Source organism: uncultured Sneathiella sp., assembly GCF_963976355.1.
Taxonomy (GTDB): domain Bacteria; phylum Pseudomonadota; class Alphaproteobacteria; order Sneathiellales; family Sneathiellaceae; genus Sneathiella.
Window position 1 is genome coordinate 1 of record NZ_CAXBKA010000007.1, and the last position, 115,343, is coordinate 115,343.

The following is a 115,343-nucleotide window of genomic DNA, read 5'->3' on the forward strand; positions in this document are numbered from 1 at the left end:
TTGAGAAAGCAGATGCCATAGATTTATCAGAACTTTTTCCTACATTTTTGTCAACTGACAAATTGTCACAGTTTGGTTACATGACAACACCGCTCAAGCACGTTTCCTCTGACAAAGCCGGCCAAGGTCTTTTTGAAATCCGGACCAAAGGCAAAGAGGGCATTTCCCGTTCGGTGTTTTGTGCGGTGAAAGGCAAGGAAATTGTAATTCTGATTACTGTGATTAAGAAGGCAAACAAGATACCAAAGCGGCAGATGGATACGGCGATGAAGCGAATGAAGGAGGTTCTGAGTGATGACTAGGCGACCAACGATGAAACAATTTCGGGACAGGGCTTTACAAGACCTGAAAGTAAAGGCTGAATATGAAGCTCTTTCATCAGCCTTTGAGATGAAGCGCCAAATGATTTCTTTACGGAGAAAGGCTGGCCTTACACAAGAGCAGATGGCTGATTTACTGGGTACAAAGAAGAGTAATATTTCCCGGCTGGAAAGGGTGGATTCAGACATTTCCCCGCGCTTGGCAACTGTTGAAGAATATGCTCGATTGTTGGGCTATTCGATCAAGGTGGAGTTCGAGCCGGGTTCAAAGGCAGGATAGGACCAAGATTAACGATCATTGGCAATGAAAGACTACATCAGCTTCCCTGTTCTCAGAAAAAATTTCCCTGATAGAAATTTAATTTTCCTTGTTATCTTAGCTAGGGGTTATGGATAAAGATATAATGAAAATAGGTAGTTAAAGCGTATTCTATACAGAAATTGCGTCGAAATAGCCAAAATTCCCTGTATTTTCCCTGTTTAACAGGGAAAATGGCAGAGACGGGTTCGCATGAGACTGCTAACTCCACCACTTGATCTGAGGCGAACCTGAGACCAATCCAGGTTCGCCTCTGAACCCCGCAGTTCCGCGGCTTCGAGGTTATACTGTGATCTCAGAGACGCTTGGAGTGGCTCCATAAGACCGCTAATCCCCATTCGTCTCTACAGGCCACTTTCCGTGTCCAATCCATTGATATTACTGCTGGAGTCAGGCTGGATATCCGAGCTGTATTCGCTGAGCTTTCCAGTCAAATGCGAGGGAGCGTAGTCGTTGAAGCTGCCTGACCGTCAAGGTTTCCGGCTGACGGCCTGCCAATATGTCTTCAACGATTTTCGGCGACAAAAATGCCAGCGGAAGAACCCTGCTAATCTCGGTAACGAATACAGGTTCACGAGAAGCAATTTCCTGAACAGACTTTGCCTCTCCTGATGCTAGTTGATCAAACCAATGCCTGGCCTTGGCAATCAGACGACAGAGATCCGGATCAGGCTGATGGGTACTGGCATGACCGGCAATCACCAGTTTAGCCTCTATACGGTGCTGTCAGACTAATGCGACCGCGTCTCCATATAGCGCAGAATGGCACAAAAATGCCTCTATTATGCCACGCTAAGTTGCCGCTACTCAGCCAGTGCGACATTTCTTTGAAGCTTGAATGTTTCTCGACTGGTTAGATGGCGTTCATGGTTGAAGTGACTATGGATGGATGCGTGAGTAGATATAAACTTCTGCAAGCTTCCCAGGCGTCTAAACTTTAGCATTGCGTATTCTCGTCGCCGGAATGGTAGATGGGAGTTTTCGCAGCGATTGTTCTTCCACCGGCCGATCTCTTGAATCTCTGCATTCCCGATGGTCTTCATAGCGGCACGATATGAACGCAATCTATCTGTAACTATTTGATTTGGCCTCCCATAACGTTTCATAAGTTTTTTAAGAAATACTATGGCTGCCTTACGATCCCGCCGCTTTGAAACAAAGGCTTCCAGAACTTCTCCCTCATGGTCGACGGCCCGCCACAGGTAATGAATTTCTCCATTGATCTTCACAAAGACTCCATCAAGGTGCCATTTCCAGTTTGAATAATTCTGAGAGGGATGATTACGCTTCTTTCGGATCTCACTGGCAAACAAAGGACCAAATCTGTTCCACCAATAGCGCACTGTTTCATGGCAGATATCAACGCCCCGTTCATGAAGAAGGTCTTCGACATTTCGTAGAGAAAGCGGAAACCTAATGTACATCATCACCGCAAGGCTGATGATCTCAGGCGAGGTTTTAAAATAGCGAGAGGGGTTCTTTTTTGTCATTCAGAGAGAGTAAGAATCGATAGATTGGCAGACAAGCTATTTTCTTCTGACAGTGCCCTAATTATATCTCAGGATCGTTTGGCTGTGTTTTATAGAAATCCTCACGCTCATGAGTTGAGGCGCGCACGCCTTTGTCACGTTTGGTTTTCATGAAGTTATACTCGCCAGGTTCATAGCGGATATTAGTCGCTAGAGTATGCAATAGAGGTCCGTAGGTAAACTGGCCGTTTACGCCGAGCATCTCAAGTGCAAGCGTGGTAGAAGCTTTGCCCATGGCGATGCCATCTCGTGGAAGTCGGGCGATTTTCTCCGCCCATTCCTCGCCTTTTTCGGTTAGGTCGGCAAGCGGGACGACCTTGTTTACAAGACCAGCATTCAGTGCCTCCTCAGCGGACCAGATTTCTGCCATAAGAAGAAGCTCACGTGCTTTGCGGGCTCCCAGCGTGACAATTTCCCAGGCATCGAAATAAGCTGCCCCTGACAGACCAAGACGTTGTTCAGGATGCCCCATCCGAGTTGTATCCGCAGCAATCACGAGATCACATGCTTCTGCAAGGTACAAGCCTCCACCCAGGCAAAAACCCTTGGTTAACGCCAAGGACGGTTTAAGAGAGGTAAAAATACGCTGAAATCTCTCGACATACTCCTTATCGAAAGCGAGCTTGGACCGTTGGCTGGGACGTCGGTTTGATTGAGGGCCTGAATTGGAACCGCCGCCTTTCGTAAGATTGCCAACTTCAGAAAAATCATGGCCTGCGCAGAAGTCGTCACCCGCACCTTGCAAAATTATAACGCGGACATCATCGTCGTCTTCCGCCATGTCGTAACATGTCATTAGCTGCCGCCACATATCGTTGCTCATGGCGTTTTTCTTTCTTGGGCGATTTAGGGTAATGTAGGCACGTCCGTTCATGGCGTGATAATCAACATTTCCTGATTCCATTCTCCGTCTCCTTGCCTGCAAATTTCAGATTCTGTTATTTGGATCATTTTTAGACCGAAGCTATCAAAGGGTGACCCATTAAGCAATGAGAAAAAAGAGGGGGCCTTTTTTATTCAGGATGACATTGCAGGGAAGTTTTCAACCTCAAAAGTGAGGCGCAATTTGAAGGAAGAAATTATTCAATTTTTCGTTGCGACTTTTGGTTTGGCCGCTTCTCGATAATAGGCTTCAAGCCGCACAAGGTTACTTTGCATTTCGAGGCTTGCGGCCTCGGCATCTCGGGCTAGAAGATATTTCATTAACCGCTTTCTGGAGGGTATAATCATGTCATTGGGCGGACTGCCAATTTCTTCAGCCATTTTGCGGTTAAAACTGATAACGGCATCTGTCAGAACTTCGAGGATTGGATTTTTTGAAGCTTTGGCCAACTGTTTGTGAAACCGAAAATTTGCCTTAGATCGACGTGGGATATCCCCTGCCTCTGCTGCTTCTACAGCTTCCAATACGCAGGCTTGCAATTCCGCTAAATCTGCTTCAGTAGCACGCTCACAAACGAGACGAGCGGCGGCTGTTCCCACAATGGTGCGCGCTTCCCCCAGGTGCTCGGGAAGGATCGTCCCGAGTGCGAATAAATGCTGAAAGCTGGACACGACGGTTGAGCTTGATCCTTCACACACGAATGCGCCCCCAGTTGCGCCTTTCTTCAGTTCAATTATGCCAGCTGTCTCCATTGCACGAATAGCACCACGAACTGTATTTCGGCTAACCTGGAATTGTGTTGTCAAGGCCCGCTCTGACGGTAATTTGTCGCCTGGGCGGAGTAAACCCAACTCAATACGTTTCCTGACCTGAGATGTAATGCTATCCACAGCTCGGCTATCACCAACGGGTTCAAAACTGTCCATATCACACCTAAAATCTGAATGGCACAAACGCGCTTCTTACCCGCTAAGCTAATGTCAATTGCTTAGTGCGGCAAGCAGGAAGAAAGTTCTCGTGCTCTCAGATGCCACATCAAGTAAGTTCTAGTCCGGCCATTTTGCACCTCCATCCAATAAAACTTCTGCATTTGCTTCACCGAGAAGGGGTGGCGGCAGGCGAACATCATTCGGCGTTTTTGAATGAAAGATAGGAATTCCCAGAATTGGAATTTTCCCGCCTTGAAATTCTGTTTCATGCACCATCGCTTCACGGATTTCGGGCATGTTAAGGGCTTCTTCAAGTGTACGGACAGGTCCAAACAGAACATTGTCAGACGAAAATTTATCTTCCCAATATGCAAGGCTTTCTTGTGCGATCCTGGTGGAGATCAGTTCGTCGACTTCTTCGCGGCGTTCTAGTCGCAAGTCCGTGGTACCGAAGCGCTTGCCATTGCTAAATTGCTCGACTTCCAGGCAACGCCTGAGCCCTTGCCAATATTTATCATTATGGGCGATGAGGGTGAGGCTGCGTTTATCGCTCGTGCCATAGGTGTTGTAGGGCACAATTTGAGCGCTCTCGTTTCCGCTGCGCTGCGGATATTGACCATGCAGCAAAGTATATTGCTCGCGGGGCTTCATTCCGAAAATGGTTGATTTAAGCATATCCACTTCGACTTTCTGACCCTCACCAGTGCCGTGACGAGCATTCAAAGCTGACAGAATGGCAATAACTGCCATCATGGGCGTTAGAAAATCAGCGTAGGGTGAGGCGACAATAAGCGGTCCGGTTTCTTTCGTGCCATTCAAATCCATCAAGCCCGATAGCGCCTGAATGATCGGGTCGAGCGATGGCTTATCCCCATAGATTGAATTTGAACCAAAACCACTCATGGAACAATAGATGAGGCGGGGGTTATTTTGCTTCAGGATATCATACCCAAGACCCATGCGCTCAGCCGTACCGGGACGGAAATTTTCAAGTACAACATCCGCATCCTTCGCCAAATCCTGTATTATCCGGACGTTTTCCGGCTTTTTCAGGTCCAACGCCAGGCTGCGTTTATTCCTGTTCAATCCCAGGAAATATTCGCTTTCGCCAAGATAGCGCGATTGTCCGGTTTCGCGCATGGTATCACCGGTTTCTGGCTCTACCTTGATAACGGTTGCGCCCATGTCACCAAGAGTCATTGAACACAGAGGTCCCGCCATCATTTGCGTGAAATCCAACACTTTGATTCCGATCAGCGAGCCACTCATTTTTTCGATCCTTTTTCAGTATCAACGGGTTCAATCCGTAGCGGTGTATATTCCGGAGTTAGCTTCTGGCCGTTGAATATTGCCGGATAACGGGCGGCTCTCATTTTATCACCTTCGTTTCCAATGAAGCTGTAAATTTCATTATGCTCGACGGCTGGGTCGTTCAAATGCTCATCAATAGTCCATACCGGCCCCGCAGGAACATCATGCAAATCGAACAGATTTAGCCATTCTTCGCTCGTACGGGTTTTCACGACGGCAGCCACCTCGCGATTGAACGCCTCAGTTCGTTCGACTGGATGTGAGATGCTTGTCAATTCCTGCTTCAGTAGAGATTTTCCGATAGCGTCCAACGTGTTCGACATTTGCTTGCCGTTAACAGGGCAGATCAGGATATGACCGTCACTGGTTTCGAACATAGTCGTGGGCGTCCGTTTAATGGGCCGTGTGTCACCTTCGAAAATCCGCGCCTGTAACATATCGGGGACATTAAAATAACTGGTTGCGTCAAGCATGGCGAGATCAACATCACAACCTTCATTGTTCCTCTCGCGCTGAAATAGAGCCGCAAGAATCGCCTGTGCCGCCTGAGTCCCGACCACTTTATCGACGATCCAGATTGGCGACAGGCTCGGTTCGGCTTCTGGCAGGCCATATTGACACATTCCAGTTCGCGCCTGAATAAGAGAATCATATGTTGGCTTGCCAGCCATTTCACCGGTATCGCCGAAACCGGAAATCGCCAGATTGATGATTCTTGGGTTCAATGCGCGGATCGTTTCGCGGCTCAGGCCGAGCTTTGCGGCTACAAGAGGGCGCCAGTTACTGATCAGAACATCTGCAGTAGCGATTTCTGCCAGGGCCACTTCGAGGTCTGCCGGATCTTTGAGGTTGAGAAACATGGATCGCTTACCGCGGTTACTGCTAACCCAAGTCGCACTCAGCTTGTTGTTTTGTACACCAAAACGCCTAAACGGATCACCGCCTGGCGGCTCCACTTTAACGACATCAGCCCCAAGATCGGCCAGTTGAAGCCCCGCATAGGGTCCTGTCAGATACGATGATGTTTCCACTACTTTAATCCCAGAGAGCGGGCGTTGCTCCATCCCTTGTACTCGATCCACTTAGAATTCCTCCATTTTGCAGTTCCTTATTGACCTGCAAATTTAGTCATTGACTTCCGTATTGAATCCGCCGACCATATCAATGGGTCACCCAAAGGACAATAGAAATGTTATTTGCAGAAACCAGCGATGAAATCTCCTACCTTGCCAAAGACGGGAAGGCTTATATTACGTTTGAGCGGCCGCAAAAACGCAACGCACTGACGTATGAAATGTTCAATCAGTTGATGGCTTTCATGCGCGTTGCTGAAGAGGATGATAACGTTCGTGTGATCATTTTTCGTGCCGAAGGCGAGCACTTCTGTAGCGGTCACGATCTTGCGCAGGTCGGCAAGGAATATGGGTTTGATCCGGCCAACAAGAAGCGCCGTCCCAGTCAGCGCGCACGATTACATTGGGACAAGCATCATATCGAGCAATTTAGGGATATTTGCTTTTCGGTGAAGCCAACTTTGGCGCTAATCAAGGGATATTGCGTTGGTGCCGGCTTACATCTTGTCGAGGCATGCGATCTTGCGATCGCAGATGAAACTGCAAAAATCGGCCACCCTGAACAAAAGATTGGACTGGCAGGCGCAGCGTATATGACAACATGGAACATTCTTGCCCATGGCCCAAAAAAAGCGCGTGAAATTCTCATGTTGGGAGAGATTTTGACGCCTCAGGCAGCAATGGAGGTTGGCTTTGTCAACAAGGTTGTGCCAGCAGGGTTGCTGGACGATGCGGGAGAGGACTGGGCTGAACGGATCGTTCGCTTGCCACGCGATGCCGTAGCGTTTGGCAAGGCCGCATTCCATCTTGCGTATGATTCCCTTGGGCTGAATACGCAGTTTACGCAAGGGTATGTGATGCACGCATTGGGCACCAATATCCGGTATGAGGAAGATGAATTTAATTTCATGCGGGAGAAACGCGACAAGGGGGTCAGTAGTGCCGCTCATGATCGCGAGGACCATTACAAAAAAAACAAAGACGCTTAGAGCGAATTTCGGAGGGCCGATATGGCAACATATAATCTGGTCGATCGCACCACCGTCGTCTTGGGCGGCACCAGCGAAATTGGGCATGCGATTGTTGACGCGCTGACACGCTGTGGGGCCAACGTTGTTTTTCAAGGGACTCGCCAGCAGGCTGCTGATGAAATTGTGGAAGCCTGTAAGGGGAATGCCGGGAGCTGTACGTTCAAAGCCGCAGACTTAATGGATTATGATCAAGTCGAGAGCGTATTTCGGGACGCGGAAGAGATCTATGGACCTGTAGCTGTTGCCGTATGCAGTGGCGGCGCGCGGAGACCCCCACCGATGCTCTTTAACGATATGTCAGCGCAAGACATGGTGGATGGGTTTAATAATCGAATTACCCCGCGTGTTTTGGGACTGAAGGCAGCAACCAAGGTCATGATACCACATGGTTACGGCAAGGTAATCCTGATGTCGACGGATGCAGGCCGGACGCCTACACCAACCGAAACCATTATCGGTTCATCCGGGGCATTCGTGAATTATCTGGCGAGGACAGCTGGGCGAGAACTGTCGCGGAACGGGGTTCGTGTGAATTCTGTAGCGATCACCATCACCGAAGGAACAAAGGCATTTGGTGAGCTGACAGGCAAAAAATCAGTGTTCGATAAGATGAGAGAGAAGGCGGCGTTCGGGCTTATTACTCCGCACGATGTCGCTGACTATGTCCTTTACCTTGCTGCACAGGAATCTGATCGCATATCGGGCTCGACAATGAGTTTAAACGGGGGCGTATCATTCCCAGGATATTGAGTATGACGGCACGGATTTGGAAGCCGATCGGTCGGAAACGGCGACCTGATCTTTAAACCGATAAAGGCAAGAAACTTGGATCCAAAATTAAAATATAAAAGGGGGGGAAATGCCGGAAAAGACAAATCGCAAAATCAACATGATAAGCCTGCCTGGTCAAGCCTTGACAGAAGTGAAGTCCGGCTCCGCAGTCAATGAATATTGCATGCTTGGTCCCATATGGGCGGAAGTCGTAGAGAGATGATAGCAACAGGGCTTGAAAAACTACTATTGATCATTGCTCGATTTTTGAATGCCGTCTCTGCATACTTGATATTGCCATCGCTGGCGATTGTAATCGCAGTAGATGTCACCATGCGTTACGTCGTGGGAAAACCAATAATAGCCGCCGCCGAAGCCAGCCAGTTTTTGCTGCTATTGCTCTTTACGCTAGGGCTGAGCTTCACCACGCATACTGAACAGCACATTCGCATGGATATGCTTCTTGGTGCTATGGGGAAGATGTCACGCCTGATAGTCGAATTTTTATCAATGATCGCTGGGATTATACTGTTTGGCGCGTTAGCAATCCAGTCATACCGAGATATTTCCTATTCGCGTTTGATCTCTGAGCGAACCGAGGAATTGGAAATGTTGATTTGGCCCATCCAAGGATTGCTTATGGCTGTTTTCTTCTTTGTTTGTCTGCAGATTTTTATACGAACACTACTGAAAATTTTCACGCATTCAACTGCTACGGATCCCAACAAAAACATAGAAGCAGGAGTAGAGTAAATGGATCCAATCGTCGTCGGATACATTGTCATGGTGATCATGATTGGAATGATTGTTATTGGTGTGCCGATTGCATTTGCACTCGGGTCGGTTGGTCTTGTTGGCATATCAGTTGTCGTTGGATTTCAGCAGGCGTTCAGCCAGGCGACCATGGTTTATGCACATGAGGGGACGAATTTTGTCCTGATTACCGTTCCGATGTTTGTGCTTATGGGTAACCTGGCCAATCATACGGGTATTGCGGCGGGTCTCTTTCGTGCGACGGCTAACACGCTTGGCCGTTTGCCCGGCGGACTTGCTATTGCAGCTGTATTCGGTTCGGCGGGTTTTGGTGCAATTTCCGGGTCCAGCACAGCAACTGTTCTCACCATGGGCCGTATTGTAATGCCCGAACTCAAGAAATATAATTATGACCTTCAATTGGGAGCTGGTGCCCTTTCTGCCGCAGGTACCCTTGGCATACTTATCCCGCCGAGCCTAATCTTGATCTTTTATGGCATCATGACGGAGAACTCTATCGGGCAATTGTTCATAGCTGGCATTGTGCCAGGCCTGTTGACGGTTCTGCTGTTCAGCCTGGTAATTTTCTTCACGGCTGTCTTGAGACCAGAAAAAGCGCCAACTATCGGAAGCCCCGGCGCTAAGGAAATTGTTAGATCTCTGAGCGGGGCTGTGCCCATAATGGCCCTTTTCGCCTTTATTATGGGCGGCATCTACTTCGGTATTTTCACACCGACGGAAGCCTCTGGAATTGCAGTAGTCGGCGTTACTCTCTACGGCATAATTACACGTAAGCTGACGTTGTCGATCGCAATGCTGGCGCTACGTGAAACGATTGTAACAAGCACGATGATCTTCACAATCATTGTCTCCGGGTACATCGTTTCGCGGTTTGTCGCTGTTACTGGGATTACCGAAAATCTGATTCAGTTCATCCAGTCTTTTGATTTAGGGCCGTATCAGTTTATTGCAGTCGTCACGTTGGTCTATCTGGTGCTGGGTTGTGCGCTTGATGTACTTGCCATGCTCATTCTGACGGTTCCATTCATTTATCCGATCATTCTGCATTATGGGTTCGATCCGATCTGGTTCGGAATTTATATCGTGGTAATGGCTGAAATAGCGTTAATCACTCCGCCATTAGGACTGAACATTTTCGTCATGAATGCCATTTCTCCGGATATATCCTTGTTCCGTATCTATAAAGGGATTGCTCCTTTCGTTGCGGCAGAACTTCTTGTGGTTGCTCTGCTGACCGTCTTTCCGATGATTGCCCTATGGTTGGTCGGATGACAGCTAAACCACATAAATTCTCAAAACTAACAAGTATTGATTCAACAATGCGACCATTCCGATGCTTCCCACCAAAAAAGGGAGCAAATTACAATAAAGGGAAAATAACCATGAAAAAACTACTCTTGATCGCTGCGACCATGGCGATATCAGTGTCGGCTGGCACCTCTAAGGCCGAAGAATATACTTTACGTTATTCGCAGCACCACTCTTCTCAGTCAGCACCATATACGGAAGTTACTGTTCCTGTTAAAGAATTTATTGAAAGGGAAAGTGGGGGTCGTATTAAAGTAGAGACCTTTCCGAACGGCGTTCTGCACGGCGGTAAAGATGGGTTCAAGGCGCTGGTGACAGACGTTACAGATATTGCACCAGCCTATCCGCTTTATCTGCCGAGCAGCTTTCATCTCACGAATGGCATGTTTTTGCCCGGTGCCTTTGAGTCCGTGTACGCTACGATCGAAGCCGGTGAAGTTCTGTACCCGAAATATTTGAAATCTGAGTATCAGGCCATGGGGATTGAGCTTTTCTTCACTGGTGCCAGCGCTCCGTATCAATTGGTATCAACCAAAAAAGTTGACTCTCTGGAAGGTCTGAAAGGAATGAAAGTTCGTGGGTCAGGTGGCGCTGTCAATCAAATGGTGGAATCGCTTGGCGCAACTCCGGTGACGATACCCTCAGCTGAAATTTACTCTGCATTTCAGCAAGGTCTGATTGATGGGGTTCTGGTGCCTACTGAGAGCATCCTCACCTTTCGGCTGCAGGAGATTGCCAAATATTACGTGCCACTGGATCTGGGCCGTGCAGGACATATCCCATTTGGGCTGAACAGAAAAACCTATATGTCATTACCGGATGACCTGAAAAAGGTTGTGTATGACGCTGGCCGTTACGCAAGCTTGAAATATGCGGACTTCAATCAGAAAGGTATCGACAATGCCCTAGCGGCGATGAAGGAGGCTGGCGTCGTTACGATCGAATTCTCGGATGAGGATAAGGCAAAGATCGCCGCAGCACAGAAGGTACTTTGGGATGAATTTATAGCCAAAAATGAATCTGACGGCTATCCGGCGAAGGAATTTGTCACAGAAATGCAAGCGCTGTCAGCCAAATATGGTGATATGCGGCATGACGAAATGATCGAAGAACAGAAGGCCAATCCTGTCAAAGGTATCTTGCCAGACATGTAAAGGTCTAGTCTTGGTTTGGAATTTTCAGATCAAGGATTACATGACTATGTGCCGGGTAGGTGACAACCCGGCACATTGATTTTCACCTGGGAAGAAAATATGCCATTGCCACATCAGCTAACTACAGTTTTAGCGACGCCCCAATAAAATTGTTTAAGCGGTTGCGATTGAAGATTCCTAAACGCCCTGTGCTTCAGCGCGCCAGAGAAAGTACTGCTTTCTTCGGATAACGATGGTCATCTCGTCTAGGTGCCAGATATTATTGGGAGTAGAGTGACAGGATCTCAGGTTTCTGGCAATTGGCTCGCCAAATTTCAGAAACCATCGTCGAACTGTTTCGTATGAAATATCTAACCCGCGTTCCGCAAGCAAATCTTCAACATCTCGGTAGATCAGCGTAAATCGCGCATAATGCCAAACTGCATGTCGAATGATGCCGGCAGGAAAGCGTCCCCGGGAATAGGAGATCTTTTGCATCGACCGAGATAGACCATCATAAATTTTCCCGCCACAAAGTTAATGTGACAAAACCCAAGCATATTTACTGCGACAGTGCCCCATGTAGAAACTTTAACGGAAATTTTAGGGGGCGCCCAAAGATGATAATATTTGCTTTGCAATTGTTAAAAGTCTTTCGTCATGGCCTGGTTTACCCATAAGCATGATTCCGATAGGGAGATTATTCTTTGAATTGGTAACTGGAATGGTCAGACAGGGTAATCTTGCGAGATTACCAATCCAGCAGAACCAGGTCATACTGTTTTGCGTTGATGTTTGGACGCCGCCAAATTCCTGCCACATTTCACCAATGAGAGGCAGGGTAACAGGAAGTGTAGGAAGTACCAAAGCATCCCACTCGTCGATTTCAGATAATAAGTATCGGGAAAATCTTTCTTTAAGTTGATAAGCTCGGGCAATCTCAGTTTTGCTTAAACGAGCGCCAGCTTCAAGTGAGGAGCGTACCGAGGAAGAATATTTTGAGGCACATTTCGTATAAAGTTGGCGGTGATATAAGGCCGCCTCATATAATAAAATGGTTTGCCATGCCGCAAAGTAATTTTTGAACCCTTTTAAAGCCAGGTTACGGTGGGGTGTTCTCGCCTTATTAAGGGTTTGCAGCATGGCACTTTCGACTTCATCTGAGCGTTCCAGACGTTCACCCGTAATATTGAGGAGCCGAATCGGTTGGTCACGCTCCCATTCAACTGACTGGGGCATCTGGCAGTTGCTGGTAGATCCTTCATCCGGCGTGAAAAGCAAAGGTAATAACAATTCAATATCATCAAGTGATGTAGTGAGTAGGCCAGGAGTATCCAGTGATTGGCTCAGCGGCAAAATTCCCTGACAGGACGCTCGGCCGGTTGTAGGCTTGAACCCGAAAACGCCGCAGGCTGAGGCAGGTATTCTTACGGAGCCGCCCGTATCGCTTCCAAGCGCAGCATGCACAATACCTGCCGCTACCGCCGCTGCGGAACCGCCACTGCTTCCACCGGTGATGTGAGACGGATTATGCGGGTTAAGGGATGGGCCAAAACATGAAATGGTATTCGTTGCGCCGAAAGCCCACTCATGCATATTTGTTTTACCAAAAATTATGGCACCGGCTGTCCTTAGATTTGCAATGATTTCGGCATCTATACCGGAATGTTCCAAGGGACGAGCATTTGAACAGGCTGTTGTGGGATAGTCGCGGGTCAGATAGTTGTCTTTAATCGCGATCGGCAATCCATCAAGCGGGCTTAAGGCGCAGTCGCGGTTACGCCTGTCGTCTGATGCTTGAGCTTGCGAGAGCACGATAGCGGGGTCAAGCGCAACAAAAGCATTAAGAGAACGGCACTTCTCTGCGCGCCGTAAGGCAGTCATCGCCAGTTCGGTCGCGGTTGTGGCTCCCTTTTCCAGCGCATAGCTTTGCGCAGCTAATGATTCAGGTAACTCAGTCATTGTCCGACCCCTCATGTTCGCCTGCAAATTTCCGGACTGCATTTCTACGGGAAAAATTATTACTTGATACGCGGTACAAATTAATTTATATCATGCACTATAACATGGAGATGCGTGTTAAGCCACGGCGTATTTAAATGCCTTGCAGAAAAAGGGTGTGAATGGCGTTTTGGCGGGCGCAGACAATCTGCTTGATCGTTCGTGATGGTTTTGCAGAAGGAAATGGAAGAACTTTAAGGCTATTCGTTTGTTGATACCTCGCGGGCTCGACGCCTGCCGGAAAAGGAATGTAATGTCTGAATTTAGACTGTTGATTAATGGCGAACTCGTCCCCGGCGCGTCGTCATATGCCGTAATTGATCCGGCAACGGAGAGACCCTTTGCGCAGTCTCCCCGGGCGGATGTTATTCAGATGGAGGCAGCAATCGAGTCCGCTGATCGGGCTTTTGCATTATGGAAAAAGGCTACGGTTGAAACGCGCCGTGAATTACTGTCGGCACTCGCCGCTTCGGTAGAGGATAACAGCGAATATCTTGGCGGGATTCTGATGCGTGAAGTGGGGAAACCTCCCCGGGAAGCGCGGATGGAGGTCGCATCAGCGGTTGCCGTGCTGCGTTACTTTGCCGATATAAAAATTTCGGTCGAGCATCTAACCAGCAATTCGGGCGCGACATCGACAGTTTTTCGCAAGCCACTTGGCGTTGTTGCCGGAATAACGCCGTGGAACATGCCGCTGGTGCAGGCATGCGTGAAGATTGGCTCCGCGGTCTCAACGGGAAATACAATTGTTTTGAAACCGGCGCCGACAACACCTTTGTCCGCCCTGGTTATCGGGAAGCTGGCGAGTGTAATTTTTCCGCCGGGCGTCATTAATATTATAACGGACCAACATGATCTTGCGCCTTTGATGACCTCCCATGAGAAAGTTGCAAAGATTGGCTTTACTGGATCGACCGGAACCGCGCGGAAAATCATGTCAGCCTGTGCACCGACCTTAAAGCGACTTACGATGGAACTTGGAGGTAGTGACGCGGCGATCGTTCTTCGGGACGCAGACATGGCGAAGGCCGCGCAGATTCTCTTTAAGAGGGCGATGTACAACAGCGGACAGATTTGCACGGCGCCGAAGCGCGTTTATGTTCAACGTGACCATTATGACGAATTCGTGGATGCCCTCATCGCGCAAACCGATACGGTAAAGATTGGGGCCGCGAATGAGGACGGTGTAACGATGGGTCCCCTTCAAAACCGGACGCAATTTGAAAAAGTCGTTGAATATCTGGAGGACGCGAAGGCGAGCGGTGTCGTGGTGACAGGCGGTGCACCGATGGCACGCGTTGGCTATTTTGTCCCCCCGACGATCGTTCGTGACGTGACGAATGGAACGCGCATTGTCGATGAAGAACAGTTTGGCCCCATCCTTCCCGTCATCTCGTATGAAAATAACGACGAAGTGCTTGAACTTGCCAACGCCAATCCTTTCGGCCTTGGCGGCTCAGTATGGTCTCGTGACGTTATGAAGGCGCGTGAATTTGCTTCGCAGCTGGAATGCGGGCAGGCCTGGATTAATAATCACGGGTTCTCCCCTGCGGAGTTTCCGCTTTCCGGCGCCAAGCAGTCAGGATTTGGGGTGGAACTGGGCGATGAGGGCATTAAAAGCTATACTCAGATGACAGTTGTTTGCGATTAAACAGGGAGAAAACATGTCTCAGTTTCATACAAATAAAGAGGGATTTGAGAAATCCGTTGAAGAAGAACCAAATGGCTATGCGCTGCGGCGAGAGAAATTTCGCAAGAAAATTCTCGATGCCGCGGAGGCTCTTATTGTTGAGACCGGTGATTTGTCGTTCGGCATGAGGGATCTTGCCATCCAGGCCAAGGTAAGTGCGGCGACGCCTTTCAATCACTTCGGCTCAAAGCATGGGGTTCTAAACGGGATAATCGAACGGAGCCTCAATCATTTGAGTCCGAAGCGGATCGTCCAAAATCCAAAGGAAGAACCGGTTGCGGGGATTTTCAGGCATTGCGATGAAGTCGTCAAATATTATGCGTCAAAGCCAGAGCTGTATCGTCCGGTTTTTGGCGAAGTTTTATGTGCGCCTACAACCGGTGTGGCCAATGCAATTCAACTGGCGAACTCATACTGGAAAGCAGGACTGCAAGCCGCTCTCGAAGCCGGGCAGATCAAGCCCGGACGTAACCTCGATATCGTCGCGAGCCAGCTTGAAGCAAATTGGCTTGGACCCTTGATACTATGGGTCGGAGGAAGTCTGGACGGTGAGGCTTGGAGGCGTCAGGCTGAATATGGAACCGCGATTGTGCTCTTGAGCCTCGTGGAAGACAGCGCCCGCAATCAACTTGAACGACGCGTAGAAGAGCTGGAAATACTTTTGTCGTTTTCAACTCATTCACCGAACTGAGTGTGGGACGGTGAAAATGCGATCAAAGGAGATTAATGTGTTAGCGAAAGATCATTGGTATATAGCCTGCCCGTCATCGCAATTGTCGGCCCATGAACCCAAAGCAGTTACAATTGGCGATCAGGCAATTGTTGTTTATCGAGCAAAAGACGGAAAACCGGCTGCCCTGCAAGATCGTTGCTGCCATCGCGGTGTTAAGCTGTCCAAAGGGCGGGTACTGGAGAACGGCTGCATCGCCTGTGGATATCATGGCTGGGAATATGATGCCGACGGCATTGTGAAACATATTCCCTCCGTTGGTTCAAACGGACGCTTGCCATCCTATAAGATCTCAAGCTTTCATGCAGTTGAATCGCAGCATTATATCTGGGTCTGGATAGCCGGAGAGCATGAAGCTCCGACATATAAGCCGTTCATTGACGGGCTGGAATCCGGCAGTTGGGTACAGCAAACGAAAATCTGGCAATGCAATGTTATGTCCGCCGTGGAAAATCAGCTTGATATCAGTCACACGGCCTTCTCTCATCCGGGGAACTACCCGACGCACAAGACCAGCGCCGGCGAGATGCCGAGGTTGAAGGAGCGCGCCTGGCGCACACGGATTTTCGATGGGTGTCGCGTTGCGATATACGAAAAGAGGGGGCGCAATATAGAAATCCCACCAACCCTGGAGAACCCCGATACCGGACTGGGGCTATTCGAAATGCCGTTCAGGAATTATGTATTCCTTCCCAGCGAACGTATGAAGGCAATTTACAGCTGGATCCCGCTAAGTGACAGTTCCTGCCGTTTGGAATTCATCGGCCAAGGCCTGGAAGGCGGTGGAAGTCCCGATGGAGACGAGCTTTCCGTCGCCTTCATGGAGGGTGAGTTCGAGCTTCTATCCCAGGATCGCATTCTGCTTGAAAGTGCGCAAGACACCTTTGCTCAGGAACGGGAAATGCATGTCATCGCGGACCGGCCGCAACTTGCCGGACGGCAAATCATGCAACATGCTCTGGGGTTAAGAGAAGAGAAGCCCAAAGATCAGGAGATAGATCTCAACGCTTTTGCCTGACCTTTCCCGAAACCCGCATCTTAAGACAAGAATATTTCTCGATGAACGGACGATTTCCCCGGCGCTGGGGAAGCTATGGGTGCGTGTAGAATTCGCTAAAAAAGTGGGAAAAATGAAAGCCTTAATCTTTGAAGAGCACGGACCTATTTCCAATCTGAAACTTATTGACATGCCCCAACCGGTGCCTGCAAGGAATGAGGCACTGGTGCGGGTAAAGGCGTTTTCCCTGAACGGGTTTGATCCAATGGTCCTGGCTAGGATTCCGACGCTGAAAACACCTTTGCCAATGATTCTCGGGGCCGACATCGCGGGTTACATAGAGAGTTATGCACCAGGTGTAAAAAACGGTCCTTCCGTCGGGACCCGCGTCCTTGTCGATCCCGTATTGCCCGATGGCGCGGGTGTTCTGGGTGAAACGGCGTTAGGGGGAGCCAGGGAATATATGTGCGTGCCCGCTGAGAATTTGATAGTGCTGCCCGATACCGTCAGTTTTGAGGATGCCGCTGCGCTACCTATCGCTTATGGAACGGCGCATCGTATGTTGAAAACGCGCGCCGACGTCAAAGCGGGAGACAAGGTTCTCGTTTTAGGCGCGACTGGCGGTGTCGGTATCTGTTGCGTGCAGCTTGCAAAAATGATGGGGGCGGAAGTAACAGCCTGTACGTCCTCCGCCAGCAAGGCGGAAAAGCTCAAGGCCTTGGGTGCCGATCATGTGATCAATACATCTGAAGCCGACTATTTGGAGGCAGTACGAAAGCTATGGGGAAAGCCAAGGGTCTTCGGCGAAAGTGGAGGCGCCGACATTATCGTGAATTTCATCGGAGGGGATGACTGGATAAAGACCCTCAAGGCTGCCCGGCGCGGCGGGAAAATTGTCACCTGCGGTGCGACCAGCGGTCACTCACCTCAAACGGACTTGCGTTATATCTGGTCATTTGAATTAAACATTCTTGGCTCCAACAGCTATGTACGCGATGATTTGATCTCATTAGTGGATCTTGTTGCATCCGGTGACGTCAAGCCTGTCAAGCATGTCGTCCGACCGTTGGAGGAATTGCCGGTGTCGCTGCAGGAAATGATCAATCGCAAGGTCTTCGGAAAGTGCATTTTGACAGTCTAACTCGTTTCGGAAGATTCTTAACTAGATAACAGGAGATAAAGGAAATGAAAGCGGTAGGTTTTAAAGAGAGTCTTCCAATTGACAGGCCAGACGCGCTTGAGGATGTGGAAATCCCGCAACCAGTGCCAGGCTCGCGTGACCTGTTAGTTGCGGTGGAGGCCGTGTCTGTCAACCCGGTTGATACGAAAGTCAGGATGCGGGGCGGGCCAGAGACGGGGCACAAGATCCTCGGTTTTGACGCGGCTGGCGTCGTTGTTGCTGTTGGAGACGAAGTCACGGATTATAAAGTTGGTGATGAGATCTTTTATGCAGGCGATTTGACACGCACAGGTACGAATGCGGAATTCCATGCCGTTGACGAGCGAATTGCCGGCCGGAAACCCAAGTCTTTGAGTATGGCAGATGCGGCGGCCCTGCCGCTGACCGCGATTACGGCCTGGGAGATTTTGTTCGACAGTTTCAAGATTTCAGAAGGGGGAGGGAGTGGCTACACTCTTCTCGTGATTGGCGGTGCGGGGGGCGTCGGGTCAATTTTGATCCAGCTAGCCAAGGCACTTACCGGTCTTACTGTGGTTGCAACAGCATCGAGAGAGGAAACCCGCACATGGTGCCGCGAAATGGGCGCAGACTATCTCATTGATCACCGCCAGCCCATCGCGGCACAGATAAAAGAGCTCGATTTACAGCCGCGTTATGTCGCCGCGTTGAATGCCACAGATCAGCATTTTGATGACATCATTGAACTGATCAAACCGCGCGGCGAAATTTGCATGATTGATGATCCGGTTGGTCTGGATATCATGAAAATAAAACGCAAATCCCTCTCGTTTCACATCGAGTTCATGTTTGCCCGCTCGATATTCCAGACAGAAGACATGGCCGCACAGCAAAGATTGCTAAATCAAGTCGCGGATCTCGTTGATGCCGGAAAGATGAAGTCCACAGCGACGGATAACCTTGGCCCGATGAATGCAGCCAACCTTATCGAAGCGCATCGGTTACAGGAAAGTGGCAAGGTCATCGGCAAGAATGTCCTGACCGCAATTGGTTAATTGAAAATATCGGTCATAGTTGGCCGACTGGCGCGAGGTGGTTCTTGGTTAAAGAACCACCCCGTCTTTCTGTGACGACTGACGGTTTTAGCCCTTTGCAAGAAACGATTCCTTGACGACCTTGCGCATGACTTTACCGGTTACCGTAATCGGGATGTCGTCCATGAACTCGATGCGGCGGGGATATTCGTGGCGCTCAAGAGTCTCTTTGCAATAGGCGATTATGGAATTGCTCAGCTCTTCACTCGGGACAAAGCCGGCCTTGAGCTTGATGACCGCCGAGACAACCTGCCCGCGCGTTTTGTCCGGCAATCCAACGACAGCGACGGTATCAACGGCGGCATGGGTTGCGACCCGCGCCTCTATTTCAGTGGGGCCAATTCGATAGCCCGAGCTTTTGATCATGTCGTCATTGCGGCCCGAATACCAGAACAGTCCCCTGTCGTCGCGGTAACCCAGATCACCTGTATGGAGCCATCCATTGCGGAGTTTCTCCTTGGTCGCCTCCGGGGCATCCCAATAGCCGGAGAAAGTCATGGGATGGTTTTGGGAGACTGCGATCTCGCCTATTTCACCATCGGCGATCTGCTGGCCATCCTCGTCGACAACTTTCATCTCCGCCAATGGCACGGGAAGTCCCAACGAACCAAAGCCTTCCGGCATGAAGCCGGTATGCAGTACGGTGACCGGTGCGCATTCCGTCAAGCCGTAAGATTCGGCCGCAGTTACCCCAAGGGTATTTTTTAAATAATCATACAGGTCCGGGGTAAGGGGCTCTCCAAGAGAGCACAACGACCGGAGGGATAGTTTTGGCTGATGAGACGCCGTACGCATTTTACGGACCATTGTAGGAGTGAGAACAGTATTGCGTACTTCCTTGCGCGATAGGAAATCGAGAACTAGTCCAGGATCGAACGGGTTTGGCATCTTCCATGCGACAACAGGGCTTCCGGCATAGAGGAAGCCAAGCAAGAGCCCACTAAATCCGGCGATCCATGTCCACTCGGCCGGTCCCCATGCCTTGTCACCTTCCATTCCCAGATCGCCGTGCATCATGGCAATGCAAGGGGCGCCACGCAGCCAGCCCGCATGGGTATGTACCGCGCCCTTGGCCTTTCCCGTTGTGCCGGATGTATAGATGATGAAGGCGGGTGTAGACCCTCCATACTCCGGCCATTGGGCACTTTCAGAAGCCACCTCGATATCGGACCAGAAACTCCGGGCATTCGCGGCTGTTCCGTCCGTGAGCCAAAGTGTTAATCCTGCGCCGGTTTTATCCAGGTAATCCTGAACGGCATTTGCGCAAACGCCTTCGGTCACGACGCCCTTGCAGGCGGAATGAGCCAAACGGTGTTCAAGTCCCGGTCCGGCAAAAACCGTGGCGATTGGCACCGGTATCGCGCCGATACGCCAGCAGGCAATCATGGCGATTGGCAGCTCCGCACCTTGACCGAGGAAGAGTGCTACTCGGTCGCCTGGCTTGATGCCCTGAGCTTCCAAAACATGCCCGAACCGAATAGAAAGCCGTCGCAGGTCAAGGAATGAATAGATCCGCGTCCGTCCGTCTTGCATCTCGTGGATAATTGCCGGAGCCGACGGTTTAGCGGCGGCGTGTTGATCACAGCAAGCATAGGCGAGGCTCCTTGAGGGTTGATGCTTTTTTATCAGCACATCTACCGTCGCCTTGTAGTCATCGAGGTTTGCCAATTGTTGATCCACTTCATCCAAATATGGGGATTCATATAAATTTATCTCATACTATAAATTATATCTTAGTATAAAATAAACAGAAATTTTCAGATTGGGCGTAGTTTTTGAACGGTCCGATACATGAAAATTGAATGGAATTCGAACTGTTGCATTCTCTTGGTTCAAGCCGAATTGTCAGTTTTATTGCTTTATTTCGACACCTTGATCACGGATAAACTTCGTCCCCCAACTTAGTAAATTTACCGATATAAGATTTAGAAAAATGGAAGATATTTTAGAAAATATAATATATTTTCACATAGTTAAGACATATCCCTTTGTATGAAAAATCGACTGAAAGCGTTTGGCCGTGGAGGTTAGACTGAACTGCAAGCAGTGCTGAAAAGCGGCAGCGGTAAATGGCTTACGGTGCCCAATTTTGATATTTTTGGAAACTAAATTGATCGCCGGTTCGCCTGGCTGACTTCTCCCTATTGACATTGGGAAAATCCTCTCATACGATTTATAACATGATTTAAAATATACTGCTTGCTGAATTTCGAATGGCTCACGTGGATACCTAGCATGGGTCATTTCTTTTAACGGCGGTATCCAACCGGCTAAGAGGAAAATATGAAAATTATAAATCTTATGGCTACACTTGTCGCGACGACGTTATTTTTTGGCGTGTTTATGACTTCGGCTGTTTATGCCGAAGACGAAATGGTAACATTGCGATGGGCAAGTTTCGTTTCTCCTAAAAGTATTCAGAATGCGGTTTCAGTGCCCGCCTTCGCGAAAGCGGTCGCAGAAGCCTCAGGTGGTACGTTGAAAATCGAGCATTTTCCGGGAGGTACGCTAGGCTCCAGTCCAGCCCAGCAGCTTTCCATGGTTGAAAACGGCGTTGCCGATATTGCCGAAGTGGTTGTTGCCTATTCTCCCGGTCGTTTTCCGGAGCTGGCGACTTTTGAACTGCCCTTTTTGGCGAAAAGCAATACAGAGGCTGGTCTGGCCGCATGGAAGTTGTATGAGAAAGGCCTCCTCTCGGATTTCGACGATCTCATGCTTGTCGGGATAATCATCTCTGGCCCCTATGGCGTATCGACGAACAAGCCCGTTAAATCTCTAGCGGACTTTTCTGGTTTGCGGTTGCGCGCCGCGGGACCAATCCAAAATGAAATTGTCAGTAGCTTAGGTGCTGTACCGATCGGAAATATCTCGGCACCTGCAATCGCGGAAAGCATGAGCCGGGGTCTAATCGACGGGACACTAATGGCGCCGGGACTGATACATCCTTTCCGGATTGCAGACGTGGCGGAACATCATTTGTTTGACCTGAAACTCGGTTCTGTCGCGATTATCTTCCCGATGCGGCGAGATACCTATGAAAAGCTTCCGCCCAGAGCAAAAGCTGCCTTCGACGAATTCTCCGGTGAATGGATCACACGCAAACTTGGTGAAGATCTTGATATTCAGGAAGCAATAGCGATAGATCGCCTTCGCAGCGGGGCAGACCAGGGTGTTGTCGATGACTGGGAGGACGCATCAATTGAGCAAGCCAAGGCGGCCCTAACTCCGCTTCTAAGCAAGTATGACACCAAAAATGAAAAAGGTGTGAATCTTTACCGCGAGACTCTTTCAGCTATTGAAGAAGTCCGGTCCGGGAATTGAAGCAGCTTTCGGCAATCAAACTGAAAAGGCTGGTTTGATTGCCAGAAAAGGGATGGAAAAATGTTTCGAATGGTCAATGTCATCGGGGTTTATTTGTCAGTTATTGGATTGGTTTGCCTGTTGGCGATGTCCGTGGCCATTATTGCAGATGCCTTCTCGCGCACAACATTCAATATGCCCATTTATGGGCTTAACGATCTTCTCGAAATCATTACACCTGTAATTGTGGCCTCGTGCCTTCCTGTCGCGCTTGCCAATAAGCAAAACATTTCGATCAGGTTTCTGGGCAAGGCGCTTCCAGTGCGTCCAGGCCAATTGATTGAGCTGTTCGGCCAAATAACTGCGCTTCTGGTGATGTTGGGAATTGCATTCGAAGTCGGGCGCTACACCCTGAGCCTATTTCACTACAGCCAGTCCACTTGGTTGCTGCGATTGCCCATCTGGCCGAGCTGGGTTCTTGCAACGGTGTTACTGGCTTTCTGCATCCCAATCCAGACGGCAGTTGTTTTAGACGTAATCCGCGACTACAGGGCAAAGCGCGCATTTAAGGATCCTGAGGCAGAACTGCTGGGTCAAGTTGAAGGAAAATCATAGGCATGGATCCCATCTTAATTGGCTGGCTGGCCTTTCTAGTGATGCTTGGCCTAATTGCGGCCCATGTCCCGATCGGCATCGCGATGGGATCTGTCGGCGTCGGCGGATTTTATGTTATGACTGGGAATCCAGCTGTTGCTTTTTCGTTGCTTGGAACGGAAACCGCGAGCGCAATCTCGAGTCCCGAACTCATCATCATTCCGATGTTCTTGCTGATGGGGTCTTTTGCCGGTTTGTCCGGACTGGCTGCCGACTTATACCATCTCGCTAATTCATTGTTCGGTCATAGGCGGGGGGGATTAGCCGTTGCAACGGTAGCTGGTTGCGGCGGCTTCGGCGCCGCCTGTGGCTCGTCAATTGCGACAACCGCAACGATGGCGAGGATAGCACTGCCAGAAATGGAAAGTCGGGGGTACGCCCAAAGCCTGGGTGCCGGAAGTATTGCCGCGGGCGGCACGCTCGGGTCCTTGATACCGCCGTCTTCCATCATGCTGATCTATGCATTTCTAACAGAGCAATTCGTAGTGAAGCTTTTTATCGCCGGCGTAATCCCAGGACTTCTGACAATCTTTGTTTATTACCTTGCGATTCAGATCACGGTACGGCGCAATCCCGGACTGGCGCCTGCCGGCCCGAAACAGAGCTGGTCGCAAGTGGGCCATGTCGCCCGTGGGTGCTGGGGGATCATGCTCATTATCTGCATAATGACTGTCGGCTTGTATGGTGGATTTTTTACCGTGCTGGAGGCCGCTGCCGCAGGCACACTTCTGGCATTCCTGTTTGCACTTGCCCGTGGAAAGCTCACCCGCGATACACTCCTGAAAACGATCAGCGAAGTCGCGAACAATGTAGGTATTCTGTACACCATCATTATTGGCGCAAATATTTTCGCAAGTTTCATAACAATTACGCGGATGCCAGCTGCCATGGTTGACTGGGTAGTTAGCCTCAGCCTGCCGCCTCTGGCCGTCATCTTTGTGCTTGTTATTATTTATATCGCTCTTGGTGCCATATTCGATTCAGTCGCTGCCATGGTTATAACCCTTCCGTTTGTATTTCCACTTGTGACCGACGGCCTTGGTTTCGATCCTATCTGGTGGGGGATTGTCATGATCATGGTGATCGAGGTCGGGATGATTACGCCGCCGGTTGGTATAAACGTGTTTGTTATGCATGGCGTCCGACCGGACATATCGCTGGGGACAATCTTCCGCGGAATCGTCTCGTTCCTGTTCGCGGATATTGTTCGTCTCACCCTCGTCATATTGTTTCCCGCTATCGTATTGTGGTTGCCCAAAACGATGTAACAACAATGGTTTGCCGAGGAAACGCTATAATTGTGCTTTGGTTATTCGTTCACGATTGAAATGGAACACTAGTAGGATTTAGAAAATGAAACTTTTGCGATTTGGTCCTTCTGGCCGTGAAAAGCCCGGGTTGCTGGACAGCGATGGGTTTGTTCGGGATTTGTCGTCTGCCGTTAACGACATTGCCGGTGATGCATTAGGTTCGGAAAGCCTTGCAAAGCTGAAGGAGATTGATCCTGCGACATTGCCGAAAGTGCCCGGTATTCCGCAGGTCAGCCTTCGACTCGGCCCCTGTGTCGACAAGGTTGGGAAGTTTATCTGTATTGGCCTGAATTATGCGGGAATGATCAATGAGACCGGAGCGGATACTTTGCCGGAACCCGCTATAGTTGGAAAGTGGACTTCAGCCATTATTGGTCCCGATGACGATGTCCAGATACCGCGCGGATCAGTTAAGACTGACTGGGAAGTTGAACTGGGCGTCGTGATAGGAGAGGGCGGAACCAATATAGAAGAGAAAGATGCGATGTCGCATGTCGCGGGATTTTGCGTCGTCAACGATATCTCGGAACGTGATTTTCAGTTTAAACGGTCCGGGACTTGGAGCAAGGGCAAGGGCTGCGATACTTTCGGACCCATCGGCCCCTGGCTCGTAACGCCGGATGAGGTTGAAAACTGCCATAACCTGGCGATCTGGCTGGAGGTGGACGGTCATCGCTATCAGAATGACTCAACGAGTACGATGATCCATAAAGTCCCGTATCTGGTTTCATATTGTAGCATATTCATGAACTTGCAGCCGGGGGACATTATTTCTACCGGCAGCCCGGCGGGCACGGGAATGGGGCAATCTCCCCGGGTCTATCTGAAAGGCGGCGAAATCATGCGTCTTGGTATCGATAATCTCGGAATACAGACACAAAAAGTGCGGTCCTGGAGTTGACATGGCTGTTTCATTTCGCAAATTTCGTGTGGTCAAAAAGGTCGCCGAAAGTTCAATCATTACATCCTTCCATCTTGAGCCTGAAGATGGTCTGGACCTCTGGCCCGCGAGGCCCGGCCAATATCTGACGTTCCGTATTCCGACAAACATCGGGCCGGTTACCAGAGCCTATTCTCTCTCAGGCGATACACAGGACCGAAGGCAATACAGGATATCCGTTAAACGCGAAATGGCCCCGGGTGGACGTGGTTCACGTTATTTGCATGATGAAATATACGTTGGCGATTTACTTGACGTTGCCGCGCCCAGAGGAGCATTTGTGCTCGACCGGCAAAGCTTACGCCCAGTACTGCTCTTAAGCGGCGGCGTGGGGCTGACGCCAATGATTTCAATGCTGTACGCTTTGCAGAAAAGTGACCGCCGAGTCTGGTTTGTTCATGCCTGTGAATGTGGCGCTGTTCAGGCTTTCGCAGATGAAATCGCGGTTTTAAGGGGCGCGGCAAACGACCGTATACGAACTCATATGGCTTTTCGCGTTCCAACAGAAGAGGATCGTGCGTTCGGGCGGTTTGACAGTGAAGGCATCCTGACTAAGGAGGGCTTACAGGCGTTGTTGCCTCTGGATGATTATGATGTCTATTTATGCGGACCGACTCCTTTTATGGCGGCAATGTACCAGAATCTGCGAGAACTCGGAGTCGCCAAGGATCGATTACACTATGAATTCTTTGGCGATGCCAGCTCGCTTGAAGGGCATGTCGACCCTCGTGCAAAGCCGAAAATGCGGAATTCGAAGCCAACTGTATCAGACGAGAAGATGGATGAGGGTAATATCGAGGTTGTCTTCGCTAAATCGGGAATAACGGTTGCGTGGGACGGCAGCGTGGCGTCATTGCTCGATCTCGCGGAAGAGGCAGGATTAATGCCGGAATTCGGGTGCAGGGGTGGAATATGCAATTCATGCAGTTACAAACTGGTCGAAGGTAAGGTTATCTATTTCGATGAGCCAATGGATAAGCCGGACGCAGACAAAGTTCTGATTTGCTGCGCCCGGCCTGCCGGACGAATTGTTCTAGATCTTTAGGATATGCGTGCCCACGGTGAGGCATTGTCAGAGGAAAATGATCCGGCATAAAAAAGGACGAGGCGTTGCTTTTCAAGCTGCGAGTTGACGCCACCGGGCATAAGCAATTTCACGTTTGAGTTCGAGGTTTTTGCGGTTATTGAAATGGCGTTCGCGATTAAAATGGTTTTGGATTGATGAGTGAATGGAAGCGAATTTCTGAAGGGATTTTATGCTCTTAAATTTGATCATCACTCGCTCCCATCGCCGCTCCGTAGGAACGGAGTTTGTGCGTCACGATCACTTTCGGATTGCGATACTTTTTCATGGCTTTCTTTAATAACTTAAGCGCGGTCTAGCGATCTCGTCTCTTTGTAGCATGGACCTCCAAGACTTCTCCTTCATGATCGAATGTCCGCCAGAGTTAGTAAGCTTCTCCATTGATCTTGATAAAAACTTCATCCAAATGCCAACGCTATTGTGTTGAATTTTGAACGGGTGCCGATCTGGTCTTTCTAATTTCTGCTGCAAATATGGGTCCGAACCGGTTCCACCAGGGCACTTACCGTCTCGTAACAGATGTCGATACTTCGTCCTTGCAGAAGGTTTTCGACCTGACGCAGTGATAGTAGATAACGAATATACATCATAACAGCCAAGCGGATGATTTCAGGTGAAGTCTTGAGGTATCGGAATGGATTTTTCATGAGATGACGGTAAATTTGCAACCAAACAAGCTCAAGCCCTTTTCCTCTAACAAATGCTAACCGTTATCTTAACTGTTCTTTTGAACGGCACGGTCTAGTTTTTCTGACAGGGTCCCTTGCAAGCCGGTAAGTATCAATTCGGCGAGTTTTAAGGGGTCTGCACGATTTGGTGCGAGGCTCCACTCTACCCATATTCCTTTTAGTAAGGCCATAAGCGCAATTGTTACTATATCTGGATCAGGCGCCTGCCGTTGGTTATCCATTACATCGGATACCAATGTCCTTAGCTCCCCTTCAAAGCGTCTGTATATCTCATCATGTGCTTTGCGTACAGTCGGGTTTGTTTGAGCGAGACTCCAAAATAGAAACCTGGCCTTTACATAATTGGCATCTAGTGCTTCCGGATGAAGGCATGCCCTGATGAAGGCATGAAGGCGTTCAGAAGGGGTTAGGTCCTTCATCGAAAGCGCTTTTTGCGTCTGCTCCTTCACTTTTGAGGATAAAAACTTCAAAGTTTCGGCCAAGAGTTCGTCCTTGCTTCGAAAGTGATGGCGAACCATTCCTAGAGAAAGTTGAGCTTCCCGCGCGATAATTCTTACACTGATATCGCTGGCGCCATACTTGCATAGGCAACGAAATGTAGCATCTATAAGTTCTTGCCGGCGCTCGACCGGCGGCTTCTTGGAAAAACTCCGAGATACGCTTTCTTTGCCGCTCATTTCGACCTCATTTTGTTTTAGATAGGTTGATTGCCACTTCACGACAATAAGGTCAAGAAAGACAGTTGATTTTATTTTGCATTAAGCTATGCTGTTTTTATACGATCGTATTAAGTTAATCGCTGTAGAACGCAATACCAGAAAACATTAGAGCGAATGGATGAAATCGTGAGTGATAAACTAAACATAGCTGCTACACGCGAAAGCGTGGACCGGGCTCAACATTTGCCGGGTAACATTTACTCATCCGAAGAAATTCATTTGCGGGAACTAGAAGAATACTTTTATCAAGACTGGCTATATATCGGTCGCGAAGAGCAATTCGAAAATCCAGGTGATTTTGAAGCCCGCAGAATTTTAAATCGACCTGTTCTCATTTCCCGCGACAAAGACGGCAACTTGGGTGCATTCCGCAATATGTGTGTGCACAGGGGAGCTGAAGTGGCGGAAGGCAAGGGTAATACACGGCACTTTAAATGCCCTTACCACGGATGGACGTATGATTTGTCCGGCAATTTGCTAGGTGCGGCATACATGAAGGATTCGGAGGGCTTTAATCCGCGGTCTTGCCGTCTCTCGGAGATTAAACTGGAAATATGGCGCGGCAATATCTTTATCAGTTTTGCGGAAGAGCCTCGACCTTTCAATGAAGCAATTTCTGAGTTTGAAAATGATTTCGCGCAGCTGCACACCGAAAAATGCCGCTTGGCCGATGTTACGAAAATGACGCTGAATTGTAACTGGAAGTTTCTCCATGAAAATTTGATGGATTTTTATCATGTAGGCGTCTTGCATGTTAACACCTTCGGGGCACGGTTCTCGTGGTCCCCTGAGAATGTATCTCTGAAAGACGATGGTGGAATAACAATACGGTATGATGCGGCGCCGTCGACTCCAGATGGAATATCCCTGTTCCGAAAAGCCCCGTGGCTGGAAAGTGAAGAGAACAGCTTTGCCTGCACTGGGTTCCGATTACCAAATCTTACTCTTTTCGGCCGCATCGATTGCGTGAAAATGATATCTGCTTGGCCAGTCGGTCCAAATAAATGTGAAGTTTACATTCATCTTCTTGTTCCGGAAGAGTTTTTTGACGATCCGCAATTCGAAGAGAAGATAAAAGTATACAAAGATTATCAGCTGAAAATTTATGAAGAAGATCGCTCGATGATCGAGTCCATGCAGAAAGCAATGGCGCTCCCTGACTATGTTCCTGGAAGAATGTCCGTGATGGAAAAAGCGATCCACCATTTTCTGAATGGTTATCTTGATCGGATGTTTGGTGGGGAAAAATGAGATCGCAGGCGACCGCAAGTTTGAATTTAAGGGTGTCAGCGGTGTGTATGGAAGCTGAGGATATTTTATCCCTAAAATTAGCAGATCCAAGTGGAAGCTCTTTGCCGGATGCAGGACCTGGCGCCCATATTACTCTGCAATTAAATGGCGGATATTTGCGTCAATACTCAATTTGTAACAACCCTATTACAGATGGTTTCTATCATATTGCAGTTAAGCGTGAAGCCGAGTCGCGTGGAGGATCGGCTGCTATACATAGTCTTTGTGAGGGAGATACGATTTCTGTCAGGCCTCCTACCAATAACTTTGTACTAGATCGATCCGCTTCTCATCTTATCCTATTGGCTGGTGGGATTGGTATTACCCCGTTATTAGGGATGGCGAAAGACGCATGGAGCAGGCGACAGTCTTTCGAAATACATTATTTTGCGCGAGATGCTCAGTACGCCGCGTTTGTAAATTTACTCAAAGAAAGTCCATTTTCAGACTGTGTTCAATTCCATTTCGGTGTGGATCTGGGGGAAGTCTGGCGATCGTTCGAAGCCTTGCTGGGAAAAGCGCCTGCCAAATCTCAACTTTACGTATGTGGGCCTGCCGGTTTCATTGAGTTAGCTCGTTCAATGGCGAAGGCGCGGGAAAATTTGTCTGCTGTGTTCTGGGAGTCCTTTTCATCTGGAACACGACAGCTGTCCGACCCGGCTTTTGGCCACGAATTCAAAGTGAAACTGGCTGGAACCGATCAGGTTTTCGCTGTGCCGTCAGAAAAAACGGTCCTTCAGGTACTTCAGGAAAATGGCGTGACTATAGACAGTTCCTGCATGGAGGGGGTCTGCGGACTATGCGCCACCCGTGTTTTGGAGGGTGAGCCTGATCATAGAGACGAGGTGCTGACCGATAGTGAACGGCGGGAAGACAAGCTCATGACCGTTTGTGTATCCCGGTGCAAAGGCGAACTTATCGTACTTGAGGTGTTGTAATTTTTTAATTGGGGAAAGGTATAAGAATTATGGTTGCAAAATTTTCACGTAGAAGTGCGCTTGGCGTGCTTGGGGCCGGGGCTGCGGCGTCTGCGATCTTCCGCAGCAGCGTTTCGTATGCGCAAGATGATCAAGTGATCCGCTTTGGCGGGACTCTTGGTATGTCAGGGCGATATGCTGAAACCGGACTTAACATTCTCAAAGGTTACGAAACGGCGATTAAATATTTAAATGAAGAGAAAGGTGGCGTCGAAATTGCCGGAAAGCGCTATCGGTTTGAACTCGGTATCGTCGACGACGCAAGTGACCCGGCACGGGCAACGACATTGATCCAGCGTCAAGTTGACGATGGCGTAGACTTTTTCCTGGGATCCTATGGCAGTAACGTCGTGCTTCCTTGTGCAGGAATAACCGAAGAAGCAGGCAAGATTATTGTCCAGGTGGGCGCATCTTCAGATCAAATATTCACTCAAGGGTACCATAATATCTTTGGATTTTTCCCACGCGCGAGCCGGGCATGGAATACGAGCATAGAGTTTTTTAAATCCATTGAACCGAAACCAAAGACGGTTACTGTCTTGGCAACTAACGATGCTTTTTCGAAACTTAATGCAAAGGCAGCGGCAGCAGGGTGTGCGGAAATTGGAATGGAAGTCCTTGACGTTCTCGAACTCCCAGAACAGGTGAACGATGCATCCAGTACGCTTGCGACAATTCGTTCCCGTACACCGGATATTCTTATAACAACGACCGTTGACCAGAACTCGTTAGTGATTGTGCGTCAGATGATTGCGACGGAAACTAACGTACCTCTACTTTATCAATTCCTGGGCCCACAGTTGCCTATGTATCGTGAAAGCTTGGGCGTGAAAGCAAATGGTGTTGTCATGCAATTGCCGTGGGATGCTAGCCTAAAGTTCAAGGATCCAATCTTCGGTGACACGGATTCCTACATAAAATACTATAATGCTAACAATGAGCGTCCTTATAGCTACCATACCGTAGGGGCCTCGTCCTGCATCACCACATATGTAGAAGCGATGCGCACGGCTGGAAGTCTGGATCCTGTCGTAGTCCGTGATGCTTTGGCTGCAACTGACATCACGACTGTGTTTGGGCCTGTTAAATTTACCAAAGATGGAGACGGCGATCCGTTGTTAATGGGTGCCAAGTTAGGTCAGGTGCAAGATGGAGAAATCAAGGTTGTCTTTCCACCTAAGTTGAAAACCGGTGATCTGGTATATCCAACACCAGCATGGAACGAAAAAGGATAACAGTTCTATCCTTCAGGCGTATTGGTAAACTCAACAGCAGGGTACTATGGACGGAACATTATTTCTTCAAACAGTTGTTGATGGGCTTATTCTAGGGGGAATCTATTCTCTTTCAGCTGTGGGCTTTTCGTTGATTTTCGGTGTGCTTGGTATTGTAAACTTAGCGCATGGTATCTTTATCCTGTTGGGGGCTTATATTGGAGTCGCCCTTAATGAGATGATGGGACTCGACCCGTTAATATCGATTCCCATTGTCTTTGTAGCGTTGTTTATACTAGGTGCAATGCTACAGCTTACCTTGGTTGCTGGGGCTGTGCGACGAAGCTCACTGATGAGTAGTCTGTTAATCACTTTTGGTGCAAGTCTTGTTATTCGGGACGGAATTATTTTGGTCTTCGGCCCAGACGTTCAAAGTTTGTCCTCAATATGGTTATTGGATACGTTTCACATCGGCGGCGTGGTAGTTGACGGAGCGAGAGCAACGGGTCTTATTGCCAGTCTTGCTCTGCTCGCGCTTTTGTCGATAGCGCTTTACAGGCTTAAAGTCGGTAGGGCGATGAGAGCAACCGCGCAGCATGATTTTGCTGCGGGGCTTTGCGGCGTTAATGCCCGAAACATCTATGCGATGACCTTCGGGGTCTCCGCCGCTTTCGCAGGAGTTTCAGGCATAATCATCGGATTGGTAAACCCGTTTTCTCCCTTCGATGATGCGTACTGGACGTTGAATGCGTTTGTGACGGTTGTCCTTGGGGGTGTCGGTAGTCCTCTCGGTGCTCTTCTAGGAGGACTGCTTCTGGGCGAGATTAGCACGTTTTCATCTCAATATATCGGAAGCCTTTATCCGAACATTTTTATTTTTTGCACACTTCTGATCATGTTGATTGTCCGGCCTAATGGTCTACTTGGTAATGCTTATAAAGGGTCAGTTTGATGCGTGGTTTTCATAAGCCTGTATCAGGTTATATATGGTTACTCTGTGCATTATTGTTGGTTGGCGCCATCATCTTGCCTTTTGTCGCCTCTCCGTTCCATATGCGCCTAGCCCAACAGGTGTTACTTTTCGGCGGTCTGGCTGTAGCGTGGAATCTATTAGGAGGGTTCACGTCTTACTGGAGCTTTGGACATACGGCATTCTTTGGATTAGGGGCATTTTCCGCGGGACTTCTAGCTCAATATTTAGGGACTGATATTTCTGCGGCGTTGCGTTTGCTCTTGGGGCTGCTATTTGCGTTGGGAATTGGTTTCGTTGCCGCGATTATAATTGCTCTCCCTGTGTTGAGGCTTCGCGGTATATATTTTGCGATCGCCATGCTGGCATTTGCGCAGATCTTGGGTGAGGTGAGCAAAACATTCGAGTTTTTTCAAGGAGCTTACGGGTTTGCCCTCCCTATGGTTGCTGGATTTGGATTGCAGAAAGTTCAAGTCTTTTATCTTCTGTTTTTAATATTCAGCTTGGTTTGTATGGGCGTATTCGTGGTTGTGAAGCGGTCCCGGCTCGGTGTTGGCCTTACATGTGTTGGTCAAGACGAGGATACCGCCGCAATGCTTGGAATACCAAGTGAAAGATACAAGTTAATCGCCTTCATTCTGAGTGCGGTGCTGACTTCGGCCGGTGGTGTATTGTACGCATACAGCTTGGGATTTATTACAACCGGTACTGTCTTTCGCATAGATATAAGTTTGAACCTCATACTATTCAGCATGGTAGGAGGGATTGGTACTGTCGCGGGGCCGATGATTGGCGCTTTGATTATTATTGTTCTTACACAAGTCCTGCTTGGCGATCTTCTTGATTTGCACATGATGATTACGGGGGCGGCTTTAATCGCCATTGTGATACTTGCACCGAAAGGATTACTGGGGTTGATCTCAGAAACCTGGCGGTCTCGTGTGAAAGTGCGGACGGATCAAGGAGCAAATGTATGAACATACTGACAGTAGAAGCTCTAACAAAGTCTTTCAAAGGTTTACGCGCTATTTCCGACGTAACGTTTTCCGTGGAAGAGGAGACCATTACAAGCATTGTTGGTCCAAACGGGGCCGGGAAGTCAACATTGTTTAACATGATTTCTGGGTATTTAAAGCCTACCTCCGGGAAAATTGAATTTAAAGAGCAGGACATTACCAATCAGGTCCCTTATCGGGTTTGTCGACTAGGGATTGCCCGAGCGTTTCAAATATCCAAGCCGTTTCCGGAACTATCTGTGCGCGATAATGTCCATGTGGCATCGTCTTTTGGCAGGGCCGGTGAACGGGATCCAATTGCGACAACAACGCACGCTTTAGATATTTGCCAACTGACCTCTTTGCAGGATGAATTGGCGGGGTCACTAAGTATCGGGAACCTCAGACGACTGGAGCTGGCGCGTGCCATCGCTGCCCGACCTGTGATTTTGTTGGCAGATGAGCCGTGTGCGGGCTTGAATAGTACCGAAACGCGTGACTTGACGAACGTGCTTTTGCAAATCCGTAAAGCGGGCATCACGGTATTGCTGGTTGAGCATGACATTAAGGCCGTGCGGCGTGTTTCCGATCGCGTTATTGTCATCGAAGCGGGGCAAAAAATAGCGGACGGTAAGGCTGCTGACGTTTTTACCAATCAGGCAGTGATTGATGCATATTTGGGGACATCCACCGAATGACGGAATTAAAAGTAAATGACGTGCATTACGCTTATGGGGGTGCTCGTGCACTAAATGGAGTATCGCTTGAGGTAAACGATGGCAGCGTAGTAGCGCTACTTGGTTCTAATGGGGCGGGTAAAACGACGACAGCAAAATTAATTGCTGGCGCTTTAACACCCTCAAAAGGAAGCGTTTTATATAACAACGAGACCGTTTCCGGACTCCCGGTGCATCAGGTGATGCGACGGGGGATTGTGCTCGTCCCTGAAGGACGGCAGATTTTTGCGCAAATGAGCATACATGAAAATCTGGTTATGGGTGCTTACAAAGAAAACGACCGCGGTCGGATTGCTGAATTACTTGAGCAAAGGTATGAGACCTTTCCACGTCTTGCGGAACGCCGGAATCAACTTGCGGGATCTTTAAGTGGTGGCGAACAGCAAATGTTGGCCATTGCCAGGGGGCTTATGGGTGAGCCCCGCCTGCTGATACTTGATGAGCCTTCACTCGGGATCATGCCAAAACTTGTTCAACAAATTTTTGAACTGATTAATTACATCGCTGCTTCAGGGGTATCCATTTTGCTCATTGAGCAGAATGCCCGTGCTTCTTTGGAAGTGGCGTCCTACGCGTATGTTCTCGAGAAAGGGCGAATTATTATGGAAGGCGCAAGCAGTACAATGCTTGACGACGCATTTGTGCAGAATGCGTATCTTGGAGCAGATGAAGATGAAGAGTTGGAAGAAAGATTATGAGTATGCTGACATCACCACGGTTACAGCGAGCAGTTGATAATCTTGTAGTGAAAAGCTTTGCTGTTACATCCGATGATAGTGTCCTTATTACCGGCGATTACAACACAGAAATGGAATTATTGGACGCTGTGGCCGCAAGCGTTGCACGGGCAGGCGGAAAACCACTAATCGCTCTTGCGCCGGTCTTGCCCTATCAGGGCGGCATGTCTGACCCCTATGTGAGCACATCGTTAAAAGCTGCGGCTAATGACTCTGACATTTGGTTTGACTTTTGTTTTCCATATCATGCCGGATCAGGAATGCATAGTAGCACTATGGAGAATGGCCGCTGCCGATATTGCCTGTTGGCAATGTCCTCAGCCGAGTCATTTGAGCGATTATATGGGTGTGTCGACTATAATACATTACTTGAATTCAACGTTGCGATAGCAGAATACTTCTTGCAAGCCGAAGGTGAAATCGTTCGGTTCACTTGTCCTCTTGGCACAGACGTCAGCATGAAGCTCGACAAAATGAAGACGGTTCGCAAAGGACTATGTAAGGACCCCGGAACCTATACAGTTCCAGGTACGCAAAGCTTCTATCCGGTTATGGAATCTGTCAAGGGACAGATCGTCATTCAGGCTCTCTTCGATGAGTACTACAGGGGTTTGCGCAGACCAATAACAATCGAAGCGGATGGCGGGATAAGAAGTATTACAGGAGGCGGCGCCGAAGATCGCATCAGTTTTGATCGGGCATTGCGCCGTGCGGGAGGAGGGCAAGAATACGGTAACTTTATTCATTTTACAGCTGGTTTTCATCCAGCGACGATGTTGACCCAGAAACATTTCATTGAAGATATTCGAGTGCCCGGCAGTAACGCGATCGGCATGGGTCTTCCTTGGTGGGAACCTGGGGGAGGAGAAAATCATCCAGACGGTATTGTTCTCGACCAGTCTCTTTGGGTTGGCGATGATCAATTGGTTGATAATGGGGATTTTGTTGGTCCAGAAAAACTCAAGACACTATACGAAGCAATGTCTCGTGTACTCGATTGATACTAATTCGCTAATTTTAGAGAAGGCGAAATGGATAAAATTGACGCAACCCGGATAGATTTAGCGTGTGAATTCCGTGACCACCCATCAGGACCTCATAGCGAAGAATTACAAAAGCTTCTTAAAATTCTGCGCTGGGACTCCTTTGATAATCGCATTATCGGTGTTCAAATAGAAAGGGGAGGGCGATGGCATCTGGCTCGATCTAACGGCCGGAAAGGCAGCCCGTTAAACCTTTTTAGTGGTACCGGATACAATACAGCAGCAGAAATTCAATGGGCGATTTTTCGCGCACGCTGGAAACAGCATACCGGGCAAGATCTTTGTCTCGAAAAAGATGAGCCCCTTCCCAGCGAAGGTAATCCTCAGTCAAACTTGACGAGCCGTGCAGTGGTTGGCTACGCAGATCACTTCAGTATTGAGGCCGGAAAAACAATAGCATTCAAGGTCAGCGCGAGTAATTCTTATAACGTGAGTTTTGAGCGGTTGATTTGCGGTGATGCTGAAAATATAGGTATGAAAACACTCCCTATTCAGACATCTGTGGATGGGGAATATGTCGGTCGCCATCAAAGCGTTAGCTGTGGTTCGTATGTGGATATAGAGCGCGGATCTGAAATTACTCCCGAGTCATTTACATATTATGCCTTTGTATGGCCGACAGTACCAGATTTGGCCCGGTCCCAGGTGATAATGGGTGATGCGCAGCGGTTTATGTATTTGAATGCAGAGGGCAGACTTTCTTTTAGGAATAATGGAACCGAAGTTTCATTAAAAATACCTCTGCTAAGCCGACATTGGTATTTTGTTGCTGCGAGCTGTGATACGACAACAGGTGAAATTTGGCTTGCGCAGCGCCCATTGCATGTATACGCGGCCAAGGGCGACAGTACCGCATTAGCGATATGTGGCTATACGGCACAGGAGGGGCAGGAGCCAATTGGGTTCCGTATTGCCGCGGGTTTCGGCACGGATGGTAGTGTCTCATCTCATTATAACGGTAAAATTGATAGTCCGGTTGTCATGGGCCGTGCTTTAAGTAACTCAGAACGTGCAGCGTTAATGTCAGGCGAGTGTATTGTTCAACAGGATGGGGCGGTTATTGCGTCATGGGATTTTAGCCAAGAAATTTCTACCACCCGGATCGTTGATACTTCGAACCATGAATTTCACGGGGTTGCGGTAAATTTGCCAACCCGCGCTATGAAAGGCTGGAACTGGGATGGCAGTGAGTACAATTGGACTCATCGGCCCAGCCATTACGGTGCAATTCATTTTCACGATGACGATCTTTATGACTGCGGATGGAAAAATGATTTTGAGTTTGAAGTACCCAAAGACCTTCGTAGTGGGTTGTATTGTGCACGATTGATTTCGGAGGGAACTGAAGAGGCCATTCCATTTGTAGTTCGACCGCCGAAAGGTGAGGCGAGAGCCTCTTTGGCACTTCTTCTTCCGACCGCAAGTTATTGGGCGTATGGGAATACTCATCATCATCTCGAATGGACAGAAGGAGAGAATATTCGCAACGTATTTACCACGATCGATGCGACAACACTTTTTTTGCATGAGCATCCAGAATTTGGGTGTTCTCTTTATGACCATCATAGTGACGGTAGCGGTGTTTGCTACGCGTCTCGCCTCCGCCCGATTTTGAACATGCGGCCAGGGGAGCGGTTGTGGCAGCTGCCAGCAGATACGCATATCATTGATTGGTTGGAGGAAAAAGATATCGCCTTTGATATCATTACGGAAGATGACCTCGAAGTGGAAGGTGTATCGCTGTTAAATCAATACCGATGCGTCATGACAGGAACCCACCCCGAGTATCCTTCTAAAACCATGTTGGATTCGATCCTTGCTTATCAAAACAATGGCGGCCGCTTCATATACATGGGCGGCAACGGTTTTTATTGGCGAACTTCATATCATCCTGAATTACCGGGTGTTCTCGAGATGCGCCGCGCGGAAGATGGTATTCGAACGTGGGCTGCTGAAGGAGGAGAATATTATCACAGCTTCACCGGAGAATTGGGAGGGATGTGGCGTCGGATGGGGCAGGCGCCTCAATCCGTGGCAGGCACGGGAATGTCTGCGCAAGGTTTCGATGTCTCCACTTATTTCGAGCGCTTGCCAGCAAGTTTCGACGCGCGGGCATCTTTTGTATTCCAAGGAATTGGCGAGCATGACCGGATCGGTGATTTTGGATTAATTGGCGGCGGAGCGGCCGGATGGGAAGTTGATCGAGCGGATGCTCGTTTAGGAACGCCACCGCATGCTCTTATACTGGCCACTGCAACAAATTTTTCGTCCGGCTATCATTGGATGAAGGAGGAACTGACACATACGCACTCGGCAATTAATGGAGAGACTTGCCCATTGGTGCGTTGTGATATGGTGTTTTATGAGACTCCGAAAGGCGGAGCGGTTTTTTCAACCAGTTCAATAGCATGGGCTGGGGCGCTTTCGCATGCTGACTATGACAATAATGTTTCTCGTATTACCGAGAATGTTATCAGACGTTTTATCGATCCGATGCCATTTGAATAAAATCAGATTTCCGCCATTATTGATATTGGCAGCAGGCAGCGTGGTGGAAAAATAAACGACTAATCGACGGATTTAAGTTTCAGCCAGAAAGTCAGATGCGCAGCGATTATATTCTTCCGGGTGCTCGATCATTGGATAATGGCCACAATCATCAAAAACGACAAGGCGCCCATTTGGCAGGCGAGACACGGCTTTCTCGGCACTTTCAAGTGATCCGCCCCGATCATCGCGGCCCCAAAAAACCAGTGTAGGGCAGGTGATATTTTCAAGTCGCTCTAAAATTCTATAAGGCCGGAATCGCTCCGGATCCTGCATTGTTGACAATGTTTCTGCCAGGCGAAGTGCAGGCCAAGGCTGAGCGTAGCAAAGTTGCGCTATTAGCAGAAGCTCCTCCGGTATTTTTTTGATGTCAAAAAAGTTATTGCCAATCCTTTCACGCCATACTGTCCTCGAGGAGTATGAAATTTTATCAGGCGCATATACCGTCAGCATTTTGCTTACCTGATCTTTCAGTTGTTCTTCGGTGTTAAAACAGGAACCACTTCCATTGATGATTAGCTTACGGATGCGGTTTGGATTGGCGAGGTAAAGTAAGGAGGCCAAGAGCGCTCCGTAAGAACTGCCGCAAACTGAGAAAACATCAAGCTTCAGGGCATTGGCAAGTCCTTCTAAATGTCGTATTTTTGCCGAAACGTCTACGGATGCCGTGTCGACTGGTTTTGTAAAACCATGCCCGAGCATGTCGGGGGCTATGACACGGTGCGTGCGTGCCAGACTCTCGATATTGTGCATCCAGACTTCTGATGTAAGAGCCAATCCGTGCAATAACATAATTGCTGGAGCACTTTCTTCCCCTGCCACAACACAACGGGTAGGGATTCCCATAACTTCAACGTAAAGCATTTTCATAAGCTTAATTCCTATTACTTCAGGTTGGCATTGAATCTCTATCACATAGAATTATAATATTATACGAGTGTATAAAATATATGCAACACTGTTGGGAACCAAAGTGATGCTGGAAAGTGCGCATATATGATAAAAGCAGCAACAGCATCCCAATTCTTTTAGAGATACACCTTATAGGAGATTTTATGTAATTATATTTTCTCTGTAATTGTGAATTTTTTATCCGATTATTGCGACAGATCGGAATGTTAAATCGATGTTGTTATCTCTCAAGGTTCAATGAATTCAGTTTTTTGCTTTGACAAATCTATAGTTTGAAAAATAACTATGTGAGGAAAGCTCATTAAAAGAGGCTTATTGCGAAAGAGCTTAGTTGGTTACTCAGGAGGAGTTAATAAAGTGGATCAGTCACGTGAAATATATTCTGCGAATATCTCAAAAGCCGGAAAACACAACAAAGAGGTTGAGTTTGTAGAGGTTGCCCCGCGTGACGGTTTTCAATCGATAAGCCAGTACATATCGATTAAAGAGAAGATTGCGATAGTAGGCGAACTCCTTAAAGCAGGATTTCGTCGAATGGAGTTAGGGTCAGTCGTTAGCCCGCGCGCCTTGCCTCAAATGGCGGATATAGCTGAGATTGCCGCAGCATATAAAGGGTATGATGACGCGAGATTGAGCTTGCTTGTTCCAAATGCAAAAGGGGCGGAAATTGCCTTGCGAAATGGATATGATAATCTTGTTTTTGTGATATCGGTTTCGGAGACTCATAATTTGAAAAATGTGAGGCAAACACCTAATCAATCTCTTGATCAATTGAGATCGGTTATAGCGACGATCGGTGCTGAGGCGATTTCAAAACTCCGTATCGATCTCGCTACAGCGTTTGACTGTCCTTTCGATGGGAACGTTTCATTGGACGCAGTTCGTCGTATTTTTCTTGCTGCACGTGAAATAGCTCCAGATGCAGAGTTTGCTCTGTGTGACACGACGGGCCGGGCAGATCCGCGATCTGTTTCTAGTCGGTTTGAGGCATTGTCTCACGATGCTCCATGCACAGCTTGGGCATTTCATGGGCACGATACATTTGGGATGGGTGTGGCAAACGCGTTTGCGGCATATATGTCAGGCGTTCAAGTGATTGATGGCGCCGCTGCTGGTCTTGGTGGGTGCCCATTTGCTCCGGGTGCATCCGGGAACACGGCAATGGAGGATTTGGTATTTGCATTTTCCAAGGGCGGTATCGATTCAGGCGTTGATCTTTTCCAATTACTTTCTGCTGCAGACCGGATTGCGAAATTGCCTGGAGGTATGACAGCGAGTCATTTGCGCAACGTTCCGAGAGAACGTATATCTCAGGTTTTATGATACTGAAGAATGCAAGTTTAAGTATTTTTTTCTGTTAGCCGTCTTTCCTGACAAGCGACCAATCAGAAAGCTGTATTAGATGATCTCTAAGCTCATAGAACTCTTTATCACCGACTTTCTCCCTGATTGCGTCATCAATGTCTGATAAAATTGTTTGCTGTTCCGCAATGAGTTTCCGTCCGTACTCGGTGAACGCTACAATTTTAGCCCTGCGATCCAGATTGTCTACTGTGGTTGAAACCAGATCCAAGGACTCGCAAATTTTAATGAGTTGTCCAACAGCCTGCTTCGTTATGCCTGCACGTTCGGCAATATCGGTAATTCTTGTCCCGTTAGAGTCAATATGTCTCAATAGGCTAATATGAGAAGATCGGATGTCTTTGAACCCTTTTTCCTGAAGACCATGTACAAGCGCTTCTTGCCAATTGACGAGAGCCAGCAGTAGAAGTCGGCCGAAATTTTCCGTTCGAAAAAGTGGCTCAGTGTCCTTATTCAAGCCTCGATAAAGTGTAGGTGGTGTCGACAAAGCCAAACCTTTTTTATTATATTTTTAAGCGATTCTATACATATAAAATCCGTGAGGAAGTTACTTCCTCTGCACGTGAAGTTAATATTGGAAACCATTAGCAATCTCATAAGAGATGCTCCTAATGTTATTTCTCAAAATGTCAGACGTCAATGTTTCCTCTATGTTTCTCAAATAATATTTCAGCGCTTGACCTCAGAATCTAAATTTAGTAAGGTTGCTTTACTAATTGAGCCGCGTTGCTTCTATGCTATTGGCAAAAATACGAAAAATAACGTGGCCCGCTTGGAAACTTGTTCTGATGGGTCGGGTAACAAAGAGAAGAGGGAATAACGAAATGTCGCAATTAATTGGGGCCACAGATTTCAAAAAGGCGCAGTCTCCCGTTACGAAAGCTGAGCATGCCCCAAGCTACATTTACACTTCACCAGATATTTTCGATTTGGAAAAGCAGGAAATCTTTATGAAAGATTGGCTGTGTGTCGGACGCGAGGAAGAGGTCGAAAATCCTGGTGATTATACAGCATTTAGGGTGCTTGATGAGCCGGTTGTTGTAGTGCGTGGCCAGGATGGTGAGGTTAGAGCATTTTCAAATATATGTTCGCATCGTGGAACTGAGATCGCTTTCGGCGACGGCAATAAGAAAGTGCTTAGCTGCCCTTTTCATGGATGGAGTTACGGCCTTGATGGAAACTTGATTGGCGCCCCATTTATGGATGAGACTGAGGATTTTGATAGGAAGGCTTGCAAGCTCCCAACGATCAGATTGGAGATCTGGCGCGGCTGGATGTTCATTAACTTTGATATCAATGCGAAGCCTTTAAGTGAATACGTCGCGTCTTTGGAAGAAGATTTCGGATATATTCCTCAGGAAGAATATAGGCTCGCTGTAAAAACAGTCGGTGAAGTGGAGTGCAACTGGAAACTATTGGTTGAAAACCTTATCGACTTTTATCATGTCAACGTGGTTCATAAGACTACCAATGGACGTAGTTTTACGCATGACTCTTTCAAATTTAAATCGCATCCGGGCGGTGGATATCAGGCGTTTTACAACTCCGGACCTTCTACTCCGACGGGCGAGCCAATCTTCGGCCGCGCTCCTTGGATGGACGATAAATCCGATGATTTTTCCACAACCGGTTTGTTGCCGCCGAACTTCACATTCTTCGCTCGTACAGACACGGTACATCCTTATATTACGTGGCCACTTAGCCCGACACGCTCTCGGTTGATGGTCTATACGCTAATTCCAAAAATGTTTTTTAATGAGCCGAATTTTTCTGAGCGGGTTGAAGGGTATCGTCAGACGCAGGCGCGGGTAATGGACGAAGATCGCCAAATGCTCGAATCTGTCCAAAACAGTATGGTTTCGAGAAACTTTCGTCCCGGACGCATGGCGTCCATCGAAAAAGGCGTTAATCACATCATCAGTAGTTATCTGGAAAGGCTTAAGGAGGCGGGACAGCGGCAAGCTCGGAAATAACCTTTTTATGATTCGCTAACAGATATTCGTCAGGCTGGAGATGTGAAATGGAAATGAAATTCGTCAATGTGGAGGGGCATGATACTCGATGCATTGTTGCTGGGGAGGTGGGGGCTCCACCATTAATTCTCGTCCACGGGCTGAGTCTAACTGCCGACTTATGGATGAAAAATATCGACTCCTTGGGTCGGCATTTTCGGGTGGCGGCGCTGGATATGCTGGGCCACGGGTTCACCAGGCCCAAGGATATGAGCGTGCGGATTACCTTTGACGATAAGGTGAGCCATATACTGAAATTTGCTGAGATCATGGGGTTTGACCGTTTTGCGATTAGCGGCAGTTCCTATGGAGGGCTCGTTGCGGCTAATGTTTATCTTGCCGCGAAAAAGCGAGTGGAAAAACTAGTAATCAATGGAAGCGGTTCGGCCTTTAATACCGAAGATCAGCTTGCAGCCTTTCTTGAGCGAATTTATGACAACTATGGTGCGATATTAAAGAGGCCATCTCCAGATGGTTGGCGAAAAGTGCTGGAAGGTACATTTCATGATCCACTAACGATCCCTTCCGAAATTCCGATGTTGTTGAGTCTGTGTTATGCGCAGCCTTGGGCTGTTGACTGCTGGAACAACACAATTGACGAAATGAGGGCCCTGGAAGCGTTTCGCCGGTTTCGAATACTTGAGAGACTCGAGGAGATAGATGTTGAAACCCTGGTGGTTTGGGGACGCAACGACACTGGCGGGATTTATGAAGCCGCCGTCGCTGCCGTTGATCAAATGCCGGATTCTACGCTCGTTTCAATTGAAGGTTGCGGCCACCTTCCCATGATTGAAAAGCCAGAAATATATAACCAGGAAGTGTCTAAATTTTTGTTGTGAATAACGTGGCAACAAATATACGGGATTGTTAAATACCATGAATCTAGAGATACTCGCTTGCGCGCGTGGCGCGGATAAGCTTATGCGCGATCAGTTTTGTGTAAAGCCGGGAGAAACGGTTCTCATAACGGCCGACACGCAAACAAATTTGGCAACTGCTGAAAGTATTCTGTCGGTGGCCCGCATGATAGGTGCGGAGGCGTCGTTGCTTGTGGTCAATCAGCTTCCTTACCAAGGGAGACTCGCTGATCCTTATATTCCGGAAATTTTAAAGCGAGCGGTTTTGGAATGCGATGTCTGGCTTGACATGGCGTTTCCATACCTGGCCGGTTCAGAGGTACATGATGATGCAATGAGTGAGAAGCGGTGCCGTTACCTGCTTTTAGGAGATTTATCTTCGCGGGGGATCGAAAATCTTTATGGGCGCTTTGATCTTGATGTTCTGTTTTCATTTCAGAACGCATTTGATAACTTCATCGCCGAAAAAGAAGGCGCCAAGATCCGCATAACCAGCCCTCTGGGTACCGATGTTTCTTTTGAGCTTGGCAGGTCGGTTGCAAAAAAAATCCGCCATTCCAATGTCCCCGGGATGTATACACCGCCTGGTTCAGGGATTTTTTTTCCGGTCCCGGAATCTGTTAAGGGCGAGATTATACTGGAATCCGTGTTCCATGAATATTATGTCCAGCTGCCGTCCCCAATGCGAATTAAGTTGGACGGTTCAATTACATCCATTGATGGAGGGGGAGCGCATGCACAAGCAATGGACCGTGCATTGAGAAGAGCTGCCGGCGGAGAGTATGGGCGGGTAATTCATTTTAGTTATGGATTTCATCCGATGACCCAATTCACGGGTCATTCCTTCATTGAAGACATACGCGTATGCGGAACAAACGCGATTGGTTTTGGAGTCCCTTGGTGGGAGCCTGGCGGAGGAGAAAATCATCCCGACGGGGTCATCACACAACAATCCCTATGGATTGAGGATGAGCAGGTTATTTGCGATGGGGTAATTAAGGGGCCGAAAACACTGCTCTCTCCATATCTGCAAATGAAGCAAGCCGATTCACGCTGATATGTTTAATTTTCGCATGAGTGAAAAAGAACAATGAGTGAAACTAAAGAGCAAACGCTTCCTCTTTCCGGTTTGAGAATACTTGAGCTCGGCCATTTTATTGCCGCGCCGTTTTGCACCCGGATATTGGCTGATTTGGGGGCTGAAGTCATTAAGGTAGAGCAGCCCGGACATGGAGACCCTGTTCGTCGTTGGGGCAAAATTTCTGACGGCCAGGAGGAATCTGTATGGTGGTCGGTTCACGGGCGAAATAAGAAATCGGTCAGTATTAACCTGAAAGATCCGGAAGGTATAAAGGTTGTACGCGAACTGCTTCCGCATGTTGATGCTTTGGTCGAAAACTTCAAACCAGACCAGCTTGCGGAGTGGGGATTGGATAGAGAAGAGATAGATAAAGCTAACCCAGATATTGTCGTAGTGAGAATCTCAGGTTATGGACAGACCGGCCCTGAACGGGATAGGGCGGCATTTGGGCTTATTGGGGAAGCCATTGGTGGGCTCAGGCATTTGACCGGATATCCGCCAGAAGTCACTGATCTGCCGCCGGTCCGAGTAGGGGTGTCGATCGGTGACAGTATTGCCGGGTTGTACGGCGCCATCGGGTTGCTAGCCTCTGTTTATGCCAAAGGGGCGGGAAAAAACCAAACGGCGAATAGATACTCAGATGTGGCGTTGTCGGAATCAGTATTCAGCTTGCTGGAAGGGTGCTTACCAGAGTATGGGCATTTTGGTGATATACGACAACCGCAAGGATCTTCGCTCTCGACGACAGCTCCCTCAAACGCTTATCCATCTGCAGACGGTAAATGGTTTTTGATTGGCGCTAATTCTGATTCATTGTTTATGCGATTATGCAGAGTGATGGAACGTGAGAAACTCGCGTTTGATTTACGTTTTAAAGATAATCCATCACGAGTGCGCAATAGGGTTGAGCTTGATGAAGAGATTGTCGGCTGGACACGAACAAAGCCGCTCGCGGAACTCCAGGAAATAGCGAAAGCCGCGGACATACCCTCTAGCGGTATATACACCATAGCAGACATTGCAGCTGATGCTAATTTTCAACATCGGGGGATGGTCCAGAAGGTCCAAGATCCGCGCTTGGGGGAGGTACTGCATCCGGGCATGGTTCCAAATTACAACATTGATCCGTCCAATGCGGTTCGCTGGTGTGGGCCTAAGGTCGGTGAGCATAATAACGAGATATTGTCCGGAATGCTTGGTATGTCAGCCAAGAAAATTCATCAGCTGGCAAAACAAGGCACCATTTAGACCTTCCTCAACTTTAAGAACAGAAAGAAAGCTGATGTCACCAACCATATTGCAAAAAAAGTAAAGATACCTTACTATTATGTGTCGGGATGTTGGAACAATTAGCTTTCGAGCGGTGAAAAACTACTAGATGGGCTAATTAATTTTAAACCGGGAGAAATAAATGCGAAATTTGATACGTGCTATTACAATCGTGGCTACCATGACAATAGGCGTTGCGGCTCAAGCGGATGAGACTAGTCTTACTGCGAGTGTGTGGCTACCTCCATCTCATCCAGTGACTAAATATGGTTATTCCAATTGGTTGGAAAATGTTGAGCGGGAGTCAGGCGGAAGCCTGACGACAAAGCTATTTACCGGGTCTGCCCTGCTGTCGCCTGCGGATCATCTTAGCGGAATTCGCGACGGGATAGCAAAAGTCGGTTGGATTGCTGGAACCTATAATCCTTCAGATATTCCTGAGGACAATACAATCTTTCAGATGTCGTTCGTCTACACGGATTACTTTGTCGGGTCGTTTGCTGTAACCGAATTCAACATGCTTGACGGGCAAATGCAGGAACAATGGAAACGCAATAACCTTGTTTACCTGAGTGGCTTTTCCACACCTCCATATCGTTTGATCTGCACCAGCGAGATCGTCAGTGTTGAAGATATGAAGGGTAAAAAAATCCGATCTACCGGTGGGGTTGTTCCTAATTGGGTTAAGAGTGTTGGGGGTGTTCCTGTCAACGTCTCTTCGAGTGAAAGTTATACGGGCTTGGAAAAGGGGCAAATAGACTGCGCGACAAACGCGATTGACGATCTCCGGTCTCGTTCTTACTGGGATGTTGCGAAGTCGGTAACACTTGTTGAACTGGGGGCCTACTGGTCAATTAACGCAGGCAACAGAGATTTTTGGCATGAGCTTGATACAGCGCAACGGCAAGTAATTCTTGATACAATGGCTGAAAATCTTGTCGATACAGGAATTGGCTATTTGAATGATGTTGAAGAGATTGTTCAAACGGCTAAAGAAATGGGTGTCAAGTTTTATGAGCCGAAACAGGATTTGCTGGACACTCTTGAGACCAGTAAGCAGGGCGTTGTCCCCTATGCCATAGAATTGGGAACCGAGAAATTTGGTGTGGCAAATGCAGAAGATATGGTTGCAAGGTTTAGCAAAATTGCAAAAAAATGGCAGGATTTGCTACAGAATGTTGACCGCAACGATCGCGAAGCCATGCTTAGTTTGGTGAAGCAGGAGATCTATGGTCGATTGGATCCGGCAAAATACAGCATGGAATAATTGGGTTGTGATTTTGACGCCGTGACGACAAGCTTCCGGGGATTTTGGATTTTGATGATGAAACATTCCCCTATCCTCGGAAGCTAACGCGTTACAAAGTATCAAAAGCACCTTCATGCTCGGTCCGGTATTCATTGACTTTAGGCGGAATGATAAGGACAGGAATAACATCATGGCTACGCTGGAAAAATGGATACGCCTCCTTAGTAAGGGCTTGGCACTGATTGGCGGGGTTTCCGTCGTGCTTATGATGATTCATGTCGTCGCCGATATTATTGCGAAATATCTGTTTAACAGTCCGATAGAAGGCACGTTGGAGGTCGTTTCTGCCTATTATATGGTGGCAGTGGTATTCTTGCCTCTTGCAATTGCTGAGTTGCGAAGAGAACACATTATTGTTGATATGTTCATTCGGCATTTTGCCTTCACCCCAAGAGTCTACACATATGTTCTTACGGGTTTGATAACCGCGGGCTTCTATGGCTTGTTGGCGTATGAGACGGGGGAGGCTGCATTGCATGCTTTAAAGATAAACGAAGTAATGATGGGAACGTCTTTCGTTGTCGTTTGGCCTAGCCGCTGGTTCTTACCAATTGGGTTTGGTGCAATTACGCTAGCGATCCTTTTCCACGTTTTACAGGCTATTTTAAGGCCCGACGAATTCAGAAACGCAGTCGCAGAACCCGAAATGCCGGTAGTGGACTAGTGGCCGCCACTATCCCAATCATGCCAGCCTTAAAAAGTGCAATCTACATTAGCTGATAGGGAAAATTTATGAGTGATTTGGTCGTCGGGTTCGCCGGTATTGGGTTGGGTCTTATACTAATGGCTATAGGAACGCCTATAGGGCCCGCACTTGGGCTCGCTGCCTTTTTGGGCATCGCCATAATCACAGGACTTGGCGCCGCGCTGGGGACCCTTGCGTCAGCCCCGTATACGTTTGTCGGTGACTGGAATTTAACAGCCGTGCCTATGTTTCTTCTTATGGGCTACGTGGCATCAAATACGGGTTTGTCACGAGGGTTGTTTAAAGCCTGCAGAATGTTGCTTTCACGGCTTCCCGGCGGCCTGGCAATTGCCAGCATCGGTGCGACCTCTCTTTTGTCAGCGGCTTCTGGATCTAGCATGGCAACAGCATCTGCGATGGCAAAAATAGCTACGCCGGAAATGCTGCGTTATAAATATGATCGCGGGTTGGCGACGGCTGTAATAGCATCCGCGGGTACGCTTGGCTCCCTCATTCCGCCAAGTATATTGTTAATTCTATACGGATTCTTTGCAGGAGCTCCGGTTGGCCAGTTGTTTATGGCTGGAGTTATTCCGGGAATCATTACAGCGCTTTTATACGCCGGAATGGTTGTTTTCGGCTGTATTCTAAATCCAAACTTGGCGCCAGCACATGAAGAAACGAGAGAGCCGGGTGACGTTATTGAAGCAATCCGTGATGTATGGCCGTTACCGGTTCTCATCATAGGTGTTTTAGCGGGAATTTCCGGAGGGATATTCAGTCCGACCGAGGCAGGCGCTGTTGGTGCAGCGCTTGCGGTTCTAATCGCCTGGACCCGGGGAGGATTGACTTTCCCAAGATTATGGGAATCAGTCTTTCAAACGCTATGCGGAACGGCGAGTGTATTTATCATTGTCATTGCAACAGTGCTTCTAGCTCGATTTATGGCATTAAGTGGTGTCCCAACGTTTTTGACAGGAATTGTGTTGTCGGGCGCTACATCTACGTTTGAAATTATTCTTGTTATTGCAATTCTATATTTAGTCCTTGGGTGTTTTATTGATTCAATCGGTCTTTTGTTGCTTACGCTGCCGATTATTTTGCCAATGGCGCAGCAGGCCAATATGGACTTGGTGTGGTTTGGTATTGTAATCGTAAAGCTTCTTGAAATGGGGATGGTCACGCCGCCGGTGGGGCTGAATGTTTATGTAATAAATGCTGCATTGAACAATACAATTCCTTTAAGCCTTATATTTAAAGGAGTCATGTGGTTTTTAGTCATGGACGTCATAGCTTTGTTAATTTTCGTTGTTTTCCCGGAAGTTGTTTTATGGCTGCCAAACTTGCTCGCTAACTGATATCGCGCCGTTTGACAGTGTGTCCTAATAGCTCAGAATCTCACCGGACAACAATCTCGCTAAATTTGTGGATTTCACGGAAGGAAGTTTAACGGTCATGACCAAGCCAGTCTCATTGAATGTCTTAGAGCTTAGTCAGCGTTTGGTAGCATTTGATACCATAAATCCGCCGGGAAATGAAAGCGAATGTGCAGAGTATCTTTGCGCGGTACTTGAAAAAGCGGGGCTGCAAGTCAAGCTGGCGCCATTTGGCGAAGGCCGATTTAACATACTGGCTTCCGCCGGAAGTTCATCGGAAAAGCCACCGCTTTGTTTTACTGGCCACATTGATACCGTTCCTTTGGGAAACGGATCTTGGTCGATGGATCCATTCGCGGGTCAAATTGAAAACGGGCGAATGTATGGAAGGGGAACGAGCGATATGAAATGCGGTGTTGCCGCTTTCATCGTCGCAATAGTGGAACTGATTGGGCACCTGAAATCAGGATCCGGCGTAAGGTTGATAATTACCGGAGGCGAAGAGACGGGCTGCGAAGGTGCTTTGCATCTCGTGAAAAATGGAATGATTGAAAAAGGGGGTGCGTTGATCGTCGCCGAACCGACGGCTAACATGCCGCTCGCCGGTCACAAAGGGGCCTTGTGGCTTCGTGCTATAACCAGCGGGGTTACTGCCCATGGTTCGATGCCGGAATTAGGTGACAATGCAATCTATAAAGCGGCTAAAGGCATTTCCAAATTGGAAACTTATAATTTTGATGGGGCATTGCACCCTCACATGGGGTGTGGGACAGTAAATGTTGGCACAGTCAAAGGTGGGTTAAATTTAAACTCTGTGCCGGATCTAGCGGAATTTGGGGTGGACATCCGCACAATTCCGGGAATGGCTCATTCGGATGTCTTGAAGAAGATGGCCCTCTATCTCGGTAAGGATATCGATCTAAAACCGATTGTCGATGTGGAGGCGGTATGGACAGATCCCCAGAACGAATGGTTTCGACGAATCTCTGAAATCGCGGCAGATGTCACTGGTGTGCAATCAGGAGGCGGTGCCGCCAGCTTTTTCACGGACGCCTCGGTGCTAATTGAAGAGTTAGGCGGTGTCCCTGCAGTAATAATAGGGCCAGGCGAACCTAAAATGGCGCATCAAACAGACGAATATTGCGAACTTTTCAGAATGGATGAGGCGATAGAAATCTATCGGCGCGCAATAGCAGATTGGTGTGAATTGTGAGATATGCTGTGATGGCACTTCAGTCTGCTGACGACTAACTTCTCTTCATAGGTCAAGGACGAGCATATCTGATTTTGAACGTGAGACACATATCGTCATTATTTGCCCTTCATCCCGAATATCCGGGCTAAGCATTTCATCACGATGGTCGGGAGTACCTTCAAGAACCGCAGTCAGGCATGTTCCGCAAATCCCTTGCTCACAAGATAAATCTACCGGCACATTGTTTTCCTTAAGAACCTCGGCGATGGTTTTTTCGGGGGGGATTTCAAAAATCTCTCCCGTACGGGATAGCTTAACTTTGAAGCTTTTGTTCTCTTTATCGTTTGTGATCGGCGCAGCTTGAAAATATTCGAAATGGACATTTTCCTTCGGCCACGTCGAGTCTGTTATTGCGATGATTTCATCAAGAAATGGTTTTGGTCCACATGCATAAACATGTGTATCTGGCTGGGGTGAACCTAATAAGTTATCAATTTTCTGGCGGGTTTCTGCGGGATTCAGCCCATAAAAAAGCTTGATATGCTCTTTCATGTCCGGTTCGCTCAACTCCTGCCGGAATGCAGCATGTTCTGCCGATCTTGCAAAATACACCAAGGTAAATTTACGCCCCTGTGCAAAAAGATGGCGGGCCATGCTAAGCAGCGGCGTGATGCCGATACCCCCCGCAATAAGAATATATTCACTGGCATTGGAAATGAGCGGAAAATGATTTCGCGGCAAGCCGATTTTAAGGTGCTGACCAATTTTAACGTTCTCGTGCATGGAGCGTGATCCGCCACCGGAATTCTCTTCCTTTTTGACGGCAATTTGCAGAAAATCTTTAGTCAGAGGGCCGTTGCAAAGCGAATATTGACGAACCAGGTCTCCGATATAAACATCAATATGGCTGCCGGGTGATATGTACTCCAGAAATGAAGCGGATTCAGGTATTAATGAAAATACCTTGATTTCATCTGTTTCAGTATCAATTGTGGCAACTTCCGCAATACAGCTTTCGTGGTCCATATCTGGATTTCCTTACATCAACAGAGTATCTACAAACAATCGATGATTGCCGGCACCATCAAATTAGGAAAGTTAGTTTACTAATTTGATGCAACGCGTCAAGGTGTAGTTTGAGCGCCTTTGAAAAACCTATTGGTTAATCTTCATATTGAGTGGAATGTGCTGCTTCACTTCAAAATATTCAATATTTACAATAGCGGAAGCATGTAGGCGTATCGAAATTCTGATTATATAGCTGTGAGGGCAATTCATTCCTGGCATTCAGCCCTGCAAGCGATTTTTACAAAATTATCTTTAAACTCAGGGCGCCGTAAATGCTTCATGGTCGATTTTGATTGCTGAAGCTTTAATGCGTCTGAAAGGTGGTGGTTTTGAAGCCGAACTGGTTCCGCCTGTGTATCGTTTTATGGCTGATGTCAAATCCTCTGTAATGCACGCGACTTCAAAGTGCATTTAAAACGAAATCATAAATAACTTGACGTCAATGTAATATAAATTTAAATTGAATTCAATTAAGCTCGACAGGGCGCGATATTGATGAATGTGTGAGGTTAAGTGAACTACCAAGAACAAAAAATGCGTCAGACTCAAGGTATTGAAAATGCGCCGCTATCGGGCGTCCGGGTACTGGAGTTCGGGCATTATGCGGCAGGCCCGTTTGCAACCATGCTACTCGCGGATTGGGGTGCTGATGTCGTGAAAGTGGAACCAGTTGATGGAGAGCCAATGCGGCATTGGCCACCGCTTGTTGGCAAAGACAGTGACGGGACATTCGGAATGAATTTTGCTGCGCTCAACCGAAACAAACGTTGCGTGGAAATTGACCTGAAAGATCCGGCCGGGGTGAGCCGTGCAAGGGAACTTTGTAAAAGCGCCGATATTATTCTGGAGAATTTCAGACCTGGTGTTCTTAAGGGATTGAAATTAGGGTTTGAAGATATTGTCAAGATCAACTCTGACATCGTCTATTGCTCGGTCACTGGATACGGACAAACTGGACCGGATAGGGATAAAGGCGCTTTCGATGTTGCTATACAGGCAGCGAGCGGCATCATGAGTGTAACTGGTGAAGAAGGTGGTCCGCCAGCAAAATGCGGCTTGGCTTTGGCGGATTATGGTACGGGTGTATTCGCGGCTTTGGCCTGTGTGACGGCGCTACGAAGAGCCGAAAAAACAGGCGAGCCGGGATATGTCGATGTTTCTATGCTGTCTTGCATGCTTTCACTTGCAAATTTGCAGACCAGCGAATACTGGGGCTCGGGCACTGTACCAAAAAGGCTTGGCTCTAGGCATCCGAAGGCTTCGCCGTATCAGGCCTATCTCGGGTCTGATGATAAGTGGTTTATTCTTGCTGCGGGGAGCGATCGTCTCTGGCATAGGGTTTGTGATGTTATAGATGCATCAGACCTTACTGATGATCCGAGGTTTAGAACACCGGGAGCCAGAGCCGAAAATCAGGTGGAGCTAGAGGGGATACTTGAGGAAATTTTCTCCAAAAGCCCCGCCTCGGTTTGGTTGCAGAAGTTTGATGCGGCCAGTGTGCCGGCGGCCGCGATAAATGACTATGCAGAAGCTCTTGGGTCAGAACATGTCCGCGACGGCAAGCTCATCCATCGAATGGATTTGCCGGATGGCGGACAGACCCAGACGGTTGGTAATCCTGTTAGATTGAGCAACTTTGATTTCAGAATATTTCACGACCCGTCGGATTCCGGCACCCACAATGAAGAAGTCGATGCAGAATGGATCGGTGACGGGAATGGCGGATCACATAGTAAAAGCCGAATGGCGGGGTGATTATACAAAATATCTTATTTTAAATCGTCCTGACCGAGCAAATGCGATAAATGGCGCGCTGATTCTCCGTCTGACAGAAGAAATCGTCAAATGCTATTCCGATCAGACAAAAATTCTGATTATTCAAGGAGAGGGAAAGCATTTTTGTTCTGGATTTGATAGGGAGCCGTCGAAACTTGAAAGCACGGCAAGCCGCAGTTTGTTGGGCATTGAAATTGAGTCAATGCTGCAGATTTTGGCAGGAGCACCTTGTGTTACGCTTGCTTATATCCACGGAGCAGCCGTCGGCGCCGGAGCTGATATCGCGGTTGCGTGTGATTATAGATGTGCAACATCGGACGCGACCATTGCTTTTCCGGGTTTCAACTTAATCGGTGCTTCGCTTGGAAACAGTCGCTTGTCACAACGAATAGGTCCTGACCAAGCAATGCGATTGATATTATTGGCACACCGGGTAGGGGTTGAGGAAGCATTTCAAATGGGCCTGATAACTAACATCGTTGAGGCCGATGAGATCACCTTATTTATAACTGAACTTGAGGCGGCACTTGAGAAAACCAGTAAGCCAGCATTGAGATCACTAAAAAAGTCTGTTGGTGAAATAAGCAGCAGGGCATTCGGTTCTACTGAGCGTTCAAGCCAAGCCATGGACCCGGCAATATAAGTCCTAAGCATAAAATAAGCCAGAGGAGGAGGCATTACCAATGAAACCAAAAGCAGTCGATATTATGATCCGAAATGCATGGTATAAAGCGGGTTTCTCGGAAGAGTTTGAGACGGAAATACTTCAACGGCAAGTTATTTGCGAAAAAGTACTTGTATTCTGGCGTACAGCTGAAGGTGAAGTCGTCGCATTTGATGATCGTTGTTGTCATAAACGCATGCCCATTTCTGCGGGGCGCTTCCTCGAAGATGGCATTGTGGAATGTCCTTACCACGGCCTTGCTTTTAATTCCGAAGGTCAATGCGTTAAAATACCTTCCGCGCCCGGGGCACCAATTCCAAAGCGGGCACGGCTCCTGCCCTATAAAGTCATAGAGCAGGATGGCGTCGTTTGGGTTTGGCCTGGTGAAGCCGAGAAGATAGGGAATGTCAGGCCACCCGCGACGCCAGAGATTGTCGCTCCCGATTGGGAACACATTATTGGGGAGCTTTATATCAAGGGAAACTCGATCCTGATGATCGAGAATGGTCTCGATATTACGCATTTTTACCCATTACATGGGAATACCATCGGTCAGGCTGCAGACAGTGAAATTAAATTTGATCTCTCTGAGGGCGAAACGAATGGTTGCGATAGCGTAACCGTAACCCGGCAGGTGGATAATTATCCGCAGTCCGATGACTTCGCGGATCTGCTTACCCATAAAAATGCTGACAGCTACAGCATTCAAACAATGGTAGGGCCTGGAACGATTATCGCCGGACGGACACTTTGGCCTGCGGGCGGCAGAGAAGGCAATCGGGATCCAAAATGCCTCAAGAATTATCACTTCCTAACACCCATTGACCGGAAATCCCACAAATATACATACGTCGTAAATATGCCCAAGGGCCAAATGAGCGGTAAGGATCCTTCTGTGCGTGCTGTAGATAAAGCAAAAGAATTGCTGAAAGAAGTTTTTGCAGAAGATATCTGGGCGATTGAAAAGCAGCAGGAGATGTGTGAGCTACCTGACGGAGATTATCGGGAGGTTCTGTTGAAGTCCGACCTTGCGCTCGCGCGGGGCAGGAAAATCCTCGACGAAATGTATCTTAAAGAAATCTAACCGAAATTTGATTCGGACGCAGACGCGGGTAAAGGCTGACCAGAATGAAAGCCTGAACTAAGGCCGCCCCCGTTCCATCGGCAAACCTTAAAAAAATAAAGTTGGGAGATAATTATGAAAAACACAGTGATATCAAAGCTTGGTTTAATGTTTGGCGGGGCTGCCGTAGCCTTTTCTCTGACAATGTCATCTGCGTCGGCGGAAGGCAGCTATCCGGAGACAAAGCTGAAAGTGGCTCATGCTTTGCCGGAAACTTATGTATGGTCGGAACAAGTTGATAAATGGTTTTTCAATGAACTTGAACGCCGCAGCGACGGGAAAATTACCGCCCAGATTTTCTGGAATGGTTCGCTTGTTGGGCCAAAGCAGGTTTTTGATGCCGTAGGCAGCGGCGCTGTGCCGGCCGGCGGTGATGCTCAAGGTTATTATCCTGCCGCACTTCCCTTGAATACGATGCCGAACGCGCTTCTCGGGACTTTGACATATGCAAGCTCAAAGCAAGCCTCAACTTTGACCAGGGAAGTATTTGAAAAATTTCCTGAAGTGCAAGAGGAATGGAAAGCCCTAGGTATTTGGCCTCTCTATTTTAATGCAGTGCCGAGTTTCCGTGTCGCCTGCACCGAACCTGTTGCTACGGTCAAAGATTTGCGTGGGAAGAAGGTCAGACAATTCAGCGCCTATCATCCGAAAGTATGGGAGGCAGTCGATGCTGTTGGGGTGACGGTTCTACCTGCAGAAATCTATGAGGGATTGCAGCGCGGCCGAATTGACTGCGTCTTTTACAACTACTCAGCCATTCTCAGTCAGAAAATGTATGAGCAGGCCAATTATGTCAGTAAGGCAAGTTTTGGAGCCGGATCGACTTGGCCAATCGTTGTAAATTACGACATGTTTTTTAATGAATGGTCAGAAGATCTCAGAAATCTGTTTTTGGAGGTGGCAAAGGAAGCGGAACTTCGAAGTGTGGAGGTCGCGGAAGCCGAAGAGATAAAAGCGCTGAAAGCCATGGAAGAGCTCGGTGTAAATCTCGTTGAATTTTCTCCGGAGGAACAGCAAAAGCTTGAAGAAAAACTGCCTGATTTCATTGACATATGGATCAAGCAGCAAGAGGGAACTGACCGCTATGATGTTGCGAAGCGAATTGGAGACTATATGAAAAAGCGCTCCACTGAGCTGAACTAGGGTTTCTGGAATAGGTATTAAGAAACCAGCATGAACTACTGGCGAAATGAATTCTCCTCCCGACTTCATTTCGTCAGTAGAAGCTATTTCTAGGCGATCGGCTGCTTAAACATTCATCTTTAAAGTCGCAGTAATAAACGAAGACAGTTTAAGAAGAGCTTGCCTTCCTGTCCAGGGGGTATTGTAATCTACATAGAGAGCGGAAGCGATAAATGAGTAAATTTTACGGTAACATATTATGGGTTGCACTCTCGATATCCGGCCTGTGTATGTTTCTTATATTGTCAATCAGCACCGCTGATGTTCTCACCTATTTACTTTTTGATACGCCATTTTCAGGTTCCAATGAAATAGTGGAAATTGCTTTAGCCGTTTGTATCGCAATGGCCATTGTCTATGCGCACTATGAAAAGACACATGTGAAAGTGGATATTGTTTCAGAAAAATTTCCAAATAAAATCCAATATTTGGCAGAGATTGCCGCACTTTTTTTAGGCGCAGTCTGCACCGCACTTTTGGCATACGGCGCATGGGAGTTGGCAATAACCAGCGTTTTGGAACAAGAAGCAGCAATTACATTGCACAGCTTTCCTATTTATCCGTGGAAGATACTATTCGCTATCGGCTTCACGATTGCAGCGCTTGAAGTCACGCGACAATTTATTATGGCATGCCTGGGACGGCCGTATCGTCTGCATGGGCGGCTTGATAATTCATCTCAGTCGATGAAAGATTAAACGATGACTGAGCCGATTTTTCTGGGTATTGCGGGCATTTTCTCAGTCTTGGCAATCGGTGCAATGGGTATTCCCGTAGCCTATGCGCTTTTGACCGTCGGGATCGTGGGAATGTGGCATGTCGGCGGATTCAGTTTCCTGGAAACAACGATCAAAATGCTCCCATATGCGATTATGAGTAATTACTCATTTGCTGTTATTCCCATGTTCCTCTTAATGGGCGCGCTTGCATCCGCAGCGGATATAACAACAGAGTTATATGCCTTCGCGAACAGGTTGCTTTTCCGGGTACGGGGCGGGTTGCTGATGGCAACCGTTGTGGCGTCCGCCATTTTCGCGGCAATTTCCGGATCAACTATCGTTAATGCAAGCGTGTTTACACGTATCGCTCTGCCCGAAATGAAGAAGTTCGGTTATGATCTCGGTATCAGTGCCGGCTGTATTGCCGCGGCGGGGACATTTGCCGCGCTGATTCCTCCCTCCATTAGCCTTGTGATTGTCGGGCTTTTGACGGAGGCGTCTATCGGCGCTCTTTTGATCGGCGGTATTGTTCCCGGTGTTCTTACGGCTTTTATGTATATACTTGGAATTGCCGTTCTCGTTCGAATTAGGCCGTCTCTTGTACCAACAGGAATTCCCCAAACTCAACATGTATCGATATTTAAGTCGATGCTCAGTATCGGCCCAGCTCTACTTTTAATGTTTATTGTTCTTGGTGGTATTTATACGGGAGTGATGTTCCCATCCTCTGCAGGTGCCGTCGGGGCTGCGGGCGCGCTTCTGATCGCTATTGCGCGGCGGAAAATGAACTTTGAGAAGTTCTGGATGGTGGTGCGCTCCTCGGCCGGTTCTACGGCCACGTTGTTTTTTATAGTCATTGGGGGGCTATTCTTTTCACGCTTCCTGACTTTCGGTGGTTTTATCCACGAAGTGACGGCCCTCGTTTCAGACTGGCAGTTGTCACAGACCGAATTCCTTATTGCGCTGTCACTTTTGTATCTTCTGCTTGGGATGTTCCTGGATACGTTGTCGATACTTCTAGTAACAATTCCGTTTCTTTTCCCCATCGCTCTCAGTCTGGGCATCAATGAAATCTGGTTCGGAATTTTGGTGGTTAAGCTGATTGAAATAGCCGCCATTACACCACCAGTGGGTTTGAATTTATTTGCGGTAATGGGAGCATCCGAAAAGAAAATTCCATCAAAAGTCATTATGTCCGGCGTTATTCCGTTCATTATGATCGAATTGGTGACCTTAGGTCTGATTATTTACTTTCCACAGATTGCGATATGGCTTCCATCTGAAATGATTAAATAACATTCCAAATCAATATTGTTACTTTTATGAGTCTTCATAGCCTCTTCATTTACTAAAGGAAGTAATAAAGAAAACAGTGGCGCGGTTGCTGTGTAAAGCGAAAGAATATTTTAATATTTTAATAAGAGCTGATGCTTATGACGATGCAGGACGTATTCATATACTCCATTACTTTTGAGTCTATTGACGTAATACGCGTCGAATTACGCGCCGCCGATGGTAATAAACTGGCAGCATTCACCCCGGGCGCGCATATTAATCTGAAGCTCCATGATAAAGTCAGCAGATCATATTCCCTGATTAACGATGCTGACGAACGGCGCCGATATGTGATTGCGGTGCAAAAGGATGCAGACGGACGGGGCGGCTCCAAGTGGTTGCACGAGGTTGCGCGTGTTGGGCAGAAATTGCGATGCGGGGAACCCATAAACGCCTTTCCCCTGAATGAAAATGCAACCCATTCGGTATTCATTGCGGGGGGGATAGGTATCACTCCGGTCTGGAGTATGATTCAAAAGCTCGAAAAGCTTGATAAGCCTTGGCAGCTATACTACAGAGCACGCGCACGCCAAAAAGCCCCATTTCTGAATGAACTCAGAAGTTTGGGCAAGGCAGGAAAAGTCAATATCAGCTTCAGTGATGAAACATCCAGGAATGTTTGCGATCTTGATACGATTATATCGAATGCGCCGCCTGAAGCCGACTTATACTGTTGCGGTCCGACAGGCATGCTTCACTCCTTTGAGAAGGCGTGTGCTGAACTTGATTCCGCTCGGATTCATACCGAGCACTTTCAGGCAGATAGGGAAGCAACGGTTCAGAACGGGTTCATTGTGAGAGCCGTCAAAAGCAACATGGAACTACAGATCAAGGAAGGGCAGACGATCCTACAGGTACTTCGCGATGCCGGACTTGATCCACCCTATTCGTGCGAGTCCGGATTATGCGGTGAATGTCAGACACGCGTGATATCAGGTCATCCGGATCATCATGACCTATTCTTGACGGACGAGGATAAATCCTCCGGTGAAACGATCATGATTTGTTGTTCAGGATCACATTCTTCTATTTTGGAGATTGATCTTTAGGGGGTGAGCTGACATGGGCGATAGCGATATAATCCACGATATGTTCAGGGTTGAATATAAGAACGAGTATACTTGTTACATAGGAATGCAGGCCCCAAAATCTGCGGTAGATATGGAGGCGGCTATTGGAGTGTTGTGTGGTCTATTGCATGATTTATATGAAGGGCCTGTAAAGCTTGTTGTATTTCATGGAATAACGACTGATTTCTATGCTTGCGATTACGAATATGACCAAGCAAAAAGGACGATTTCTCCAGTCGGCAATCAGAAGGTTGACTTGCTTCTCGACCTAATATTGAAGGCGCCCTATTTTTCGGTCTCGATGTTGAGTGGATGCGTTGAGGATTTGGGGGCCGATATTGCCATTACCAGTGATTGGCGGATAATGTCAGAGACAAGTCAATTTTGCTTCGCTTCACGCCGAGGTCTGGCAAATGTGAGATACACAGGTCGTTTAGTTGAACTTATTGGGAGTTTTAAAGCGTTCGATTTAATTATACGACGACGTTGCATCTTCGTAAATGAAGCAATGAATATTGGACTTGCAACGGCAAAAGCCGATAATGAGGACTTTGTCGAAGCAATAGAAAGGCACGCTAAAAACGCGAAAAAAGAATCCATTTCGATAATGCGTCACGCGGTCAGGAGTCCCGCCTCCAATGATATTGGCATCGAGCGGATCGTCGGTTCTATTGCCGCAGCCAACTAGAAAACGGCCATCTATCTATGAAGGAACCTTGTAACAACGAAAAATGATAAATGACGCATATTTTTTTAAAATTTATGAGAGTTGATTACTGATACGGACTATCCATAAACTTTAAAAAATCTTCGGTTGCTCTGATAATATGTGTTCTCGCGGCTTGCTCGGCTCTTTCGGGGTCTCGTTTTTCAAGGGCATCAAGGATTTCAAGATGTTCGTTCAGCCGTCTTAAGGAAATTTCTTTTTTCTCTTCCGAATTGCGCCAGACTTCCCAGCCTTTTTTCTTCAATCTGGAGAAGGCTGTATCCAGATGTCGCCATTGTGCCTGCACGACCCAGTTTCCACAGGAATCCGTTATGGCTTTGTGCAGTTTGTGGCTTAGTTGACTGTGAACCTCGGATCCTGCAGCTTCAGGATCATTGAGCATGCTTTCGAATTTTTCTTTCAGTTCCGCAATATGGCTGTTTGGCATTAGCTTTGCCGAGAGTCTCGCCGCTAAACCATCAACTACTTCGCGGAGCTGATTGATATTCCGAATTTCGTCGACATTTAGTGGGCGTATTATAGCACCGCGGCCATCGATCAAATCTACGAGGAAATCACGTTCAACAGAGCTAAGTGCCTCTTTTACCGGCGTGCGGCTAACACCCAGATCCCTTGCAAACTCGGAAATCTGTACGAGCTCTCCAGGGGCGTAGTCACCTTCAATAATCGCCTTTTTAAGCCGTTCATATGCGTCCATTCGAACAGCGCCATACTTATTCTTCATATATATCTCGAAATTTAATGCAAATTAATACGGCAATTCTAAGCCGCCGTTCTCGATTATGCGAAGGCTTCCCCTTCAATCAATTTACCGAAGCATTTTATCTCTCAAACCAGTACCTACTCTAATTTTGGTGAGGGCGCTTCCCTATCTTTAATTGTTTTACAAGCAAGAGACTCTTTTCGACACATAAGGCCTATTTGATGATCCACGATAGCCGTAAAACAACTTGAACTCATATTGAATTAGAAGTTATCGCCAAACTGTATTTATGTAAAGTATCTGAGCATGGGGATTTATAAGGCAATGCCGCATTAACTTCCAATAAGCATAGATATTCCTCAGTTACAAATTCTCAGTAAGCTTTTGGATTTTTTGTATATTGTATGGAAAATTCTAACGCTTTGCCTTTGCAATCAACTTCATGGTCAAGAAAATGACTTATTCCCCGAATGGACATCTCCATTCCGTCCAGACGCAAAATATCCATGGGAGTAAGGTAAGCGGATCTCAGGTTTTGAGAGATGGGCCCTCCAAATTTCAGGAGTCAATCCGAACCGTTTATTGTGAAATCTCCAAACCTAATTTCTGTCAAAAGTTATTCAATACGTCTATAACTCAGTGTAATTCGCGCATACAGTAAGACAACATGCCGGATGATATGAGTAGAGAAGCGATGGCTCCAAAAGGACATCCTTTTTGATATTTGATTATAGGGCAGCGTTAATCTCTTCGCTAAAAAGTCAATGTGGCAAAGTCTATTATTTCGCTGTTTTCATTACTTTTCCCCACTTAGCTTAGAAAACAGCGAAGACAGGCTCGCATTTGACCGCTAGCTCCAGCCCAGGTACGCCCAGGAACCCCGCATAACCAAGGGCTTTTAGTTATCCGATGATACCGACTAAGCTAAGTGGTAATACTATCGACCCGCTCAATAATGATTGCGGGGGCCATGCCACCGGCAGCGCACATAGTGACGAGACCGCGTTTTTTGTCCTGACGCTCCAACTCATCGAGCAGGGTCCCGATCAGAATTGACCCGGTGGCGCCAATGGGATGACCGAGTGCCATCGCCCCGCCATTGACATTCACCTTGTCGCGGTCGAGTTTCAGATCGCGGATGAATTTCTCGGCCACAACGGCAAAGGCTTCGTTGATTTCCCAAAGATCAATATCGTCCGTTGTCAGCCCGGCCCTTTCCAGAACCTTCTTCGCCGCCGGGACCGGCGCGTTCAGCATGAGCGTCGGGCAGTCTCCCATATTCGCCGTCGCCACGATTCGGGCGCGCGGCTTGAGGTTGTGCTTCTTTGCATAGTCCGGAGAGGCCAGCAGCAACGCGGCGGAACCATCGACAACTCCCGAGGAGTTCCCCGCATGATGTACATGGTTGAATTCCTTGATCTCGGGATATTTGCGGGTGATCAGGCTGCCGTACGTGTTTCCGGCCTCATCCACGACGACATCGCGGAACATGCTGAACACGGTCTTGAGCCCGGAAAGACTCTCCAGCGTGGTTCCGGGGCGCGGGAATTCTTCCCGGTCGAGCGCGATGGAACCGTCCTTGTTCTTCACCGGAATGACGGAATTGTCAAAGCGGCCGTCCTGAATGGCTTTTGCGGCGCGTGTCTGGCTTTCCACGGCAAGCTCGTCGACGGCCTTGCGATCGATGCCTTCCAGCGTGGCGATGGCGTCGGCGCAGACGCCCTGCTGTGACTGCGGATGAGTTTCCCGAAGGTCGAGATTACCGCCATCCAGCATCGACGGCTTGTTGGGATCGGCGAGAGAGGCGGTAAAGCTCATCATCTCGGTGCCGCCCGCAATGACAAGATCCTCCATGCCAGACATGATCTGCGCGGCGGCGAGGTTGACGGTGGTGATGCCCGAACCGCAGAAGCGATCCAGGGTCATGCCGGAGGCCTTGATGTCATAGCCCGCAGACAGGGCGGACATCCGTCCGAGGTCGTAGCCTTGTTTGCCAACCTGGGTCGAGGTGCCCCAGATAACGTCATCCACATCGGCTGTGTTGAAGTCATTCCGTTCCGCCAGTGCACTGAGAACGGTCGCGCCGAGATGCTGCGGATGCAGATGGGCGAGGGCACCTTTGCCCGCCTTGCCGATCCCGCGCGGCGTCCGACAGGCGTCAATTATATATGCGTCAGTCATTTTTCAGATCCTATTTGTATTATGTTTTTCAGACATTATGAGTTCATGAGAAACCCGTAAAATTTCGTCGTCAGTATAATCATGCAAGATACCCTATTTTGTCACGTGAAATGCGGATTCCCGCTTCCTCGCGATCCCAAGTGTCTGCAGTTATGCCATCTTGGCGCAGGAGATGTTTTTGAACTTTTTGAGTGGGGGTTTTCGGTAGATCCGTCATTATTCGTACGTAGCGCGGCACCATGAAATATGCCACTCGTGGCTGCAAGAACTCGATTAAAGATTTGGGATCTATGACGCAGCCAGGTACAGGGGCAACCACAACTAACAATTCATCTTCGCCAAGAGGGCTGGGGACACCAACAGCGGCTGCTTCGCGAACCTCGGCGTAGGCGGTTACTTCATTTTCAATCTCGAAAGAGGAGATGTTTTCACCCCTTCGGCGAATGGCGTCTTTTGCCCGATCGACAAAAAAGAAATTTCCGTTTTCATCGCGGGTGAAAAGGTCGCCGGTATGAAACCATCCGTTTCTCCAGGCCTCTGCTGTCGCCGCCGGGTTGTTATTATACCCGTGATTAAGTCCCCAGGGTCTGTCATCGCGGACAATCATTTCGCCAACGGAACCGACGGGAACCTCACAATCATTAGAGTCCACCAGCCTTACCTCTGCACCGGGGCGTACCTTTCCGCAAGTCCCTGTTTTCGTTGGATTACGTTCTGAAATAATCTGGCCGCTAATCTCCGTCATGTTGAAGGCGGTGTATATGTCGACCCCAAATCGTTTTCGGAAATCCGCTGCATTCTCAGATAATGGCACCATAACCACTGTTTTGAGGGAGTGATTTCGATCCTCTGGCGTTTGGGGCGCCTTGATCAGGAATGAAGACATTGCGCCAAGCAAGGTGACACAGGTTGTGCCCGAACGTCGAATCGTGTCCCAGAACTGATCTGTCTTAAATGATTCAACAAGCGCAATGGCACCGCCTTTCGTCAGCATGCCGTATACGCTGCTCGTGCCGCCCGCGTGAAACAATGGCAGATTGATGAGGCGCTTGTCATCGGTGCTTAGCATCTTGTTCAAACTCGTCGTCATGGTGAATAAATGCAGGTAGGATGACAGAACCCCCTTAGAGGGACCGGTTGTTCCTGAGGTGAAGATTATTGACTGAAGTTCCCATGGGTCGATCGGTCGGTCGAGCGGTTGGGGAACATCACCTGGTTCTCCCAGTGCATCTGCTCTATATGTGGGCAATTTATCGAAATCCGCCTCACCCTCAACGACAATCACCTTCTCCAGTTTGGCAAGTTCGATGGAACTTAAACGATCAACGAGGTCAACATGGGCAATAATTACTTTAGCCTCTGAATTATTGATGACATGTTCAAGCAGGTTCCCGCGGTATGCTATGTTGATCGGTACATAAACCGCGCCGATATAGTTGATGCCAAACCAGCAGCGCAGCATTAACGAGCTGTTGGGTAACCAAACTAAAACACGATCGCCGCGATTTACTCCCAATTTCTGCAAACCCGAGCCGGTTCTTTGTGCCTCCTTGAGAACCTGTGAATATGACCATGGCTCTTCGTTATCGAACCATGCAAAGCTTTTTTCAGGGGCCGCATCTGCCAACCGATCGAGAATATGTCGCAAAACGCATTGATCGCGTGCCGGAATGCGTTTGTCTGCAAATGGTTGTTCTGGCGAAATCGTCGACGACATTTTGCTTTTCCTCCTCTTATCGGGCCTGCTTTGTTTTTATAATCCGCCTGGCACAATCTTTTAGCTACGCGTCTTCTTCAACCAATTCATTTAGGATATCTTCAGTGTGCAGGCCTATCCGTGCCAGCGGTCGGCCAATGGTTGATGGTGTCTTTGAAAATCTGGGCGCCGTATTGGGTTGCAGTGTGTCATCGATTTTCACGATGGTCTTGCGGGCTTTCAAATGTGGATGATCCTTTACCTCGTCAAAAGAGAGCACAGGCGAGAAACAGGCGTCCGTCCCTTCCAGCAAGTCGCACCATTCTGCACGAGTACGGCTGAGGAAGAGTGTGCGTAGTTCGGCTGTCATTGCCGGCCAGTTCTCCCGGTTTAGCTGTTGTTCCCACAGCGGGCCATTGAGTTCCAATTTGTCTTTCAGTAATGAGAAAAACTGCGGTTCTATGCTGCCGATTGAAACATATTCGCCATCTGCCGTTTCATATACATTGTAGTAGGGTGCTCCCCCGTCAGTCTGGTTCGATGCTCGGGTTTTAAGCCATCTTCCTTCAGTCACACGATTGAAGAATGTCCCGGCGAGTGAGGCCGCTCCGTCCACCATAGCCGCATCAACGACCTGGCCTTTACCAGAGCGCGAACATTCAAATAAGGCAGCGCACATACCCATCGCCAGATAAAGCGCTCCACCGCCGAAATCACCAATCAAGTTAAGCGGGATAGACGGCGGGCCCTCTTTAGGCCCAATAGCGGCCAAGGCGCCGATAAGCGAAATATAATTGATGTCATGTCCTGCGGATTGCGCCAGTGGACCTTCTTGCCCCCAACCGGTCATGCGACCGTAAACCAAGGCCGGATTGCGTTTCAGGCAGCTGTCGGGGCCTAATCCCAGCCGTTCCATTACACCGGGACGAAATCCTTCTATGAGTGCGTCTGAGCGTTCGACGAGACGTAATGCTGCGTCAAGGTCAGAGGGGTTTTTCAAATCTAGAGTTATCGAGCGTTTTCCGCGAAAGAAAATTGCCGTTGAAGGTTCGATTTCCGCTGATTTACGATCAATGCAAATCACGTCGGCTCCCATATCGGCAAGAAGCATGCCGCAAAATGGTCCGGGACCTAAACCTGAGAATTCGATTATTCTAAGACCTGAAAGGGGTCCGCCCATTATTTCTACTCCTTATATTAGCAATAGTATTTGATCGCGATCGCGCATGATTGAGAGCCGTTTTTTACTCAACAAAGCGATTGTTTTCGCAGTCATATGTTTTCTGATTGAGTGAGTTTTTTCTAAGCTCCGCCTTGAGCACTTTTTCCGTCGGGGTTTTTGGCAAAGCCTCAAGAAATTCCACATATCGAGGCAGCATGAACTTCGGCATGCGTGGCACCAGGAATGTTATTAGCTCCTCAGGGCTTACCGATTGACCGGGCCGTAACGCAACACAGGCTTTGACATCGTCATCTGTATGATCGCTGGCAACCTTGATTGCGGCGGATTCGAAAACTGCTGGATGAGCATTAATCTCCCGTTCAATTTCGAAACTGGAAATGTTTTCCCCTTTTCTGCGGATTGCATCGTTGTTGCGATCGCAAAAAACAAGCTGTCCATTTGGCGCAACTCGCAATAAATCGCCAGTATGAAACCAGCCGTTGCGCAGTGCCTTGTTAGTTGCCTCGGGCATATTGACGTAGCCCTGCATTGTCATCCAGGGTTCTTTGGGCCGAACGATTAACTCCCCAATTTCGCCCGACGGCACTTCCATATCATGTTCGTCGACAATGCGGACTTCAATATCGTCACGTATGAAGCCGGCGTAACCGGGTATGCCCTTGCCGATCGGTACGGCGGAAACAACCGATGCCTCCGTTGATCCATAAGCGGTCAACACACCACTGACACCAAAACGTTCCTTGAATTTCTCCAAGTCGGCAATGATGGGTGTGATGCCAATCTTTTTTATGGGCTGGCTTTTGTCGTCAGGGCGCTCCGGCTGATTTAACAGGAACTGCGCGATTGTGCCCAGCATTCTTGTGCAGGTGCAATTGTACTTGCGCGCACTGTCCCAATAGGTACTTGCCGAAAAGTTTGGCAAAACAACTACGGAACCGTTGTAAACGAACGCTCCGTAAACGCCGCCCCATTTCGCGGTGACATGAAAGAGCGGTAGTACGACCAGGCTGACATCCTCTGGGGTGACAACGTCCTGCTGCACAATAGAGGCATAGCCATAAGCCTGGGCATGCGCAATCATTGCTCCTTTGGACGGTCCCGTCGTCCCGGATGTGTAGATTACCGATATGATATCCCATGGCTTGACGTCTTCCATCTCTTCAAGGCGGAGAGAGAGGTTGCTGAACTCGATCAGTTTTATTCGCGAGGGTATATTTGGTTCTGATGTTATTTTCCCGCGCACGATGACAATATCCAGAACCTCCAGATCATCTGGAATCTCGGCGAGGCGTTCCAGGTATTTATCCTCCAGAATCATGATTTTGGCATTGGTTGTTTTAATAACATGCGCCAGTATTGAACCGCGATACGCCGTATTGACCGGAACTTCGATGCGGGCCGTTAGGCCCAAACCCATTGAAAGAGATACAAAATCAGCTGTGTTGTCGAGCATTGCGAGCAAGGGCTGTTGTCTTTCCAGGCCCAGATCAATAAGCGCTCCGGCAATCGATAACCCCTCGTTGACGAGTTCGCTATAGGTGAGTTCACGCATTGGGTCGCGCAGCGCCATCTTGTTTGGAGTATTCTGAACAGCGGTTTTCATCACGGCACTCAATGTCCGTTCCATCATGGGCGGTAGCTTCACTTTGAAATGATGCCCTTTTTCAGAATCCATGTATCTCTCCTATAAAATGCATGCCGGAAAGACCGCATTCCCTGCTTTTTGGTATCTGCGGAGATTGGACCGATGACTGTCCTGTTCTGCCGTTCTTCTTTGTTCTTCAATTCACTCTATAAATAAATTGGTAGACAAATCAATTTTTATTTTGATAATTGCCATGGAAAAAATAAAGGGAGAATGGCGGTACAGATACAACCGCCCACAGCGAGATATCGTCTCCCTAAAATGAAGCAAAGCGGAGTGTGTCCTTGTCCCTAAAAGCTGTATTGATTGCAAATCGTGGTGAGATTTCGGTGCGTGTTGCGCGGGCTCTTGCGGAGCTGGAAATCGAGAGTGTTGCGATTTATGCCTCCGATGATGCTGATTCTCTCCATGTGCAGGTAGCAGATCGCGCGGTGGAATTGCCTGGTCGGGGGGTGGCCGCATATTTGGACATCGACTCAATTGTTGCGGTGGCGAAGCAAGCAGGATGTGATGCGGTGCATCCGGGGTACGGCTTTCTTTCAGAGAATGCCGCTTTTGCAGAAGCTTGCGAAGATGCCGGCCTCACCTTTGTGGGGCCAACTCCGCAGATGTTATTGCGGCTCGGCGATAAGGCGGCGGCCCGGGCTCTTGCGACGACGCTTGACGTGCCGTTATTGCCGGGGACCAATAAGCCAACCACAATCGAGGAAGCGCGCGAGTTCTATAATACTATCGATGACGGCAGTGTTATTCTCAAGGCTCTGATGGGAGGAGGCGGCCGCGGAGCCCGCGTTGTTAAAAAGAAAAGCGATCTGGATGCGGCCTTTGCTGCTTGCGTATCCGAGGCGGAAAAAGCGTTCGGCAGTGGCGAGGTTTATATCGAGCAATATCTACCTCATGTGCGTCATATCGAAGTGCAAATTCTCGGTGATGGGCAAGGCGGGTTAATTCATCTTGGCGAACGTGATTGTACGCTACAACGTCGACATCAGAAGTTGGTTGAATTTGCCCCGGCCCCGGGATTGTTGCCGGACGTCCGTGACGCATTGTATCGCGACTCCTTGAAGATGGCGACCGACGTTGGCTATCGCGGGGCGGCAACTTTTGAATTCCTGGTTGATGCCGACAGAGGCGATTGTTACTGGTTCATGGAAGTGAATCCGCGCATTCAGGTTGAACATACGGTAACCGAAGAGGTTAGCGGTGTTGATCTGGTACAGGCGCAGCTTCGGATTGCGGCGGGAGAAAGTCTCGAAGAAATGGGATTGTCTCAAACGCAACCCTCCGAATTTAATAAATATGCGGTGCAGCTACGCGTAAATATGGAACGGTTGGAGCCATCAGGCGACATTTTTCCGGCCAGTGGCGTCCTGTCTCGATATGAGATGCCTTCGGGCCCCGGTGTCCGGGTCGACGGTTTCGGCTATACAGGCTATCGCGCAATTCCCACTTACGACACCTTGCTCGCCAAAGTGATTGTCTCGATTGACGATGCTGCTCGGGATGGGTATAGGCGATTGATTTCAAAAGCAAAACGGGCTCTCAAGGAATGTTCTATCGAAGGGATTGATACAAATCTGTTCTTCCAAAGAACACTTCTCGATCATCCGGCGCTTGCTGCCAACAAAGTCCATACTCGTTTTATCGAAGAACATGCTGCTGAGCTCACTGCTGATGCCTTTGAACTGCAAAGGGCTGATGAGTCTGATCCGAAGGCGGAAGACGCGGGCGTTAGAAAAATGGAAGTTGCTCCTCCTGGAATGGTGAGTGTCTCGGCGCGAATGTCCGGAAATCTTATAGATATTCTGGTGTCAGAAGGCGAGATAGTGCGGCAGGATCAACCTCTTGCGATTGTAGAGGCGATGAAAATGGAGCATGTGGTGTCGGCTCCGAAAGGAGGAGCTGTTACGAAAGTGGTGTTGGCGCCCGGGGCGCAGCTTGACCCTGATGTTGCCATCATTTTTATCGACCCTGATGACGCTTCTGCTGAGGGAGATGTAGGCGATGAGGAATACTCAATCGATACCATCCCGGCATCGCTTGAAGAAATTTTGGATCGTAAAAAACTGCTAATGGATGAGCACCGACCGGACGCGGTGGATAGACGACGCAAGACGGGTCAGCGTACAGCGCGCGAAAATATTTCGGCTATTTGCGATCCCCAGACTTTTAAGGAGTATGGCGGGCTGGCTCTTGCCGAACAACGGAGCCGTCGCACCGAAGAAGAACTGATCCGTTTAAGTCCGGCCGACGGCTTGGTTGCCGGAACCGCCAATGTGAATTCAGACTATATTTCCGGACCGAACACTCGCTGTGCCGTTCTGGCGTATGATTATACGGTTTTTGCCGGCACCCAAGGCCGGACAAACCACAGAAAAATGGATCGGGTCTTCGAAATTGCCAGGCGTGAAAAACTGCCTCTTATCCTGTTTACCGAAGGGGGCGGTGGCCGTCCCGGCGATGTCGATAGTGTGATTATTTCCGGACTTATAACGACGACATTCTCTGCACTGGCCCGGCAAAGCGGTAAGGCGCCAATAATCGGTATCGCTTCTGGAAGGTGCTTTGCAGGCAATGCAGCCCTCTTGGGATGTTGTGATGTTATCATCGCATGCCGCAACGCCAATATCGGCATGGGTGGTCCGGCGATGATTGAAGGCGGCGGGCTGGGCATCTTTCGCTCCGAAGAAATCGGGCCGGTCGATGTTCAAACATCCAATGGTGTTATTGACATACTTGTTGAGAATGAGGAAGAAGGGGCGGCTGTTGCGCGCAAATATCTGTCCTATTTTCAGGGTTCGATTGATAGCTGGGACTGTGCTGATCAGCGTGCTTTGCGACATGCTATCCCCGAAAACCGCAAACGGGCATTCGATGTGCGCCGTATTATTGAAACCCTTTGTGATGCCGAGTCGGTTCTGGAATTGCGTCCGGACTACGGGATCGGAATGGTCACGGCGCTGGCGCGGATCGAGGGACGACCGTTTGGCCTTATCGCTAACAACAACCAGCATTTGTCGGGAGCAATAGACAGTGAAGGAGCGAACAAGGCCGCCCGGTTTATAGAGCTTTGCAATGTTTTCGATCTGCCGATTGTATCCCTGTGCGACACTCCTGGGTTTATGGTCGGCCCCGACTCGGAAAAAGAAGCAGCGGTGCGTAAATTCTCCCGATTTTTCATAAAGGCGGCAGCTCTTGAAGCACCGCTGATGACGGTAATTTTGCGGCGGGCATATGGTCTTGGCGCGATGGCGATGGCGGGGGGAGACTTTCGTACACCAAACTACAATGTGTCCTGGCCGATGGGAGAGTTTGGCGGCATGGGGCTGGAGGGAGGCGTGCGCCTGGGCTTCAAGCGAGAACTGGAGGCAATTGACGATCCGGATGAGCGAGAAGCCATGTATCAGAAGATGGTCGCCGCCGCTTATGAAAAGGGTAAAGGGTTAAATGTGGCAGCGCATTTTGAGATCGATGACGTGATCGATCCCGCTGATACCCGCGAACTGATCTCTTCAATGCTGCGAGGGCATACCACAAAGCCGTGGGGCACCGTTTCTCACAACTATATCGACCCTTGGTAAGAACCAATACCGGTCAAAGCTTCTTATTGAAAATCGTCCATCAGAGTTTGTACGGGCAGGAAAATACGAATGTTTGGAAAAATCTTAATAGCAAATCGAGGTGAAGTCGCTATCCGGATCGCGCGCGCCGCGAGTGAGCTGGGCATTCGCACTGTTGCGATCTATGCGCCGGAGGATGCGGAATCGCTGCACCTGAAACAGGCGGATCAGTCGGTTGCTCTACCTGGCCGAGGTGCAGGAGCCTATCTCGATATTTCCGCAGTGATTGAGATCGCTCTTGAGGAAGGTTGTGATGCCATACATCCGGGGTACGGTTTCCTCTCTGAAAGTGCTGACTTCGCAAGAGCCTGTAAGGCGGCAGATATAACCTTTATCGGTCCAAGCCCGGACGCTTTGGCGCTGTTGGGGGATAAGGGAAAAGCCCGGGATCTGGCTAGTGAAATTGGCGTGCCGCTTGCTGAGGGAAGCATAGGGGAGACTAGTCTCGAAGACGCCAAGCATGTGATGGAAGGCTTCGGCGGGCGTCCGGCGATGATAAAAGCACTGGCCGGTGGCGGTGGCCGGGGAATGCGTATCGTCGAAAACATCTCTGATTTAGAAGAAGCCTTTGCTCGAGCCGGGTCCGAAGCGAAAGCCGCATTTGGTTCGAGCGCCTTATATATTGAAGAACTCGTCCGACCGGCGCGTCACGTTGAAATACAGATTGTCGGGGATGCTGAGGGGAATGTAATCCATCTGTTTGAACGGGAGTGCAGTCTTCAAAGGCGTCAGCAAAAGCTGCTCGAATTTGCACCTGCGCCCAATCTGGATCCTGAACTGCGAGACCGAATTGCTGATGCCGCTGTACAGCTCGCAAGAGCAGCGAAGGTTCATACTCTCTGTACCATGGAATTTCTGATTAGTGCAGATGAGGCAACAGAGCGCTTTGTCTTTATGGAAGCGAACCCGCGACTGCAGGTGGAGCATACCGTGACTGAAGAAGTAATGGGATTGGATCTCGTACAGCTGCAGATCAAGCTTGCGGCCGGGCAGAGCCTTGCTTCACTGGGATTGACCCAGGAGAGCGTGGGTCGGCCCCGCGGTATGGCACTGCAGATGCGGGTGAATATGGAACGCATTGCAGCCGATGGCACAGCAATGCCCTCAGGCGGCACATTGCGTGTTTTTGCCCCACCTGGAGGTGCTGGCATACGCGTCGAGAGCTTTGGTTACACCGGTTATCGAACGACGTCTGCCTTTGACTCTCTGCTGGCGAAGGTCATCGCCTTTGCGCCATCAGGAAAGCTAACTGATACTTTGTTGCGTGGCTATCGGGCACTGTCGGAATTTCATGTGGATGGGGTGGAAACCAACCTCAGTTTTCTGCAAAGCCTGTTGCAGTTGCCCACAGTGAAAGAAGGGCAACTGGATACCGGACTGGTCGAGCGTGATGCGGCGAAGATTATTAAGACAAGCGGCGAACATCCGCATTTTTTCCGCACCGATAAGGGAGCAGACAGTTCAACAGAGGTGGCGAAATTTTCCGGCGTAACCGGTCCCTCTGGAACCAATTCCGCTAATGCGCCAATCGGTGGCGCGCTGGTAGAAATATTTATCGCAGAGGGGGAGGCCGTTGCGAAGGGGCGCAAGGTGGCGGTCATTGAAGCCATGAAGATGGAGCATATAGTCACCGCCGAGCATTCAGGCATTGTGCGTATGATACCGATCACGAAGGGGACGACGATCGAACCGGGCCATCCGCTCTATTTCTTCGAACCTGTCGACGCCGGCGAAATGGGTCAGGAAAGCGAAAGTGAAGGGGTCGTTGACAATAGCACGGACAACGCAATTGAAAGGGCGCGATCGGCAAAATCGGCGGTACTGGATCCACACCGTATGCACGCGGTTGAAAGCCAGCACAAGCGCGGCTCTCTCACGGCGCGCGAGAGAATTGAATATCTTTGTGATCCGGAAAGCTTCCGTGAAATCGGCAGCCTGATACGGAATCCTGCTCTCACACGTTCAGCGCCGGCTGATGGAATTGTCGCTGGATCAGCCCGGATTGACGATCGACCGGTGATGATCGTTTCACAGGATTTTACTGTTTATGGCGGTAGTGCAGGTCATCTTGGAAGCGAAAAGATGCTGCGAATCATACAGCTTGCAGAGAAAAACGGTTGTCCGTTGGTCATGCTGCTGGATGGCGGAGGTCATCGCATTCAGGATGGGCAGAATTCGCGAAGTTATGCACGATCCAGAGAGCTCTTCGCGACATTTGCCCGAATGACCGGCTGGGTGCCAATGGTATCTGCCGTCCTTGGGTTTGGTTTTGCGGCAAACACCAATTTCAGTGCGATGGCCGACCTGGTGGTCATGGTAAAGGGCAAGTCAACCATGGGATTGGCGGGGCCTGCCTTGGTCAAAGCTGGAACGGGTGAAGTGATCGATGCCAATGAACTTGGCGGTGCCGAACGGCAGGTGGATCGCAACGGGCTCGCGGATCTGGGACTGGAAAGCGAAGAAGACGCGCTGGATACCTTGAGAAAATTTCTCACTTACCTGCCTTCCAACGCACAAAATGCGCCTGCCTTTTCAGAGCCTGGCAACCCTGGTGCCGATCAGAGCAAGTTGGAGCGGATTGTCTCGGCAAACACACGAAAGGCCTATGATATGGGCCAGGTAATCGATGTTATTTCTGACGAAGGTAGCGTATTCGAAATCAAGCCGACATTCGCCAGGAATATAGTGACATCACTTGCGCGGATCGAGGGTCGGCCTGTCGGGATTATTGCCAACCAACCATTGCATCTTAGCGGGATGCTGAATTCGGATGCCTGCGAAAAGGCAGCCCGCTTTATCGCGCTATGCGATGCCTACGGCCTGCCGCTGATATACCTTGTCGACATCCCGGGCATGTCAATTGGCAGCCCGGCAGAAGACACGAATTTGGGGCGGCGAAGCGCTAAAATGCTGTTCGAGCTTGGCAATGCAACAGTCCCTCGAATTTCAATCATTTTACGTAAGGGCTATGGTTTAGGCTATGTGGCCATGGCAGGGGGGCGTAGTTTCGATGCCGATGCTTGCTTTATCTGGCCAACCGCTGAAATCTGCGCAATGTCTGTAGAGGGTTCGGTTGATGTAGCATATGCCAAACAGTATAAGGATGCCCCTGACCCGAATGCGCGGCGGCAAGAACTGATTGATGAAATACGGGATGAGGTTGATCCCATTAAAGCCGCTGAAGGTTTCGGTGTAGATGAACTTATCGAACCATCTGAGACCCGATCCAGGATAATCGATGTATTATCCAGGGCACCTGCTCGCCGACAATCCCGGCAACCTCCGAAGTTCAGATCTATTGCGCCGATTTAACGGCATGCATATGGCGATTTGTAGTCACATATTAACATCTTATCAGGGTTAATCGGCGCCTCGGAGTTTGTATATTTTATAATTATGATGGATTAATTGTTAGATTGACCAATTAATATTGACATGAGAGCGCAACGATGCATAACATGCTGTAACGAAGAATAAGCCGAAATGAAAAATTGCCGTGCCAGCTTGGTCGATAAATAAAAAGTGCGGCAGGAAATAAGACCTAAATCTAAAAACTCTCAGGGAGGAATGAGCATTATGAAAATGTCAAAATATGTTTCATCAGCTTTGGCTGTGGCGATGGCAGCAAGTGTAAGTTTTGCTGCAAATGCAACAGAGCTTAAGTATGTATTCGGCGGTAATGAATCCGGATTGACAGAGGGGGCGGAACGGTTTGCCGAAGTGCTGAGTGAAGAGACAGATGGTCGTTATACGGCCAAAGTTTATATCGGGAATTTATTTGGCTACAAAGAAACCAATGGGGCGCTTAGCGAGGGGTTAGGCGATGTCGGTTTCGTAATTGCGCCGTATTTTCGGGCAGAATATCCGCAGGTGAACTTTATCGCTGATTTGGCTACGGCGAGTTCCAATCCATATGCGGCGACCGGTGCGTTGGACGAGTACTATATGACATGTCAGGCCTGTATCGATGAATTCAAGGCTCAGAATCAGGTATTTACCGGCACCATGGCGATTGGCCCGTACTATTTGTATTCAAAACCCCGTATTGACTCACTTGAGAGCATTCAAGGCAAGAAGATACGTGGCTTTGGCACTTTTGGCCGTTGGGTGACGGAAATGGGTGGTTCGGCGTCGGTGATTTCCTCCAACGATGTCTATAGTGCGATGAGCCAGGGTGTGCTCGACGGGTCTACTCATACACCTTATACCATTATCAATATTTCGATGGGGGAAGTGTCGGATTATCTTCTTGATGCTCCGATCGGCTTAGGAATGGGTAACGCCCTTTTCAGTGCAAATCTGGATCTTTGGAAGAGTTTTTCGGACGAGGATAAGCGTGCTTTCCTGAAGGCCGTTGCATATGGATATGCGTCATCAACGGTTAACTACCAGAATGACAATCTCATCGTTATGGAAGGTGCGCCCGGAGAGCATGGTGTGGAGATCATCAAGCCTCAGGCAGACCTTCAAGCGAAGCATGATGAGTTCCAAGTTAATGATATCGACCTGGTCGTAAAGACGGCCGTAGAAAAGTTCGGTATCGCGGATGCAGAAGAGCGTAAGAACAGATTTCTCGGTTTGATTGAAAAATGGGAAAAGCTGGTAGAAACCATTGACTATAAGGACGCTGACGCCTTGGGGCAGCTCTACTATGATGAGATTTACTCTAAAGTTGATCTCAACGCTTTTAACTGATCTCCGATGAATATCAAAATAGATGCAGCCATTAATAGGCTTGTTACCGCCGCGACAATTGTCGGGGCGGTAATTTTGTTGCTAATGATGATGCAGATTGTTGTCGATGTGGCTTTGACTAACATTCTGAAACAACCGATACCGGGCAATTCTGTCATCGTTACGCATTACTATATGGTTGCCGTCGTTTTTCTTCCCATCGCGCTGGCAGAAAAACGCAGCGACAATATCACGGTTGATATTATCTATCAGATCGCATCAAGTGCGGCGAAAAACCGGATGATGTATTTCTCTTGGATACTCAGTCTGATTATCTGCGTGTGTATGATCATAAGTTTATGGCAAGCCGCCATGAAGAAGATGCATAGCGGAGCCTTCATGTTCGAACAAGAGATCAGCTTCACGATCTGGCCAGCGTATTTCATTTTACCGATAAGCTTTGGGCTCATGGCTCTTGTGCTTGCCAGTCATATCCTGACCGGTCCTGAAAAAGTAGAGGCCGAGGCGTTGAAACGGGGTCTTTAAAGCGAATAAAAAATTTGCAGGGAGGGAAGGGAAGCCGTGGAAAACGAAATAGTCGGGCTTGTCAGTATTTTTGTTGTGATGGGACTGCTGTTGATGAGGGTTCCGATCGCATTCACGCTAATTTTCGTGTCATTTGTCGGTATTAGTTTGATTCTCGGCCCGCGGCAAGCTTGGGGAATATTGTCGGTTATTCCCTATGATTTCGCGGCAAAATGGACGCTTTCGTCAATTCCGATGTTTCTTCTCATGGGATATATGGCGCATCATGGTGGGCTGACAACGGGCCTGTTCGCTGCAGCGCGCCTCTGGCTGTCACGCCTTCCGGGAGGATTGGCTATTGCGGCTGTGCTGGGATGCTCAGGGTTTGCAGCTGTTTCAGGATCGAGTGTGGCATGTGCGGCGGCTATGGGGAGAATTGCGGTCCCCCAGATGCTGAAATATAATTATGCGCCAACACTTGCGACAGGATCCGTGGCGGCTGGTGGTACTCTCGGCGCTTTGATCCCTCCCAGCATACTGTTGATCCTGTTCGGGATATTCACGGAAACATCAATCAACTTGTTGTTTATAGCCTCGATTGGTGTGGGTGTCTTCTCGGCCGTCTCATATGTCGTCATGATTGTTATTCGAACCTGGTTGAATCCGGAGCTGGCCCCGCCAGTAGATGATCGCCCGAGTTGGCGTGAGAGGATAACAGCCTTATCCGAGGTTTGGCCGGTGCTTGTATTATTCGGGATCGTCCTGGGGGGCATGTTTGCGGGCATCTTTACTGCGACCGAAGCGGGGGCGGTCGGGGCTTTTATGACAATTTTAATCAGCTTTTTTAAGCGCACTCTTACTTTTTCGGCCCTGAAAGATACGTTGGTGGAAACCCTGAGCACTACAGCTAGCTTATTCTTCATCGCCATTGGTGCGAGCTTATTCATAAGGTTCCTCACTTTTGCTGGCACAGATGATCTGATCGCTGAAATCATCCTTCAGTTAGGAACGGACCGGATTGTATTGATCCTTGGGCTGGTCGGTGTGTATTTGGTGATGGGAATGTTTATTGACCCCTTAGGGACTATGCTACTTACTATCCCTTTGGTGATGCCGGTGTTGGATAAGCTTGACATTCCGATGGTATGGTTTGGCGTGTTTCTGGTGAAGATGCTGGAGATTGGAATGATAACGCCTCCTATCGGCCTGAATGTTTTTGTTCTAAAAACGGTGGTACCGCGTGATATTACCCTTGGAATCATTTTTAAGGGAGTGATGTGGTTTATCATCATTGATATATTGGTTGTCCTGCTCATGATATTTTTCCCTCAACTGGTACTCTTCTTGCCGGGTTTTGCGCAATAAAACCTGGCGAAAATTCGCAATGCAAAACTTCTTAAGATTGTGATTGTATCTTTAGTATTGTATTGAGGGTAAAATATGATATTCGGCACTCACCTGAATGTCGTTTAGTTGTATGCATCGGTACCTATTGGTTGAGACAAGAAAAATTGAGGTAAATGGGACAGGTTAAAAGAAAAGAGAAGAAAGGACCGGGACGTCCCACTAAAGCGGTGACGCAAGAAAGAGACTCGCGAGAACTGTTACTTTCTGTTTCAGCGAAACTCTTTGCCCGTTATGGATATGACGGGGTTACCACCGTTGCAATTGCCAAGGCAGTTGGCGTGCGGCAATCCATGATTCACTATCATTTCAAATCCAAAGCATTGCTCTGGGAAGAAACCATCCATTACATTATGCAGAAGCGTAAGGAAGTGTTTCCCATAAATGATCCCGCAATAACGGCCTTGCCACCGGTTGAGCGCGCAAAGACCCATATCCGGCTTCTTTTTGATACCTCGATTAAAGAACCAGAATACGGCAGAATCTTTCAATATGAAGCGATCGCGGGAGGGGAGCGGTTTCAATGGTTGATGGACCACTATGTCCGCCGTTCCGTCGCAATCATAGATCGAACGATTGCCGAGGCTGTTGCCTCGGGTGAAATTCGGGACCTTCCGGTGGAACATCTGACGGCCATTGTCAGCGTTCCGCGTTATCTGAGCGTTGTCTTCGAGGCCATTGTGCGGGATATGCATAATATCGATGCGCCTGCACATGAGTATTTGTCCGGTTTGTGCGAAACCTATATCGATGTGCTGTTCAACGGTATGCTCAAATCGCCAAATACACAGGCACGCCTGACGTAAAGCAACTGTAATCATCGATTTTCAAGTAATTTGGCAACAAAGTTAAACCGCGTCTGTTGCGGGTTGATATATTGTCGTATATAAATAAATTGGTTGACCTATTTATTTATATATCTTTGGAGAGTTTGTGATGGATTTCAGTCCTTCTGAACGGCAGCTGGAATGGCTGGATCGGACGAAAGTGTTTATCAAAGAGCATGTAGAACCTGCTGCCGAAAAATATGAAGAACAGCTTCAGGAGGGTGACCGATGGAAGGTCATTCCTGTCATGACGGAGTTGAAGGAAAAGGCGAAAGCAGCTGGCCTCTGGAACATGTTTATGCCGCCCAGCGAGTATGAAACCGATGAGTACCATGGTGCCGGGTTGACAAACCTGGAATATGCGTTGTGCTGCGAGCAGATGGGGCGTAGTGAATGGGCGCCTGAGGTTTTCAATTGCAAGTCACCGGATACAGGCAATATGGAAGTTTTGCTCCGCTACGGGAGCGATGAACAAAAAAAGCGCTGGCTGCGCCCGCTGATGGATGGTGACATTCGCTCTGCGTTCTTAATGACGGAGCCTGCAGTCGCGTCCTCAGATGCCACGAATATTGAAACGAGCATTCGGCGTGAAGGCGGTGAATATGTCATCAATGGACGAAAATGGTGGTCCACGGGCGTCGGTAATCCGCTATGCAAAGTTGCGATTCTGATGGGAAAAACGGATCCTGACGCGGCAACGCACTCCCAGCAATCCATGATTTTGGTGCCGATGGATACACCCGGTGTCAAAGTTGAGCGGTTGCTGCCGGTGTTTGGTTTTGATGATGCGCCGTATGGTCATGGACAGGTTGTCTTGGATAACGTTCGTGTGCCCGCTGAAAATTTACTATTGGGAGAGGGGCGTGGATTTGAGATCGCTCAAGGTCGATTGGGGCCGGGCCGAATTCATCATTGTATGCGCGCGATAGGAAAAGCGGAAGTTGCTTTAGAAGCCATGATTAAACGACTGGAATCGCGTGTTGCATTTAACAAGCCGATTATCCAGCATTCGGTTTGGGACGAACGGATTGCCAGAGCAAGGTCCAGTATTGATATGTCGCGTTTACTGGTTCTCAATGCGGCCGACAAGATGGACAAGGTCGGCAATAAGGCCGCGCGCATGGAAATTGCGATGATCAAGGTTGTCGTTCCAAAGATGGCTCTGCGTATCATTGATGACGCTATTCAGGCATGGGGCGGTGCCGGCGTCACAACTGATTCAGGTTTGGCGCGTGCCTACTCCCTGATGCGCGTGCTGCGTATTTCCGATGGTCCGGATGAGGTTCATAATCGCACAATCTCGCGGCTTGAGGTCAAGAGGCAAAGCGCTCCATAAACTACTCGGACAGATCAGTTTATCTCAACATTGGTGCAAGGCGGGGAAAAGGAAATAGTAATATGTCAGGCAAAGATGATAAAGACACGTTCAGTGAAGCGGCAGCCGCGAATACAAATCAATCGATAGATACAGCGCGGTTGGATAAGTGGATGGCCGATAATATTGACGGCTATGTGGGTCCTCTCGAAGTCACAAAATTCCCCGGTGGACAGTCAAACCCCACGTATCAGGTAAAGGCCCGGAATGGCTCCTATGTTTTGCGAAGCAAGCCGAGAGGGAAACTGGTCGCGTCCGCCCATGCCATCGATAGAGAGTTTCGGGTAATGTCGGCTCTTCATAGGCAGAAGTTCCTGGTGCCAAATCCACATGTTCTATGTATGGATGATTCAGTTATTGGCTCCGCATTTTACATCATGTCCATGATTGATGGACGGGTTTTCACAAATCAGCTTTTGCCGGACGTTGCCAAGGAAGATCGCCGTGAAATTTTTATATCTCAGGCCGAGACATTGGCAAAATTGCACAGCTTTGATCCGTCAGAAATAGGGCTCGGTGATTATGGCAAACCAGGCAACTACTTTGAACGTCAAGTGAGGCTTTGGCAGCGGCAATATCGTGAGGCGCAGGACCGGGATATTCCGGAGATGGAAAAGCTGCTCGAATGGCTGCCCAATAGCGTGCCGCCACAGCATGGGCTGTCAATCGTTCACGGGGATTATAAACTTCATAACGTCATGTTTCATAAAACCCTTCCGAAGGTCGAGGCGGTTCTTGATTGGGAGCTGTCTACGACGGGGGATCCGTTAGCCGACTTGAGCTACATGTTGATGCAATGGATACGAAATGACGAAGTTTTTGGTGGCCTCGCTGGCGTTGACTTCAAGGCGCAGAACATTCCCACGTTAGAGGAAATGGCGGAGGCCTATTGTAATGCAGCCGGCCGTGCCAAGATCCCTGATCTGAACTGGTACTTCGCGTTTAATATGTTTCGCCTTGCAGGTATTTCCCAAGGTATTGTTGGTCGCATCAAGGCAGGGAATGCCTCCTCTGAGAAGGCCCATATGGCGGCACAGCGTATAGAGCCGCTCGCGAAATCTGCATGGGAATATGCCAAAAAGGCAGGGGCAAAATAGCAATTGCGTAATTTCGAATGAACGAAACGCCTCCGGGAGAACAGGTTCATTCAAAATTCAAGGCGACCTAGCTCAGGAATAAAGGCGGACATGGTTTTTATTCCCGAGCCATTTCTCTTCCGAAATGAAAAGCGTCAATTAACGTGGCGTCATGCGAATGGCTCCATCTATCCTGATTGTCTCGCCGTTGATGTAAGAATTTTCCAGTAACTGGATGGCGAGCTTGGCAAACTCTGCGGGAACGCCTAGGCGAGGCGGGTTAGGCACGGTCCTTCCGAGCGAGTCACGAACATTTTGAGGTAATCGTGCCAGCAGCGGCGTGTCGAAGATGCCGGGTGCAATTGTATTGACGCGGATATTTTTTGACGACAGATCTCGCGCGGCCACAATCGTCATGCCGACAACACCGGCTTTGGAGGAGGCATAGGGAATTTGTCCAATTTGCCCTTCAAATGCCGCGACAGATGCCGTCAATACGGCAGCTCCTCTCTCTCCGTCTACCGGTTCGTTTTTCGCCATGCTTGCCGCTACGAGCCGAAGGACGTTAAACGTCCCGATCAGATTTGTATCGATAACCTTTTTGTATGCTTCCAGCGAGCCTGGACTTCCATCCTTTTCGACTAATCGAACGGCGCCGCCGTGACCAGCACAATGTATTACGGAACGCAGTGGTCCGTTTTTCTCCGCGGCTGTTACTGCTGCCGCCATTTGCTCAGGGTCAGTTACATCTGCCGCGGCGAAAGAAGCAGCCTTGCCGAGGTCATCAGCAACTTTTTGTCCGTCAGAAGAAGGCAAATCTACAATTACGACATTTGCTCCAACTGACAAGAGATGTTTGACACAGGCCAACCCCAACCCTGACGCACCGCCTGTAACGAGCGCTGAAGTGCTTTTTAAATCCATTTATTTTCTCCTTTTTGGATAAAATAATTATATTGATGTCGATCTAAAATGTCACGTTAAGGTGTTATAATTAATATGATAATTTAGTATATGGCTCTGATTATTCTTCCCTTGGCGTGCTGAATTTGCAGCAATGCTTTCGGGATGAAAGCGACGCAATATGCGATGACCAATTCAGGACTTTTTTTGAACAGGACGAGTGTGTAGAAATTAGTTTTAAGTTACCAATAGCAGTTGATGAACATCAACTATTTCCATACTCGCTCTAGCTTGCGAATGTCGCACCAAGAATTCCTTGGAATATGGAAGGGCTTGGCAAATAACGCTGTCGATAGTCTTTCACCTAAATGGCCTGATAACAACGGGAGGGCGCTGAAAAATTCTCAGATTTTGGATAGTAGGCATTTTGTGTTTCGGAAATCAACTTTTGATTGATTTATGGAAAATACATTATCTCAAGTTCTAACCTGCATTCGCAGATAATATGTCTGGAATTACAGTTTTTCTTGATCTGTTATAGGTTGAATTATGGGGTTTAGCGCCCGCGATGATCCCGCGTCTCTCCCATTTTTTTGGGATGTGCATAGCCATGGACATATTCAGTCTCGATGTGATCCAAGGCCATCATTTTGGCCATCGCTTCGTCATGAAGGGCAATCAAGGCATCCTCGACAGGATAGTGGGCACGCACCTCCTCGGCGACACTGTCTCCTGGTGGATTTTCCTGATACCAACGGACCGTCTGGCGTAATCCTTCGATCGGATCAACGATATCGCGATAGCCAAGATCATGTTGAAGCGGAAAAATATCGAACATCCGATGGAAATCTGCATCGTTGAACACTTGTAACACCCGAGCGTGGGACGCCATGGAGTCAGGAATTGAAACGACCTCTATCTCTCCTCCCATTGCTTCGAAGAGCACTTCCCCAAGCTGCGCGAGCGTAAACTGCCGCTGATCGGCGCAGTTATAGATCTTGCCTGCCGAATTTTCGGGTTGGTCAACGCCAAGCAGCACGGCATGGGCCATGTTCTCTGCGAATCCATTGCTAATGAGCGTCAACCCTGCGTCCGGCAGTGCTACGCGGCGGCGTTTGTCGAGGCAGCGCTGGAGAAACCACCAGAATCGAATGGGCATAACCTGTCCCGCCCCATAGATCAGAGGATATCGGAAATGGCTGACATTGCAGTCCTCTCCGTGATGCGCCATAACATGGCGCTCAGCGTCAAGCATCTTATAGCCAAAAGCATGATCCTCCGGCGATCGCAGCAACGGCGTTGTTTCGCTGAGCGGAACGGTACAGCCTGTCGGAAACACGGATTTGGGATCTGCAAAGCCACGAAAAATTGCCATGCCGCCGATTGTGATCAACCGGTCGGTCAGGGGCGCCACAACATCGGAGACGACTTTTATCCGGCCATAGGCACCAATCACCACATCGAAATGCCGTCCCTCCAGCGCCGGTGCAAGCGATTCATGAAAATGCGGGTCCGCTTTGATCCGTTCGACTTCGGCCGGGATATGGCTGTCATCCCGACCCCCGCGATTGAGCATGCTTACCTCGTAACCACGTTCAAGAAGCCCTTTCACCAGAAACCGTCCGGTGGGTCCGGTGCCGCCTATCAATAATGCCTTCATCTTATACTTTCTTCTTATCTTGTTATTGTTGGATCTCTGGGTGGGAATGTGTCTCCGTCCTAAACGGGTGCGTGTTGGACGCCGCGCACCAGTCTGCCAGGTAGCCGTCCCGTTGGCTCTCCGTTTCGGTAGGTGATTTCTCCGGCGACAATGGTGGCAATATATCCATCCGCCTTCTGAACAAGGCGCCCGCTACCGAGAGGCAGATCATACTGCATTTCGGGGCGATGAAGTTTCAGATGATCGCGATCAATAACATTGATATCGGCGCGATAGTTCCGCGCGAGGACGCCGCGATCCATCAAATTCATTGCCCGTGCATTGTCAGAGGTCAGGGATTTTATGATCTGGCTGATAGAGATTGACCCCTTGTCCCCATCGCCGACCCAATGTTGCAGCATGAAGGTCTGGCCGCTGGCATCGCAAATGATGCCGACATGGGCGCCACCGTAACCAAGGCCAAACAGCGTATCAGGGTGCTTGAGCATTTCTTCCACGGCATCAAGGTTTTTATCTGCATAATTAAGTGCCGGGGCGTAGAAAACATTTTCACCATTGTTTTCAATCAACAGATCATATGCAAGTTCAGCAAGCGGAAGGTCGCGCTGTTTGGCAATCGCCGCCAAACTGTCTTCCGCTCTGGGCGAATAATCGAAGCTTTCCGTCATCAGATAGATATTTTCAAGATCGACCAGAGAGCTGTTAACAACTGATTCGAAGGCCTCTGCAGGAAATTCATCGATTATCTTTCGGCGTATTTCCGGCTGCTGCATCAGTCTCAGCCTTTCGTCTGCCGGCAAATCCTTTATTGCTATGTAGCTTGGCGAGAAAGAAAAGAAGTTATAGTGCAGCTTTTGTCCAAGAAGCAGCCCTATCGGGCGGCAGTAGACCTGCGGCTTGATACTTATGCCTTCCTGATTCGCCTGTTCTGCAAGTTGCAGAATAGATCGCCATAAATCCGGTGTTTTAGAACGCTGGGATAGAGAGAATGTCATGGGAACACCTGATTGTTCCGTCACTCGCCTTAACATTGCGAAGTCAGATTCGACCTCGCTGAATTCTGTAATAAACTGTAAAAGCCCTGTTCCGGCATTTTTGATGCCTTTGCCAATTGCGATCAGCTCACTTTCCGAGGCGGAAATACCAGGCATCAAATGCTGGTCGCTGGAACGGTGATTAAGGCTGCGGGATGTTGAGAAACCAAGAGCGCCAGCTTCGATTGCTTCAGATACAATATTTGACATCTGGGCGAGGTCAGAGGCAGTGGCCGGTTCGCGATTAATACCGCGATTACCCATTGTATATACGCGCAGCGGAGCATGAGGTATATAGGCGCCAATATCGATATCGTACTGGCGCTGGTCCAGAAAATCGAGAAATTCGGGGAATGATTCCCACTTCCAGGGGATGCCCTCGGTCATGACCACACCCGGAATATCTTCAACGCCTTCCATCAGGCGGATGAGGTTGTCATGATCTTCCGGCCGGCATGGAGCAAAGCCGACCCCGCAATTTCCCATCACTGCGGTGGTTACGCCGTGGCTGGAAGACGGGGTGAGTCGATCCGACCAGGTTGCCTGTGCGTCATAATGGGTGTGAATATCCACAAACCCGGGGGTTACCAGCTTTCCAGTCGCGTCAATTTCTTCGTCTGCGGTGCCCTGTAGCGAGCCCATCTCTGCAATGACGCCATTCAGAATTCCAACATCGGCCTGATAGGGCGCGTCGCCGAGACCATCTACGACTGTGCCATTCCGGATGAGAATATCATAATGCATATCACTATCTCCTTGCTCTCTGGGGCCGCGATTATCGTGTTTATTAACTCGGCTCTTTTCCGAGAAGTGTTGCGCTGGTGGGTGTCACTGCCGCAGCGGTTACGAGGCATATTTTTGTATCTTCAACCTGAGAGGTGGATTCGCCACGTATTTGCCTGACCCCCTCGACGAGAAGATTCAACCCGTGGACATATGCTTCTGACAGCAGACCGCCCGCCGTATTGATGGGAAGGCCGCCATTTGGCCAGTCGAGGTTGCCGTCTGCTGCGAAGTCACCGGCTTCTCCAAGGCCACAAAAGCCAAAAGCCTCCAGTGTTGTGATAACGCCGCCACTGAATGCATCATATATCTGGGCGACATCGACGTCGGATCGTTCAATCCCTGCTCTGGCAAATAGCTCGTCCGCCAGTCTTTTTTGCGGCCCGATAGAAAAAATTTCTTCCGGCATGTTGTAGTTACCGAAATTACCTGTACCCCATCGGCCATCACCACCTTGGCCAACCGCAAGAATATGTGCGGGCTTTCCACGAAGATCTGCCGCGCGTTCACGGGTCGTTACAATTAAGGCACAGGCGCCGTCAGTTTCAAGACAGCAGTCATAGACGCGATAAGGATCTGCAATCATTCGACCGGAGAGGTATGTTTCCAGATCAAGCGGCTTTTCGTACATCACCGCATTTGGATTCCTGTTAGCGTTCGCCCGGCAAGCGAGGGCAACGCGTGCCAGCTTCTCCTCGGTTAAACCGTAGCGATGCATATAACGACGGAACGTAAGGGCTGCTTGACCGGGCGGAGAAAACAAACCGTATGGAGATGCAAATTTTTGATGGGCACTCCATTCATGAAACTGTCCATAACGGAATTGTTGTCCCTGGCAGAGAGCTCTGAGGACGACAACATAGTTTGCGGTTCCGTTTTCCACTGCAGCAACGGCATGGGACAGGGAGGCACTGGCGCCTCCACCTCCGCCGCCCCATACCATTGTCGCCAGCCGAAGTTGTTTGATCCCCAAAGTGACTTCCAATCGGGCCGGATCGTTTCTATCGTCTGAATGAGCTGAGAAGCCGTCGATTTCACTAAGAGGCAATCCGGCATCCTCAGCTGCGGCCATGATTGCTTTGCAGGCGAGGCTGAATTCACTCTCTTCGGTCACGGCCCCCCACCTTTTGTATGGTGTCTGGCCGATGCCGACGATACAGGCGCTATGTTTTCGATTGGTCATGAAATTCTCCTTGCTCATTCTGTACTTCTTTTTGCTGTTGGTCAGAATTTTGAAATCTATTAAAATGTTCATTATATGAACAGTTATTTCATCTGTTGACTATATGCGCAATGATATGAGATAATCAACATGTTTGAAAGAGAAACCTCCGAATACCTGGTTCAAGCGGTGACCAGTAATATTTCGTCCGCAATAAAAAGAAAGGGAGACACAGATATGAGAATGTCGAAATTTATCCTCGGCGCGTTGGGGCTCGCTGGTGTTATCGTTGTCGGAGCGCCGTCCAACAGTGAAGCCAAAGAGACATTGATATACGCAAATTACATTTCCGAAGTATATACCTCTTCACAAGCTGATATTTGGTTTATGGATGAAGTAGAAAAACGCAGTAACGGGGAAATTGTTTTCGAACGCTATTTCAGCGGTTCACTACTTAAAGCATCGGATCTGTATCCCGGTCTCTCACGAGGTGCTGCTGACATAGTCGCAGGCGTGCCGAGCGCTTATAATCGGAATGACTATCCGCTGACCAATGTAACGCTTCCCTTCATTACGGAAAAAACGGACGCTGTTACAAAGGCATTTAATGAACTTTACCTGAGCAATGAAGATTTACGCAAAGAATATGAAGGCCGAAATGCAAAGCTTCTATATTCACGTGGATATGCTGAAAATTCTACCTGGTCTCGCGTGCCGATCACAAAAGCGTCTGACTATGAAGGACTTAAAGTACGTGCCGTTCTTGCAATTGCGGACGTGATGGAAGAACTGGGTGCGACTACGGTCGCGGTTCCTTTTCCGGAAGCTGTTGAGGGAATGGGGCGAGGGGTTGTTGATGCAATGTCTTCTGCTCCGTTCGACTCTGCCATCAAAAGCGGGCTCCCTGATATCGCCAAATTTGGCACCGACGGTGGTCGAATGGGTGTTTATGCGACCAACATGGTTTCTATGAATCTGGATCGCTGGAACAGCCTTAGTCCCGAAAATCAAAAAATAATATCTGAAGTTGCTGCGGAAACAGTCGATGTTTTTGCGAAACTGCATGCGGAAGAGGTAAAAAAAGCGGCGGAAAAGCTCTGTGAAATCGCTTCCAAGGGTGATTTGAAAATTACCGTATTCTCAGACGAAGCAGCCCAGCAAGTCCGGGAAATTGCTTATCAGCCGATTGCAGATGCCTGGGTTAAGTGGGCTTCAGAAGCAGCGAACGTGGATGCCCAAAGCGTCTTGGATGGTTACATTGCACTAGTTAAGAAATACGAGCCAGAGTCTGACTATAAGACCGGCTTTCAGTTATACACGGAACAATGTGGTTCTTGATTGATCTTTGACGGAAGCGCTGGCGAAAGGATTAAATACTCCTTTCGCACGCTCCTCACCATACTGGATATTGGTCATGATCGAAAAATTTGTCTTGGGCCTAGAACGGTTCCTTCTGAAATTGGGAATCGCCAGTGGCTTCCTGACCTTGCTTACAATGCTTGTCATAGTGATAGATGTTGTGGGTCGGACTTTTCTCAATATGCCGCTCACGGGGGGAAACGAGTTCGCTGTGCTTCTGCTGGTTGCCCTGATTTATCTGGGGATGGCAGCGGCGCAGCAGCGGCGCCATAACTTTGCAATTGATCTGGTAACCAGATTGCTGCCAGAAAATATATTGCGTGTTGTTAATATCCTGACGTCAGCGCTATCGACAATCTTGCTTGGATTGTTGGCATGGCTGACGGCGGGTCTCGCATGGAGCATGACCCTTAGTGGGGAATCAAGCTATGGCATCATTGCATTTCCTATTTGGCCATCCCGCATTCTTATCACCATCGGATTATGTTGTCTGACATTACAGTTTCTTTTTGATTTCCTGCGGCACATCGGCCTGGTTCCGAAAAGTGCGGTAGATGATGAGAAAGTGAGCATCTGAATGGATCCCACACTTATAGGTACCTTACTCGTCAGCGTGATGCTGGTGTTGCTGCTGTCCGGCATCCCTATCGCCATTGCCTTGGCAACGACAGGCGTCGCCGGTATTATTGCGATGCGGTCCTGGGGAGCGGTTGAGTATTTGCTCGCCAACTTTCCTTATTCCTATACGGCCACATTTTCCTTCATCGTCCTGCCCTTATTTTTGTTTATGGGCTATATGGCGTTTTCGGCGAACCTCTCACGCTACGCATTTGAGGCCGGACAGCGTTGGCTGGGCCATATCCCGGGTGGTTTGGCGATTGCAACCGTCTTTGCCTGTGCAGCCTTTTCTGCGGTTTGTGGCTCCAGTGTCGCGACCGCGTCGACCATGGCGCGTGTCGCACTGCCGGAAATGCGCCTTCGTGGATATAAACATTCCTTGGCAGGGGGGTGTATAGCAGCGGGGGGAACGCTTGGCGTATTGATCCCGCCCAGCGGTGTTCTGGTTATCTATTCCTTCATTACAGAAGTATCATTGGTGAAACTGTTCATTGCAGCGATATTGCCCGGAATTTTGACTGCTGTGATATATATGATTTGCATCTATGTCATGGTAAAGATAAAGCCGGAACTTGCCGGAATGGAGGGCGGCATTGAAAAGGCCGCCTGGAAAGAGCGCTTTGTTGCTCTGGGACGCTCCTGGGAAGTTCTGTTGTTGTTCAGCGTTGTTATGGGGTCAATCTATCTCGGTGTTGCAACAGCTACGGAGGCAGCCGCCATAGGAGCCCTGCTTAGCCTTTTAATGGTCCTGCGACGAAAAAACGCTTGGGAAAACCTTAAGGCCGGCCTATGGGAAACAGGCGCGGGCACCTCATCAATCTTCATATTGATCGTTGGTGCGGGTTTATTTAGCCTTGCTCTCAATATGTCACAGCTGCCTGCATTGGTCGCAGATACCATTGTCCATCTCGATCTACCCCCGGTAGCTATCTTTGCATTGATCATTCTCATTTATCTTGTTCTGGGCGCTTTGGTCGACGGTATCTCGATGATTTTGATCACGATGCCGATCGTCTTTCCGATTATCCTGGAGCTAGGGTATGATCCGATCTGGTTCGGAATCATTGTTGTAAAGGCTGTTGAATTGGGATGCATTACACCGCCGGTTGGCCTAAATGTTTTTGTTGTTAAAAGTAGTGTTCCTGATGCTCCGCTCGGCGAAATATTCAAGGGATGTATCCCATTCGTCCTTATGGAAATTCTGATCATTGTGTTGCTGATTGCCTTTCCTGAAATCGCATTGGTTTTGGTCGGATAATAGGCATAGATAAAAAGGAGTATAACGAAATGCATTACATGCCTGAAGCTGTTCCCGGACCGACCCCCTCTGTTGACGATGCAGCATATTGGGAGAATTGCACGCAAAAGAAATTAACGTTTCAGCGGTGCGGGAGTTGTAAAACCTTTCGGCATCCGCCCGGCCCTTTTTGTCCGCATTGTCAATCGGATCAGATCGAATGGGTGGAGGCCCCGGAGGAGGGTGAGCTGTTCAGCTATACGGTGATCCACCATCCTGCGCATCCGGCTGTTCGTGAGCGCGTTCCCTACAATGTTGCCTTGGTCGGCTTTCCAACAATGGGGGGAGTACGGATAGTTTCCAATGTGATCGATGCCGAGCCAGATGAGCTTCAGATTGGCATGAAACTCAAACTTATTTGGGGGCAAGCCGGGAACGGACAAACAATCCCGTTGTTTACAAAATCGTAGATAACAATCCCGCAGGTAATTGCCGATCAGTTATAGCTTTCGCTAATGATTTTGCCGAGGGTGTCTGCGGTTTCTCGTAACGCTGGAAACAGCATTTTGACCCCTTGCTGGAGAGACATGGCGCTCATCAGAAAAGATGTGCTGAGGCTGGCATAAACCTCGTCTTTCTTGAATACGGGAACGCTGAACCCGGTGACCAGCCCTGCTCCTGAGGATGCAGATTTATTAAAATCCGGGTCGGGCACGGCGTATCCTTGTTTGCGAATTTCCGCCAGCATCTTTTCGACCCCATCGGGATCCTCTCGCGCCGGAGCGGTGGTGGAACGTTTTGACTCCGCCAGCGACTTGAGGATTTTCTCTCTTTTTGATTCCGTGCAGAAGGCGAGATATGCCCTGCCGAGAGACGTTAATAACAATGGAGGACGCACGCCAGCCTGATGATTGATGGCCATGATATTATATTCGCGGCTTGTCTCGACGATCATCATCTCGTTGCCGTCCAGAATAGCGAAATCGGACGGCCAGCCAATCCTCTCCCTCAGAGCTAGCATAGTCGGGGCGGCTAACTGGGAGAGCTGACGTTTTTCGTCGAAACCACTGCTCAGCAACAGCGTTTTTCCGGTGGGTTTGTACATACCGGACTGTTCGTCGCGTACGACATACCCTTCGTGCATCAATGTTTCGAGCATCCGCAGGACTGTCGAGCGATGGAGCTTGGATTCTTTGTGAATCTGCTTGATTGAGGCGAAATCAAGTTCATTGACGATTCGCAGCACGGTCAAGGCTCTGACAACGGCGGTTACGGGTTCAAATGAGGGCATGGTCTCTCCATTCAGCGGTCATATTCCAAGGCCGTTCTCGCAAGCGCAAAACTTTTGGATAAGAATGTCGGAAGAAGCAGAGGGTTTGTTAGACAACATATCAGGTTCGCCCTTTTAACGCGCAGATTATAAGACGCAATCCATCCAAAGATTTAGTGACATATCTCATCAGATTGAAAATATCCATAAAAAGTAACATGGCAAGAATATAAAAAATGTTCAATAGATGAATAAATTTTTCATATATTGACATAATAATGAGCCTGTGAAATGATCATTCTTAGAACTGAACAACAATTAAAAAGAGTACAGAAGCTGTTCGCTAGCAGCATTGAAAGGTGCGGGACTATGAGTGCGCAAACAGGCGCCGGATATCAAGCATGCATTGTCGGCATTGGAGAAACGGACTATACGCGCCGGGGCGGAATTGAAGATCGTAGTGAGCTCGCTTTGGCATGCGCCGCTATCGCCACTGCCGCAAAAGACACCGGACTGAATTTGAATGAGATAGATGGCTTGTCATCATATGCAAATGATGAAAGCGTCCCCTGGCTGATACAGGAATCGCTTGGCTTGCCCAAACTACGCTATACGACTATGGCCTGGGGCGGCGGCGGCGGCGGATGCTTTGCGGCGATTGCTCAAGCCGCGGCGGCGGTGGAGTCCGGTGCGGCGAATTACGTCGCGGTGTTTCGCTCGCTTTGTCAGGGGCAAAGAAAGCGCTTCGGTCAAGGCTATGGTGTGCCGCATAGTCCGGGATTTCTCGATCCGTTTGGGATGTATGCCCCGCCCTTCATGCTGGCACCCCTCGCGCAGAAATATAAGCATGACTTTAGTATTCAGGAAGAACAGGTTGCCGAGATTGCTTTAAACGGACGCGCCAATGCAGCACGTAATCCGCGCGCCGTTTTTAAAGACCGTCCGCTCGATCTGGATACATATTTGAGTTCCCGAATGGTTGCGGATCCTTTCCGTCTTTATGACTGCTGTCAGGAAAATGATGGCGCTTGTGCGTTGATTGTGACGACGGCGGAGCGCGCCCGCGATCTGGCCGGCCCGACCGTTCGAGTGCTGGCAGCCGGGCAGGCGTCGGAGCCTGGCTGGGGATCCGGTGGACTAGGGTCGCATAATATGCCGGCAGAGGATTACAGGGCAGGCGGGGGAACGGCGCTGGCCAGCCTTGTTTATGGTAAGGCTGGCATTGGGCCGCAGGATGTAGATACAGCTCAGATATATGATCATTTTACCTATTTTGTCCTGATGAATCTTGAGAGCTTTGGGTTTTGCGGTCGTGGAGAGGCGGGTGCCTATGTCGCCGACGGTAACATTCGTTGGGAGACAGGTGCGCTGCCCATCAATACTTCCGGAGGACATCTTTCCGAAGCTTATATCCACGGACTGAACCTAGCGGTAGAGGGGGTCCGCCAAATTCGCGGAACGTCGACGTCGCAGGTTCCCGATGCCGAGATTTGCCTGCTGGCCAATAGTGCGTCCGCCGCCATTCTGGGAAAAGCGTGATGAGCAGATATTTACCGACGCCCTCGCCAAACCCGCCCATGGATGCCGTTCCGTTTTGGGACTGGTGTCGTAAGCGCGAGTTGCGGTTTCAACAATGCGGATCATGCGGGCGCCACCGCCATCCGCCGTCGCCATTTTGTCGGTTCTGCGGTTCGGACAAAGTTGAATGGGATCCCGCACCCAATGAAGCAGAGTTATTCAGTTACACGGTTGTACATAACGCCGTTACCGAAGAATTGAAGCCCTATGTGCCCTACAACATCGCGGTAGTCGGCTTTCCAAGCCTGCAAGTCCGTCTGATCAGCAACATTATCGACTTGCCGCCCTCAGAACTCCGGATTGGAATGCCCCTGCGATTGACCTGGCAAGAATGTGATGACAGCACGCCGTTACCTCTGTTTTTAGGAAAGATTAGTTAAAACATGAAACGATTACGCAGTCTGGGTATCCCGTTGGAAGATTTTACAATGGGGAGCATCATACGCCACAAGGCGGAGAAAAATGGCGATAAGGTCTTTCTCCGTTTTGAAGGCCGCGAATATTCCTATAAAGAATTTCATGAAATTAGTAATCGGCTGGGCCGTGCATTGTCTGAACTCGGCGTCGAACCTGGTCAGCATGTCGCCTTTATGATGGACAATAAGCCGGAGCAGCTATTCCTTTACTTTGCGCTCGGAAAAATTGGCGCCGTGAGTGTTCCGGTTAATACGGCGGCCAAAGGTGAGTTGTTGGCCTACTATCTGAATCAATCGGATTCAGTTGTCCTCATCTCCGACAGCGGACTTGTTGAGCGATTTCGCGCTGTGCAGGACCAATGTGAGGCCATAGGCAAAGTCATCATTCTTGACGAACAAGGCGCTATTGATCCGGCAAAAATGCCGCAATTAAATGCCGAGATTATTGACTATAGAAATCTGCTGGAAGCACCGGCGGATGACCTTCCTGAAGGAGTGGTCCGCAATCGCGACATTTCCATGCTGCTCTACACGTCCGGGACCACAGGCCCGTCAAAAGGGAACATGGTGCCCCATGGCAGAACGATTGGCGGGGCCATCGATCATGTGGAGTACTTTGGTTTCGGTCCGGATGACGTTCTATATACCTGCCTGCCGCTGTTTCATGGCAATGCGCTGAACACCTCAGCCATTCCAGCGTTGATGGCGGATGCGACACTCGTTATCTCTCGCCGGTTTTCCGCCAGCAATTTCTGGGACGAGATCAGGAACTACGATGTAACAGCCTTCAGTCTGCTTGGGGCGATGGTGAATATTCTTTGGGCGCAACCGCCTAGCCCGCGGGATCGCGAAAACAAGGCGCGTCTGTGTATGATGGTGCCGGTACCTGATTTCGCCCGGGAATTTGAAGAGAGATTTGGCCTGAAGGTCACGTCCGTCTATGCGCTGTCCGATTATGGGTTCATCACATTCCTGAGCCCGGAACATCCGGATGAGAAATGGCGTTCCGCGGGCCAGCCACGAAGCGGCATGACTGTCTCCATTATGGATGACGATGACAATCCCTTGCCTGCGGGAACGCCTGGCGAGATTTGTGTGCGCTGTGATGTTCCCTGGATTACGGCAAGGGGATACTACAAGATGCCTCAGGCAACGGTCGATACAAATCGCAATCAATGGTTTCATACAGGCGACCGGGGTTATCTCGACGAAGATGGTTATATCTACTTCGTTGACCGCAAGAAGGACGCAATCCGCCGACGCGGCGAGAATATCTCCTCATATGAAGTTGAACAAATCATCCTGGGGCATCCGGCGGTAGAGGATGTCGCGGCCTATGCCGTCAATTCGGAAATGAGTGAGGATGAAGTCATGGTCAGCGTTACCTGCAAAGACGGGAAGGCGCTGGATCCAGCCGAGCTCGTTCGCTACTGCGCAGACAATATGGCCTATTTCATGGTGCCGCGGTTTGTCGAAATCGTTTCTGAGCTGCCGCGCACGATGACGGAGAAAATTGAAAAATACAAACTGAAGCAAAGTGCCCAGGAGCGCTTGAGCGAAATCTGGGATCGTGAGGCGGAGGGCATCGTCGTTAACCGCCATACGAATTAGCCAGTAAAAATAGGTAGAAAAATAAAAGCTATTTGGGAGGTTAAGCAGAACAATGGAAAGATTACGTAATGTAGGAATTCCGGCTGAAGGCCGGACTCTTGGGAATGTTCTGCGGTTGAAGGCGAAGAAGAATGGAGACAAGACATTTCTCCGGTTCCTTGATCGCAGTTATTCCTACAAGGAGTTTAACGAGATCAGTAACCGTCTTGCCCATTCACTGACGAGTGTCGGTATTGAGAAGGGGCAGCATGTCGCCTTCATGATGGATAACAAGCCGGAAATATTGCTGCTTTATTTTGCGGTGGCAAAGATCGGGGCTGTAAGTGTGCCAGTTAATACGGCAGCGAAAGGAGAGCTGCTTGCCTATTATCTCACCCAGTCGGATTCCACAGCTCTCATTGCAGATAGTGGTCTTGTCGACCGCTTTGTTACAGTGCAGGAACAATGCTCTATTGACCGGGTCATTGTCGTCGATGACGGACGGCCCTTGGCGGATGACATAAGGTCGTCAATTCGCGGTGACGTAACCGACTATGAAGCCCTGCTTGATGGCTCGGCAGAAGACCTTCCCGTAGATATCGTCCGGAACCGTGATCTTGCCTTTCTGCTCTATACCTCTGGAACGACGGGACCGTCGAAAGGGAATATGGAGCCGCATGAGATGATGGTCTCCGGTTCAATTGATTATGCAGAGTACTACGGGTACCAACCAGAAGACGTTATATACACTTGCCTGCCGCTTTTCCATGGCAACGCGCTGAATACCAGTGCATTGCCTGCATTGATGGCTGATGCAACGCTGGTCGTGTCTCCGCGCTTTTCCGCAAGCGCCTTTTGGCAGGAGGTGCGGGATAATGATGTGACACAGTTTAATCTGCTGGGTGCGATGGCAAATATTATTTGGGCGCAACCGGAAAGCCCGAAGGATCGTGAAAACAAGGTACGCATGTGCATGATGGTTCCTGTACCGGATTTTGCCCGCGAATTTGAAAAGCGCTACGAACTCAAGATTACGTCGGTCTATGCCCTGACGGATTTTGGCGGAGCGACTTTCCTGAGTCCGGAACATCCTCCGGCAAAATGGAAGTCGGCGGGGGAACTACGCGAGCACATGACAATTGCCATCATGGATGATGATGATCAGCCACAGCCGACGGGAACACCGGGGGAGATCTGCTTGCGTTGTGATGTCCCCTGGATGACGGCGCAGGGATATTATAAAAAGCCGGACGCAACCGCCGAGGCACGGCGTAATCTTTGGTTCCATACCGGTGATCGCGGCTATATGGATGAAGATGGCTTTTTATATTTCGTCGATCGCAAGAAGGATGCTATCCGTCGGCGCGGTGAAAATATATCTTCCTATGAGGTGGAGCAAATCATTCTCGGACATCCCGCTGTTGAAGATGTTGCCGCTTATGCCGTTAATTCGGAGATGAGCGAAGATGAGGTCATGGTTAGCGTGGAGTGCAAAGAAGGGCATACCCTCAATGAGGAAGAGCTGGTCCGTTATTGCGCCGATAATATGGCCTATTTCATGGTGCCGCGATTTGTCGAATTCGTCTCGGAACTTCCAAGAACGATGACGGAGAAGGTCGAGAAATATAAGCTGAAACAGGATGCGCAGGAACGTCTGGGTCAGATTTGGGACCGGGAAGAAGCTGGTATCGTCGTCAATCGCTATACGAATTGACCTTTAAAAACCGCATGTCCGCTATTTCCGGACATTGTGTCTGAGCTGGCGTTGAGATAGCCGTGGCCGTAAACTTCCGCCTTTGCACGAAGACCTCCCAATTCGCAGTAAGGGCGGTGAAGCGCAGGCTTGTCTATCCAGCGCCAGCGTCGGGCCCGCCATGCCCTGATTAGCTTCTCTATGGCGCTAGCCTCACTATTCAGAATGACATTGTACAATCATTAGACTCCCCGGCGAGAAGGAAGGGGAGGAATGCTCATCGCTGTTTGCAAGAAAATAAAAAATGAATCATAAATCATTTTTTATATTGACTCAGAATACGTCCCTTTCTAGATTTGACGCACTCTCAGGGAGAGTTCAGGCATCGCCTGCAAAGATAATCAACTGCAAAAGCAGCCAATATAGATTTGGGAAGTCTGGAAAGAGGGCAGAATGGAAAGCTATGTGTCTTTGCCGGAATTGGCGGGCGAAGAATATGTGCTCACGCGCGCAACGGCGCGGCGGTTTTTCGAAGAGGAAGTTGCCCCACATTATGCGGGATGGGAAAAGCGCGGTTACGTAGATCGGGAGCTTTGGCAAAAGGCCGGATCGCAGGGCCTGCTCTGTACCATGGTCCCCGAGGAATACGGCGGGATCGGCGGCAATTTTCTCCATGCAATGATTGTTGTTGAAGAGCTGGCAAGAAGCGAATGCGCACTCCCGGGCTTCTTTACCCATTCCGACATTATTGTCCCCTACATCGCCCGACTGGGCACGGACGCGCAGAAGAAACAATGGCTTCCGGGATGCGTTTCGGGTGAGGTTATCACCAGTATTGCGATTACCGAGCCTGGCGCGGGATCCGACATGAAGGGAGTGCGTTTGCGCGCCCGGAAAGACGGAGATGACTGGATACTGAACGGACAGAAAACCTTTATCACCAATGGCTGGCTTGCCGACCTGATCATTGTGGTTGCCAACACCTCTCCGGATACCGGATCGAAATCCAAGAGCCTGTTTCTGGTCGATACAAAGACCAAGGGGTTTGAACGCGGACGCCTTCTCGAAAAGGTCGGCCAGAAAGCGCAGGATACGGCAGAGCTCTTCTTTGATGATGTCCGGGTGCCGGGCGATGCAATGCTGGGGGAAGAGGGGATGGGCCTCAAATATCTGATGCAGGAACTGCCGGTGGAGCGGCTGCTGGTCGGTGTCTGGGCGCAGGCCGTCGCCGAAACCGTGTTCGAGCGCACCTCTGACTATGTGTATGAACGAAAGGTCTTTGGCCAGTCGGTCGGCGACTTCCAGTCAACAAAATTCACGCTTGCGGATATCCGGACGGAACTGGAGGTGGGGCGATCCTTCCTCAATGATTGCGCGAGCCGGGTCGTTCAGGGAAAGCTGACCAGCGAAGTGGCGTCAATGGCCAAGATATGGCTCTCGGAAATGCAGGGCCGGGTAATAGACCGGTGTCTGCAACTGTTCGGTGGCTATGGCTATATGTGGGAATATCCGGTTGCCCGGGCCTTTGCCGACGCGCGCGCCCAGCGGATATATGGCGGTACCAACGAGATCATGAAGGAAATTATTTCCCGGGGCATTCAACAACGCCACGCGAAGTAATCTGGCGCAGGAGACTTGATGATGCATGACAAGAACGGTCTGGAAAAATTTTGGGGTGGATACACCTCTCTAGCAACGATGGTAAGAGGGCAGGCGGAAAAGACGCCGAACCAGCTGGCGCTGGTGGCGCGGTCCGCAAACGGCCATGAAGAACGGCTCACCTATTCCCAACTGGTCTGGCAAGGTGAGAAATTTGCCCGGGCATTAATGGAGATCGGGGCGAAGCAAGGGGATCATATCGGTGTCCTTCTGGATAACAAATCCGCCTATGAGGCCATTATGACATTATTGGCCTGTGCATTCGGTGGCATGGTGTGCGTGCCTGTAAATGCACGCTTCGCGCAGGAAGAGATACTTCACGCCGTGACCCTCGCCGATACGCGCATTCTGATATGTGGCGAGGCCACGCTTCCCCGAGTGAGGGATATCCGGTCGGATGCATCCATTCTTGAGAATGTAGTGCTTGTCGGCGATGAGGTGACAGAGGATACTCTCTCCTGGCGGAAGCTGTTCAATGAAGCGAAAGTTGTTGATGTCGACTGGCCAGAGCGTGGTCTCGATGACATTTCCGAAATTCTGTTCACATCCGGCACGACATCGCGGCCCAAGGCGGCATTGATGAGCAACCGAAGCGTCGTCGCCAGTGCTTATGGTTTTTCACAAGCCATGAGCTTGGAACCAGGAACTGTGTATCAAAGTTTCTTCCCCTTTTTCACAACGGCGTCTATTCGTTGCCTGCTGTATCCAAGCTGGTTTGTCGGTGCCACAGCGGTTGTTGATCCGGAACTGGATGTCATGGATATCCTGGCCCGTATGGAACGTGAGCGGACGACGACCTATATCGGTGTTCCGGCCTTTTATATTTTCCTGCTGGAAAAGTACCAGGAAACATCGTTTGATCTGTCTTCCCTTGAGATCATTGATGCGGGCGGGGCGGCGATGCCGGCCGAACTGACGCGCCGCTTGATCGCGACCTTCCCGAAACTCGACGTACGACAAACCTACGGCCAGACCGAGGGTGGCCCATGCGGGACCGTTCTCATTGGGTCGGAGGCGCTGGCGCATATCGGGTCGGCAGGCACACCCTGGCCTCAGACCGAGCTCCGCATTGTGGATGAGAATGGCAATGACGTCGGGCCGAATATTGTTGGCGAGATCGTTGTACGGTCTCCGTCTGTCTTCTCGGGATATTTCAAGAATGAGGAGGCGACCCGCGAAACCTTAAAGGACGGATGGCTGTTCTCAGGCGATCTCGGACAGCTGGATGGCGAAGGCTATCTCTTCGTTGTCGACCGCAAGAAGGATATGGTCATTCGCGGCGGCCTGAATATCGGTACCCAGGAAGTAGAGAGCGTGCTGCATCGATATGACGGCGTCGAAGAGGCAGCCGTGATCGGTGTGCCGCATGATAAGCTGGGGGAGGACCTGCTGGCGGTTTTGACGGTCGCACCGGGCGTGACCATAGATCCGGAAGCGATCCGGCAGTTCTGTGCAGATAAACTCGCGGATTTCAAAATTCCGCGGCGCTATGAAGTCATTGCCGAGATGCCGCGCTCTCCCATGGGGAAAATACTCAAAACCGACCTTCGGGAAAAATACAGCAAAGCTCTGGTGGATGCCTGAAGTCGAGGAAGTTGTCTGATTTGTTTTACACAAAAAATGAAAAATGATTCATAAATTAATACAGGAGTTCATATGAAGAAAGATACCTAATTCCCTTTGTGGGCGGGAGATTTATCAAGTCTGACCACATAAGAAAACGCAATGAAACTAACAAGGACGATGTCATGATTGGGAAAATTAAAGAAAATTTCAAATTTGGATTGATGGCGCTGACGATGCTGTCGGTAACGACGGCAGCGGGAACGACGTTGGCGGAAGACTATCCGGAAATGGACCTGCGGCTGGCGCATTTTGTTCCCTCCAATACGGCGGGTGCAAACTGGGAGCAATGGTGGGCCGATGAAGTCGAGAAACGGTCCGGCGGCAAAATCAAGACCAAGATATTCTGGGCCGGCAGCATGGGTGGCCCGAAGGAAATCCTGAAGTTGACCGGCACCGGTGCGGTACAGCTCGGCGCGACGGCACAGGGATATTTCTCGCGTGAGATGCCGGTTGCCGGGAATGCCTCTCTTCTGCGTGTTCACCAGACCCCGGCAGATGCCGTTGATACATGGCGGCGCTGGCAGGAAGATCCGCAAACGAGAGAGGACATGGACAAGAACGGCGTGATCGGGCTTTACCATCAGGGAAGCAACCCGTATCGGCTGTTCTGCACGAAGCCGGTTGAAACACTTGCGGATATGAACGGTTTGCGTGTCCGGGTGCCGGGTGCCCCTTACTGGGTGGAATTCCTGTCGAAAGTCGGTGTTGTTCCTGTCTCAATTCCCTACAGTGAAATGTATGGCGCGCTGCAGAAGGGGACAGTGGACTGTACCTTTGCCGCGCATGAGCAGGCGATTTCGGGCAAGTTTTATGAAGTTGCCAAATATGCCATCGACCTGAACATGGGCGCCCAGCCCGTCTGGGGAATTTTCGTTAACAAGCAATTGTTCGATCAGTGGCCGGAAAATGTCCAGAACCTCATGAGAGAGGTGAGCAGCGATCTGATGGACGTCGCGGCGGAAGAGAACATTGCGCTTGCGAAGAAAACCGTCGAAGTCGATTTCCCGGAACATGGCGTGACCTACGTTAATTTCAAGGAAGCGAAAGAGTTCGATGAAGCTGCCGGAAACATGATCGATATATGGGCGGCGGACCTGACGGAAAGAGGGTATGGAGAGGCCGTTGAACGCCTTGAGCCCGTCCTCAGGGACAAACAAGCCAACTTCAAAGACTGAGCTGGCTGATGTATCGAACCATAGAGCTAACGTTGCATGTTATCTGCGCACTCGCTCTGGTCATCATGATGTCGGTCGGTGCGGCCGACATCATTCTGGGCGAGTTGTTCAATATGTATCTGCCTTTCAAGGTGGAACTCAGCGGTCTTCTGTTTGCCGTCGTCATTTTCCTGTCGCAGCCGCTGGTCATGGCAAGGCGGGAGCATGTCGTCGTGGATATATTCTCCAGCCGACTGAAATCGGGATGGAAACTTCTCAGTCTGGTTATTGCGAATGTTACGGCCATTACCGTCCTTGTCCTGCTGACTTTCGCGTCCTGGCAACTTTTTACATCAAGCCTGGCGTTTAATGAAAAGTCGATCGATTTTCTGCAAATCCCGATCTATCCGGTGAAGTTTCTGGTGTTCCTAGGCTTCCTGTTCACCATTCTGGTTGCCGGACTGCAACTTATTCAGCTTTTCCGGCATCGCGATAAAAAGACGTTGCCTCAGGAGAGCGACAGCAACGGAGGGACGGAAAATGGATAGTCTGGTTTCCGGTCTGCTCGCCGTCTCGGCGCTTCTGCTGCTGCTGGCTCTCGGGGTGCCGATTGCCTGGTCCATGATGATTGTCGCCGTTGTTGGCATGTGGGTGGCCGTGGATGTGAATTTCGCCATGACCATGCTGGAGACGTTGCCCTACGATACGGCGGTCAACTTCACCCTTGTCGTCATTCCCATGTTCATCCTGATGGGCGGATTCGCCTCACGGGCCGGGATCATCGAAGGCCTGTATGAGGCGGTACACCGGTTTACGGCGCGGGCAAAAGGCAATCTGATCTACGCGACGATCATGGCATCGGCCGGATTTGCCGCCGCGTCTGGATCGACGCTCGTCTCCTCGACCGTTTTCACCCGGATTGCCATGCCGCAAATGCTGCGCTTTGGCTATTCGCCGGGAATTTCGGCGGGCAGTATTGCCGCCGCAGGAACATTGGCGGCACTTATCCCGCCGTCGATTGGTATCATTCTCATTGCCTCCCTCACCAACCAGTCGGTGGGGCAGCTTCTGATGGCCGGGGTGATGCCCGGAATACTGACCGCGACATCCTATATGGTGGGCATCCGCCTTTTCCTCATCCGGTATCCGGAATGGGCGCCGATGTCCGATGAAACCTATAGCCTGCGGGAAAAGATAAGCGGCCTGCGGATGGTCTGGGGCGTTGTGCTTCTGGCGACGCTGATCATCGGCGGGCTCTATTCCGGCCTGTTCTCCCCGTCCGCCGCCGGTGCTGTGGGTGCCGCCGGGGCGCTGCTGCTCGGGCTATCGATGCGGCGGTTATCGAAGGTTGATATCTGGGAATCCTTCAAGGAAGGCACCCTTGTTTCAGGTCGCCTTATGGTGATCCTGATCGGGGGGTTGTTGATGGGCCGGTTGCTGTTGATCAACGGCTTTACGGATGAGGTCAATCAGCTTGTCATAAGTCTCGGTGTCAGTCCCATGGAACTGATGATCTATATTGCCATCATGTTCATTGTCATGGGCATGTTTGTGGACTCGCTCTCGCTTATCGTGATCACGCTGCCCTTCCTGTTTCCGATTTCCCAGACGCTCGGCATCAACGAAATCTGGTTCGGGATTATCATCCTCAAGCTCATCGAAATCGCCGCAATAACGCCGCCGGTCGGCTTGAACCTGTTTGCCGTCATGGGGGCGGCGCCGGAACTCAAAGCGACAGAGCTGTATCGGGGCATCGTTCCCTTTATCATTATCGAGCTTCTGGTGCTTGTGGTGTTGTTTATGTTCCCTGACATCGTTCTCTGGCTGCCGGAGACGATGGCACAATCGTGAAGGAAGGAAATACTGATGTCGCATTTTCAGATCACGTCGGAGGAAAGGACAACGGATAATGGCCTTTCCGTCCGTGCCGAGAAGGGTGTTCTGCACTTACGGCTCAATCGTCCAGACCGGTTGAATGCCTTTACCGCGGATATGGCAAATGACATGCGCGAAGCGCTGGCTGAAGCGCGGGATCAGCCGTCCATTGGCGCCGTCATGTTCAGCGGCGCGGGGAAGGCGTTCAGCGCCGGGATTGATCTCGAAAAGGCGAATATGTCGGAAAAGCCCGGCTGGTTTGCAAAGGAGATGCGGGAAGTTTTTCATACCCTGATGCAGGAGATGGTGAGCTATCCGAAGCCGATTGTATGCGCCGTTCAGGGTGTTTGCGCGGGCGGGGCGCTGGGTTTTGTGACCTCTTCCGACATTGTCCTCTGCAGCGAGACAGCGCGATTTATCCCGGCCTTCGTGAAGGTCGGTCTGGTGCCGGACTGTGGAACGACATGGGTTCTACCGCGGCGGATCGGCCGGGCGCGGGCGGAGGCATGGGCCCTCCTCGGGGATGATATTGACGGTGTGACCGCGGCGGCCTGGGGACTCGTCTGGCGCGCCACGCCGCAGGAAAAATTGCAGTCGGAAGCAATCCAAACTGCTGAAAGACTGGCGAATGGACCGAGAGTCGCCATTCAGCAAATCAGAAGTCTTTTTAACGCTTCTGAAAATTCATCCTTTTCCTCTGCTCTGGATGCAGAGGTTGAAGCACAGGTCACCGCCCTGGCATCCCCCGATGCCGCGGAAGGGCGTCGGGCCTTTCTGGAAGGACGACCCGCAAAATTCGGAGTGAGTAATGAACCAAGAAAAGCAAAAAGAAATGACAGACATGAGTAAGCCTGAAAACAGATATCAAGCCATAAAATGGCACCGCCGTGGTCGCGTCCTGACATTGGAGATGTGCCGCCCGGAATCCTTCAATGCCGTCGATGAAATTCTCCATGAGGAGCTGTCGCGCGTCTTCCGGGACGCGGATGCCGACCCGCATTCCGATGTGATCATCTTTACAGGGAACGGTCAGGCTTTCTGCGCGGGCGGGGACGTTAGCTGGATGCAAAGAGCCATCGACGAGCCGGAAACCTTTGAACGCACCGTCACGGAAGCCAAGCAGATCGTTTTCTCCATTCTCGACTGCGAAAAGCCTGTTATTTGCCGGATTAACGGTCATGCGATGGGACTTGGCTGCACGATGGCGCTGTTCTGTGACGTGACTTTCATGAACGAAACCGTAAAAATCGGCGATCCGCATGTCCTGATGGGCATGGTGGCAGGCGACGGCGCCGCCGTCATCTGGCCAGCGCTGATCGGGATGGCCAAGGCGAAGGAATATCTGATGACCGGTGATCCCTTAACGGCGAAAGAAGCGCTGGACCTCGGGTTGATCAACCATGTCTGCGCGCCGGACGAACTGGATGACACCGTCAACCGATTTGCGGACCGGTTGGCAAACGGCCCCGTCAAATCCATCAAATGGACAAAGGTGAGCCTGAATATCCATCTTAAACAGGTTGCCCATTCAGTCATGGATGCCTGTCTCGCCTATGAGGCGCTAACAAATCAGAGTGCGGATCACCAGGAAGCCGTAACGGCTTTCCGCGAAAAGCGCGCCCCAATTTACACCGGAAAATAAAGGCTCAATCAGGAGCAGGAGAAACCAAATGACGAGTAATGTTCCAACGCTTGACCTGACCGGTCACCGGATTCTTGTAACCGGAGGTGCCGGAGGGATCGGCCTGGAGACGGCGCGCCTGCTGATTGAAGCCGGTGCCAAGGTTGTCCTCAATGATATCTCCGAGGAGAGCCTGGAAAAGGCCTGTGCGGAGATTGGCGCGGCGGGTGCCTTGACCGCGAATGTGGCGGATGAAGACGCCGTCAAATCTCTGATCGATGACACTCTCGACCTCCTAGGCGGCCTTGACGGAGTGGTGAATAATGCCGGTGTGTTCGAGCCCATCAAGGGGACGCGGCGGCAGACCCTGGATGACTGGCGCCGGGTGATCGACGTCAATCTGCAGGGGGTGTTCCTGATGTCAAGGGAAGCATCGCGGCATATGGCGCCGGGGTCGTCTTTCGTCAATATGGCCTCCGTGGCCGGTCTGGGTGGCTTCGGTGCGTCAAATGGCTATGGCGTCAGCAAGGCAGGTATCGTTATGATGACAAAAACAATGGCCTGTGATTTCGCGCGCTATGGCATAAGGGTGAATGCGGTTGCCCCCGGTGTGATCGAAGCGCCGATGGCCTCGGCCATTTTCGACAAGGTTGCGATAGGATCAGATGTGTACACACGGCGCATCCCCATGGGCCGCCTTGGCAAGCAGGAAGAAATAGGAAATGCGGTCCTTTTCTTGTTGTCTGACCGGGCAAGCTATATTACGGGAATAACCCTGCCGGTTGATGGCGGATGGACAGCGTTTGGTGGTGCCGGAGACGCGTCCGCCTGAAAAGAGGTAAGTTTAGAAAGGATTTGAGTGGCGATGTTAAGGCCGAATAGGAAGAACAGACCTTCCCGCGAGGAAAAAGCGGCCTTGAACCGGCAATCGCTTATCGATTCCGCTGCCGTCTGCATCGGCGAATATGGGTACAATGATGCCTCGATCGCCAAGATTGCCGATGGCGCGGGGCTGGCGCACGGAACCTTTTACAATTACTTCGAAGACCGGCAGGATCTATTCGATCAGCTGCTGCCGATCAAGGGGCTGGATATCCTGGCCTACATCCGGAGAGAACTTCGCGAGGCGACCAGCTTCATCGAGATGGAACGGCTTGGCCTCTTGGCGTTTCAGTCTTATGTTCAGATAAATCCGTGGTTTTTCCGGCTGTTGCATGAGGGCCGTTTTGCGACGCCTAAGGGCCATGCCATTCATATGGATAATCTGTTCCAGCCCTTCGTCCGGGCCTTGAAGCGCTGGCAGTCGAAGGGGGAGCTAAAAGGCTTCACCGAAGGACAGCTGGAATCGCTGGCCTATCTGATGATTGGCGCACGTGACTATCTCTTTGTCCGGTCAACGGCAAAGGGGACTGTCTTCAAGCCGCTCGAAAAGGCGCAGCTTGAGGCCTATCTTGAACTTCTGCGGTCGGGAGTTCTCTTGAAAGAAGCTGAAGCTGCGGCTTCGCAAGAAACAATAAAAACGACATAAGGAGAGCGACTGTGGGACCTTTGAACGGCATTAAAATTATTGAAATGGCGGGGATTGGACCTGGCCCATTCTGCGCCATGTTGCTTGCCGACATGGGGGCGGATGTCATCCGGGTTGATCGACCCGGCGGCACGAACCTGCTCGGCCTCGACTACGATATTCTCAACCGTGGTCGCCGCTCCATTGAAATAGATCTCAAATCTTCGGAAGGGGTGCAAACGGTCCTTGATCTGGTGGAAAAGGCGGATGGCCTGATTGAGGGCTATCGGCCGGGTGTCATGGAAAAACTCGGACTCAGCCCCGACGCCTGCTTCGAGAGAAACCCGAAGCTGGTCTATGGCCGGATGACCGGCTGGGGTCAGGACGGTCCGCTGTCCAAGGCGGCAGGGCATGATATCAACTACGTTGCCATAACCGGCGCCCTTCATGCGATTGGAACGAAGGAAAGCGGCCCGGTACCCCCGCTGAACCTGATTGGTGATTTTGGCGGTGGGGCGATGTATCTCGGCTTCGGGATGGTGTGCGGACTGCTGGAAGCGAAAAGCTCAGGCGAGGGCCAGGTGATCGACGCGGCAATGTCCGACGGCGCCTCCCTTCTGATGGCCGGCATCTATAATCTTCATAATTATAAAAAATGGATGGACGAGCGGGAAAGCAATCTTCTGGACGGTGGCGCACATTTCTACGGATGTTATGAATGCGCGGATGGCAAATGGATTTCGATCGGCTCCATCGAACCGCAATTCTATGCGGAACTGCTTCAGAAAGCGGAAATTGACGATCCGGACTTCAAGACGCAGATGGATCAAAAGAAATGGCCGGTGCTTAAAAAGAAGCTCGCCGAAAAATTCAGAACAAAAAGCCGCGATGACTGGTGCGCCATTATGGAAGGCAGCGATATTTGCTTTGCGCCTGTCCTTGATATGGCGGAAGCGCCTCAACATCCCCATAACAAAGCGCGCCATACATTCGTGGAGCAGGACAATGTTCTGCAGCCGGCCCCGGCCCCGCGTTTCAGCCGTACCAAACCCGAGATCAGGCGCGCGCCGCCGAAAGCCGGCGAGCATACGGAAGAGATCCTTAAAGACTGGGGCGTCAAATTGTAACCGATTTTCTTGGTTATGGGAGTGCTGATTCAGAGTCGTTTGTAACGGCCTGAATGATAAACACGAAGTTGGTACGACAATGCCTAGAAAGGCTGACTTTCACTCCCCTTTAAATACCGCCGCACGCTTTTCAAGGAATGCGGCGACCCCTTCCTTTGAATCATATTTTTCCCGCAACTCCGCGTTCACTTCCAGTTCTCGCCGGAACTGAGTTTTGAAGTCATTGTGCGTGCTTTCATCCACTGTCTTGCGTGTCATTTCAAGGGCATAGGTAGGACCATCCGCCAGCCTGGCGGCAAGTGTTCTAGCTTCATCCATAAGTTTATCATCTTCATATACGTTGCTGACAAGGCCCCATTCTAGGGCCTGAGCAGCCGTGACGGGCTCGTTAGTCATCATCATTCTCAACGCACGGGCCCTGCCAATGGCCTGCGGCAATAGATAGGTCGATCCGAGGTCCGGACTGAGACCGATGCGGCTGAATACCTGAATGAATTTTGCAGTTTTGGCGGCTAATAGAATATCTCCAGCGAGCGCCAGGGAGAAACCTCCGCCTGCTGCCGTGCCATTGACAGCTGTAATAACCGGCACCCGGCAGGTTCGGATACCATTGATGGCGTCGAAATAGCAGCCGGTATAGAGTTCGACGATGTCGCTGCCTTCCGGCGGGCGATTTCGAAGGTCCTGCCCCGCGCAAAAACCGCGACCGGCGCCGGTGAGTATGAGGGCGCGTATGCTATTTTCTTCCTCAATGATGTTGAGCGCATCCTGAATTTCATACATCAGATCAAAGGTCATTGCGTTTAAGGCCTGAGGCCTGTTAAGCGTCAATGTGGCGACCTTGTCGTCGACTTCGAAAATAATATTCTCGAAATTCCCCATCTTTATACTCCCAAAAAATATTCGTTATTGGTGTCGTTGCTTAAGGTAGCTGTGTGACTTTATCTTTGATGAATTGATTTATCTCTAACTCGGAATATCCTACTTCACTGAGAATTTCAGCACTTTGTTCCCCGAGGTGAGGGGGCATGCTGCGAATGGTTGACGGTGTTTTGGAGAACCGGATCGGTGGGTCAACCATGCGCAATGTGCCTTCGGTTGGATGTTCCTCAAGCCGCCAGAATCCTGTCGCCTTCAATTGTTCACTATCTAACAGCATTTCTTTTGTCATGACGGTTTGTACGGGAATATTCAGTTTATCGAGGTCTTTCTGCCAGTCAGCGGAAGAGCGGGTCGCAATGATATCTGCGAGCAAGCCATATATTTCCTCAGAATGGGCAACCCGGGTAGCAAGGCTCTCAAATCTTGGATCATTCTTGAGATCATCCCTGCCGGCGATATCAAATAGATCCTGCCAGTTGCGATCCGTATAGGGCAGAACTGCGAGATATCCGTCGGTTGTTGCGTAAGGTTTGCGCATTGTGTTCAGCAGGCGCTCATATCCCATCTTGGCAACAGGCGGTTCGAAGCAGGCGCCATAAAGATGTTCAACCATCACAAAATCAACGAGAGCTTCGAACATGGGGACCTCGATCGCCTGTCCGCCCCCACCACGCTCCCGGTTTACGATGCCGGCCAATATTGCTGTTACAAGATTGAGCGAAGAGGTCTTATCCGCCATAATCGTTGGCACATATCTTGGTTGGTCAGAGGTTACCGTTAAAAGGTCGGCAAGGCCTGACGCCGCCTGAATGATATCATCATAGGCCGGTTTGTCCTCCATCGGGCCGCCAGCCCTGAAACCATAAGTGGCACAGTAAATCAGGTCGGGAAAGTCGGCTTTGAATTTGTCATATTCCAAACCGAGTTTTCTGGCGACCTTAGGGCGGAGGTTATGGACAAAGACATCGGCCGTTCCGATCACTCTGAAGAGTGCTTCAAGCCCGGACGGTTTGGTCAAATCCAGAACAATACTGCGTTTGTTGCGGTTGGTCGCGAGATACAGGGAGCCCATGCCTGCGTTTCTTCTCGGCCCGGAATGACGTGTTGTATCGCCAGCTGGTGTCTCCACCTTGATCACATCCGCTCCCATATCGCCAAGCATTTGTGTTGCCCATGGCCCCAGGATTACTGTCGTTAGTTCAACTACGCGAATGCCGTCCAATATACCTGCCATTATCCTTAAATATCCTTCTCTGCCGGGTAGTCAGGCGTTCATTTGTGCTTTCCTGAAACGCTTCCATCCGGAATTTATCATTTTCTGAGTTGTTGGTTATGTTCGTATATTTGAACATAACTATGTATATTCGAATTACTATTAACGGCATTTTTGTTTTCTTGTCAAGCCATTGGTGATGTCCTTAAAGAAGCACAAAAATCGGATTGACAGAAAGCTCTCATGCAATATCTTGGTTCGAATACCGGATTATTATACGAATATTCGAATATGCGTACGGAGTTTCCGGCAAATACCCTGAAAGAGAAAAACTGAAAAAAAGGAAGAGTGTGATGGGTCCACTACATGGATTGAAGGTTCTTGAAATGGAAGCAATCGGGCCGGTGCCGTTCGCCACGATGCTGCTGGCGGATCTTGGGGCGGATGTGCTGCGCGTCGAACGGCCTGGCGGCACGGATGTCGGGCTGCCGCGGGAACGCCATCTCGACCTGACTCTGCGAAACCGGAAAATTGTCACGCTAAACCTCAAGAATAAGGAAGAATTTGAGAAGATATGGCCGCTCGTGGAGAAGGCTGATGTTTTGCTGGAGGGGGCCAGACCCGGGGTCATGGAACGATTGGGGTTGGGTCCCGATGAATGCCTCGCCCGCAATCCCGGCCTTGTTTATGGCCGGATGACCGGATGGGGGCAGGAGGGGCCTCTTGCTCAGGCCGCAGGACATGACATGAACTATATCGCTCTTGCGGGGGCGCTGTATGGCATTGGCCGCGCCGGACAGCCGCCGACGCCTCCGCTCAATCTGGTCGGTGATTATGGCGGCGGGTCGATGTATCTGATTTTCGGGGTGCTGAGCGCTCTCTATGAGCGAAGCATTTCAGGAAAAGGACAGGTTGTCGATGCCGCAATTGTGGACGGGACGGCGTCCCTGATGACAGTGTTTGCCGGGATGTACAAGCAGGGTTTGATGACCTATGACCGAGGCAACAATATTCTTGATTCCGGGGCTCATTTCTATGACGTGTATCAATGCAAGGACGGGGAGTGGATATCGCTGGGGCCGATAGAGGCCAAATTCCAGAAGCTGATGCTGGAGGCGCTCGGGATTGAATATGATAATCTCGAGATGACCTATGACAAGGCAAACTGGCCGGCCTTGAAGGAGAAAGTCGCGGCTCGCGTTGCCGAGAAAACCCAGTCGGAATGGAGCGCGATTCTGGAAGGGACAGATTGCTGCTACGCCCCCGTGCTATCGCTTGAAGAGGCCGCGCAGCATCCTCATAACCGGGCCCGCCATACATTCGTTGATGTTGCCGGGGTCACCCAACCGGCGCCCGCCCCGCGGTTCAGCCGGTCTCAGCCGGATCCGATACGCCCGCCGGTCAAGCAAACGCCTGAAAAAGACAAAGAGACTATCAGCAGTTGGTTGGCGGGGTAGGAACCGCGGCGGTATCTCCGAAACAGGTTGTCATGGCCGGTAAAATGCTGAAAAATACAAACTTGAGGATGCTGAAAAATAAAAAATCTGGGAAACAGAGAGATGAATGCCGCTTTACAGGAATTGCTCATCCTTCGAAATCGCGAAGACGTGCCGTCGTTGGAAATAACCGGGAGCGACCCGGTCTATTCTACCCGGTTCAAGGTCGCGGACACAGGGGCGGCGATTTTGGCGGCGACGGGGGTGGCAATCTCAGATATCTGGGAGATGAAGACGGGCCGCTCCCAGAAAGTCTCGGTTGATGCCCGTCATGCGGCGATGGCTCTCAACAGCGTTGCTCATCTGATGCTGCGGGCGCCGGATGGCGCCTATAAAGTCTATGGAGATTCGCCATTGGCGCAGGCGGCCTATGAGACCATCCGGGCCTATCCCACCAAAGACGGACGCTGGTTCATGCCGCATTTCGGAATGAAAGGGCTGAAAGAGAAAGTGCTGGGCATTCTGGGTTGCGAACAGACGCAGGAAAGTATTGCCAAAGCGGTTGCCAAATGGGATGCCGAGGATATCGATCAGACAATTGCGGATGCGAATGCCTGCGGCGGTATTGTCCGGACGGAAGAGGAATGGCGGCGTCACCCGCATGGCAAACTGCTTGCCGGGCAGGCTGTTGTCGAGATTGAGAAGATCGGCGAGAGTGATCCGGAGCCTTTCCCGAAAGGCGGGCCAGCGCTTGAAGGCGTGCGGGTTCTTGACCTCACGCGCATCTTGGCTGGACCTGTCGCGGCCCGGACGATGGCCGAACATGGAGCCGATGTCCTGATGGTGGGTGCGCGCCATGTGCCGCAGATCAAGAAATTCGTTCTTGAGCTATCCCACGGCAAGCGCAGCTGCTTCCTTGATCTCAACACAACGGAAGAGGCTGCCCGACTGAAAGAACTGGTGCGCGGGGCGGACGTCTTCTCGCAAGGCTATCGCCCCGGTGTCCTCGAGGCGCGCGGATTTGGTCCGGAGGAACTGGCGCAGGAGCGTCCGGGCCTCATCTATACCTCGATCAACTGCTATGGGGAGGGCGGACCTTTCAGCAATCGGGGCGGATGGGAACAGATTGCCCAGACCGTGACTGGTATCAGCCATGAAATCGGCCAGGAAAATGGCAATCCGCCAGAGCTGTTGCCGATCTATTTCTGTGATTACAGCACCGGTTATCTTGGCGCTTACGGCACCTTGCTGGCGCTCGCCCGTCGTGCGGTTGAGGGCGGCAGTTATCACGTCAAGGTATCACTGTGCCGATCGGCGATGTTCCTGCAGGATCAGGGGCGGATCGACTATCCGCGAGAAGGAATGGGCATCTCGGACGAGGAGGCAAGGCCGCTGCAAATGGATTGTGAGACAACCTATGGTCAGGTCCGTCACTTAGGGCCCGTTATCCGCTTCTCGGAGAGTACCCCTGGTTGGGGCTGGCCATCCCCGGCACTCGGGGCGGATAAGGCGGAATGGCGCAGCCGGAAGATGGCAGGATAAGTCGCCTTTAGGTCAAAGGAGGCGGGCAACATGGGTCGGGCCAAGAGGTTGCCTTAAGCTCTAACTCCTCGCTTTGATCTGCTCTGCGAGAGCCATGACATTGCGTGCTTGCTTCAAGTGCGGCATGTCGAGCATTTTCCCATCAAGACCTACGGTGCCGAGCCCCGGATTCTGCTCGAAGACATCAATGATCCGCTGAGCATGGGCGATATCTTCCCCGGAGGGCGTGAAGGCCTCATTGATGATATCGGATTGTGCCGGATGGATGGCAATTTTGCCGATGAAACCCGATTGCCGGTCGCGCAGGCAGTCTTTCCGCAACGCTTCGAGCGCACTGTAGTCGACGAACACTGCGCCGACCGGTTGGATATTGATGGCGCGTGACGTAGACAGGCAAAGCGATCTGGCGAGTAGGAAAGGATCGTCATAATCGCCGGTTAAAGGATGCCGGTTGTTGCTGGCTCCAAGTGATGCTGCGAGATCTTCACCACCCCAGGTCATGGCAATCAATCTGTCGCTGACATTGTCAAGATAGGTATGGAACGTCAGAAGGGAGGCTGCTGTTTCTGTGGCAACACAGAGGATCTTCGTGGAGCCTTGTTCTGTTCCTTCGCGCGCTTCCAATGCGGACAGATACTTGTCGAGTGTGTTTACTTCCTGTGCTGAGTAGACTTTCGGCAGGACAATACCATCGGGCCTGCCTGGCATGACAGCCGCCAGATCGGGCAGAGACAGCGGATTGTCCAGCGGGTTGATGCGCACCCAAAGCTGCTGCCGTGACCGATCCGTATTCACCGTCAAATAGTCGCACACCATCTGCCGGGCAATATCTTGACGGTTGTCGGCAACAGAATCCTCAAGGTCGAGAATGAGGGCATCTGCAGCGTTCTCCAGACCCTTACTGAGTTTTCGTTCGTTATCTCCCGGGACGAACAGCCATGAGCGGATGATCATGCCGATTTCTTCTTCATAAGGCCGGTGCGAATGACATAGGCGATTTCTTCGTCGCGCTGGTTGAGGCCGATATGTTCAAACACGACGAGGCCTGTGGTCGGTCGGGACGCGCTTTCACGCATTTCCTTGATCCGGGTCACCACGCGGATGGTATCGCCATGAAACACCGGGTTTTTAAACCGGATATCCGTCATCCCGAGGTTTCCAAGCGTTGTCCCAAGAGTGGTGTCGGCCACGGTTACGCCAATAACGAGACCGAGGGTAAACAGGCTGTTGACGATCCGCTGACCATACATCGTCTCTTTACTGTATTCTTCATCCAGATGAAGCGGTTGCGGATTGTGGGTCATGGCGCAGAACATGACGTTATCCATTTCCGTAACAGTTCTCCGCAAGGGGTGTTCAAATTCCATTCCCGGTTTGAATTCTTCGTAGTACAGACCTGACATGATTTGGTTTTCTCCTGTTATAAGTTTTTTATTTGGGAATCAGGACGTGATGCCTTTTTCCAGCATAGATTTTATTTTTTCTTCGCTATAGCCGATTTCGGCCAGTATTTCTGTGCTGTGCTCTCCCAGCCTTGGTGCGGGCCGGGTCGGCGAGGGTTGCGTATCCGACCATTGGCTGGGAACCGCCATCTCCAATAGCTTGCCTTCACTTGGATGGTCGATTGTGCTGAAGAAGTTCGTTGCCTTCAGGTGCGGATCCTCCAGCAACGTCTCGGGTGTATGCATTGGCATCGCCGGAATGTCGGCATCATCGAAGAGCTTCAGCCATTCCGCCGTTGTGCGGGTCTGCATCAAGGCGGACAGCTCTGCATAAATCTGTTTGATATTCTCTGTCCGGGTGGTCATGCTTTTATAGCGCGGATCAGCATCAAGCTCGGCTTCGCGTCCAAGCGCCTGATAGAATGAACGCCAGTGCCGGTCCGTATAGACCATGACACAGACGTAACTGTCTTTCGTTCGGTAGGGACGCCGGTCCGGATTGAGCATTCTGTCATAGCCAATCGGCCCGATTTTCGGCTCGAACGTATATCCCGCCAGATGATCTGCAAGAACAAAACTCGTCATCATTTCAAACATCGGAAGATCAACTTTCTGGCCCTTGCCTGTGCGGCATTGATAGTAAAGGGCGGCATTGATCTGGCCAACCGCCCATAAGCCGACGCCGCGGTCAACCAGAGCCGTAGGAGCATAGGTCGGCTCCCTGCCGTCGGCCATGTGGGAGAGCGAGGGGATGGAAACCGCGCCCTGGATGAGATCATCGAAGGCTGGCTTCTTCTCATAAGGGCCGCCCTGACCGTAGCCGAAAAGACCGGCATATATTATCCGTGGATTGACCTTTGAAACTGTCTCATATGAGAGGCCAAGGCGAGCCATAACCTGCGGACGGCGATTATACACTAGAACATCCGCATCCTTCATGAGGTCAAGCGCAGCCGTCAGACCCTCAGGCTGCTTGAGGTCCAGAAGAATGCTGCGTTTGCTACGGTTGCAATTCAGGTAAATGGCGCCCATTCCGGGGTTGCGGGAAGGGCCGATGCCCCGGACAGGATCCCCGCCCGGAGCCTCGATCTTAATGACGTCCGCTCCCATATCGCCCAAAATCTGGGTTGTGTAGGGCGCCATCAGCATATTGGACAGATCTATAATCCGGACGCCATCTAGAGGCCTTGTCATCGGAGTTCTCCTTCACGCCTCATTTGCACAGCCGGAAAACCGGTAAAGACTGGTCCCCCTCGGTCTTACGAAAGGTAACCTCGACGACCTTGCCAATCGCGATATCGTCAAAGTCGCTCTCAACAATGTTCGTCATCATGGTGACCCCTTCATCGAGGGTCACATAGGCCATGACATAAGGTATTTCCGCCCGGCGCATGATGGAGTAACTGTAGATCTTGCCTTTGCCGCTGGCTTCATACCATTCGGTATCCGAGCTGAAACAGATTGGGCAAATTGCGCGGGGATAAAAATGGGTCTCACCGCAGGATTTGCATCTCTTCATCAGCAGTTGACCCTTTTTTGTTCCTTCCCAGTAGGGTTCGGTCTCCATATTGATGCCTGGCTCTTTATATGTTCGTTCCTGCTGGCTCATGCGTCGTTCCTCCCCAGAATTACGGTTCCTGCTCCTGTACGCGTTGAAATCTGTCCTCCTGTGCCGTGGGCAAGGGCAAGCATGCAGTCGGGTACCTGAACCTTCCGATGGGCTTCGCCGCGCAGCTGCCGGACAGCCTCGATTACCTTTGTCATGCCGCCGCGGTTACTCGGGTGGTTATTGCATAGTCCTCCGCCGTCCGTGTTGAAGGGAAGCTTACCGACGCCGGAAATCAGATTGCCGTCGGAGACAAACTTGCCGCCCTGGCCTTTTTCGCAGAAACCGAGGTCCTCGATGGTTTCCAGAACCGTTATCGTGAAGCTGTCATATATGGAGGCATAATCGATGTCCGCGGGTTTTAAATTCGCTTCGGCAAAGGCAATCGGACCGGATTTCGCCGCGCCCGTATAGGTGAGGTTGAAACGGCCGCCATTCAAATGCTTCACCGCTTCGCCATGCCCCAGAACCTTGACGCAGCG

General features: G+C 49.9%; 100 protein-coding genes (1 of these 100 running past the window's edge). 71 read left to right on the forward strand and 29 right to left on the reverse strand.

Going from position 1 to position 115,343, the window contains the following annotated elements:
- The coding region (locus AAC599_RS15250) for a type II toxin-antitoxin system RelE/ParE family toxin (RefSeq protein WP_340151262.1) at window positions 1–302 on the forward strand (302 nt) is incomplete at its 5' end.
- Window positions 303–312: 10 nt separating this feature from the next.
- Window positions 313–600, forward strand: coding sequence for a helix-turn-helix transcriptional regulator (locus AAC599_RS15255; protein ID WP_340151263.1), 288 nt, complete (start codon window positions 313–315; stop codon window positions 598–600).
- A gap of 429 nt (window positions 601–1,029) precedes the next feature.
- Here AAC599_RS15255 and AAC599_RS15260 read toward each other — a convergent pair whose 3' ends face one another.
- The 6 genes from AAC599_RS15260 to AAC599_RS15285 all read right to left on the reverse strand — a co-directional run bounded on the left by AAC599_RS15260 (window position 1,030) and on the right by AAC599_RS15285 (window position 6,373).
- Window positions 1,030–1,341, reverse strand: a complete 312-nt coding sequence (locus AAC599_RS15260; protein ID WP_340151264.1) for a hypothetical protein — start codon at window positions 1,339–1,341, stop codon at window positions 1,030–1,032.
- A 101-nt stretch (window positions 1,342–1,442) separates the two neighbouring features.
- Window positions 1,443–2,129, reverse strand: a complete 687-nt coding sequence (locus AAC599_RS15265; protein ID WP_340151265.1) for an IS6 family transposase — start codon at window positions 2,127–2,129, stop codon at window positions 1,443–1,445.
- A gap of 61 nt (window positions 2,130–2,190) precedes the next feature.
- Complete coding sequence (locus AAC599_RS15270) at window positions 2,191–3,072, reverse strand: enoyl-CoA hydratase/isomerase family protein (RefSeq protein ID WP_340151266.1); 882 nt, start codon at window positions 3,070–3,072, stop codon at window positions 2,191–2,193.
- A 179-nt stretch (window positions 3,073–3,251) separates the two neighbouring features.
- On the reverse strand, window positions 3,252–3,977 hold the full coding sequence (locus AAC599_RS15275) for an FCD domain-containing protein (protein WP_340151267.1): 726 nt from the start codon (window positions 3,975–3,977) through the stop codon (window positions 3,252–3,254).
- Between the two features lie 120 nt (window positions 3,978–4,097).
- Complete coding sequence (locus AAC599_RS15280; protein WP_340151268.1) at window positions 4,098–5,249, reverse strand: CoA transferase; 1,152 nt, start codon at window positions 5,247–5,249, stop codon at window positions 4,098–4,100.
- Window positions 5,246–6,373, reverse strand: a complete 1,128-nt coding sequence (locus tag AAC599_RS15285) for a CoA transferase (protein WP_340151269.1) — start codon at window positions 6,371–6,373, stop codon at window positions 5,246–5,248. The genes AAC599_RS15280 and AAC599_RS15285 overlap by 4 nt, the downstream gene beginning before the upstream one ends.
- A 107-nt stretch (window positions 6,374–6,480) precedes the next feature.
- Between AAC599_RS15285 and AAC599_RS15290 the strand changes: the two genes are divergently transcribed.
- From AAC599_RS15290 to dctP (AAC599_RS15310), 5 genes are all read left to right on the forward strand, one after another.
- Complete coding sequence (locus tag AAC599_RS15290; RefSeq protein ID WP_340151270.1) at window positions 6,481–7,353, forward strand: enoyl-CoA hydratase/isomerase family protein; 873 nt, start codon at window positions 6,481–6,483, stop codon at window positions 7,351–7,353.
- A gap of 21 nt (window positions 7,354–7,374) precedes the next feature.
- The gene (locus AAC599_RS15295) at window positions 7,375–8,145 is read left to right on the forward strand and encodes an SDR family oxidoreductase (RefSeq protein WP_340151271.1); all 771 of its coding nucleotides are present in this window, start codon (window positions 7,375–7,377) and stop codon (window positions 8,143–8,145) included.
- A 240-nt stretch (window positions 8,146–8,385) separates the two neighbouring features.
- Window positions 8,386–8,919 carry a TRAP transporter small permease gene (locus AAC599_RS15300; protein WP_340151272.1) on the forward strand — a complete coding sequence of 178 codons (534 nt, stop codon included), beginning with the start codon at window positions 8,386–8,388 and terminating at the stop codon, window positions 8,917–8,919.
- Window positions 8,920–10,212 (forward strand): TRAP transporter large permease, encoded by a 1,293-nt coding sequence (locus AAC599_RS15305; protein WP_340151273.1) that lies wholly within the window; start codon window positions 8,920–8,922, stop codon window positions 10,210–10,212.
- A 110-nt stretch (window positions 10,213–10,322) separates the two neighbouring features.
- Window positions 10,323–11,402, forward strand: coding sequence for a TRAP transporter substrate-binding protein DctP (gene dctP, locus AAC599_RS15310; protein WP_340151274.1), 1,080 nt, complete (start codon window positions 10,323–10,325; stop codon window positions 11,400–11,402).
- A gap of 582 nt (window positions 11,403–11,984) precedes the next feature.
- Here the strand turns inward: dctP (AAC599_RS15310) and AAC599_RS15315 are convergent.
- Entirely contained in the window at window positions 11,985–13,343 is a 1,359-nt protein-coding gene (locus tag AAC599_RS15315) for an amidase (protein ID WP_340151275.1), read from the reverse strand.
- Between the two features lie 292 nt (window positions 13,344–13,635).
- Here AAC599_RS15315 and AAC599_RS15320 point away from each other — a divergent pair, with 292 nt between their 5' ends.
- The 5 genes from AAC599_RS15320 (at window position 13,636) to AAC599_RS15340 (ending at window position 18,992) form a co-directional block, all read left to right on the forward strand.
- Complete coding sequence (locus AAC599_RS15320) at window positions 13,636–15,033, forward strand: aldehyde dehydrogenase family protein (RefSeq protein WP_340151276.1); 1,398 nt, start codon at window positions 13,636–13,638, stop codon at window positions 15,031–15,033.
- A 13-nt stretch (window positions 15,034–15,046) separates the two neighbouring features.
- Window positions 15,047–15,763, forward strand: a complete 717-nt coding sequence (locus AAC599_RS15325) for a TetR/AcrR family transcriptional regulator (RefSeq protein ID WP_340151277.1) — start codon at window positions 15,047–15,049, stop codon at window positions 15,761–15,763.
- 37 nt (window positions 15,764–15,800) lie between these two features.
- A complete protein-coding gene (locus AAC599_RS15330) occupies window positions 15,801–16,820 on the forward strand; it encodes an aromatic ring-hydroxylating dioxygenase subunit alpha (RefSeq protein ID WP_340151278.1) in 1,020 nt (339 codons plus the stop codon).
- Between the two features lie 112 nt (window positions 16,821–16,932).
- Entirely contained in the window at window positions 16,933–17,940 is a 1,008-nt protein-coding gene (locus AAC599_RS15335; RefSeq protein WP_340151279.1) for a zinc-binding dehydrogenase, read from the forward strand.
- 44 nt (window positions 17,941–17,984) lie between these two features.
- Complete coding sequence (locus tag AAC599_RS15340) at window positions 17,985–18,992, forward strand: zinc-binding alcohol dehydrogenase family protein (RefSeq protein WP_340151280.1); 1,008 nt, start codon at window positions 17,985–17,987, stop codon at window positions 18,990–18,992.
- Window positions 18,993–19,079: 87 nt separating this feature from the next.
- Here AAC599_RS15340 and AAC599_RS15345 read toward each other — a convergent pair whose 3' ends face one another.
- The gene (locus AAC599_RS15345) at window positions 19,080–20,699 is read right to left on the reverse strand and encodes an AMP-binding protein (protein ID WP_340151281.1); all 1,620 of its coding nucleotides are present in this window, start codon (window positions 20,697–20,699) and stop codon (window positions 19,080–19,082) included.
- Between the two features lie 615 nt (window positions 20,700–21,314).
- Here AAC599_RS15345 and AAC599_RS15350 point away from each other — a divergent pair.
- The 5 genes from AAC599_RS15350 (at window position 21,315) to AAC599_RS15370 (ending at window position 26,280) form a co-directional block, all read left to right on the forward strand.
- Complete coding sequence (locus AAC599_RS15350; RefSeq protein WP_340151282.1) at window positions 21,315–22,352, forward strand: TRAP transporter substrate-binding protein; 1,038 nt, start codon at window positions 21,315–21,317, stop codon at window positions 22,350–22,352.
- Between the two features lie 69 nt (window positions 22,353–22,421).
- Window positions 22,422–22,946 carry a TRAP transporter small permease gene (locus AAC599_RS15355; RefSeq protein ID WP_340151283.1) on the forward strand — a complete coding sequence of 175 codons (525 nt, stop codon included), beginning with the start codon at window positions 22,422–22,424 and terminating at the stop codon, window positions 22,944–22,946.
- Between the two features lie 2 nt (window positions 22,947–22,948).
- Window positions 22,949–24,253, forward strand: a complete 1,305-nt coding sequence (locus AAC599_RS15360; RefSeq protein WP_340151284.1) for a TRAP transporter large permease — start codon at window positions 22,949–22,951, stop codon at window positions 24,251–24,253.
- Between the two features lie 85 nt (window positions 24,254–24,338).
- Window positions 24,339–25,196, forward strand: a complete 858-nt coding sequence (locus AAC599_RS15365) for a fumarylacetoacetate hydrolase family protein (protein WP_340151285.1) — start codon at window positions 24,339–24,341, stop codon at window positions 25,194–25,196.
- Between the two features lies 1 nt (window position 25,197).
- A complete protein-coding gene (locus AAC599_RS15370) occupies window positions 25,198–26,280 on the forward strand; it encodes a 2Fe-2S iron-sulfur cluster-binding protein (protein WP_340151286.1) in 1,083 nt (360 codons plus the stop codon).
- 754 nt (window positions 26,281–27,034) lie between these two features.
- Here the strand turns inward: AAC599_RS15370 and AAC599_RS15375 are convergent.
- Window positions 27,035–27,685: a TetR family transcriptional regulator C-terminal domain-containing protein gene (locus AAC599_RS15375; protein ID WP_340151287.1), complete on the reverse strand. Its 651-nt coding sequence runs from the start codon at window positions 27,683–27,685 to the stop codon at window positions 27,035–27,037.
- 156 nt (window positions 27,686–27,841) lie between these two features.
- On the opposite strand from AAC599_RS15375, the gene AAC599_RS15380 reads away from it, so the two are divergent.
- The 9 genes from AAC599_RS15380 to AAC599_RS15420 are packed head-to-tail and all read left to right on the forward strand — an operon-like array spanning window position 27,842 to window position 38,198.
- Complete coding sequence (locus tag AAC599_RS15380; protein WP_340151288.1) at window positions 27,842–28,978, forward strand: aromatic ring-hydroxylating dioxygenase subunit alpha; 1,137 nt, start codon at window positions 27,842–27,844, stop codon at window positions 28,976–28,978.
- A gap of 47 nt (window positions 28,979–29,025) precedes the next feature.
- Window positions 29,026–29,955, forward strand: a complete 930-nt coding sequence (locus tag AAC599_RS15385; RefSeq protein ID WP_340151289.1) for a PDR/VanB family oxidoreductase — start codon at window positions 29,026–29,028, stop codon at window positions 29,953–29,955.
- A 29-nt stretch (window positions 29,956–29,984) separates the two neighbouring features.
- Window positions 29,985–31,229, forward strand: coding sequence for an amino acid ABC transporter substrate-binding protein (locus AAC599_RS15390; protein ID WP_340151290.1), 1,245 nt, complete (start codon window positions 29,985–29,987; stop codon window positions 31,227–31,229).
- A gap of 46 nt (window positions 31,230–31,275) precedes the next feature.
- A complete protein-coding gene (locus tag AAC599_RS15395) occupies window positions 31,276–32,160 on the forward strand; it encodes a branched-chain amino acid ABC transporter permease (RefSeq protein WP_340151291.1) in 885 nt (294 codons plus the stop codon).
- Complete coding sequence (locus AAC599_RS15400) at window positions 32,160–33,155, forward strand: branched-chain amino acid ABC transporter permease (protein WP_340151292.1); 996 nt, start codon at window positions 32,160–32,162, stop codon at window positions 33,153–33,155. The genes AAC599_RS15395 and AAC599_RS15400 overlap by 1 nt, the downstream gene beginning before the upstream one ends.
- Window positions 33,152–33,871 carry an ABC transporter ATP-binding protein gene (locus tag AAC599_RS15405; RefSeq protein ID WP_340151293.1) on the forward strand — a complete coding sequence of 240 codons (720 nt, stop codon included), beginning with the start codon at window positions 33,152–33,154 and terminating at the stop codon, window positions 33,869–33,871. Before AAC599_RS15400 ends, AAC599_RS15405 begins: the two co-directional genes overlap by 4 nt.
- The gene (locus AAC599_RS15410; RefSeq protein ID WP_340151294.1) at window positions 33,868–34,608 is read left to right on the forward strand and encodes an ABC transporter ATP-binding protein; all 741 of its coding nucleotides are present in this window, start codon (window positions 33,868–33,870) and stop codon (window positions 34,606–34,608) included. Before AAC599_RS15405 ends, AAC599_RS15410 begins: the two co-directional genes overlap by 4 nt.
- A complete protein-coding gene (locus tag AAC599_RS15415; protein ID WP_340151295.1) occupies window positions 34,605–35,648 on the forward strand; it encodes a hypothetical protein in 1,044 nt (347 codons plus the stop codon). The genes AAC599_RS15410 and AAC599_RS15415 overlap by 4 nt, the downstream gene beginning before the upstream one ends.
- Before the next feature lie 30 nt (window positions 35,649–35,678).
- On the forward strand, window positions 35,679–38,198 hold the full coding sequence (locus tag AAC599_RS15420; protein ID WP_340151296.1) for a N,N-dimethylformamidase beta subunit family domain-containing protein: 2,520 nt from the start codon (window positions 35,679–35,681) through the stop codon (window positions 38,196–38,198).
- A 72-nt stretch (window positions 38,199–38,270) separates the two neighbouring features.
- Here AAC599_RS15420 and AAC599_RS15425 read toward each other — a convergent pair whose 3' ends face one another.
- Window positions 38,271–39,107 carry an alpha/beta hydrolase gene (locus AAC599_RS15425; protein WP_340151297.1) on the reverse strand — a complete coding sequence of 279 codons (837 nt, stop codon included), beginning with the start codon at window positions 39,105–39,107 and terminating at the stop codon, window positions 38,271–38,273.
- 399 nt (window positions 39,108–39,506) lie between these two features.
- Here AAC599_RS15425 and AAC599_RS15430 point away from each other — a divergent pair, with 399 nt between their 5' ends.
- Window positions 39,507–40,472 carry a hydroxymethylglutaryl-CoA lyase gene (locus AAC599_RS15430; protein WP_340151298.1) on the forward strand — a complete coding sequence of 322 codons (966 nt, stop codon included), beginning with the start codon at window positions 39,507–39,509 and terminating at the stop codon, window positions 40,470–40,472.
- A gap of 34 nt (window positions 40,473–40,506) precedes the next feature.
- Here the strand turns inward: AAC599_RS15430 and AAC599_RS15435 are convergent, their stop codons facing one another.
- Window positions 40,507–40,998, reverse strand: a complete 492-nt coding sequence (locus AAC599_RS15435; RefSeq protein WP_340151299.1) for a MarR family winged helix-turn-helix transcriptional regulator — start codon at window positions 40,996–40,998, stop codon at window positions 40,507–40,509.
- A 337-nt stretch (window positions 40,999–41,335) separates the two neighbouring features.
- Here AAC599_RS15435 and AAC599_RS15440 point away from each other — a divergent pair, with 337 nt between their 5' ends.
- From AAC599_RS15440 to AAC599_RS15475, 8 genes are all read left to right on the forward strand, one after another.
- On the forward strand, window positions 41,336–42,484 hold the full coding sequence (locus AAC599_RS15440) for an aromatic ring-hydroxylating dioxygenase subunit alpha (RefSeq protein ID WP_340151300.1): 1,149 nt from the start codon (window positions 41,336–41,338) through the stop codon (window positions 42,482–42,484).
- Window positions 42,485–42,531: 47 nt separating this feature from the next.
- Window positions 42,532–43,362: an alpha/beta hydrolase gene (locus AAC599_RS15445; RefSeq protein ID WP_340151301.1), complete on the forward strand. Its 831-nt coding sequence runs from the start codon at window positions 42,532–42,534 to the stop codon at window positions 43,360–43,362.
- An 82-nt stretch (window positions 43,363–43,444) separates the two neighbouring features.
- Window positions 43,445–44,437 carry a hypothetical protein gene (locus AAC599_RS15450; RefSeq protein ID WP_340151302.1) on the forward strand — a complete coding sequence of 331 codons (993 nt, stop codon included), beginning with the start codon at window positions 43,445–43,447 and terminating at the stop codon, window positions 44,435–44,437.
- A 33-nt stretch (window positions 44,438–44,470) separates the two neighbouring features.
- Window positions 44,471–45,709 carry a CaiB/BaiF CoA-transferase family protein gene (locus AAC599_RS15455; RefSeq protein WP_340151303.1) on the forward strand — a complete coding sequence of 413 codons (1,239 nt, stop codon included), beginning with the start codon at window positions 44,471–44,473 and terminating at the stop codon, window positions 45,707–45,709.
- A gap of 163 nt (window positions 45,710–45,872) precedes the next feature.
- Window positions 45,873–46,997: a C4-dicarboxylate TRAP transporter substrate-binding protein gene (locus AAC599_RS15460; RefSeq protein ID WP_340151304.1), complete on the forward strand. Its 1,125-nt coding sequence runs from the start codon at window positions 45,873–45,875 to the stop codon at window positions 46,995–46,997.
- A 172-nt stretch (window positions 46,998–47,169) separates the two neighbouring features.
- Window positions 47,170–47,703 (forward strand): TRAP transporter small permease, encoded by a 534-nt coding sequence (locus tag AAC599_RS15465; RefSeq protein WP_340151305.1) that lies wholly within the window; start codon window positions 47,170–47,172, stop codon window positions 47,701–47,703.
- Between the two features lie 68 nt (window positions 47,704–47,771).
- Window positions 47,772–49,082, forward strand: a complete 1,311-nt coding sequence (locus AAC599_RS15470; RefSeq protein ID WP_340151306.1) for a TRAP transporter large permease — start codon at window positions 47,772–47,774, stop codon at window positions 49,080–49,082.
- Between the two features lie 97 nt (window positions 49,083–49,179).
- Window positions 49,180–50,313 carry a M20 family metallopeptidase gene (locus AAC599_RS15475; protein WP_340151307.1) on the forward strand — a complete coding sequence of 378 codons (1,134 nt, stop codon included), beginning with the start codon at window positions 49,180–49,182 and terminating at the stop codon, window positions 50,311–50,313.
- Between the two features lie 45 nt (window positions 50,314–50,358).
- Here the strand turns inward: AAC599_RS15475 and AAC599_RS15480 are convergent, their stop codons facing one another.
- Window positions 50,359–51,321: a PDR/VanB family oxidoreductase gene (locus AAC599_RS15480; RefSeq protein ID WP_340151308.1), complete on the reverse strand. Its 963-nt coding sequence runs from the start codon at window positions 51,319–51,321 to the stop codon at window positions 50,359–50,361.
- Window positions 51,322–51,876: 555 nt separating this feature from the next.
- Here AAC599_RS15480 and AAC599_RS15485 point away from each other — a divergent pair.
- From AAC599_RS15485 to AAC599_RS15520, 8 genes are all read left to right on the forward strand, one after another.
- A complete protein-coding gene (locus AAC599_RS15485) occupies window positions 51,877–53,118 on the forward strand; it encodes a CoA transferase (RefSeq protein ID WP_340151309.1) in 1,242 nt (413 codons plus the stop codon).
- On the forward strand, window positions 53,081–53,782 hold the full coding sequence (locus tag AAC599_RS15490) for an enoyl-CoA hydratase/isomerase family protein (protein WP_340151310.1): 702 nt from the start codon (window positions 53,081–53,083) through the stop codon (window positions 53,780–53,782). The genes AAC599_RS15485 and AAC599_RS15490 overlap by 38 nt, the downstream gene beginning before the upstream one ends.
- A 40-nt stretch (window positions 53,783–53,822) precedes the next feature.
- Window positions 53,823–54,887, forward strand: coding sequence for an aromatic ring-hydroxylating dioxygenase subunit alpha (locus AAC599_RS15495; protein ID WP_340151311.1), 1,065 nt, complete (start codon window positions 53,823–53,825; stop codon window positions 54,885–54,887).
- 114 nt (window positions 54,888–55,001) lie between these two features.
- Entirely contained in the window at window positions 55,002–56,069 is a 1,068-nt protein-coding gene (locus AAC599_RS15500) for a C4-dicarboxylate TRAP transporter substrate-binding protein (RefSeq protein WP_340151312.1), read from the forward strand.
- 212 nt (window positions 56,070–56,281) lie between these two features.
- Complete coding sequence (locus AAC599_RS15505) at window positions 56,282–56,806, forward strand: TRAP transporter small permease (RefSeq protein ID WP_340151313.1); 525 nt, start codon at window positions 56,282–56,284, stop codon at window positions 56,804–56,806.
- A gap of 3 nt (window positions 56,807–56,809) precedes the next feature.
- Window positions 56,810–58,123: a TRAP transporter large permease gene (locus AAC599_RS15510; protein ID WP_340151314.1), complete on the forward strand. Its 1,314-nt coding sequence runs from the start codon at window positions 56,810–56,812 to the stop codon at window positions 58,121–58,123.
- Between the two features lie 137 nt (window positions 58,124–58,260).
- Window positions 58,261–59,211 (forward strand): PDR/VanB family oxidoreductase, encoded by a 951-nt coding sequence (locus AAC599_RS15515; protein ID WP_340151315.1) that lies wholly within the window; start codon window positions 58,261–58,263, stop codon window positions 59,209–59,211.
- Between the two features lie 13 nt (window positions 59,212–59,224).
- Complete coding sequence (locus AAC599_RS15520) at window positions 59,225–59,920, forward strand: enoyl-CoA hydratase-related protein (RefSeq protein ID WP_340151316.1); 696 nt, start codon at window positions 59,225–59,227, stop codon at window positions 59,918–59,920.
- Between the two features lie 85 nt (window positions 59,921–60,005).
- On the opposite strand, the gene AAC599_RS15525 is transcribed toward AAC599_RS15520, so the two are convergent.
- The 5 genes from AAC599_RS15525 to AAC599_RS15545 all read right to left on the reverse strand — a co-directional run bounded on the left by AAC599_RS15525 (window position 60,006) and on the right by AAC599_RS15545 (window position 67,397).
- Window positions 60,006–60,683, reverse strand: coding sequence for a GntR family transcriptional regulator (locus AAC599_RS15525; protein ID WP_340151317.1), 678 nt, complete (start codon window positions 60,681–60,683; stop codon window positions 60,006–60,008).
- Window positions 60,684–61,586: 903 nt separating this feature from the next.
- Complete coding sequence (locus AAC599_RS15530) at window positions 61,587–62,843, reverse strand: acetyl-CoA C-acetyltransferase (protein WP_340151318.1); 1,257 nt, start codon at window positions 62,841–62,843, stop codon at window positions 61,587–61,589.
- A gap of 79 nt (window positions 62,844–62,922) precedes the next feature.
- On the reverse strand, window positions 62,923–64,560 hold the full coding sequence (locus tag AAC599_RS15535) for an AMP-binding protein (protein ID WP_340151319.1): 1,638 nt from the start codon (window positions 64,558–64,560) through the stop codon (window positions 62,923–62,925).
- A gap of 64 nt (window positions 64,561–64,624) precedes the next feature.
- Window positions 64,625–65,719, reverse strand: a complete 1,095-nt coding sequence (locus tag AAC599_RS15540) for a CaiB/BaiF CoA-transferase family protein (RefSeq protein WP_340151320.1) — start codon at window positions 65,717–65,719, stop codon at window positions 64,625–64,627.
- Window positions 65,720–65,783: 64 nt separating this feature from the next.
- Entirely contained in the window at window positions 65,784–67,397 is a 1,614-nt protein-coding gene (locus AAC599_RS15545) for an AMP-binding protein (protein ID WP_340151321.1), read from the reverse strand.
- A gap of 254 nt (window positions 67,398–67,651) precedes the next feature.
- Between AAC599_RS15545 and AAC599_RS15550 the strand changes: the two genes are divergently transcribed.
- From AAC599_RS15550 to AAC599_RS15585, 8 genes are all read left to right on the forward strand, one after another.
- Window positions 67,652–70,948 carry a carboxyl transferase domain-containing protein gene (locus AAC599_RS15550; RefSeq protein WP_340151322.1) on the forward strand — a complete coding sequence of 1,099 codons (3,297 nt, stop codon included), beginning with the start codon at window positions 67,652–67,654 and terminating at the stop codon, window positions 70,946–70,948.
- A gap of 69 nt (window positions 70,949–71,017) precedes the next feature.
- Window positions 71,018–74,299 (forward strand): carboxyl transferase domain-containing protein, encoded by a 3,282-nt coding sequence (locus tag AAC599_RS15555; protein ID WP_340151323.1) that lies wholly within the window; start codon window positions 71,018–71,020, stop codon window positions 74,297–74,299.
- Between the two features lie 264 nt (window positions 74,300–74,563).
- Window positions 74,564–75,682 carry a C4-dicarboxylate TRAP transporter substrate-binding protein gene (locus AAC599_RS15560; protein ID WP_340151324.1) on the forward strand — a complete coding sequence of 373 codons (1,119 nt, stop codon included), beginning with the start codon at window positions 74,564–74,566 and terminating at the stop codon, window positions 75,680–75,682.
- A 6-nt stretch (window positions 75,683–75,688) separates the two neighbouring features.
- Window positions 75,689–76,207, forward strand: coding sequence for a TRAP transporter small permease (locus AAC599_RS15565; RefSeq protein ID WP_340151325.1), 519 nt, complete (start codon window positions 75,689–75,691; stop codon window positions 76,205–76,207).
- 36 nt (window positions 76,208–76,243) lie between these two features.
- Window positions 76,244–77,551 carry a TRAP transporter large permease subunit gene (locus AAC599_RS15570; protein WP_340151326.1) on the forward strand — a complete coding sequence of 436 codons (1,308 nt, stop codon included), beginning with the start codon at window positions 76,244–76,246 and terminating at the stop codon, window positions 77,549–77,551.
- 155 nt (window positions 77,552–77,706) lie between these two features.
- On the forward strand, window positions 77,707–78,396 hold the full coding sequence (locus tag AAC599_RS15575) for a TetR/AcrR family transcriptional regulator (RefSeq protein WP_340151327.1): 690 nt from the start codon (window positions 77,707–77,709) through the stop codon (window positions 78,394–78,396).
- 130 nt (window positions 78,397–78,526) lie between these two features.
- Complete coding sequence (locus tag AAC599_RS15580) at window positions 78,527–79,753, forward strand: acyl-CoA dehydrogenase family protein (RefSeq protein ID WP_340151328.1); 1,227 nt, start codon at window positions 78,527–78,529, stop codon at window positions 79,751–79,753.
- Between the two features lie 62 nt (window positions 79,754–79,815).
- The gene (locus AAC599_RS15585) at window positions 79,816–80,889 is read left to right on the forward strand and encodes a phosphotransferase family protein (RefSeq protein WP_340151329.1); all 1,074 of its coding nucleotides are present in this window, start codon (window positions 79,816–79,818) and stop codon (window positions 80,887–80,889) included.
- A gap of 138 nt (window positions 80,890–81,027) precedes the next feature.
- On the opposite strand, the gene AAC599_RS15590 is transcribed toward AAC599_RS15585, so the two are convergent.
- The 4 genes from AAC599_RS15590 to AAC599_RS15605 all read right to left on the reverse strand — a co-directional run bounded on the left by AAC599_RS15590 (window position 81,028) and on the right by AAC599_RS15605 (window position 86,431).
- Window positions 81,028–81,792: an SDR family NAD(P)-dependent oxidoreductase gene (locus AAC599_RS15590; protein WP_340151330.1), complete on the reverse strand. Its 765-nt coding sequence runs from the start codon at window positions 81,790–81,792 to the stop codon at window positions 81,028–81,030.
- Window positions 81,793–82,327: 535 nt separating this feature from the next.
- Window positions 82,328–83,431 carry a hypothetical protein gene (locus AAC599_RS15595; protein ID WP_340151331.1) on the reverse strand — a complete coding sequence of 368 codons (1,104 nt, stop codon included), beginning with the start codon at window positions 83,429–83,431 and terminating at the stop codon, window positions 82,328–82,330.
- Between the two features lie 59 nt (window positions 83,432–83,490).
- Window positions 83,491–85,209 carry an amidohydrolase family protein gene (locus tag AAC599_RS15600; RefSeq protein WP_340151332.1) on the reverse strand — a complete coding sequence of 573 codons (1,719 nt, stop codon included), beginning with the start codon at window positions 85,207–85,209 and terminating at the stop codon, window positions 83,491–83,493.
- Between the two features lie 43 nt (window positions 85,210–85,252).
- Window positions 85,253–86,431 (reverse strand): hypothetical protein, encoded by a 1,179-nt coding sequence (locus AAC599_RS15605; protein WP_340151333.1) that lies wholly within the window; start codon window positions 86,429–86,431, stop codon window positions 85,253–85,255.
- A 129-nt stretch (window positions 86,432–86,560) separates the two neighbouring features.
- Here AAC599_RS15605 and dctP (AAC599_RS15610) point away from each other — a divergent pair, with 129 nt between their 5' ends.
- The 4 genes from dctP (AAC599_RS15610) to AAC599_RS15625 all read left to right on the forward strand — a co-directional run bounded on the left by dctP (AAC599_RS15610) (window position 86,561) and on the right by AAC599_RS15625 (window position 90,094).
- The gene (gene dctP / locus AAC599_RS15610) at window positions 86,561–87,748 is read left to right on the forward strand and encodes a TRAP transporter substrate-binding protein DctP (protein WP_340151334.1); all 1,188 of its coding nucleotides are present in this window, start codon (window positions 86,561–86,563) and stop codon (window positions 87,746–87,748) included.
- A gap of 76 nt (window positions 87,749–87,824) precedes the next feature.
- Window positions 87,825–88,346, forward strand: coding sequence for a TRAP transporter small permease (locus AAC599_RS15615; protein ID WP_340151335.1), 522 nt, complete (start codon window positions 87,825–87,827; stop codon window positions 88,344–88,346).
- Window positions 88,347–89,645 (forward strand): TRAP transporter large permease, encoded by a 1,299-nt coding sequence (locus AAC599_RS15620; protein ID WP_340151336.1) that lies wholly within the window; start codon window positions 88,347–88,349, stop codon window positions 89,643–89,645.
- Window positions 89,646–89,674: 29 nt separating this feature from the next.
- The gene (locus AAC599_RS15625; protein WP_340151337.1) at window positions 89,675–90,094 is read left to right on the forward strand and encodes a Zn-ribbon domain-containing OB-fold protein; all 420 of its coding nucleotides are present in this window, start codon (window positions 89,675–89,677) and stop codon (window positions 90,092–90,094) included.
- A 26-nt stretch (window positions 90,095–90,120) separates the two neighbouring features.
- On the opposite strand, the gene AAC599_RS15630 is transcribed toward AAC599_RS15625, so the two are convergent.
- Entirely contained in the window at window positions 90,121–90,915 is a 795-nt protein-coding gene (locus tag AAC599_RS15630) for a helix-turn-helix domain-containing protein (RefSeq protein ID WP_340151338.1), read from the reverse strand.
- Window positions 90,916–91,263: 348 nt separating this feature from the next.
- Between AAC599_RS15630 and AAC599_RS15635 the strand changes: the two genes are divergently transcribed.
- The 14 genes from AAC599_RS15635 to AAC599_RS15700 all read left to right on the forward strand — a co-directional run bounded on the left by AAC599_RS15635 (window position 91,264) and on the right by AAC599_RS15700 (window position 106,740).
- The gene (locus AAC599_RS15635) at window positions 91,264–92,433 is read left to right on the forward strand and encodes a hypothetical protein (protein ID WP_340151339.1); all 1,170 of its coding nucleotides are present in this window, start codon (window positions 91,264–91,266) and stop codon (window positions 92,431–92,433) included.
- Window positions 92,433–92,852 carry an OB-fold domain-containing protein gene (locus AAC599_RS15640; protein ID WP_340151340.1) on the forward strand — a complete coding sequence of 140 codons (420 nt, stop codon included), beginning with the start codon at window positions 92,433–92,435 and terminating at the stop codon, window positions 92,850–92,852. Before AAC599_RS15635 ends, AAC599_RS15640 begins: the two co-directional genes overlap by 1 nt.
- 3 nt (window positions 92,853–92,855) lie before the next feature.
- Entirely contained in the window at window positions 92,856–94,499 is a 1,644-nt protein-coding gene (locus tag AAC599_RS15645) for an AMP-binding protein (RefSeq protein WP_340151341.1), read from the forward strand.
- A gap of 52 nt (window positions 94,500–94,551) precedes the next feature.
- Window positions 94,552–96,192, forward strand: coding sequence for an ATP-dependent acyl-CoA ligase (locus AAC599_RS15650; protein ID WP_340151342.1), 1,641 nt, complete (start codon window positions 94,552–94,554; stop codon window positions 96,190–96,192).
- Between the two features lie 432 nt (window positions 96,193–96,624).
- Window positions 96,625–97,791: an acyl-CoA dehydrogenase family protein gene (locus tag AAC599_RS15655; protein WP_340151343.1), complete on the forward strand. Its 1,167-nt coding sequence runs from the start codon at window positions 96,625–96,627 to the stop codon at window positions 97,789–97,791.
- Between the two features lie 18 nt (window positions 97,792–97,809).
- A complete protein-coding gene (locus AAC599_RS15660; RefSeq protein ID WP_340151344.1) occupies window positions 97,810–99,414 on the forward strand; it encodes a class I adenylate-forming enzyme family protein in 1,605 nt (534 codons plus the stop codon).
- Window positions 99,415–99,578: 164 nt separating this feature from the next.
- Window positions 99,579–100,631 carry a TRAP transporter substrate-binding protein DctP gene (dctP, locus tag AAC599_RS15665; protein ID WP_340151345.1) on the forward strand — a complete coding sequence of 351 codons (1,053 nt, stop codon included), beginning with the start codon at window positions 99,579–99,581 and terminating at the stop codon, window positions 100,629–100,631.
- Window positions 100,632–100,639: 8 nt separating this feature from the next.
- Window positions 100,640–101,158, forward strand: coding sequence for a TRAP transporter small permease (locus AAC599_RS15670; RefSeq protein ID WP_340151346.1), 519 nt, complete (start codon window positions 100,640–100,642; stop codon window positions 101,156–101,158).
- On the forward strand, window positions 101,151–102,461 hold the full coding sequence (locus tag AAC599_RS15675) for a TRAP transporter large permease subunit (protein WP_340151347.1): 1,311 nt from the start codon (window positions 101,151–101,153) through the stop codon (window positions 102,459–102,461). The genes AAC599_RS15670 and AAC599_RS15675 overlap by 8 nt, the downstream gene beginning before the upstream one ends.
- Window positions 102,462–102,476: 15 nt before the next feature.
- Window positions 102,477–103,334 (forward strand): enoyl-CoA hydratase-related protein, encoded by an 858-nt coding sequence (locus AAC599_RS15680; protein WP_340151348.1) that lies wholly within the window; start codon window positions 102,477–102,479, stop codon window positions 103,332–103,334.
- On the forward strand, window positions 103,327–104,127 hold the full coding sequence (locus tag AAC599_RS15685; RefSeq protein ID WP_340151349.1) for an enoyl-CoA hydratase-related protein: 801 nt from the start codon (window positions 103,327–103,329) through the stop codon (window positions 104,125–104,127). Before AAC599_RS15680 ends, AAC599_RS15685 begins: the two co-directional genes overlap by 8 nt.
- Window positions 104,128–104,155: 28 nt before the next feature.
- On the forward strand, window positions 104,156–104,938 hold the full coding sequence (locus tag AAC599_RS15690; RefSeq protein ID WP_340151350.1) for an SDR family NAD(P)-dependent oxidoreductase: 783 nt from the start codon (window positions 104,156–104,158) through the stop codon (window positions 104,936–104,938).
- A 33-nt stretch (window positions 104,939–104,971) separates the two neighbouring features.
- Complete coding sequence (locus AAC599_RS15695) at window positions 104,972–105,634, forward strand: TetR/AcrR family transcriptional regulator (RefSeq protein ID WP_340151351.1); 663 nt, start codon at window positions 104,972–104,974, stop codon at window positions 105,632–105,634.
- 11 nt (window positions 105,635–105,645) lie between these two features.
- The gene (locus AAC599_RS15700; protein ID WP_340151352.1) at window positions 105,646–106,740 is read left to right on the forward strand and encodes a CaiB/BaiF CoA-transferase family protein; all 1,095 of its coding nucleotides are present in this window, start codon (window positions 105,646–105,648) and stop codon (window positions 106,738–106,740) included.
- 99 nt (window positions 106,741–106,839) lie between these two features.
- On the opposite strand, the gene AAC599_RS15705 is transcribed toward AAC599_RS15700, so the two are convergent.
- Window positions 106,840–107,622 (reverse strand): enoyl-CoA hydratase-related protein, encoded by a 783-nt coding sequence (locus tag AAC599_RS15705; protein WP_340151353.1) that lies wholly within the window; start codon window positions 107,620–107,622, stop codon window positions 106,840–106,842.
- 40 nt (window positions 107,623–107,662) lie between these two features.
- Window positions 107,663–108,856 (reverse strand): CoA transferase, encoded by a 1,194-nt coding sequence (locus tag AAC599_RS15710; protein ID WP_340151354.1) that lies wholly within the window; start codon window positions 108,854–108,856, stop codon window positions 107,663–107,665.
- A gap of 332 nt (window positions 108,857–109,188) precedes the next feature.
- Here AAC599_RS15710 and AAC599_RS15715 point away from each other — a divergent pair, with 332 nt between their 5' ends.
- The gene (locus AAC599_RS15715) at window positions 109,189–110,292 is read left to right on the forward strand and encodes a CaiB/BaiF CoA-transferase family protein (RefSeq protein ID WP_340151355.1); all 1,104 of its coding nucleotides are present in this window, start codon (window positions 109,189–109,191) and stop codon (window positions 110,290–110,292) included.
- Window positions 110,293–110,394: 102 nt separating this feature from the next.
- Window positions 110,395–111,813, forward strand: coding sequence for a CoA transferase (locus AAC599_RS15720; protein ID WP_340151356.1), 1,419 nt, complete (start codon window positions 110,395–110,397; stop codon window positions 111,811–111,813).
- 60 nt (window positions 111,814–111,873) lie between these two features.
- Here AAC599_RS15720 and AAC599_RS15725 read toward each other — a convergent pair whose 3' ends face one another.
- The 5 genes in view from AAC599_RS15725 to AAC599_RS15745 are tightly spaced (at most 39 nt apart) and all read right to left on the reverse strand, a layout consistent with a single transcriptional unit that may run on beyond the window.
- Window positions 111,874–112,767, reverse strand: coding sequence for a CoA ester lyase (locus AAC599_RS15725; RefSeq protein ID WP_340151357.1), 894 nt, complete (start codon window positions 112,765–112,767; stop codon window positions 111,874–111,876).
- Window positions 112,764–113,216, reverse strand: a complete 453-nt coding sequence (locus tag AAC599_RS15730) for a MaoC family dehydratase (RefSeq protein ID WP_340151358.1) — start codon at window positions 113,214–113,216, stop codon at window positions 112,764–112,766. Before AAC599_RS15730 ends, AAC599_RS15725 begins: the two co-directional genes overlap by 4 nt.
- 39 nt (window positions 113,217–113,255) lie before the next feature.
- Complete coding sequence (locus tag AAC599_RS15735) at window positions 113,256–114,449, reverse strand: CoA transferase (RefSeq protein WP_340151359.1); 1,194 nt, start codon at window positions 114,447–114,449, stop codon at window positions 113,256–113,258.
- A 19-nt stretch (window positions 114,450–114,468) separates the two neighbouring features.
- Window positions 114,469–114,864 (reverse strand): Zn-ribbon domain-containing OB-fold protein, encoded by a 396-nt coding sequence (locus tag AAC599_RS15740; RefSeq protein ID WP_340151360.1) that lies wholly within the window; start codon window positions 114,862–114,864, stop codon window positions 114,469–114,471.
- Window positions 114,861–115,343, reverse strand: the 3' portion of a protein-coding gene (locus tag AAC599_RS15745) for a thiolase domain-containing protein (protein WP_340151361.1). The gene runs 690 nt beyond the window's last position; only the last 483 of its 1,173 coding nucleotides appear in the window; its start codon lies off the right edge, out of view; its stop codon occupies window positions 114,861–114,863. Before AAC599_RS15745 ends, AAC599_RS15740 begins: the two co-directional genes overlap by 4 nt.

Coding starts and splice junctions, on each gene's coding strand:
- AAC599_RS15420 (WP_340151296.1), top strand. CDS start 35,679: ATGGATAAAATTGACGCAACCCGGATAGATTTAGCGTGTGAATTCCGT.
- AAC599_RS15555 (WP_340151323.1), top strand. CDS start 71,018: ATGTTTGGAAAAATCTTAATAGCAAATCGAGGTGAAGTCGCTATCCGG.
- AAC599_RS15265 (WP_340151265.1), bottom strand. CDS start 2,129: ATGACAAAAAAGAACCCCTCTCGCTATTTTAAAACCTCGCCTGAGATC.
- AAC599_RS15325 (WP_340151277.1), top strand. CDS start 15,047: ATGTCTCAGTTTCATACAAATAAAGAGGGATTTGAGAAATCCGTTGAA.
- dctP (WP_340151274.1), top strand. CDS start 10,323: ATGAAAAAACTACTCTTGATCGCTGCGACCATGGCGATATCAGTGTCG.
- AAC599_RS15730 (WP_340151358.1), bottom strand. CDS start 113,216: ATGTCAGGTCTGTACTACGAAGAATTCAAACCGGGAATGGAATTTGAA.
- AAC599_RS15315 (WP_340151275.1), bottom strand. CDS start 13,343: ATGACTGAGTTACCTGAATCATTAGCTGCGCAAAGCTATGCGCTGGAA.
- AAC599_RS15275 (WP_340151267.1), bottom strand. CDS start 3,977: ATGGACAGTTTTGAACCCGTTGGTGATAGCCGAGCTGTGGATAGCATT.
- AAC599_RS15350 (WP_340151282.1), top strand. CDS start 21,315: ATGAAAATTATAAATCTTATGGCTACACTTGTCGCGACGACGTTATTT.
- AAC599_RS15335 (WP_340151279.1), top strand. CDS start 16,933: ATGAAAGCCTTAATCTTTGAAGAGCACGGACCTATTTCCAATCTGAAA.
- AAC599_RS15300 (WP_340151272.1), top strand. CDS start 8,386: ATGATAGCAACAGGGCTTGAAAAACTACTATTGATCATTGCTCGATTT.
- AAC599_RS15725 (WP_340151357.1), bottom strand. CDS start 112,767: ATGATCATCCGCTCATGGCTGTTCGTCCCGGGAGATAACGAACGAAAA.
- AAC599_RS15380 (WP_340151288.1), top strand. CDS start 27,842: ATGGATGAAATCGTGAGTGATAAACTAAACATAGCTGCTACACGCGAA.
- AAC599_RS15630 (WP_340151338.1), bottom strand. CDS start 90,915: ATGCCCTCATTTGAACCCGTAACCGCCGTTGTCAGAGCCTTGACCGTG.
- AAC599_RS15545 (WP_340151321.1), bottom strand. CDS start 67,397: ATGGATTCTGAAAAAGGGCATCATTTCAAAGTGAAGCTACCGCCCATG.
- dctP (WP_340151345.1), top strand. CDS start 99,579: ATGATTGGGAAAATTAAAGAAAATTTCAAATTTGGATTGATGGCGCTG.
- AAC599_RS15320 (WP_340151276.1), top strand. CDS start 13,636: ATGTCTGAATTTAGACTGTTGATTAATGGCGAACTCGTCCCCGGCGCG.
- AAC599_RS15565 (WP_340151325.1), top strand. CDS start 75,689: ATGAATATCAAAATAGATGCAGCCATTAATAGGCTTGTTACCGCCGCG.
- AAC599_RS15270 (WP_340151266.1), bottom strand. CDS start 3,072: ATGGAATCAGGAAATGTTGATTATCACGCCATGAACGGACGTGCCTAC.
- AAC599_RS15740 (WP_340151360.1), bottom strand. CDS start 114,864: ATGAGCCAGCAGGAACGAACATATAAAGAGCCAGGCATCAATATGGAG.
- AAC599_RS15510 (WP_340151314.1), top strand. CDS start 56,810: ATGACTGAGCCGATTTTTCTGGGTATTGCGGGCATTTTCTCAGTCTTG.
- AAC599_RS15410 (WP_340151294.1), top strand. CDS start 33,868: ATGACGGAATTAAAAGTAAATGACGTGCATTACGCTTATGGGGGTGCT.
- AAC599_RS15515 (WP_340151315.1), top strand. CDS start 58,261: ATGACGATGCAGGACGTATTCATATACTCCATTACTTTTGAGTCTATT.
- AAC599_RS15475 (WP_340151307.1), top strand. CDS start 49,180: ATGACCAAGCCAGTCTCATTGAATGTCTTAGAGCTTAGTCAGCGTTTG.
- AAC599_RS15480 (WP_340151308.1), bottom strand. CDS start 51,321: ATGGACCACGAAAGCTGTATTGCGGAAGTTGCCACAATTGATACTGAA.
- AAC599_RS15600 (WP_340151332.1), bottom strand. CDS start 85,209: ATGCATTATGATATTCTCATCCGGAATGGCACAGTCGTAGATGGTCTC.
- AAC599_RS15560 (WP_340151324.1), top strand. CDS start 74,564: ATGAAAATGTCAAAATATGTTTCATCAGCTTTGGCTGTGGCGATGGCA.
- AAC599_RS15715 (WP_340151355.1), top strand. CDS start 109,189: ATGGGTCCACTACATGGATTGAAGGTTCTTGAAATGGAAGCAATCGGG.
- AAC599_RS15465 (WP_340151305.1), top strand. CDS start 47,170: ATGGCTACGCTGGAAAAATGGATACGCCTCCTTAGTAAGGGCTTGGCA.
- AAC599_RS15440 (WP_340151300.1), top strand. CDS start 41,336: ATGTCGCAATTAATTGGGGCCACAGATTTCAAAAAGGCGCAGTCTCCC.
- AAC599_RS15490 (WP_340151310.1), top strand. CDS start 53,081: ATGGCGGATCACATAGTAAAAGCCGAATGGCGGGGTGATTATACAAAA.
- AAC599_RS15640 (WP_340151340.1), top strand. CDS start 92,433: ATGAGCAGATATTTACCGACGCCCTCGCCAAACCCGCCCATGGATGCC.
- AAC599_RS15460 (WP_340151304.1), top strand. CDS start 45,873: ATGCGAAATTTGATACGTGCTATTACAATCGTGGCTACCATGACAATA.
- AAC599_RS15340 (WP_340151280.1), top strand. CDS start 17,985: ATGAAAGCGGTAGGTTTTAAAGAGAGTCTTCCAATTGACAGGCCAGAC.
- AAC599_RS15680 (WP_340151348.1), top strand. CDS start 102,477: ATGTCGCATTTTCAGATCACGTCGGAGGAAAGGACAACGGATAATGGC.
- AAC599_RS15685 (WP_340151349.1), top strand. CDS start 103,327: ATGAGTAAGCCTGAAAACAGATATCAAGCCATAAAATGGCACCGCCGT.
- AAC599_RS15525 (WP_340151317.1), bottom strand. CDS start 60,683: ATGAAGAATAAGTATGGCGCTGTTCGAATGGACGCATATGAACGGCTT.
- AAC599_RS15540 (WP_340151320.1), bottom strand. CDS start 65,719: ATGGGCGGACCCCTTTCAGGTCTTAGAATAATCGAATTCTCAGGTTTA.
- AAC599_RS15375 (WP_340151287.1), bottom strand. CDS start 27,685: ATGAGCGGCAAAGAAAGCGTATCTCGGAGTTTTTCCAAGAAGCCGCCG.
- AAC599_RS15735 (WP_340151359.1), bottom strand. CDS start 114,449: ATGACAAGGCCTCTAGATGGCGTCCGGATTATAGATCTGTCCAATATG.
- AAC599_RS15535 (WP_340151319.1), bottom strand. CDS start 64,560: ATGTCGTCGACGATTTCGCCAGAACAACCATTTGCAGACAAACGCATT.
- AAC599_RS15365 (WP_340151285.1), top strand. CDS start 24,339: ATGAAACTTTTGCGATTTGGTCCTTCTGGCCGTGAAAAGCCCGGGTTG.
- AAC599_RS15305 (WP_340151273.1), top strand. CDS start 8,920: ATGGATCCAATCGTCGTCGGATACATTGTCATGGTGATCATGATTGGA.
- AAC599_RS15370 (WP_340151286.1), top strand. CDS start 25,198: ATGGCTGTTTCATTTCGCAAATTTCGTGTGGTCAAAAAGGTCGCCGAA.
- AAC599_RS15505 (WP_340151313.1), top strand. CDS start 56,282: ATGAGTAAATTTTACGGTAACATATTATGGGTTGCACTCTCGATATCC.
- AAC599_RS15645 (WP_340151341.1), top strand. CDS start 92,856: ATGAAACGATTACGCAGTCTGGGTATCCCGTTGGAAGATTTTACAATG.
- AAC599_RS15720 (WP_340151356.1), top strand. CDS start 110,395: ATGAATGCCGCTTTACAGGAATTGCTCATCCTTCGAAATCGCGAAGAC.
- AAC599_RS15530 (WP_340151318.1), bottom strand. CDS start 62,843: ATGACTGACGCATATATAATTGACGCCTGTCGGACGCCGCGCGGGATC.
- AAC599_RS15395 (WP_340151291.1), top strand. CDS start 31,276: ATGGACGGAACATTATTTCTTCAAACAGTTGTTGATGGGCTTATTCTA.
- dctP (WP_340151334.1), top strand. CDS start 86,561: ATGTTTGAAAGAGAAACCTCCGAATACCTGGTTCAAGCGGTGACCAGT.
- AAC599_RS15360 (WP_340151284.1), top strand. CDS start 22,949: ATGGATCCCATCTTAATTGGCTGGCTGGCCTTTCTAGTGATGCTTGGC.
- AAC599_RS15390 (WP_340151290.1), top strand. CDS start 29,985: ATGGTTGCAAAATTTTCACGTAGAAGTGCGCTTGGCGTGCTTGGGGCC.
- AAC599_RS15670 (WP_340151346.1), top strand. CDS start 100,640: ATGTATCGAACCATAGAGCTAACGTTGCATGTTATCTGCGCACTCGCT.
- AAC599_RS15590 (WP_340151330.1), bottom strand. CDS start 81,792: ATGGATTTAAAAAGCACTTCAGCGCTCGTTACAGGCGGTGCGTCAGGG.
- AAC599_RS15405 (WP_340151293.1), top strand. CDS start 33,152: ATGAACATACTGACAGTAGAAGCTCTAACAAAGTCTTTCAAAGGTTTA.
- AAC599_RS15710 (WP_340151354.1), bottom strand. CDS start 108,856: ATGGCAGGTATATTGGACGGCATTCGCGTAGTTGAACTAACGACAGTA.
- AAC599_RS15690 (WP_340151350.1), top strand. CDS start 104,156: ATGACGAGTAATGTTCCAACGCTTGACCTGACCGGTCACCGGATTCTT.
- AAC599_RS15385 (WP_340151289.1), top strand. CDS start 29,026: ATGGAAGCTGAGGATATTTTATCCCTAAAATTAGCAGATCCAAGTGGA.
- AAC599_RS15400 (WP_340151292.1), top strand. CDS start 32,160: ATGCGTGGTTTTCATAAGCCTGTATCAGGTTATATATGGTTACTCTGT.
- AAC599_RS15520 (WP_340151316.1), top strand. CDS start 59,225: ATGGGCGATAGCGATATAATCCACGATATGTTCAGGGTTGAATATAAG.
- AAC599_RS15625 (WP_340151337.1), top strand. CDS start 89,675: ATGCATTACATGCCTGAAGCTGTTCCCGGACCGACCCCCTCTGTTGAC.
- AAC599_RS15650 (WP_340151342.1), top strand. CDS start 94,552: ATGGAAAGATTACGTAATGTAGGAATTCCGGCTGAAGGCCGGACTCTT.
- AAC599_RS15605 (WP_340151333.1), bottom strand. CDS start 86,431: ATGACCAATCGAAAACATAGCGCCTGTATCGTCGGCATCGGCCAGACA.
- AAC599_RS15455 (WP_340151303.1), top strand. CDS start 44,471: ATGAGTGAAACTAAAGAGCAAACGCTTCCTCTTTCCGGTTTGAGAATA.
- AAC599_RS15415 (WP_340151295.1), top strand. CDS start 34,605: ATGAGTATGCTGACATCACCACGGTTACAGCGAGCAGTTGATAATCTT.
- AAC599_RS15425 (WP_340151297.1), bottom strand. CDS start 39,107: ATGAAAATGCTTTACGTTGAAGTTATGGGAATCCCTACCCGTTGTGTT.
- AAC599_RS15495 (WP_340151311.1), top strand. CDS start 53,823: ATGAAACCAAAAGCAGTCGATATTATGATCCGAAATGCATGGTATAAA.
- AAC599_RS15295 (WP_340151271.1), top strand. CDS start 7,375: ATGGCAACATATAATCTGGTCGATCGCACCACCGTCGTCTTGGGCGGC.
- AAC599_RS15470 (WP_340151306.1), top strand. CDS start 47,772: ATGAGTGATTTGGTCGTCGGGTTCGCCGGTATTGGGTTGGGTCTTATA.
- AAC599_RS15675 (WP_340151347.1), top strand. CDS start 101,151: ATGGATAGTCTGGTTTCCGGTCTGCTCGCCGTCTCGGCGCTTCTGCTG.
- AAC599_RS15655 (WP_340151343.1), top strand. CDS start 96,625: ATGGAAAGCTATGTGTCTTTGCCGGAATTGGCGGGCGAAGAATATGTG.
- AAC599_RS15290 (WP_340151270.1), top strand. CDS start 6,481: ATGTTATTTGCAGAAACCAGCGATGAAATCTCCTACCTTGCCAAAGAC.
- AAC599_RS15620 (WP_340151336.1), top strand. CDS start 88,347: ATGGATCCCACACTTATAGGTACCTTACTCGTCAGCGTGATGCTGGTG.
- AAC599_RS15635 (WP_340151339.1), top strand. CDS start 91,264: ATGAGTGCGCAAACAGGCGCCGGATATCAAGCATGCATTGTCGGCATT.
- AAC599_RS15280 (WP_340151268.1), bottom strand. CDS start 5,249: ATGAGTGGCTCGCTGATCGGAATCAAAGTGTTGGATTTCACGCAAATG.
- AAC599_RS15445 (WP_340151301.1), top strand. CDS start 42,532: ATGGAAATGAAATTCGTCAATGTGGAGGGGCATGATACTCGATGCATT.
- AAC599_RS15705 (WP_340151353.1), bottom strand. CDS start 107,622: ATGGGGAATTTCGAGAATATTATTTTCGAAGTCGACGACAAGGTCGCC.
- AAC599_RS15660 (WP_340151344.1), top strand. CDS start 97,810: ATGATGCATGACAAGAACGGTCTGGAAAAATTTTGGGGTGGATACACC.
- AAC599_RS15255 (WP_340151263.1), top strand. CDS start 313: ATGAAACAATTTCGGGACAGGGCTTTACAAGACCTGAAAGTAAAGGCT.
- AAC599_RS15355 (WP_340151283.1), top strand. CDS start 22,422: ATGGTCAATGTCATCGGGGTTTATTTGTCAGTTATTGGATTGGTTTGC.
- AAC599_RS15575 (WP_340151327.1), top strand. CDS start 77,707: ATGGGACAGGTTAAAAGAAAAGAGAAGAAAGGACCGGGACGTCCCACT.
- AAC599_RS15450 (WP_340151302.1), top strand. CDS start 43,445: ATGCGCGATCAGTTTTGTGTAAAGCCGGGAGAAACGGTTCTCATAACG.
- AAC599_RS15580 (WP_340151328.1), top strand. CDS start 78,527: ATGGATTTCAGTCCTTCTGAACGGCAGCTGGAATGGCTGGATCGGACG.
- AAC599_RS15500 (WP_340151312.1), top strand. CDS start 55,002: ATGAAAAACACAGTGATATCAAAGCTTGGTTTAATGTTTGGCGGGGCT.
- AAC599_RS15615 (WP_340151335.1), top strand. CDS start 87,825: ATGATCGAAAAATTTGTCTTGGGCCTAGAACGGTTCCTTCTGAAATTG.
- AAC599_RS15595 (WP_340151331.1), bottom strand. CDS start 83,431: ATGAAGGCATTATTGATAGGCGGCACCGGACCCACCGGACGGTTTCTG.
- AAC599_RS15695 (WP_340151351.1), top strand. CDS start 104,972: ATGTTAAGGCCGAATAGGAAGAACAGACCTTCCCGCGAGGAAAAAGCG.
- AAC599_RS15585 (WP_340151329.1), top strand. CDS start 79,816: ATGTCAGGCAAAGATGATAAAGACACGTTCAGTGAAGCGGCAGCCGCG.